This window comes from Paenibacillus vulneris (assembly GCF_039543185.1).
GTDB classification, from domain to species: domain Bacteria; phylum Bacillota; class Bacilli; order Paenibacillales; family NBRC-103111; genus Paenibacillus_S; species Paenibacillus_S vulneris.
Genome location: NZ_BAABJG010000021.1, coordinates 1 through 115,343, shown reverse-complemented (window position 1 = coordinate 115,343; position 115,343 = coordinate 1). Strand labels below are relative to the sequence as shown.

95 protein-coding genes and 1 riboswitch (1 of these 96 running past the window's edge) are annotated in these 115,343 nt (G+C 50.8%); of the genes, 67 read left to right on the top strand and 28 right to left on the bottom strand.

From position 1 onward, the window contains the following. The 3 genes in view from ABEA66_RS18930 to ABEA66_RS18920 are tightly spaced (at most 10 nt apart) and all read right to left on the bottom strand, a layout consistent with a single transcriptional unit that may run on beyond the window. Window positions 1-13, bottom strand: the beginning of a protein-coding gene (locus tag ABEA66_RS18930) for a Ger(x)C family spore germination protein (RefSeq protein WP_345589805.1). Its footprint begins 1,106 nt before the window's first position; 13 of the gene's 1,119 nt are visible here — the first part of the coding sequence; the start codon lies at window positions 11-13; its stop codon lies off the left edge, out of view. Further along, window positions 3-1,100 (bottom strand): GerAB/ArcD/ProY family transporter, encoded by a 1,098-nt coding sequence (locus ABEA66_RS18925; RefSeq protein WP_345589803.1) that lies wholly within the window; start codon window positions 1,098-1,100, stop codon window positions 3-5. Before ABEA66_RS18925 ends, ABEA66_RS18930 begins: the two co-directional genes overlap by 11 nt. A gap of 10 nt (window positions 1,101-1,110) precedes the next feature. Continuing rightward, window positions 1,111-2,595 (bottom strand): spore germination protein, encoded by a 1,485-nt coding sequence (locus tag ABEA66_RS18920; protein ID WP_345589801.1) that lies wholly within the window; start codon window positions 2,593-2,595, stop codon window positions 1,111-1,113. A gap of 181 nt (window positions 2,596-2,776) precedes the next feature. On the opposite strand from ABEA66_RS18920, the gene ABEA66_RS18915 reads away from it, so the two are divergent. From ABEA66_RS18915 to ABEA66_RS18900, 4 genes are all read left to right on the top strand, one after another. Continuing rightward, window positions 2,777-3,268, top strand: a complete 492-nt coding sequence (locus ABEA66_RS18915) for a cysteine dioxygenase (protein WP_345589799.1) — start codon at window positions 2,777-2,779, stop codon at window positions 3,266-3,268. Between the two features lie 208 nt (window positions 3,269-3,476). Beyond that, on the top strand, window positions 3,477-4,310 hold the full coding sequence (locus ABEA66_RS18910) for an AraC family transcriptional regulator (protein WP_345589797.1): 834 nt from the start codon (window positions 3,477-3,479) through the stop codon (window positions 4,308-4,310). 161 nt (window positions 4,311-4,471) lie between these two features. After that, window positions 4,472-8,512, top strand: coding sequence for a X2-like carbohydrate binding domain-containing protein (locus ABEA66_RS18905; RefSeq protein ID WP_345589795.1), 4,041 nt, complete (start codon window positions 4,472-4,474; stop codon window positions 8,510-8,512). A 323-nt stretch (window positions 8,513-8,835) separates the two neighbouring features. Then, window positions 8,836-9,426, top strand: a complete 591-nt coding sequence (locus tag ABEA66_RS18900) for a hypothetical protein (RefSeq protein WP_345589791.1) — start codon at window positions 8,836-8,838, stop codon at window positions 9,424-9,426. 261 nt (window positions 9,427-9,687) lie between these two features. Here ABEA66_RS18900 and ABEA66_RS18895 read toward each other — a convergent pair whose 3' ends face one another. Continuing rightward, entirely contained in the window at window positions 9,688-10,944 is a 1,257-nt protein-coding gene (locus ABEA66_RS18895; protein WP_345589789.1) for an MFS transporter, read from the bottom strand. 297 nt (window positions 10,945-11,241) lie between these two features. On the opposite strand from ABEA66_RS18895, the gene ABEA66_RS18890 reads away from it, so the two are divergent. Together ABEA66_RS18890 and ABEA66_RS18885 are read left to right on the top strand one after the other, a co-directional pair. Next, window positions 11,242-11,730, top strand: coding sequence for a CcdC family protein (locus tag ABEA66_RS18890; RefSeq protein WP_345589787.1), 489 nt, complete (start codon window positions 11,242-11,244; stop codon window positions 11,728-11,730). A 213-nt stretch (window positions 11,731-11,943) separates the two neighbouring features. Beyond that, on the top strand, window positions 11,944-12,405 hold the full coding sequence (locus ABEA66_RS18885) for a zinc ribbon domain-containing protein (protein WP_192704086.1): 462 nt from the start codon (window positions 11,944-11,946) through the stop codon (window positions 12,403-12,405). A gap of 44 nt (window positions 12,406-12,449) precedes the next feature. Here the strand turns inward: ABEA66_RS18885 and ABEA66_RS18880 are convergent, their stop codons facing one another. From ABEA66_RS18880 to ABEA66_RS18860, 5 genes are all read right to left on the bottom strand, one after another. Further along, window positions 12,450-12,905, bottom strand: coding sequence for a c-type cytochrome (locus ABEA66_RS18880; RefSeq protein ID WP_345589784.1), 456 nt, complete (start codon window positions 12,903-12,905; stop codon window positions 12,450-12,452). Further along, window positions 12,902-13,105, bottom strand: coding sequence for a twin-arginine translocase TatA/TatE family subunit (locus ABEA66_RS18875; protein WP_079909850.1), 204 nt, complete (start codon window positions 13,103-13,105; stop codon window positions 12,902-12,904). The genes ABEA66_RS18880 and ABEA66_RS18875 overlap by 4 nt, the downstream gene beginning before the upstream one ends. Window positions 13,106-13,215: 110 nt before the next feature. Further along, complete coding sequence (gene tatC, locus ABEA66_RS18870) at window positions 13,216-13,947, bottom strand: twin-arginine translocase subunit TatC (protein WP_345589782.1); 732 nt, start codon at window positions 13,945-13,947, stop codon at window positions 13,216-13,218. A 13-nt stretch (window positions 13,948-13,960) separates the two neighbouring features. After that, window positions 13,961-15,682: a GMC family oxidoreductase gene (locus ABEA66_RS18865; protein ID WP_192704088.1), complete on the bottom strand. Its 1,722-nt coding sequence runs from the start codon at window positions 15,680-15,682 to the stop codon at window positions 13,961-13,963. Between the two features lie 17 nt (window positions 15,683-15,699). Then, the gene (locus tag ABEA66_RS18860; protein WP_192704089.1) at window positions 15,700-16,476 is read right to left on the bottom strand and encodes a gluconate 2-dehydrogenase subunit 3 family protein; all 777 of its coding nucleotides are present in this window, start codon (window positions 16,474-16,476) and stop codon (window positions 15,700-15,702) included. Between the two features lie 337 nt (window positions 16,477-16,813). Between ABEA66_RS18860 and ABEA66_RS18855 the strand changes: the two genes are divergently transcribed. From ABEA66_RS18855 to ABEA66_RS18830, 6 genes are all read left to right on the top strand, one after another. Then, a complete protein-coding gene (locus ABEA66_RS18855) occupies window positions 16,814-17,875 on the top strand; it encodes an ABC transporter ATP-binding protein (protein WP_345589778.1) in 1,062 nt (353 codons plus the stop codon). Further along, complete coding sequence (locus ABEA66_RS18850) at window positions 17,826-18,689, top strand: ABC transporter permease (protein WP_345589777.1); 864 nt, start codon at window positions 17,826-17,828, stop codon at window positions 18,687-18,689. Before ABEA66_RS18855 ends, ABEA66_RS18850 begins: the two co-directional genes overlap by 50 nt. 16 nt (window positions 18,690-18,705) lie before the next feature. Then, on the top strand, window positions 18,706-19,503 hold the full coding sequence (locus tag ABEA66_RS18845) for an ABC transporter permease (RefSeq protein ID WP_192704092.1): 798 nt from the start codon (window positions 18,706-18,708) through the stop codon (window positions 19,501-19,503). A gap of 58 nt (window positions 19,504-19,561) precedes the next feature. Next, a complete protein-coding gene (locus ABEA66_RS18840) occupies window positions 19,562-20,386 on the top strand; it encodes a VanW family protein (protein WP_345589776.1) in 825 nt (274 codons plus the stop codon). Window positions 20,387-20,514: 128 nt separating this feature from the next. Beyond that, window positions 20,515-20,973 (top strand): chemotaxis protein CheX, encoded by a 459-nt coding sequence (locus tag ABEA66_RS18835; RefSeq protein WP_192704093.1) that lies wholly within the window; start codon window positions 20,515-20,517, stop codon window positions 20,971-20,973. A 143-nt stretch (window positions 20,974-21,116) separates the two neighbouring features. Beyond that, window positions 21,117-21,890 (top strand): SDR family NAD(P)-dependent oxidoreductase, encoded by a 774-nt coding sequence (locus ABEA66_RS18830; RefSeq protein WP_345589771.1) that lies wholly within the window; start codon window positions 21,117-21,119, stop codon window positions 21,888-21,890. Window positions 21,891-21,965: 75 nt separating this feature from the next. On the opposite strand, the gene ABEA66_RS18825 is transcribed toward ABEA66_RS18830, so the two are convergent. Then, a complete protein-coding gene (locus ABEA66_RS18825) occupies window positions 21,966-22,484 on the bottom strand; it encodes a pentapeptide repeat-containing protein (RefSeq protein ID WP_345589769.1) in 519 nt (172 codons plus the stop codon). 191 nt (window positions 22,485-22,675) lie between these two features. Continuing rightward, the gene (locus tag ABEA66_RS18820) at window positions 22,676-22,939 is read right to left on the bottom strand and encodes a DUF2573 family protein (protein ID WP_079909860.1); all 264 of its coding nucleotides are present in this window, start codon (window positions 22,937-22,939) and stop codon (window positions 22,676-22,678) included. Window positions 22,940-23,215: 276 nt separating this feature from the next. Between ABEA66_RS18820 and ABEA66_RS18815 the strand changes: the two genes are divergently transcribed. From ABEA66_RS18815 to ABEA66_RS18795, 5 genes are all read left to right on the top strand, one after another. Further along, the gene (locus tag ABEA66_RS18815; protein ID WP_377741361.1) at window positions 23,216-24,055 is read left to right on the top strand and encodes an alpha/beta hydrolase family protein; all 840 of its coding nucleotides are present in this window, start codon (window positions 23,216-23,218) and stop codon (window positions 24,053-24,055) included. A gap of 47 nt (window positions 24,056-24,102) precedes the next feature. Further along, window positions 24,103-25,527, top strand: coding sequence for a DEAD/DEAH box helicase (locus ABEA66_RS18810; protein ID WP_345589764.1), 1,425 nt, complete (start codon window positions 24,103-24,105; stop codon window positions 25,525-25,527). A gap of 66 nt (window positions 25,528-25,593) precedes the next feature. Next, the gene (locus ABEA66_RS18805; RefSeq protein WP_345589762.1) at window positions 25,594-26,133 is read left to right on the top strand and encodes a hypothetical protein; all 540 of its coding nucleotides are present in this window, start codon (window positions 25,594-25,596) and stop codon (window positions 26,131-26,133) included. 225 nt (window positions 26,134-26,358) lie between these two features. Then, on the top strand, window positions 26,359-26,733 hold the full coding sequence (locus ABEA66_RS18800; protein ID WP_079910158.1) for a VOC family protein: 375 nt from the start codon (window positions 26,359-26,361) through the stop codon (window positions 26,731-26,733). Between the two features lie 7 nt (window positions 26,734-26,740). Further along, window positions 26,741-27,523, top strand: coding sequence for a VOC family protein (locus ABEA66_RS18795; RefSeq protein WP_079909863.1), 783 nt, complete (start codon window positions 26,741-26,743; stop codon window positions 27,521-27,523). A gap of 90 nt (window positions 27,524-27,613) precedes the next feature. On the opposite strand, the gene rsgA is transcribed toward ABEA66_RS18795, so the two are convergent. Then, the gene (rsgA, locus tag ABEA66_RS18790; RefSeq protein WP_345590094.1) at window positions 27,614-28,693 is read right to left on the bottom strand and encodes a ribosome small subunit-dependent GTPase A; all 1,080 of its coding nucleotides are present in this window, start codon (window positions 28,691-28,693) and stop codon (window positions 27,614-27,616) included. Window positions 28,694-28,985: 292 nt separating this feature from the next. On the opposite strand from rsgA, the gene ABEA66_RS18785 reads away from it, so the two are divergent. After that, entirely contained in the window at window positions 28,986-30,758 is a 1,773-nt protein-coding gene (locus tag ABEA66_RS18785; protein WP_345589759.1) for an ABC transporter ATP-binding protein, read from the top strand. Between the two features lie 182 nt (window positions 30,759-30,940). On the opposite strand, the gene ABEA66_RS18780 is transcribed toward ABEA66_RS18785, so the two are convergent. Beyond that, a complete protein-coding gene (locus ABEA66_RS18780; protein WP_345589757.1) occupies window positions 30,941-32,554 on the bottom strand; it encodes an FAD-dependent oxidoreductase in 1,614 nt (537 codons plus the stop codon). Window positions 32,555-32,835: 281 nt separating this feature from the next. On the opposite strand from ABEA66_RS18780, the gene ABEA66_RS18775 reads away from it, so the two are divergent. The 3 genes from ABEA66_RS18775 (at window position 32,836) to ABEA66_RS18765 (ending at window position 36,918) form a co-directional block, all read left to right on the top strand. Continuing rightward, on the top strand, window positions 32,836-34,797 hold the full coding sequence (locus ABEA66_RS18775; protein WP_345589755.1) for an S-layer homology domain-containing protein: 1,962 nt from the start codon (window positions 32,836-32,838) through the stop codon (window positions 34,795-34,797). A gap of 165 nt (window positions 34,798-34,962) precedes the next feature. After that, window positions 34,963-36,216, top strand: coding sequence for a threonine ammonia-lyase IlvA (gene ilvA / locus ABEA66_RS18770; RefSeq protein ID WP_079909868.1), 1,254 nt, complete (start codon window positions 34,963-34,965; stop codon window positions 36,214-36,216). A 249-nt stretch (window positions 36,217-36,465) separates the two neighbouring features. Further along, on the top strand, window positions 36,466-36,918 hold the full coding sequence (locus tag ABEA66_RS18765) for a VOC family protein (RefSeq protein WP_079909869.1): 453 nt from the start codon (window positions 36,466-36,468) through the stop codon (window positions 36,916-36,918). 156 nt (window positions 36,919-37,074) lie between these two features. Here ABEA66_RS18765 and ABEA66_RS18760 read toward each other — a convergent pair whose 3' ends face one another. Beyond that, a complete protein-coding gene (locus tag ABEA66_RS18760; RefSeq protein ID WP_345589750.1) occupies window positions 37,075-38,382 on the bottom strand; it encodes an aminotransferase class I/II-fold pyridoxal phosphate-dependent enzyme in 1,308 nt (435 codons plus the stop codon). Window positions 38,383-38,736: 354 nt separating this feature from the next. On the opposite strand from ABEA66_RS18760, the gene kduI reads away from it, so the two are divergent. Continuing rightward, on the top strand, window positions 38,737-39,570 hold the full coding sequence (gene kduI, locus ABEA66_RS18755; protein ID WP_179135954.1) for a 5-dehydro-4-deoxy-D-glucuronate isomerase: 834 nt from the start codon (window positions 38,737-38,739) through the stop codon (window positions 39,568-39,570). Between the two features lie 285 nt (window positions 39,571-39,855). Beyond that, complete coding sequence (locus ABEA66_RS18750; protein WP_345589747.1) at window positions 39,856-40,443, top strand: DUF3238 domain-containing protein; 588 nt, start codon at window positions 39,856-39,858, stop codon at window positions 40,441-40,443. Between the two features lie 59 nt (window positions 40,444-40,502). Here the strand turns inward: ABEA66_RS18750 and ABEA66_RS18745 are convergent, their stop codons facing one another. After that, window positions 40,503-40,715 carry a YrzA family protein gene (locus ABEA66_RS18745; RefSeq protein ID WP_345589745.1) on the bottom strand — a complete coding sequence of 71 codons (213 nt, stop codon included), beginning with the start codon at window positions 40,713-40,715 and terminating at the stop codon, window positions 40,503-40,505. A 230-nt stretch (window positions 40,716-40,945) separates the two neighbouring features. Between ABEA66_RS18745 and ABEA66_RS18740 the strand changes: the two genes are divergently transcribed. The 4 genes from ABEA66_RS18740 to ABEA66_RS18725 all read left to right on the top strand — a co-directional run bounded on the left by ABEA66_RS18740 (window position 40,946) and on the right by ABEA66_RS18725 (window position 43,386). Further along, window positions 40,946-42,136, top strand: coding sequence for an MFS transporter (locus ABEA66_RS18740; RefSeq protein ID WP_345589744.1), 1,191 nt, complete (start codon window positions 40,946-40,948; stop codon window positions 42,134-42,136). Then, a complete protein-coding gene (locus ABEA66_RS18735; RefSeq protein WP_079909875.1) occupies window positions 42,133-42,684 on the top strand; it encodes an SLOG family protein in 552 nt (183 codons plus the stop codon). Before ABEA66_RS18740 ends, ABEA66_RS18735 begins: the two co-directional genes overlap by 4 nt. 67 nt (window positions 42,685-42,751) lie before the next feature. Beyond that, a complete protein-coding gene (locus ABEA66_RS18730) occupies window positions 42,752-42,958 on the top strand; it encodes a hypothetical protein (RefSeq protein ID WP_192704108.1) in 207 nt (68 codons plus the stop codon). A gap of 131 nt (window positions 42,959-43,089) precedes the next feature. Continuing rightward, window positions 43,090-43,386, top strand: coding sequence for a DUF6509 family protein (locus tag ABEA66_RS18725; RefSeq protein ID WP_079909877.1), 297 nt, complete (start codon window positions 43,090-43,092; stop codon window positions 43,384-43,386). Between the two features lie 136 nt (window positions 43,387-43,522). Here the strand turns inward: ABEA66_RS18725 and ABEA66_RS18720 are convergent, their stop codons facing one another. Then, window positions 43,523-44,149 (bottom strand): pyridoxamine 5'-phosphate oxidase family protein, encoded by a 627-nt coding sequence (locus ABEA66_RS18720; protein WP_345589742.1) that lies wholly within the window; start codon window positions 44,147-44,149, stop codon window positions 43,523-43,525. Between the two features lie 115 nt (window positions 44,150-44,264). On the opposite strand from ABEA66_RS18720, the gene pdxR reads away from it, so the two are divergent. The 3 genes from pdxR to ABEA66_RS18705 all read left to right on the top strand — a co-directional run bounded on the left by pdxR (window position 44,265) and on the right by ABEA66_RS18705 (window position 48,036). Continuing rightward, window positions 44,265-45,722, top strand: a complete 1,458-nt coding sequence (gene pdxR, locus ABEA66_RS18715; RefSeq protein ID WP_345589740.1) for a MocR-like pyridoxine biosynthesis transcription factor PdxR — start codon at window positions 44,265-44,267, stop codon at window positions 45,720-45,722. A 106-nt stretch (window positions 45,723-45,828) separates the two neighbouring features. After that, the gene (locus ABEA66_RS18710; RefSeq protein WP_345589737.1) at window positions 45,829-47,226 is read left to right on the top strand and encodes a stalk domain-containing protein; all 1,398 of its coding nucleotides are present in this window, start codon (window positions 45,829-45,831) and stop codon (window positions 47,224-47,226) included. 75 nt (window positions 47,227-47,301) lie between these two features. Then, window positions 47,302-48,036, top strand: a complete 735-nt coding sequence (locus ABEA66_RS18705) for a WecB/TagA/CpsF family glycosyltransferase (RefSeq protein WP_345589735.1) — start codon at window positions 47,302-47,304, stop codon at window positions 48,034-48,036. A gap of 196 nt (window positions 48,037-48,232) precedes the next feature. On the opposite strand, the gene ABEA66_RS18700 is transcribed toward ABEA66_RS18705, so the two are convergent. Together ABEA66_RS18700 and asd are read right to left on the bottom strand one after the other, a co-directional pair. Beyond that, window positions 48,233-49,498, bottom strand: coding sequence for an MFS transporter (locus ABEA66_RS18700; protein WP_377741297.1), 1,266 nt, complete (start codon window positions 49,496-49,498; stop codon window positions 48,233-48,235). Window positions 49,499-49,529: 31 nt separating this feature from the next. Continuing rightward, entirely contained in the window at window positions 49,530-50,318 is a 789-nt protein-coding gene (gene asd / locus ABEA66_RS18695; RefSeq protein WP_079909883.1) for an archaetidylserine decarboxylase, read from the bottom strand. 246 nt (window positions 50,319-50,564) lie between these two features. Then, a riboswitch (TPP riboswitch) is annotated at window positions 50,565-50,669 on the top strand. A 132-nt stretch (window positions 50,670-50,801) separates the two neighbouring features. On the opposite strand from asd, the gene ABEA66_RS18690 reads away from it, so the two are divergent. Genes ABEA66_RS18690 through tenA form a run of 4 tightly spaced genes read left to right on the top strand, consistent with a single transcriptional unit; the run spans window position 50,802 to window position 54,371 of the window. Continuing rightward, a complete protein-coding gene (locus ABEA66_RS18690) occupies window positions 50,802-51,389 on the top strand; it encodes an ECF transporter S component (protein WP_079909884.1) in 588 nt (195 codons plus the stop codon). After that, the gene (locus ABEA66_RS18685) at window positions 51,386-52,879 is read left to right on the top strand and encodes an ABC transporter ATP-binding protein (protein WP_345589732.1); all 1,494 of its coding nucleotides are present in this window, start codon (window positions 51,386-51,388) and stop codon (window positions 52,877-52,879) included. The genes ABEA66_RS18690 and ABEA66_RS18685 overlap by 4 nt, the downstream gene beginning before the upstream one ends. Then, window positions 52,854-53,660, top strand: a complete 807-nt coding sequence (locus ABEA66_RS18680; RefSeq protein ID WP_345589731.1) for an energy-coupling factor transporter transmembrane component T family protein — start codon at window positions 52,854-52,856, stop codon at window positions 53,658-53,660. Before ABEA66_RS18685 ends, ABEA66_RS18680 begins: the two co-directional genes overlap by 26 nt. 42 nt (window positions 53,661-53,702) lie before the next feature. Beyond that, on the top strand, window positions 53,703-54,371 hold the full coding sequence (gene tenA, locus ABEA66_RS18675) for a thiaminase II (protein ID WP_345589730.1): 669 nt from the start codon (window positions 53,703-53,705) through the stop codon (window positions 54,369-54,371). A 173-nt stretch (window positions 54,372-54,544) separates the two neighbouring features. Here tenA and ABEA66_RS18670 read toward each other — a convergent pair whose 3' ends face one another. Next, window positions 54,545-55,231 carry a YjjG family noncanonical pyrimidine nucleotidase gene (locus ABEA66_RS18670; protein WP_345589728.1) on the bottom strand — a complete coding sequence of 229 codons (687 nt, stop codon included), beginning with the start codon at window positions 55,229-55,231 and terminating at the stop codon, window positions 54,545-54,547. A 323-nt stretch (window positions 55,232-55,554) separates the two neighbouring features. On the opposite strand from ABEA66_RS18670, the gene ABEA66_RS18665 reads away from it, so the two are divergent. After that, window positions 55,555-55,860 carry a DUF485 domain-containing protein gene (locus tag ABEA66_RS18665; RefSeq protein ID WP_079909889.1) on the top strand — a complete coding sequence of 102 codons (306 nt, stop codon included), beginning with the start codon at window positions 55,555-55,557 and terminating at the stop codon, window positions 55,858-55,860. 43 nt (window positions 55,861-55,903) lie between these two features. Next, window positions 55,904-57,433, top strand: coding sequence for a solute symporter family protein (locus ABEA66_RS18660; protein WP_345589723.1), 1,530 nt, complete (start codon window positions 55,904-55,906; stop codon window positions 57,431-57,433). 101 nt (window positions 57,434-57,534) lie between these two features. On the opposite strand, the gene ABEA66_RS18655 is transcribed toward ABEA66_RS18660, so the two are convergent. Further along, the gene (locus ABEA66_RS18655) at window positions 57,535-57,750 is read right to left on the bottom strand and encodes a hypothetical protein (RefSeq protein ID WP_079909891.1); all 216 of its coding nucleotides are present in this window, start codon (window positions 57,748-57,750) and stop codon (window positions 57,535-57,537) included. Between the two features lie 168 nt (window positions 57,751-57,918). Between ABEA66_RS18655 and ABEA66_RS18650 the strand changes: the two genes are divergently transcribed. From ABEA66_RS18650 to desA, 3 genes are all read left to right on the top strand, one after another. Further along, window positions 57,919-59,352 carry an FAD-binding oxidoreductase gene (locus tag ABEA66_RS18650; protein WP_345589720.1) on the top strand — a complete coding sequence of 478 codons (1,434 nt, stop codon included), beginning with the start codon at window positions 57,919-57,921 and terminating at the stop codon, window positions 59,350-59,352. 6 nt (window positions 59,353-59,358) lie between these two features. Then, window positions 59,359-59,913, top strand: coding sequence for an MFS transporter (locus ABEA66_RS18645; RefSeq protein ID WP_345589718.1), 555 nt, complete (start codon window positions 59,359-59,361; stop codon window positions 59,911-59,913). Window positions 59,914-60,031: 118 nt separating this feature from the next. Further along, window positions 60,032-61,051 (top strand): Delta(5) desaturase DesA, encoded by a 1,020-nt coding sequence (gene desA, locus ABEA66_RS18640; protein ID WP_345589716.1) that lies wholly within the window; start codon window positions 60,032-60,034, stop codon window positions 61,049-61,051. Between the two features lie 65 nt (window positions 61,052-61,116). On the opposite strand, the gene ABEA66_RS18635 is transcribed toward desA, so the two are convergent. Beyond that, window positions 61,117-61,719: a P-loop nucleotide/nucleoside kinase family protein gene (locus tag ABEA66_RS18635; protein ID WP_345589714.1), complete on the bottom strand. Its 603-nt coding sequence runs from the start codon at window positions 61,717-61,719 to the stop codon at window positions 61,117-61,119. Between the two features lie 357 nt (window positions 61,720-62,076). On the opposite strand from ABEA66_RS18635, the gene ABEA66_RS18630 reads away from it, so the two are divergent. From ABEA66_RS18630 to ABEA66_RS18595, 8 genes are all read left to right on the top strand, one after another. Beyond that, a complete protein-coding gene (locus ABEA66_RS18630) occupies window positions 62,077-63,039 on the top strand; it encodes an ABC transporter ATP-binding protein (RefSeq protein ID WP_345590090.1) in 963 nt (320 codons plus the stop codon). Between the two features lie 26 nt (window positions 63,040-63,065). Beyond that, window positions 63,066-64,022 carry an ABC transporter ATP-binding protein gene (locus tag ABEA66_RS18625; protein WP_345589712.1) on the top strand — a complete coding sequence of 319 codons (957 nt, stop codon included), beginning with the start codon at window positions 63,066-63,068 and terminating at the stop codon, window positions 64,020-64,022. A 45-nt stretch (window positions 64,023-64,067) separates the two neighbouring features. Further along, the gene (locus tag ABEA66_RS18620) at window positions 64,068-65,726 is read left to right on the top strand and encodes a peptide-binding protein (RefSeq protein WP_079909897.1); all 1,659 of its coding nucleotides are present in this window, start codon (window positions 64,068-64,070) and stop codon (window positions 65,724-65,726) included. Window positions 65,727-65,769: 43 nt separating this feature from the next. Further along, window positions 65,770-66,741, top strand: a complete 972-nt coding sequence (locus ABEA66_RS18615) for an ABC transporter permease (protein ID WP_079909898.1) — start codon at window positions 65,770-65,772, stop codon at window positions 66,739-66,741. A gap of 3 nt (window positions 66,742-66,744) precedes the next feature. Then, window positions 66,745-67,626 carry an oligopeptide ABC transporter permease gene (gene opp4C / locus ABEA66_RS18610; protein ID WP_079909899.1) on the top strand — a complete coding sequence of 294 codons (882 nt, stop codon included), beginning with the start codon at window positions 66,745-66,747 and terminating at the stop codon, window positions 67,624-67,626. 222 nt (window positions 67,627-67,848) lie between these two features. Beyond that, window positions 67,849-67,980: a cytochrome c oxidase subunit 2A gene (locus ABEA66_RS18605; RefSeq protein WP_192704127.1), complete on the top strand. Its 132-nt coding sequence runs from the start codon at window positions 67,849-67,851 to the stop codon at window positions 67,978-67,980. A 27-nt stretch (window positions 67,981-68,007) separates the two neighbouring features. After that, complete coding sequence (locus ABEA66_RS18600) at window positions 68,008-68,493, top strand: cytochrome c oxidase subunit II (protein ID WP_079909901.1); 486 nt, start codon at window positions 68,008-68,010, stop codon at window positions 68,491-68,493. A gap of 90 nt (window positions 68,494-68,583) precedes the next feature. After that, window positions 68,584-70,233 carry a b(o/a)3-type cytochrome-c oxidase subunit 1 gene (locus ABEA66_RS18595; RefSeq protein WP_345589706.1) on the top strand — a complete coding sequence of 550 codons (1,650 nt, stop codon included), beginning with the start codon at window positions 68,584-68,586 and terminating at the stop codon, window positions 70,231-70,233. A gap of 323 nt (window positions 70,234-70,556) precedes the next feature. Here the strand turns inward: ABEA66_RS18595 and ABEA66_RS18590 are convergent, their stop codons facing one another. Further along, entirely contained in the window at window positions 70,557-70,898 is a 342-nt protein-coding gene (locus ABEA66_RS18590) for a cupin domain-containing protein (protein ID WP_345589704.1), read from the bottom strand. After that, entirely contained in the window at window positions 70,888-71,694 is an 807-nt protein-coding gene (locus tag ABEA66_RS18585) for an EcsC family protein (RefSeq protein WP_345589702.1), read from the bottom strand. The genes ABEA66_RS18590 and ABEA66_RS18585 overlap by 11 nt, the downstream gene beginning before the upstream one ends. Window positions 71,695-71,874: 180 nt before the next feature. Between ABEA66_RS18585 and ABEA66_RS18580 the strand changes: the two genes are divergently transcribed. Together ABEA66_RS18580 and ABEA66_RS18575 are read left to right on the top strand one after the other, a co-directional pair. Then, window positions 71,875-73,860: a Na+/H+ antiporter gene (locus ABEA66_RS18580; RefSeq protein ID WP_345589700.1), complete on the top strand. Its 1,986-nt coding sequence runs from the start codon at window positions 71,875-71,877 to the stop codon at window positions 73,858-73,860. Window positions 73,861-73,984: 124 nt separating this feature from the next. Then, on the top strand, window positions 73,985-74,746 hold the full coding sequence (locus tag ABEA66_RS18575) for a DeoR/GlpR family DNA-binding transcription regulator (protein ID WP_345590087.1): 762 nt from the start codon (window positions 73,985-73,987) through the stop codon (window positions 74,744-74,746). 175 nt (window positions 74,747-74,921) lie between these two features. On the opposite strand, the gene ABEA66_RS18570 is transcribed toward ABEA66_RS18575, so the two are convergent. Further along, complete coding sequence (locus ABEA66_RS18570) at window positions 74,922-75,377, bottom strand: GNAT family N-acetyltransferase (RefSeq protein WP_345589698.1); 456 nt, start codon at window positions 75,375-75,377, stop codon at window positions 74,922-74,924. A 197-nt stretch (window positions 75,378-75,574) separates the two neighbouring features. Here ABEA66_RS18570 and ABEA66_RS18565 point away from each other — a divergent pair, with 197 nt between their 5' ends. Together ABEA66_RS18565 and ABEA66_RS18560 are read left to right on the top strand one after the other, a co-directional pair. Beyond that, on the top strand, window positions 75,575-76,435 hold the full coding sequence (locus tag ABEA66_RS18565) for an SMR family transporter (protein WP_345589696.1): 861 nt from the start codon (window positions 75,575-75,577) through the stop codon (window positions 76,433-76,435). A 214-nt stretch (window positions 76,436-76,649) separates the two neighbouring features. Continuing rightward, window positions 76,650-77,963, top strand: a complete 1,314-nt coding sequence (locus ABEA66_RS18560; RefSeq protein ID WP_345589694.1) for an ABC transporter substrate-binding protein — start codon at window positions 76,650-76,652, stop codon at window positions 77,961-77,963. A 76-nt stretch (window positions 77,964-78,039) separates the two neighbouring features. Here ABEA66_RS18560 and ABEA66_RS18555 read toward each other — a convergent pair whose 3' ends face one another. Then, window positions 78,040-78,726: a response regulator transcription factor gene (locus ABEA66_RS18555; protein WP_079909909.1), complete on the bottom strand. Its 687-nt coding sequence runs from the start codon at window positions 78,724-78,726 to the stop codon at window positions 78,040-78,042. A 105-nt stretch (window positions 78,727-78,831) separates the two neighbouring features. Next, window positions 78,832-80,334: an ATP-binding protein gene (locus tag ABEA66_RS18550; RefSeq protein ID WP_345589691.1), complete on the bottom strand. Its 1,503-nt coding sequence runs from the start codon at window positions 80,332-80,334 to the stop codon at window positions 78,832-78,834. Window positions 80,335-80,601: 267 nt separating this feature from the next. Between ABEA66_RS18550 and ABEA66_RS18545 the strand changes: the two genes are divergently transcribed. The 5 genes from ABEA66_RS18545 to ABEA66_RS18525 all read left to right on the top strand — a co-directional run bounded on the left by ABEA66_RS18545 (window position 80,602) and on the right by ABEA66_RS18525 (window position 92,473). Further along, window positions 80,602-81,921, top strand: coding sequence for an ABC transporter substrate-binding protein (locus tag ABEA66_RS18545; protein WP_345589689.1), 1,320 nt, complete (start codon window positions 80,602-80,604; stop codon window positions 81,919-81,921). 232 nt (window positions 81,922-82,153) lie between these two features. Next, window positions 82,154-83,041: a carbohydrate ABC transporter permease gene (locus ABEA66_RS18540; protein ID WP_079909912.1), complete on the top strand. Its 888-nt coding sequence runs from the start codon at window positions 82,154-82,156 to the stop codon at window positions 83,039-83,041. A 24-nt stretch (window positions 83,042-83,065) separates the two neighbouring features. Further along, on the top strand, window positions 83,066-83,944 hold the full coding sequence (locus tag ABEA66_RS18535) for a carbohydrate ABC transporter permease (protein ID WP_079909913.1): 879 nt from the start codon (window positions 83,066-83,068) through the stop codon (window positions 83,942-83,944). 9 nt (window positions 83,945-83,953) lie between these two features. Then, on the top strand, window positions 83,954-85,384 hold the full coding sequence (locus tag ABEA66_RS18530; protein ID WP_345589686.1) for a sulfatase family protein: 1,431 nt from the start codon (window positions 83,954-83,956) through the stop codon (window positions 85,382-85,384). A gap of 162 nt (window positions 85,385-85,546) precedes the next feature. Next, window positions 85,547-92,473: a polysaccharide lyase family 8 super-sandwich domain-containing protein gene (locus ABEA66_RS18525; protein ID WP_345589684.1), complete on the top strand. Its 6,927-nt coding sequence runs from the start codon at window positions 85,547-85,549 to the stop codon at window positions 92,471-92,473. 175 nt (window positions 92,474-92,648) lie between these two features. Here ABEA66_RS18525 and pyk read toward each other — a convergent pair whose 3' ends face one another. After that, window positions 92,649-94,067: a pyruvate kinase gene (gene pyk / locus ABEA66_RS18520; RefSeq protein ID WP_345589682.1), complete on the bottom strand. Its 1,419-nt coding sequence runs from the start codon at window positions 94,065-94,067 to the stop codon at window positions 92,649-92,651. Between the two features lie 167 nt (window positions 94,068-94,234). Between pyk and ABEA66_RS18515 the strand changes: the two genes are divergently transcribed. The 3 genes from ABEA66_RS18515 (at window position 94,235) to ABEA66_RS18505 (ending at window position 100,095) form a co-directional block, all read left to right on the top strand. Next, window positions 94,235-95,020 carry an AraC family transcriptional regulator gene (locus ABEA66_RS18515; RefSeq protein ID WP_079909916.1) on the top strand — a complete coding sequence of 262 codons (786 nt, stop codon included), beginning with the start codon at window positions 94,235-94,237 and terminating at the stop codon, window positions 95,018-95,020. A gap of 238 nt (window positions 95,021-95,258) precedes the next feature. Continuing rightward, window positions 95,259-99,413 (top strand): Ig-like domain-containing protein, encoded by a 4,155-nt coding sequence (locus tag ABEA66_RS18510; protein WP_345590086.1) that lies wholly within the window; start codon window positions 95,259-95,261, stop codon window positions 99,411-99,413. A 103-nt stretch (window positions 99,414-99,516) separates the two neighbouring features. Beyond that, the gene (locus ABEA66_RS18505; RefSeq protein WP_345589678.1) at window positions 99,517-100,095 is read left to right on the top strand and encodes a DNA-3-methyladenine glycosylase I; all 579 of its coding nucleotides are present in this window, start codon (window positions 99,517-99,519) and stop codon (window positions 100,093-100,095) included. A gap of 66 nt (window positions 100,096-100,161) precedes the next feature. On the opposite strand, the gene ABEA66_RS18500 is transcribed toward ABEA66_RS18505, so the two are convergent. Then, window positions 100,162-101,277, bottom strand: a complete 1,116-nt coding sequence (locus ABEA66_RS18500) for a YheC/YheD family endospore coat-associated protein (protein WP_079909918.1) — start codon at window positions 101,275-101,277, stop codon at window positions 100,162-100,164. Between the two features lie 237 nt (window positions 101,278-101,514). On the opposite strand from ABEA66_RS18500, the gene ABEA66_RS18495 reads away from it, so the two are divergent. From ABEA66_RS18495 to ABEA66_RS18460, 8 genes are all read left to right on the top strand, one after another. After that, on the top strand, window positions 101,515-102,687 hold the full coding sequence (locus ABEA66_RS18495; protein WP_345589674.1) for a glycosyltransferase family 4 protein: 1,173 nt from the start codon (window positions 101,515-101,517) through the stop codon (window positions 102,685-102,687). A gap of 175 nt (window positions 102,688-102,862) precedes the next feature. Beyond that, window positions 102,863-103,516, top strand: a complete 654-nt coding sequence (locus ABEA66_RS18490; RefSeq protein ID WP_345589672.1) for a chromate transporter — start codon at window positions 102,863-102,865, stop codon at window positions 103,514-103,516. 30 nt (window positions 103,517-103,546) lie between these two features. Then, entirely contained in the window at window positions 103,547-104,089 is a 543-nt protein-coding gene (locus ABEA66_RS18485; protein ID WP_345589670.1) for a chromate transporter, read from the top strand. Window positions 104,090-104,309: 220 nt separating this feature from the next. Next, window positions 104,310-105,311 carry a phosphotransferase gene (locus ABEA66_RS18480; RefSeq protein WP_079909922.1) on the top strand — a complete coding sequence of 334 codons (1,002 nt, stop codon included), beginning with the start codon at window positions 104,310-104,312 and terminating at the stop codon, window positions 105,309-105,311. Window positions 105,312-105,325: 14 nt separating this feature from the next. Further along, window positions 105,326-106,228: a phosphotransferase gene (locus tag ABEA66_RS18475; RefSeq protein ID WP_345589666.1), complete on the top strand. Its 903-nt coding sequence runs from the start codon at window positions 105,326-105,328 to the stop codon at window positions 106,226-106,228. A 148-nt stretch (window positions 106,229-106,376) separates the two neighbouring features. Beyond that, window positions 106,377-107,900 carry a UDP-N-acetylmuramoyl-L-alanyl-D-glutamate--2,6-diaminopimelate ligase gene (locus tag ABEA66_RS18470; protein ID WP_345589665.1) on the top strand — a complete coding sequence of 508 codons (1,524 nt, stop codon included), beginning with the start codon at window positions 106,377-106,379 and terminating at the stop codon, window positions 107,898-107,900. Next, window positions 107,897-109,282, top strand: a complete 1,386-nt coding sequence (locus ABEA66_RS18465) for a UDP-N-acetylmuramoyl-tripeptide--D-alanyl-D-alanine ligase (RefSeq protein WP_345589664.1) — start codon at window positions 107,897-107,899, stop codon at window positions 109,280-109,282. Before ABEA66_RS18470 ends, ABEA66_RS18465 begins: the two co-directional genes overlap by 4 nt. Before the next feature lie 170 nt (window positions 109,283-109,452). Next, on the top strand, window positions 109,453-115,215 hold the full coding sequence (locus tag ABEA66_RS18460) for a WIAG-tail domain (RefSeq protein WP_345589663.1): 5,763 nt from the start codon (window positions 109,453-109,455) through the stop codon (window positions 115,213-115,215). Window positions 115,216-115,343: the final 128 nt, after the last annotated feature.

Genomic DNA, 115,343 nt, shown 5'->3' with positions numbered 1-115,343 from the left:
ATTTACACTTCATGATTGGCCTTCTGTTCCTTCCATTTATTGAATTGGAGTACAAGGATTAATAGAAGAGGCATCGAGAACGCAATGCACATTTCAATATAAAAAGCGGTATTGAGCAGCTCTTGAGACTTTCTAAGAATCTGTGGTACCCATCCTACGGCAAATAGAATCGCAGTAATCCCTATTTCGATCCATTTGGGTCGAGCGTGGGGGAATACTTGCTTCAAGGTCATATGTGCTGCAAAACAAAACATAACCGTTGAGATCAAGTTCACATAGAGAAAGAAAGGAAACACCAAACTTTCTATTCGATTCATAAAAGGCAGTTCAATGTAGCTAAGTAAATTCATTAGCGGATAAAGAAGGGTTTGTAATTGTTGAAAGCTATAGAAGCCTAGTGAAATCCAAATGACGAATAATTGAACACAGGTAGTAAGCAAATGTCCGGCCATGACACCTTTAAACAGCTTGCTTTCTTTATTCGTGAAAGGAATGAAGAACAAGCAAAGTTCGTAACCGACAAAAGCCTTGTAAATTTCAGCCCAACTCGCCAGAGAAGGCGGATGGGATGCTCCTTGTAAGAATGAGGTGGTGAATCGAACGAGCTGCCAATCCTTAATAAAGAAGAGACACAATCCAACTATCCAAATGGTTAAAAAGAATAGGATCGTATTGGCTTTGCAAATATTGTAAAGAGTTTTGCTAATTAAGCAATAAACCATCGCACAATACAAGAAAAAAATAAGCATAGGGTGCATGGATTGAAAAAAAAGCAGTTGAAATACAAAAATAAAGTTCTTGCCGATTAAGGAAGCGAGCCCGATCCAGATCAAAGCAATGACAACATAGAATGGGTACAGCAGCACCTTAGGAAGTGATGTCTCTAGGATTTGAAAAGCAGACCTGCCATTTCCCCACTTATAAACAACCCAGTAAAGGAAAATGTTGAATGATGCAACGCAGGATAAAATAATATATCCTACCCAACCATTGGTACCCAGGTTCTCGACAACAGTACGAGGAAGGTCAAATAAGCTGATATCCATTTCGATCATATAGATGAGCAAAGCAATATGAAAAGCATTTAGTTTTTCCTTCATCCATTCACCGTCATTTACGCATTTTATTTCGGATCTTATTTTTAGTTTTCACAATACTGGGACGTTTACGCAATAACCAGAAAGGTCCTCGAACGAATGTATCCAAGGAATCGTTCACATTCATCGGTGCAACAGGCGTTAAATAAGAAGTACCCAAATTGGTGATTCCAGCAAGGTGGATAACCATAAACCCGATGCCGATGACAAGCCCCAGATTGCCAAGCATCCCTGCTAAAATGATGAAGCCGAAACGGATGAGCCGGATGGATGCACTCATAATATAGCTTGGAACCACGAATGACGAGATGGCGGATGTAGCAACGGTGATGATAAGGATATTACTCGTAAAACCGGCTTGAACAGCAGCCTGTCCGATAACGATACCGCCAACGATTCCAATGGTTTGACCAATTTTGGACGGGAGTCTTGCTCCGGCCTCTCTGAGCAATTCAATGGTCGTTTCCATAATCAAGGCTTCTAATAGCGGGGGAAAGGGAACTTTACTCCTCGATTCGACTAAATTATAGAGCATGGTATGCGGAATCATTTCGTAATGAAACGTAGTCGCCGAAACGTAAAAGGATGTTAAACCGAGCGTAAGAATAAATCCGACCAAACGGAGTAGTCTGATCGCAGTACCTGTGAGCCATCTACTATAGTAATCATCGGGTGAAGAAAAGAAATCAAAAAAAGAGGTTGGACAGCAAAATGCGGAAGGGCTTCCGTCAATAAGTCCTACAATTCGGCCTCCGACAATTTTAGATACGATAGCGTCAGGGCGTTCCGTGGTCATGAATTGCGGAAAAACAGAGTTCGGATTTTCTTCGATGAGCTGGACCAGCATATTCCCTTCAGTAACCATGTCAATTTCAATGTTTTGAATTCGCTTGATGAGCGTTTGTACAAGCTCCTGATCGGCAATGCCCTCAAGATACATCAAGACGACATCCGATTTGGCCACTTCACCTACTTGGAGCTTGACTGTTTTTAACTTGGAGCTTTTGATCCTATTGCGAAGCAAGCCAATATTTAGCGAAATATTTTCCACAAATCCATCATGCGGTCCGGTAATAACAGTTTCTGTCTCCGATTGCTCAATGGTTCGGCCAATAGCCTCGGAAACATCGACCAAATATGCAGTTTGCCTGAAAAAGACGGACGCTTTGCCGTCCAAAATGCCCTTGATACATGCCTTGCTATCCTGAACGGGCTGGTAAGTACCCCGAGCCAATATGCCTGCAACATCGTTCTCTCCCGCGTGAGTAAAAGGATGGATCACATCGCGAAAAAGTTCCGTATTCCCGACCAGCGTAGGCAGATAGACCACATCAACTTGACATTGCTTGAAGGCATGATGGTTAAAATCCATACAATCCTTAAATGCTGTGATGGTTTGCTCAAGCGAAGGCGGGGTTACGCTGTCTGTCTCGGCTTGTGTCTCATTTATTACTGGTTGATTCGAGAAAAGATTGAGAAGCTTTTGAAGGAATGTCATATTTCCCCACCTCGAGAGGTATTTTCCCCAAAAGGCTGTTCAATAATTCAATTATTTGTGCTGCTGCCAATTAGGAAAAGCACGAACCGGGCAGAAGCGGAATACAAGTATAAAATCGGCACACATTATAAGATTTACTTATACAATATTAAAGAAAAGTTGATTAATGGAGGGTAACAGCATGAAACTACTTGAATCCATCGAGCAAGTGTTTCGGCATTTGGCGGCTCCGTCCGGCCACGATTTGAGAAGAGCCGTGGAGCGATTGAATTTGAATCCGGAGGAGGCAGCTATGTATGTGACGGAGCCGTCGCATTTGCCCTATGGCCGGAGGATCTTGTTCCAATCCGAGCATGTGGAGGTCATCCTGATTCATTTGCCTGCAGGGCATGAAACTTATATCCACGACCATGGAGAATCCATAGGATGTGCCTATGTGCTCGAAGGGGAGCTGACCAACAAGCAGTTTTGGCTGGATAAAGAGGGCTACGCCCATGAATGCGGCGAGTCCGTGCTTCGACCTAACCAATTTATGTTTGCCCCGAAGGGCCAAATTCATCAAATGTGCAATTACGGCAAGCAAAGAGTTGTTACTCTCCATGCTTATACTCCTGCGATGAAAAATACAAAGGTATATTACCAATACGAGCAGGTTCTTGATTATGTTATTTAAGAACGAAGAGTAAACACGGTCGAATGTCTTTGATAGGGCTCGATAGGGTTTCTCATACTATACCATTTTTCCGGCCCCGCTCTTTGTGGGGTCATTTTCATTAGGAGGATTGTCTTCCTGGACCGAAAGGGTTTCCCTCTCGCGAATAGAATTATGAATGTAACGATCGGGTTAGGAATAGAAGTTCCACGAAAGGAGGAGGGGCTTTTTGGATGACGCAAAGAAGCAGTTGCTGAATCACCAGCTGTCGCAATTGCGGGTTCAACTGCTTTTTGCGAAGCTTTCCGTATGCTCTCCGGATTGGATCAGGCATCGCTTCACTCCTTCTTATAACAAAATTTACCTGATTAAGGGCGGGGAAGGATGGCTTCAAATCGGCAAGGAGCAGCTCCGTCCGGAGCCGGGGGACCTGGTGTTTATACCAGGCGGGGTGGAGCAATCTTATTCTGTCACGGGCGGAACTCCCTATACCATGCATTGGTGTCATTTCAAAACGAATTTGAATTTCAACCGGCTCTTTCAGTTGTTCGGTTTGACCAACGTGGTGAAAGCAGATGAAGGCCGTGAGCTACAGTACTGGTTTCAGGAGCTGGAAGAGCATCGCAGAGATGAAGGCCCGACTACCTCGCTGAAAATCCAGTCTGCTCTCTTCGCGATAATTTCTTATTTTATCGATCATGCGGTTACGGACCATGGGCGGGAGGCCGTCAATGATTCCTTGCGAAAACTGACGGATACGATCCATTATATCGACGATCATTTATCCAGGGAGCTGACGATCGAGGAGCTCGCACAGAACGCCCATTTTCATCCGAATTACTTTATCCGTGTATTCAAAAGGCATCTCGGGATGCCGCCTATGCGGTACATTCATGAAAGGAGAATGGAAAAGGCGAAGCAGCTGCTCAGCTCTACGGATCTTACGGTTGGGGAAGTCGCTCGCCGAACCGGGTTCAAGGATGTGTCCTATTTTTCTGCGGCATTCAGGAAAGGGGCAGGCGCCTCTCCTTCGGAATATCGCAATTTGTTCCCTGGCCGCTAGCAGGGTTCATTAGGATGAACCGTGCTTGTCCCCAAGAAGTTAATTTTACAACAAAACAGGTTAGGCTGATCGCTTACGGCAGATCTTGAAAGCGCTGTATTATGAGAATGTGAGCCTAATACAGGCACATACATTCTACAGCGAGGTGGGAGATAATGAGGATGAAGACCGGGTTCAGGACGCTGGTAGCTTTATGCGTTGCTTTGGGCAGCGGCATGCCTGTAGTGGAGAACGAGCAGATGGTGCACGCTCAGGATCAAGCGCCGACGCAGCTCTACGTTGCCAAAAACGGCAGCGACACCTTCGAGGGCACGATGAGCCGCCCTTTCGCTACGCTGGAAAAAGCCCGCGACGCGATTCGCGAGATGAAAAGTGCCGGGGCCCTTCCTCCAGGAGGAGTCAAAGTGACCATCCGGGGCGGGGAGTATCGGTTCACCGATACGTTTCAATTGGATGAGAGGGACTCCGGAACGCTGGATTCCCCTATTACCTACGAAGCGTATCAGGGGGAGAAGGTCACTATTTCCGGCGGGGATACGATCGATGCTTCCATGTTCCGCCCCGTCTCTGACCCGTCTATTCTGGGGAGGCTTCCCAAGGAAGCCGGCAGCAAAGTCATGCAGCTGGACCTTAAGGCGCTGGGCATTACCGACTACGGCGTGCTTGGCAGCACCAGCAACGTTCCGCCGGAGCTGTTTATCAATGGAAACGTTATGACGCTCGCACGATGGCCGAACAGCGGCTTTACGACGGTGGATCAGGTAGTGAAGACCCCGGACAGTGCGGCAGGAACAGGATATACCTTTACCTATAAGGACAGCGGGCTGCATAAATGGCAGAGCATCGATTACACATGGATGCTGGGTTACTGGGGGAACGATTGGGCAACCAACGATCTTCAGATCAAGTCCATTGACCAGGAGCGTACTACTATCGAAACCTACAAGGGCACCAGCTATGCGATGAAAGCCGGGCAGCGCTTTTATTTCTACAATATTCTGGAGGAGCTGGACGCCCCGGGCGAATGGTATGTAGACCGTAATACAGGCATGCTGTATCTCTATCCGCCGGCTCCGCTTCAGGAAAGTAAAATTCAATTGTCTTTATTCAATAAAAATTTGATTACGATGAACAATACATCTAATGTCATATTCAGCCATCTCGCGATGGAGGTTCATAGGGGCAACGCCATCGATATTACGGGCGGAGAAAATAACCGGATCCAATATTGCGAAATCAGCAAGATGGGCGGCTATGCGGTCAAAATCAACGGGGGACGGAACAACGGAGTATACGGCTCAAGCATTTACAGCATGGGAAACGGGGGCGTTCTGTTGAACGGCGGCGATTTTACGACGCTGACTCCTGCAGGGAACTACGCGGATAATAACGATATTTACAACTATGCCAGAATCAAGCTGACTTACACCTCCGCCGTTGAGCTGAATGGAGTAGGTAACCGCGCCACGCATAACAAAATGCATAATGCGCCGCATCTCGCCATCCAGTTCAGAGGAAACGACCATGTGATGGAGTACAACGAAATCTACGATGTGGTCAAGGAAACGGCGGATGCTTCGGCGATTTATTCGGGCAGAAGCTTCGTATGGCGCGGCAATGTCATTAATAACAACTATTTCCACGACATTATTGCCAGCGATTTGCGTGTATCGACAGCAGCAATTTATTTGGACGATTACATGAGCGGCGTGGAAATGAGGGGCAACGTGTTCTACAAGATCGGCAAGCAGGCGTTCAAGCTGGCCAACGGCCGGGAAAATGTCGTCGAGAACAATCTGGTCATCGATACCGGCTCTTCGATCGCCTTCATGACACGCGGATATAAGCCCGGTGAAAAAAATTATGAATCGTTGATGAGCAAATTCGATCAGGTTCCTTATCAGAGCGATATTTGGGCACAGCGCTACCCGACGCTTCCCAATATTTTGAACGACGATCCCCTGCTGCCAAAACGGAATGTTGTCCGCAACAATGCGTTTGTCAACAGCGGACCTATTACCGGAGACAGCCAGAATATGAAGCTTGGCACTTTCGAGAACAATCTGTCCTTTGCCAACAAGGATGACATAGGCTTTGAAGATGCGGCAAATGGAAACTTCCAGTTAAGGAATGATTCCGTGATCTTCTCCAGCATTCCGGAATTTAAATCCATTCCGTTCCATGAGATGGGGGTTAAGGCAGCAGGACTTCCGCCGTCCCAGTCGGGCTTATCCGTAAAATCGGTGGATTATCCGCAGAATGGAGACGATGTTAAGGTTCAGATGAGCTTGAACGGTAATTCGTTTGAAGGCATAAAAGATGAAACCGGCCTCCGCCTAAGGGAAGGAACGGATTATGTGACGGAAGGGTCGTCCGTTCGGTTGAACAAGTCGTATCTGGCTTCGCTGGCGCAAGGCTATCATGCTCTGACCTTCTCCTTCAGCGCAGGGAACGATGCTTTCTTGAACGTCAATGTACTGCCTCCTGCAAGCGCGCAGCTTAGCTCATCCTCCTTGAAATATGCGCAAAATTCAGGCGACAGCACCATCGGTATGAGTCTGAACGGCAATACGCTTCTTTCCATTAACGATGGCAGCCAGGTGCTGAAGGAAGGAACGGATTACATCAATAACGGAACCTCTGTGACCTTCAAGAGCTCGTACCTCATGAAGCTGGCTCTGGGCCAATACAACCTTCGGTTCACATTTAGCTCGGGCACTGAGGCGGTTCTGGCATTAAGCGTCGTTCAAGAGAGCTATACACTGAACAAAACGTATTCGGCTTCATCGCAATGGAGCAATGATTACAGCGCGGCCAAAGCATTTGACGGCAATCCTGCATCCCGTTGGTCTGCGGAGAAAGGAAAAACCGCGAATCAGCACTTGACGGTTGATTTTGGTGACAGCATTACGTTCAATCAGGTGATTGTACGGGAGAGTTCTTACCAGAGGGTGAACCATTATGTCCTGCAATATTCGGAGGACGGCGAAAACTACATCGACATTCCAGGAACGGAAGGAAGCTCCATTGGAACCAGCAAGACGATCGATTTCGATCCGGTCACAACGCAATATTTGCGTCTTCTGATGTACTCGACCAAGCTGGAGTCCGGCGCCAGCAAGGAGCCGACGATCAACGAGGTGGAAGTCTATTATGTGCCGCCGGTCAACCCAATTGAGCTTACCGTACCCGGTGATCTGACTGTGGAGGCCGTGGGAGAACGGACTAAGGTAGACATCGGGACAGCGACATCGACGGAAGGAGTCGTTGTCACCAATGATGCTCCGAGTGATTTTCCGCTCGGAACGACGGTGGTTACCTGGACCGCCAAGGATGCCGAGGGACGTACCCGGACTGCAACTCAAAAGGTGACGGTAGTAGATACGGTGCCCCCGGTGATTACCGGTGAAGCTGCGCCGCAGCCTAATCTTAACGGCTGGTACCGTACGCCGGTAACGGTGCATTTTACCGCTGTCGATAGCGGTTCGGGCGTTGCCAGCGTAACTCCGGATATCGTGCTTTCCAACGATGGGAGAGACCAGACGGCAACCGGGACAGCGGTGGATAAAGCGGGAAATACGGCGACGGCGGCCGTCTACGGCATCCATATCGATACGGTGAAGCCGATGATCGATATTAAGGCAGCTCCGTCCTACACGACGTCCCAGACGATGACAGTAGCTTATTCCGTCTATGACGATTTATCGGGCGTAGACAGCATAAAGGCTCTATTGAACGGCAGTCCGGTGGTGAACGGTCAAGCCGTGAGGCTGGCTGATTTAGCGGGAGCCAACACGCTAACCGTCACCGCATCCGACAAAGCAGGCAACATAACGGAACAGACAGTTAGCCTCCAGGTAGTTATTGATGCTGCCGTCACTATCACCCCTAAGACACTGAACCTCAAAAGCCAGGGCGGGGCGAACTCGATGACGGCCGGCATCGCTCTGCCCCAGGGATACGCAGCTTCCCAGCTGGATACAGGCTCGATCCGATTGACGGTGAACGGCAAGGTCATTCCCGCGCAAGCCATTCCGCAGGGGGCGGGAGGAACGGGCTCAAGCCTGACAGTCAAATTTGACAGGCAGCAGGTGATCGCGGCTTTGGGAACAGCCGAAGGGAATGTAACCCTAACGGTCAGTGGAAGCCTGCTCGACGGGAAAAGCTTTGCAGGGAGCGACACGATTCGAGTGATTCATTAATGCAGACGCCATATGGCAACCGAATCGGTTGAAAACCCTGAAAATCTGCTATGGTACCCCGGTGGGGCATCTCCTTCCGGTTGTTGTTCTCTGGAAATTTTGATTATATTCGCGTCATAGCGGTGATTTCCTGAGAACAAAGGCGAACGCTTACGCTCCTGCAGGAAATACCCCAACTATCACCTTTCGCATTTTTCCATTAGATAGAGTTTTTTTAACAACCCGGGACGCCATGAGGCGTCCTTTTTTCTTTACTATGAGGGTAATTATGGATAATATGGTAGTTAATTTATTTTTTTGCATGATTACAAAGGAGGTACCTTATGACAATGCAGCTGAGAGTTGCCTTGCCCAAAGATAACCTGGAGACCGTCGTTTCATTTTTAGAAAAAGCTAGGATTCCGATTCCACCAAATATTTTGAACACAAGAGCCTATTTGCTTTCTTCTCAGGCGATGGAATGGATTATCGTGAAGCAGATTGATATTCCTATGCTCGTTGAACTTGGAGCGGCCGATTTGGGGATCACCGGAAAGCATATTTTATGGGAGCAGCCCAAAGAGCTCGTCGAATTGCTGGACCTTGGTACGGACCGGGTGGATTTGTTTCTATTCGGCGAATCCGGGATGCTGAGCCGCCCGGACTTGACGATTGCAACGAAATATCCGAGGATCACTTCGAGGTATTTTCGGGACAAAGGAAAGCATGTCAGGACCATACCCGCTATCCTGGATTCGTTGGCTGCGTCTGATGCCGTGGTCGCGGCGGATCAGGATTACGCCCTTTCCCCAGGAAGGACGATAGTCGATACAATAGCCGCTTCGACGGACCGTCTTATTGCCAACCGGAGCAGCTATTGTCTCAAGCAGCGTACTATCGATGATTTTTGTTCCTGCTTACAGCGCGCTATTTAACCATACAATACAAAAAGGCGGCCGTGATAGCCGCCATTTTTTGTATTCGTTTGTTGAGAAACTTAGTTTAGTGCGAAAAGGGCTAATATGGAGATGGGGTATGCCTCGGAGGAGTTTACGTCCGCCTTTGAAACCCATGAAAATACCGCTAATTATAATCACATTTCATGGGTTTCAACAGCGGCTGGAGGGGCATATCCCATCGCAATATAATGGCCATTTTCAGTTTTCTCGAGTTTCTCAACAAACAAAAAGGCTGCCTCATAGGCCGCCTTTTTTTCTCATCCTCACCACATAAACGGTGTAAATAATCAAATATAGCACGAACATGAAACTGGATACGCGGTACATCATGGCATAATTCGTTGCAGCAGCGATAGGTCCCAGAAGGAGAGCGCCGAGACCGATACCGAGGTCAAAGGCAGAGAAGAAGGTCGCGTTGGCTGCGCCGCGCCGTTCCGGAGCAGCACGCTGGACGATCCATGCCTGAAGCGAAGGCTGGATAGCGCCAAATCCGGTGCCGTAGAAGGCGGCCGCCGCTATCAGACTGTCGGTTCCTGTCGTAAAGGACAGCAGAATCAGGCCGGCCAGGCTGAACAGCGCTCCAGGGAGCAGAACCCAGACATGCCCTCGGGTGTCGAAGATTTTGCCGGAAATAGGCCGCACGACAAACAGCATAATGGCATTGACCGAGAAAAACCATCCGACATTGGCGATACCCTGCTCTTTCCCGAACAAGGTGATGAAGCTGACGATCCCCCCGTACGTTAAGGCAAGGAGCAAAACAAGCAGGGAAGGGAACAAGGCTTGCTTATCAACAAGCCGGGACCATAAGCTTCCTCGGGAAGCCTGGTTTCCTTTCTTAACGGGAGGTTCCGTGCCGGCTGCCGCGGAGTAAGATTTCCCGCCTACCAGCATGGAGACCAGAATGGATAGCAGGGTGAGGCCGAACGAAACGGTGAATAATACGCCAAAGCTGAAAGTATTGATGATGGCGATACCGCTCATGGGTCCCAGTGCCATCGCCAATGTAGAGGCCAAACCGAAATAGCCCATACCTTCGCCCCTGCGGGACGCCGGAATAATGTTCGAAGCCATCGTTCCATAGGTGGTAGTCGAGATGCCCCAACCGATCCCGTGCACGACCCTCAGTAAATAGATCACACCTACGCTGGCGGCGGCTATGTAGCTTCCAATGGCAATCAAAATGATGACAGAACCTATCACGAGAATGGATCTGCCCGAAAACATATCGAGGGCCGCTCCAGAGAAGGGCCTAATGATTAAGGCGGATACGGTTAGTATAAAAATAACCATTCCGACGGCCGAATTGTCTCCTCCAAGCTGGGTTACGTAAGCCGGAATGGTAGGCAGCAGCATTTGAAACCCGAAAAAAAGCAGCAGGTTGGCCAGGGCTAGTAAAATAAAGGTCCGGGTCCACAAAGGCTCTTTACCTTGCTTTTGCTGATCGAACGGCTGCTCTGCAGTCTCGACCCGATCCGCCACGGTCTGACTCATAAACCATTCCTCCTTTACAAAAATTTTATACATTTTAAATAAAAATGTTTACTAAATAAATTATACACGTCTCCGGACAAAAGTAAATACATCTTTTTCCCCCGGATGCAAAGGACTGGGGCTTCTGCACTTGATCCCAATTTCACTCCTGTCTTTAACAAGAGCAGTACTACTATCCAAACAAAAGATCGGCTCCGATACTTACAATGCTTTACTATTTTCGCTATAATAAATAAGAAAGCTATTGCTTTGCTTAAAATAATAAAAGGATACACATTTCATAGGATGGTGGAAGCCATGCATTTCGTAAATCCGCAAATTACCGTTACGATAGGTGCAGCTATGGCAGCCTGTATGGCCATGCTGTTCAGGATGCGCGCATCCAATAAAGCAGTCAATCCTAAGAAACTGCTCATCCCGCCGATCGCTATGAGTACGGGGTTTCTTATGTTTGCAGCGCCAATGACCCGAATTCCGTTGTCCTGGGCTATGGGTGCTTTCTTGGTCGGAGCTCTTATATTCTCTTATCCGCTGATCCGGTCCTCCCAAATGGAGGTGCGAGACGGTGAGGTTTATTTGAAACGCTCCAAGGTATTTATTTTTATTCTCGCAGGGCTGCTCGTTATTCGTATTCTGCTGCGGCAGATTATTGAGCAGTATGTGACGCTGCCCCAAACGGGGGCCATTTTCTTTTTGCTGGCTTTTGGTATGCTGCTGCCTTGGAGATTGGCAATGTACTTCCAATTCCGCAAGCTTCAGCCTGCCAAGCAGCAATGGGATGGCTAAAAATGCTAACCAAAGCTTCTTATGCCCGGTTGCGGCAGGGAAGCTTTTGTTATTATTAGCCAATTTTGCGCCTCCCGGCAAAGTACCAGATTCAGCTTTGAAGTCTAGCCCCACGTTACGGGGTTATTTTGCATTTTGCGGAAACAAGGAATGAGGACGTCAGCACCCTTCATACTTATAAGTAACAAGTATGTGACCGAGGAGGCTTGTCCGATGTCTTTTTTTGATAAGATGAAGCAGGGAGCATCCGATGCCGCTAAAAAAGCTCAGCAAACTATGGAAACGACGCGGCTTAAGACACAAATGGCATCCAAGGAGAGGGAAATTGAAAAAGCGTATCTTTTGATCGGGGAATGCGTATATCAGGCGCATGCGTCCGGCAATTGGAAAGCATCCGAGCGGGACGTTCTGGCCTACTGCGATCATATCGGCCTGCTTCGCCAAGGGATTCAGGCATTAGAGCAGAGGATTAAGGCGGCCAAAAATGAGAAAGAATGCCGATGCGGCAAAATCGTCGCCATGGACGTCAGATTTTGTCCGGTCTGCGGCTTTCAGTTCGAGGACTTCCCAAGAGCAGAGGAAACAGATGAGGCTATTCAAGTGATGTGCCGCTCCTGCCGCAACTACAATGAAGTCGGGGCTAAATTCTGCGCTCACTGCGGAATCGTCCTGTGAACAGGAAAAGAAGAGAAGACGGCGCTTCTCTTCTTTTTGTGTTCTTATTTTTTGGCAGCAAGCCAATCGGCAAGCCCTTGAATCTCTTCGTTTTTCAGTTGGGTTTTGAAAGCAGGCATTCCGCCGCCGCCGGCACCGATCTTGGCCGCAATTTGATCCTTGGACAGCTTGCCGCCCACTTTGGTCAGGTTAGGTCCGGTTTTACCTTCCAGATTGCCTCCATGGCAGGCTACGCAGCTTTGCTTGTAGATCGCTTCGGCATTCACTTGTGTCGTAGCGCCGGTTCCGCCTGTAGTCCCGCCAGTGGGAGCTCCGCCGGTGGTACCGCCTGTTGTACCTCCCGTAGTCCCGCCTGTAGTTCCACCGGTCGTACCTCCTGTTGTTCCACCTGTGGCAGGAGAAGGAGCAGGGGAAGGACTTGCCTGGTTCTTGGTTCCGCAAGCGGACAAGCTTAAGGTAAGAGCGGCCGCCAGCACGATAATGGTCCATTTGTTTTTCATCTTAGTTCCTCCATGATTTGCTTGGTGTCGTCTTTTTTTTCGACGGTCACGTCTTCAACCATCCCTCTGGTGGAATTACGAAATTCCCTCAAGGTATCGCCGAACGCTCTCCCCAATTGGGGGAGCTTGGCGGGACCGAATACGATCAGGGCGATGATCAATATGATGATCAACCCTGAGACCCCGATGTTGTTGAACATTTGGTTCCCTCCTTAGAGTTTTGCCGAAGGCAAAACTGACTTCGAAAGCGTTACTGAGTTTTGCCGAAGGCAAAACTGACTTCGAAAGATGCTGCTCATTCCGCTTCGCCTCAACTGTTGCTCGGCATCGTCGAAATTTTGCGGTAGTAGGTTCCCGATAAGATTACGCTCAGCTCAAACAGCAGAAGCAGCGGAATCGTAACGGACAAATGGGAGACGAAATCCGGCGGAGATATGCAGGATCCGGTAATGGCAAGACCGAGATACGCGTATTTCCGCGTTTTTTTGAGCCTGTCCGGCGTCAGAACTCCGATGCGGGTCAGGAACAGCACGATGACAGGCATTTCGAACGCGATCGAGAGCGGGAAGATCACATTGAACATAAAGGAGAAATACCGGTCTATCCCGTATGTTTCCACCGCTCCGATGCTTTGATTCATGCTTTTCATAAAACGCACCATCATCGGAAAAACAACGGAATAGCTGAATGCGACTCCGCACAGGAACAGGAAGAACGCGGCAGGGATGTAAGCAAACGTCTCCTTGGCCTCCCTATCGGTCAAACCAGGTCTCACAAACGCCCATATGTGGTAAAGCAGAATCGGCAGAGTCAGAAATATCGCAAAGACAAACGCGCATTTCATATAAATGAACAGCCCGTCCGTAAAGGAGAAGACGTTCCATTCAATATGAGCCGCTGCCGGCTGGGACCGGATATATTGCAATATGCCCGGTGACAAATAGAATCCTCCGCCTAGAGCAAGCACGAACCATGCTATGACGATAATCAACCGTTTTCGGACTTCGGCCAGGTGCGCGATAAGCTCTTCATTGGCTTCCAAATGATTCACCCCGCTATGCTAAAGGGCCAGGTGTCTTCAAGTATTTCAGAATTCCCTCAGAAGCCCGGTATGCAAGGGCTCCAACAACGGCAGTCGGATTATAGCCGCTGTTATGCGGGAACGCAGAGGCACCGACGACGAACAGGTTCTGTACATCCCACATTTGCAGATAGTTGTTCACGGCCGAGGTTGTAGGATCAGCTCCCATGATGACCCCGCCGGTGTTATGGGTCGATTGGTAAGGAACGATATTGTAGTTTTTTAGCTCTGAATTGGTTTGGACCGTAGTCGCCTTCATTTCCTTCATAATCGCGTCCGTCTTACTGGCAATGAACTTGACCATCTCGCGGTCCTGATCTTCAAAATCGTATGTAACCCGGATTAACGGCTGCCCGTACACATCCTTGTAAGTTGGATCCAGATCCAGATAATGATGTCTCCATGGCATATTGGAGCCTTGGCCAGCCACGGTGAGGACCCGGTTCGCATATTTGATGGAGGCTTGTTTGAACTCCTTGCCCCATGCAGGGGTTCCCTTCGGCGTTGAGTTATTGGCGATCGGACGAAGGCCCGCTTGCGCTATCCGGATCCCTGCTCCATGGATGAAATTCAAGTTGGAGTGGTCGAAGTTATCTCCGTTGAAATCGTCTACTTCTGAACCCAAGGCTCCGGCTCCTGCATAAAGATTAAACTCCTGGTCATCATAAAAGCCGACCGAGTTGGCGCCGTTAACCTGATACGCATAGTTTTTGCCGATAACGCCAGTACCGGTTTTTGGATCGTATGGTTTGCCCAGCTTGGAATTAAGCAGCAAACGAACGTTATTGAAAACAAAGCTGGTCAAAATAACGACATCGGCCGGCTGTTCAAATTCTTCACCGGTTATCGTATTCACGTAGACGACACCGGTCGCTCTCTTCCCGTCATTCAAGATCCGAGTAACATTAGACTCGGTTCTTAGCTCGAAGTTCCCCGTCTTTTGCGCTACAGGGATCACCGTGACAACCGGATCCGCTTTGGCCCCGTATTCGCAGCCAAACCGTTCGCAGAAACCGCAGTATTGGCAAGCGGCGCGCGCAATTCCGTCGGGATTGGTGTATTGGGTGGACAGGTTGCCGGAAGGGTAGATGTAAGGATGCATACCCAGCTTTTTGGAGGCATCCTCGAACATTTGCATAATCGCAGTCTTCTTCATCGGAGGGGTAGGAAACGGATTCGAACGTTTACCGACCATCGGGTTTTGCTCGGCCTCTCCGGAGATGCCCGCCATTTTTTCAAATTTGTCGAAATAGGGCTCCAGCTCATCGTAGGTGATACCCCAGTCCTGAATCGTCATTCCGTCGGGGATTTTTTTGGCCCCATAGCGTTCAATCGTTTTGGACTTAATCTCGAAATCATAGGGCAGGAAGCGAAAATATTGGCCGTTCCAGTGTACCCCGGCTCCGCCGAGCCCTTCGCCAAGAATGAAGGAACCATAGGAGCGCATCGGAAGCGCAGTTCCTTTCTCCGTGTTGCGGAAGGTGACGGTTTCTCTGGACAGGTCCTGAGCCAAGCCATACTGCTGGGCATAACGAAGCTCATCGTGAACCATGTAGTAGTCCTCGGTCTTTCTTGCCCTGCCGCGCTCGAGCCCGACCACCTTCACTCCCGCTTTTGCCAGTTCACAGGAAATCACGCCGCCCGTCCAGCCCATACCAACGACAACAGCCGATACCTTGGGTAATGTTGTAGCCATGCAGTTCTAACTCCCTTCTAGTGGCTCAAATGGTCACGCAAGCTTTGCGGGTCCATTTTGACAAATTCTTTTTTATCGACAACATCCACATAGCTCATTTGGTTGCCGGGGAAATTTTTCATCTTCCAGCCCAGCATATTTTTGTTGCCTCCGTACAGCGGATCGGAATAAACACCTTCCATAGTGAAATTGACCAGCAGCTTGAAGAAGACAGGGCCTGTCGAGCCGTAGAGCTTGATATCATTACCGGCCTCCAGAGCCTTCAGCACCTCGTCCTGCTCTGCTTCTCCCAAGTCCAAAAACGACTTCTGGTATTTGGTTTGACTCAAATTCTGGATAGCCTGCAGCCCCATCGTGAACAACTCGTGCCGCCTTACGTTCGGGAAGTTGCCTTGGGTCGCTTCTCCTGCCAGAAAGGGTCCCATCATATATTCTCTGGCGTTAATCCCCCATTGTCCGGCTAATTGATGGTCGATAAAATAGGCGACACCCAATTCCTTTGCTCCCGGACCAAGCTCGTCCTTCGGATAAATCCGTTCCGTTGCCGCTTCCGTCAGACGAAACTGCTCCTGATTGAAAAACATCAGCGCTTGATTGTAATCTGCGGCTGCTCCTGTACCGGGTTGAGCTGTATCGGGCTGCTTGCCCGGCTCTGTTGCTTTCGGAGCAAGATTCCGGCCAATGACTCCCCCAACGACGCCGCCTACGACAACCCCGCCGATGGCAGCACCCGAATATTTCAGAAACTTACGCCTTGAGTCACTTTGCGGTTGATTCGGTCTTTGATCCGGCAAAGTAAGCCCTCCTTCAGTCAGAAATGTTTGGATATGGGTAAATTACCTGTAATGCCGTTAGTTTTCCTGTAAATTTCCTTTTTATGCGAACGGGAAAAAGTTTTTTATGCGTCGGTAGAAAAGGATTGTCAGCCTGCAAAAGCGTATGGTAATATATAACAATTAAGTGGAAGGGCTTCTAGGGATCCGACGGTTATGGGCCGGTTCGAACCAAGCGAAGCCGAGTGCAGCTGCTTGCACTACACCGTAGGGATAAAAGACCTCGAGCAAGTTCCGCCTGTCAAGGCAGAACGGCACGGGGTCTTTTCTGCTTTAGCGGAGGAAAGGAGATGGAAGCATGAAAGTCATTCAAGCGGACGGATTATCGAAGGCATTCGCCATCAAGCAAAAGGAAGCGGGGGTTGCCGGCAGCCTGCGCTCGCTGTTCAGGCCCAGGTATACTGAGAAAGCCGCCGTGCTTGGCATCGATTTGACAGTGGAAGCGGGGGAGACGCTCGCGTTCCTTGGACCGAACGGGGCAGGCAAATCGACCACGATCAAGATGCTGACCGGCATCCTGCATCCATCGGGAGGGTCGGCCAAGGTGCTTGGTATGTGTCCATGGAAGGAAAGAAGCCGGCTGGCCTACCATATCGGCTCCGTCTTTGGGCAAAAATCACAGCTGTGGTACCATCTGCCGCCTATCGATACCTTCGAGCTGATGAGCCGGATCTATGAACTGAAGCGTGATGATTATAGGAACCGCCGGGATGATCTGGTACGCCGGTTCGAGCTTGAGCCGTATTTGCATACACCGGTTCGAAAGCTGTCGCTCGGTGAACGCATGCGCTGTGAAATCGCGGCGGCGCTGCTGCACCGGCCGGGAATTGTCTTCCTGGATGAGCCTACGATCGGGCTGGACGTTATCGTAAAGCAAAAAATCAGAGAGCTTATAGTGGAGCTGAACCGTGAGGAAGGCACGACGATTTTTCTGACCTCCCATGATGCAGGAGATATCGAGCAGCTGTGCAAAAGAGCCATCGTGATTAATCACGGCCAGGTCATACTCGATGATCATGTGGAGCGCATGAAGAAAGAGCTGTTAACGGAGAAGACGATCCAGTTGAAGCTTCAGGAGCCCGGTGAGCCTTTTCAATTTCCCGGCGTCAAGCTGATAAGTCAGGGGGCAGCAGAAATGAGGCTTTCTGTAGACACGACGACAGCGAATTTGGAGAAGGTGCTTTCCCATATCGTCACCCACTACCGTGTAGTCGATGTAACGATTGAGGATCCGCCTATGGAACAAATCATTTCCCATATTTATGCGCGTGAAGCGAAATATGGATCGCGAGACGACGGAGGTGAGCCGCATGAAGCAAGAGGGGTTGAACCTGAGTACAGCGGTCAGCGGCAAGGCTAAGCAGCCGCAATTCTCCGCGCTTGGCAAGCTGATCAAATATGGTGCGATAGGCAGGGTCACGCTGCGGAATCATTTTGCCTATGTGTATGACTTTCTTATTCGTTCCGTCTTTCTCATCATTATCATGTATATATTCGTTCAGCTGTGGAGGGTGACGTATCAGGGGGAAGGCGGCGGTCTGATTGAGGGCTACAGCTACGAACAAATCATTTGGTATATCTTGTTCGCCGAGGCCTTGACAACGGCGTTTCCCAGCTTGTCTACCCGCGTGGAGGAGGAGGTTAAGAACGGGGATGTCGGCTACAAGCTGATCCGTCCGCTAAGCTATATCGGGTATCATTACGTCGGGTATATAAGTGAAGTGGCGATCCGGCTATTGGTAAATCTGTGCGTCGGAGGGTTGCTCGGCATTGCCCTGTTCGGATGGCCTGACTTCGGCTGGGGATGGGCAGGGTTTATCCTGATGTCCGCAGGGGCGGTCACCGTAAATTTCCTGCTGAACATGGCGCTTGCCCTTTGCGCGTTCTGGGTTGAGGAGACAAGAGGACTGGAATTTGTCTACCACAAGCTGTTGTTTACCATTGGCGGCATGCTGATGCCGCTGGAGCTGTTCCCGCGGGCGCTTCAAGAAGTATGCCGCTGGCTTCCGTTCCAGACGGTGCTGTATGTTCCGGCAAGAACCGCGGTGCGTTGGTCTGACTTTGCTATCATGCCGATGCTGCTGACACAGGGAATATGGATTATTGTGCTAGGAGCAGGTGTGGCTTTGATGTATCGCCTGGGTGTCCGCAAGGTCAATGTGAACGGAGGATAGAGAGGAGGAGTGAAGCATGTTTCGAAAAGCACAAGGAATCGGACTCTTTGTGTGGAGCTGCTGGAAGCTGAACCTTGCCGGGGCGATGGAGTTCCGTCTCAGCTTTCTCATGACGGCTGGCATGATGATGGTGAATAATGCGGTATGGATATTGTTCTGGGGATTGTATTTTCAAAAATTTCAGGTCGTAAACGGTTGGACGCTTCAGGACGTGATGATGATGTGGGCGGTGAGCTCGGGGGGCTTCGGGCTCTCAGCCGTCTTCTTCGGCAATGCGTACCGGATTGCTTCCCTGGTTGCCGCAGGTCAGCTGGACATCTATTTGTCGCAGCCGAAGCCGGTATTGCTGCATGTACTGGTCAGCCGGATGTCGATTTCGGCCATAGGTGATATTCTGTTTGCCCTGCTGATTTATTTCTTCTTCGGGGACTTGACCTGGGCAGGAATGGGCAAGTTCGCTTTGGCATTGCTTATAGCAATGGTCATCTTCATGTTTTTTGTAGTGATCTTTCAGTCTCTTGCTTTTTTTATCGGGAATGCCGAGGGGATTGGACAGCAGGTGTTTAACGGCATGCTGGCCTTTTCGACTTATCCTACGGGAATTTTCAAAGGAGCAGGCAAGCTGATTCTTTTTACCATAGTTCCGGCCGGGTTCATCAGCTATATGCCGATTGGGCTGCTTCGTTCGGTGGAGCCGTTATTCCTGTTTCAGGCGCTTGGGGTCGCGCTGCTGCTTGCCGCGGGGGGGACGGCTTTCTTTTATTACGGATTAAAGAGGTACAGCTCCGGTAATATGATGGGCTTAAGAATGTAGAATGGTGAAAGTAATTTTGGGCCGAATGTCGTTTAGAAGGTCAGGAGGGGATTGAACTGTGACTATACCGGGAGCCATTCCCAAGCCCTTGGATCGGCCGCGTTGGCGAACCTGGCTAGGAATCCTGTATTATCGGGTACGGCGTCGCTTCAAGTGGATAACGAGCTCTGCCAAATGGGCTTCAGAAATAAGCAGCGACAAGCTGCCTTATGTGATTTGCACCCATCGGACGCCTTTACTTCGCCAGCTGAAGGATGTCGACATGCAGCTTCAATATAACAAAGTAACGAATTTACGTATTGCAGCACAAAGACTGGACGGTATTCTATTGAACCCCGGAGAAACGCTGTCCTACTGGAAGGCTATCGGAAAGCCTACGAGGCGCAAGGGGTATAAAGACGGTATGATTCTTCATAAAGGAACGGTTCGCACGGGGGTAGGAGGAGGGTTGTGCCAGCTGTCCAATCTGATTTACTGGCTCGCGCTTCATACTCCGCTTCAGGTCGTCGAGCGGTACCGGCACGGCTACGACGTCTTTCCCGATGCGGGAAGAACGCAGCCCTTCGGGACAGGTGCCACCTGCTTCTATAATTACTTGGACCTGCAGTTGTATAATCCGACGGAGGCGATTTATCAGCTTCATATCCGGTTGACGGAGCACGACCTTATCGGGGAGTGGAGATCGAATCTGCCGGCCCGTTACCGCTATGAAATCGTGGAAACCAAGCATTGGTTCACGCAGGAGTTGTGGGGCGGATACGTAAGGCATAATCTTATTGCCCGGAATCAGTATACAATAGAAGGGGAATGGTTAGGCGGGGAACTAGTAGCCGAGAACCATGCCATCATGATGTATGAGCCATGTTTGCCGTCAGGAGAATGAGTCTTCTTTCCTATTTTTGTTCTTCCAAGCAAAAAACATATACTTATTTAGTGAAATTAGGTATAATGGTAGGGAGTATAGTCCTATGAAATTTACGTGATTTTGCTGAAAAGGGGACCTTTTATATCATGAAGGCAGAATATATTAATCCTTTCTTGGAATCAGCAAGGATTGTCATTGAGCAAGTCGCCAATATCCGCCCTTCCACAGGGAATCTTGGGATAAAAGACGTAAAGTTCGTAGAGAAGTACATATGGATTCAAATCGGGATGACCGGCCAGATGCAGGGGGATATCGTATTCGGGCTTCATGAAGAGGTCGCTTTGAAGATGGTCTCAGCGATGATGGGCGGTTTTCAAGTTTCGGAGATGGATGAAATGAGCAGGAGCGCCATCTCGGAGCTCGGCAATATGATCAGCGGCAATGCAAGCACCATGCTGTTCAATCAAGGGGTTAAGGTTGATATTACACCGCCGAAGCTGCTGCATTCCGCGAATTCCGCAGGCTTTTTGCCGAAGAAGGCGTTAACGATCCCTCTCATTATGGATGGAATCGGTGAGCTGGATATTCAGGTTTTGATCGTCTAATCAAAATGCTTTACAATACGAAGTGGGGAGCTCCGGCTTGGATGCGATCCACTTTTTTTAGTTCCTGTCATTATAGGGCTGTGTAAGGCAAATTGGATAGCTCGCCGTGTCTGTGGTACCGACGTGTTTGGGAGGAAAATCATATGTTTTTTGGAAAAGTTGCTGTCATTACAGGAGCTTCAAGCGGTATTGGAGCCATCATGGCACAAAAGCTTGCAGAGAAAGGGGCTACACCTGTACTCTTGGCCCGTTCCGTGGATAAGCTGGAGCAGGTGGCGGATTCCTTGAGAGTGCCGAGCGGTATCTATCAGGTCGATGTCACCTCGACAGAGCAGGTTAACGAAACGATTCAAAAGGTCATCAGCCACTATGGCAGAATCGATATATTGATTAATAACGCAGGGTACGGCGTATTTGAGAAGTTCGTGGATGCACCGATAGAGGAATTTGAAGGCATGATGGACGTGAACTATATGGGAACCGTCCGCTGCACGAAAGCCGTACTGCCGCATATGCTCAAAGCAGGCAGCGGGCATATTGTGAATATCGCTTCCATGGCAGGCAAGATCGGCTCGGCCAAGTCCTCGGGGTATTCGGCAACCAAGCATGCGGTGCTCGGCTTTACCAACTGTCTTCGTCAGGAGCTTGTCGACACCGGGGTTCACATTACCGCCATGAATCCGGGACCGATCGATACGCCGTTCTTCGATAGAGCGGATCCTACGGGCAACTACGTGAATAATGTCAAATGGTTCATGCTGAAGCCGGAGCAAGTGGCCGATAAGGTAGTCCGGGCGATCGAACGGCAAATTCCGGAGATTGACATGCCGTTTATGGCCGGAGTCGGCGTGAAGCTGTTCCAGCTGTTCCCGCGTGCATTCGATAAGATCGCATACAAGGTGCTCAACAAGAAATAGGGCCGTCAAGGCTGTTATACGGGCGGCAAACAGCAAAGGAGCCTGCGACAATGGTCACAGGCTCCTTATTACATCTTACGACGGGGATCCGTTAAGCTTATGATACGCTTCAAGCAGCTTCAGAACCGGGATGCCGTTAATCGTCATCCCCTCCATGGAGCAGTCGCTGATGCTGACTCCGTCCAAGGTACAGTCCGAAATGCTGCTTCCGTTCAGGTCGCAGTTTTCAAAGCGCAGCGGGCGCTGCTTCGCCCCCTCAACGTAGGCTGGATGGCCAGCAGGAGGCAGGCCGATGTTATGAATGTAAGCTCCGCCCAGCTGGGCGCCGTCAATCTCCAGATCGCTTAGGTTGGCATCGCTAATGCGTGTTCCGCTTAAGTTGATGTCTGTAAAACGAAGGTTTCTTAAATCACTGCAGCGGAATGAGGTCTCCGGCATGGAGACATTACGGAAGCTTACCTTCTCACCGCGGGCGTTGACGAACTCAGACCCGGAGAAGGTGGATTGGCTTAGAAGGATCTGCTGGTTCCTTGCGCCTTTGTCCTTGATCTCGAATTGCTCGCTTTCCGTGCCATTTCCATTAAATAATGACATTAGGATCACCGCTTTCCTTAGAATAGGGAGTGGAGGTTGATGTCCACCTGAACATATAGACGCCAAAATAGGCTGTTTTCTGACAGCTTATTGACTTCAATCAGTATAAAAAGAAAAAAGACAGGAACATAAGTAAGCTTCCGGTCTTGTCATGGTGTAAGAACTGTTTGGGGTAGGCTACAGGATGAGCATTATTCCTGTTCCGTCGTTTTATTCCGTTCCTTCAATTGCTGGTTTAGGTCGCGGATTTCTTCAAAAAGCGCTCTTACGGCCGCTTTGCCCTCGGGGTGGGATTGATTCCAGTGGCTTGTCAGAGCCGGCATGGATCTGTGGATATGATTATAAATGGACCAAGCTTTAATTTTTTCCACCATCTCGGGAGAGGAATCGCCTGTCACAAGCTCGGCAAATTTATCGATCAATGCGTCGAGTTCGGTTTGAAATTGGGGATTCATAGAAGCTCCACCTTTCAGAACATAATAAAATGTACTTATTGTAACCATAGTTAGTCTAGCGCACGAATGGATTTCTGTCAAAATAAGGGTCGGCTTCGATAGATGCTGACTTGAGGAGAAAGGAGAACAGCAGCTATGACAGAACGGCTGTCCATTGAAGAACTGGGGGAACGAAAAAGCCAGGACGCTTCTTTCCATACGCAAACAAGCATACTATGGACTAAGGATGCGGGACAGGAGGCAGGTACAGCGGAAGAAGCAGATTCGGATCTGCCGATGGAATGGGCGGAGGACGAGGGGGAGGCATTCCCAAACGGCACTTTGCTGGAGAGGGAGCCTCTGCGCTGCCGTTACAAGGGGCTTCTGCTTTACCGGCTTACCTATATCAGTGAAGGGCTTAGAGTAAAAGGATACCTGGCTGTCCCTGAAGCAACCTCCGCATCGGAATGCTTTCCTGGGCTTATCTACTGCCGCGGCGGCATCCGTAAGGTAGGGATGGTTCGCAAACAGCGGATACTGTCCATGGCGAAGCGGGGATATGCCGTATTTGCCCCTTTCTACAGAGGAAATGAGGGAGGCGAAGGCCGTGAGGACTTCGGAGGTGAAGACCGGTATGATGTGCTTCACGCGATTACGCTTGTGCAGTCGCTGCCGGAAGTGAAGCCGGGCAAGGTTCCATTGATCGGGTTTTCCCGCGGTGCTTTGATGGCCATGCTGGCGGCGAGGCAGTGCGATCAGGCAGGCCCCGTCGTCGTCTGGGGAGGCGTCAGCGATCTGTTGGATACCTACGAGGAAAGGGTTGATTTGCGCCGCATGCTGAAGCGGGTTGTAGGGCATCCCCGCAAGCAGATCGACTCCTACAAAGACCGTTCGCCCGTGTATTGGCTTCAGGAGCTGAACGTGCCGATCCTTATCGTGCACGGTACCGCGGATACCCAGGTCAGCGTATCGCATGCCCGCAAGCTGGCGGAAGGATTGGAGCTGGCGGGTAAAGACTACGCCATGGAGCTTTATGAAGGACTGGAGCACCGATTCCCGCGGGACGCGGACGAGAAGGCTTTGGATGCGGTATTCGAATGGATTACCGCAAAGCTGGAGAAGACAAGGGAGGCTTGATGTTCCTCTTCTCCGTTGGTATGATGCATTTATGAAGGGGGAATTCGATGAATAACGGTTTTGCTTCTTTACATATTGAGGATGTTTACGTAAGGCGGTTGCAGGCAATGGATATTGTCACCCCATCGCCGATTCAAGCGGAAGCTATTCCCGTCATTCTGGAGGGGAAGGATGTTGTAGCCCAATCCCAGACAGGATCCGGGAAAACATTGGCTTATACGCTGCCGCTGCTGCATAAAATAGACAAGACCTCCAAGAACGTACAGGCTGTAGTGCTTGTACCGACCCGCGAGCTGGGCATACAAATCGTACATACGCTGGAGCAGCTGACGGAAGGAAGCGGCATTCGGGTCCAGTCGCTCATCGGCGGCGCGGCCATCAGCAGGCAAATAGACCGCCTCAAGCTGCGTCCTCAAGTAGTGGTGGGTACCCCTGGCCGGGTTCTGGAGCTTTTAAAGCTTCGTAAGCTAAGCATGCACTACGTCCATTACATGGTCGTTGACGAAGTGGATCAAGTGTTTGAGCTTGGTTCCATGCATGAAGTGGAGGCCATCTTCAAGGGGATGCAGAAAGAACGCCAGGTGCTATTCTTCTCGGCGACGCTGCCGGAACCGGTTCAAGCGGTTATCGACAAATGGATGCATGAGCCTGTATTCGTGCAGGTTAATCCCGAGCAGAGAACGTCGCAGACCCTGGAGCATCTGTTCTTCGTATGCGAGGAGCGGGATAAAATCGATACGTTAAGACGGCTTGTCCGGCTGTACAATCCTCCTGCGGCTATTGTTTTCATCAACGAAACGGAGGATGTGGCCGAGGTAGTCGCCAAGCTGCAATATGCAGACTTGTCCATTGAGGCGTTGTACGGGGATGCCGGCAAACAGGAACGGGCCAAGGTAATGCAGGCGTTTCGCAGCGGCAAATTCCAGCTGCTTCTGGCAACGGATATCGCCGCCAGAGGACTGGATATCCCCCATGTGACGCATGTCATCAATCTGGATCCCCCGATAGATGCCGATCATTATGTTCACAGGGTCGGCCGGACAGGCCGAATGGGCAAGAAGGGAACAGCAATTTCGATCATTACGCCCAAGGAACGGTTTATTATCAACAAGTTCTCCAAATCGCTCGGAATTACAATCGAGGAAAAGGAAATGGCCTACGGGAAGGTGCTCGATCCCGGGGAGCGAAGAAGCGGGCCTAAAGCGGCGAACCGTACCAGAGTAGAGCCTGCAAGACGCAGGAGCGGGGAAGCGAACGGCGAGACCCTTGGCGGTTCTCCAAAGGAGACGGCAGCAAGACCTGATGCTCTTAAGGCAAGAACCGCGTCGCTGGCGCCAAAGCCTAAGCAGGCTGCCGTGAAACCGGCATCCGTCCCCGATAAGCGCAAGACGGAGCGCGAGCGCCAAAAGGATCGCAAAAATAAAGGAGCTCCGCGCTGGCTTAAGGAGAAGCAAAATAAGCCGAAGCTATAAATAGCTCCATGTAATGAGTCTGGTTGAAATGGAAGATGAGGTTGGGGGAGGAGCTCGCAAGAGAATATGGGGAAGCTGCTAAGGGGGATTTTGTCTATTGCCATAGTGTGCGCATTGCTGCTGGGCGCAGCCTACTGGTATGTTCAGCCGGCGAGGACGCTGGATTTGAATTATTCCGAGCTTGAAGTTCGTAATAAGGTAGCGAACATGCTGACGAGCCGCAAGCTTGAGGTCGATCTGACGGAGCCGGAAGTGAACAGCCTGCTGAAAAAAGCGCTGGCCGCCCATCCTCAAGTGGGCTCCGATCTTGAAATGACAGGGGCCGAATTTTCCCTGGAAGGCAATCGGTGGGTGGCGGATGTCAATTTGCTATATAAGGGGCAGTGGACATTCGGCGCCAAGCTGTACTTTACGATGTCCTGGAAAGAGCCCAATATGATAGCGACCCATACGGCTACACAGATCAAGGAAGTATCGATTCCCGGCACATGGTTTCAGCTGAACCCGCTGCAAATTCAGTTGAATGACTATGTTCCTAAACCGGCCGCTGTGAGAGAAATTGCCTTTGAGGAGCACGGGGTGCGCGTCGGGCTGAAGCTTAGATAAGCTGGAATGGATGATAATAACGAAAAAATATGCCGGATACGTCAGACAGGAGAATCCTGTTGGGCTGTATCCGGTTTTTTTTGTCTGCAAGTATAGGTGGACTTTATGAATGTTATGATCCATATAAAGAAGGAATTGGAAATCAAAAGGAGAATATATATTCGCATATCGGTTCTGTTTTGTGCTGATAGCATTGATTTGGCAAAGGAGGAAGGGGTGAGCGGAATGTTATTACAGCTGGAGCATATGCAGATTCCGGTATCTGACCTGGAGCAGGCTATAGCCTGGTATACCATGCATCTGGGCTTCAAGCTGGAAGGAAAGCATGAGCATGTACATGCTTTTTTAACTTTGCCGGAAGGGCCTATGTTGATGCTGTGGGAGACGAAGGACAACACGGCGGCCCATTTTACAGTGAACGGTAAGGACATGCCGGTGCTGCTGTATCGTACCGGACAAATTCATGAGCTGCACAACCTGCTTGCCGGGCTGGGCAGTACAATCACTTATTATCGGGATGACGGCTTTGGCTGGGTGCTCAAATTTTATGATCCTTTCGGCAACCTATGGGGAGCCATTCAATTAAACGAAAGCAGGTAGAGATGAAATGGGGAAACAAATCAGCAGCTCGCTTACGGTTTTGATGGTATCGGACGCAGAACGGTCACAGGCTTTTTATCGCGATGTATTAGGCTTTGACGTAACCCCGTGGTGGGCAGTGAAGGACGGTCTCCACGGTCTTGCATTGAAATTGCTGCAAGCAGGGGATGCATCGGCAGTTAGACCGAATCCTCCTGCTAAGGGATCCTCCATAGGTGTCGACGTATACGCTTATGTAGAGCATTGGGATGCATTGGATCAAATGTACAATGATTTCCGCACCAAGGGAGCGAAGATTGCCAAGGAGCCTGTCATCTATCCGGACCAAGGACCGTGGAAGGAATTTATCGTCGAAGACCCGGATGGATACCATCTTGCGTTCGGCGGAATTAATGGCACACGGGCCCATTACAGTATCGAAGCTCATGTAGATAACGTTGTCGTATGGGTTAGAGATATCGATCGCGCCGTGGAGAGATACAGCCGTCTGATGGGGCTGGAGGTTCGCAAGGAGGATCGCCATACGAACCAGCTCCACCAGTTCCATCTGGCTAATGGTACAAATCTATTGCTTGATTCCAACGGGATGGAGCATATCCCGGTTCCGGAGAAAGGTCCGGTCTTGTTTCATTTGAGCACGTCCAACATCGATAAGGCCATCCAGCATACCCGGGAATGCGGCTTCGAGGTGGTCTACGGGATCCATCGTTTTGATCAGGTGGCCTTCTTTAATATCCGTGACGAGGACGGCAATATCATCTCGGTATGCCAGAAGCATGCTGCGAAATGATGCGGAATCTCACGAGCACTTGAAGAGGAACTACAGCAGCAGGTGAAGGTGAATAATCCCCTTAGATCTTCTGAAACAAACGGGCCAAGGTCATTCCCGCTGACCTCGGCCTCGCATTTCTTTATGAATCTTTTTCCAACGGTCCTTCTCGACCCGAGCGGCTGCGGCGTCCGCCTTTCGTTCCATGTAAGCGAGCTCCTTCTGGAGCTTGAGAAAGCTCGCGAATCGCTCGGGTTCGAGCTGCCCATCTGCCAAAGCGGCTTGAATGGCGCAACCGGGCTCGCGCTGGTGCTTGCAATCCGCAAAGCGGCAGTTTGCCGCAAGCGTATCGATATCCTGGAACGCGATATCCATCGATCCGCTTCCTTCCCAAAGCTGCAGCTCCCTCATTCCCGGCGTATCTATGATGAGCGCGCCGCACGGGAGGATAACAAGCTCGCGATGGGTTGTCGTATGCTTTCCACGGTCGTCGGCTTCCCGCACATCGCCTGTTTTTTGCCGCTGCTCGCCATAAAGGCTGTTCAGCAGAGTCGACTTGCCGGCGCCCGAAGATCCAAGCAAGGCTATCGTTTCACCCCGCTTAAGGGTACCAAGAATCTTCTCAGTTCCTTTATCGGCAAGGCTGTTGACCATATAAACAGGAACCCCGAAGGCAATGGCCTCAACTTCAGCAAGCTTGGCCTCGGCTTCTCCGTCCTCGCACAAATCTTTTTTGGTCAGAACAATCTCTGGTGCCGCACCGCTTTCATAGGCCGTTAGAAGATAGCGCTCCAGCCTCCTCACGTTAAAGTCGCGGTTCAAAGCCATGACCAGGAACACACGGTCGACATTGGCAGCCACGATCTGTTCTTCTGTCGTCTGGCCCGCAACCTTCCTTGAAAATTTGCTTTTACGCTCATAGACTCCGTGAATGATCGCTTTGCGTTCTCCGGGGAGCTTCCTCATCCATACCCAATCCCCAACCGCCGGGTAGTCATCGCGTACGGAGGCTTCATAACGGTATTTGCCGGACAATTCCCCCAGCCATTCGCCATCTTCGGAGTATATCCGATACAGATGCGTATGCTCCAGCGCAACGCGTCCGATATCGTAGTCTTCCTTGTGCTGATTAGCGACAAACGGCTGATAGCCGAACGCTTCTAAGGCTGTAAGTTCGTGCTTCTTATTGATAATCCCACCAAGCTTTCTTTTGAAGGTTTGTTATGCGCTCATTGCACGGTTGATACTTAATCCAATGTTCACTCATCCAACATCACTCCGATCTCATTACTATAGCCATAGTATAGGGATGAAGCCGCAGGACTAACAGGGGGAAAATAAATATAAAAAGTTTTTACATCGGTCCAGCTGCGCCGGGTTGAACCCTTTTCGTTTACATTCCGTTTAAATAGATATCGTAATCTTTTATTGCGAGAGAATTACCGGTAAGAAACGGACATACAGAAAAGAGGTCGGATAGGAGATGGAAAAGATGAATGGGAAGAACCCATCAGGACAGTGGCGCTTATTTATCAAGGTCATTCGGCAGACGAAGCCCTCCAAATGGATGCTTGGCATCGCAGTCGGACTAAGCGTCATCTCGACGATTGTAGGATTGATTGTACCTTTGTTCACCAAAAACCTTGTGGACAGCTTTTCCCTAACGTCGATTGAGCCCAAGCAGATCGTGCTGCTCGTTATGACATTCACTGCCCAGGCATTGGCGGGAGGAGTATCCATATATTTACTGAATCGCGTCGGGCAGCAAATTGTCGCGAACCTGCGGGATCGGCTGTGGAAGAAGCTGCTCGCCTTGACCGTTCCTTATTACGATAATCATCGTACCGGGGAGACGATCAGCAGGATGACGAACGATACCGGAATTGTGAAGGGGCTTATTTCGGAGCACCTCACAAGCTTTTTTAACGGAGTGATCTCGATCATCGGTTCTATAGCTATCCTGCTGTACCTGGATTGGAAGATGACCTTGATCATGCTGCTGGCCGTACCGCTCTCGGTGGCTATTCTGCTGCCGATCGGACGTCAGATGTTTTTGATATCCAAAGGGCTGCAGGACGAAACAGCCCGGTTTACGGGCGTCTTGACCCAGGTGCTGTCAGAAATTCGACTTGTGAAGTCGTCCAATGCAGAGCCGCTGGAATATGAGGCTGGCAAAGCCGGTATTATGAAGCTATTTCATTATGGCGTGAGAGAGGGGAAGGTTCAGGCGCTGATCTCTCCCTTAATTTCTTTCGTCCTGATGGCCCTGCTGGTCGTCATTATAGGCTATGGCGGAATGCGGGTATCATCCGGCATTCTGACAGCAGGTGAGCTGGTCGCGTTTATTTTGTACCTGATCCAAATCGTCATGCCGATGACCCAGATTACCCAATTCTTCACCCAGCTGCAAAAAGCGATGGGAGCAACGGAGCGCATCATCGACACATTGGATGCGGAGGAGGAAGACACCCTGCAGGGACGGAAGCTCGAGAATGCGCGTCAAACGATCACCGTTGACCATGTTTCATTCGGCTACGACGGCGGCGATCCGGTATTAAAGGACGTTCATTTCACCTTGGAGCCGGGACAAGTAACGGCAATTGTCGGCCCTAGCGGCAGCGGCAAGACGACGATGTTCTCCTTGCTGGAACGATATTACCGCCCGCAGAGCGGAACGATCCGGCTCGGCAAGGAGAGCGTTGAAGAGTATTCGCTGCAATCCTGGAGAAGCCAAATCGGCTATGTGTCGCAGGAAAGCCCTATTATTGCAGGGACGATAAGGGAAAACATCACTTACGGCATGGAGCGGGACGTCACGGACGAGGAACTTCAGCGGGCTGCCGCGATGGCGTATGCGGACCTGTTTATTAGCGAGCTGCCCAAGGGATACGATACGGAGGTCGGGGAGAGGGGAATTAAGCTGTCCGGCGGACAGCGCCAGAGAATCGCCATAGCCCGCGCGCTGCTAAGAGATCCCCAAATCCTGATGCTGGACGAAGCAACCTCCAGCCTGGACAGCAAATCCGAAATTGTCGTGCAGGAAGCATTGAACAATTTGATGAAGGGGCGGACGACGCTCGTCATAGCCCATCGGCTGTCCACGGTGGTAGACGCCAGCCAAATCCTGTTTATGGAGAAAGGCCGGATTACAGGCAAAGGGACTCACGCGGAGCTGTTGGAGACGCATGCATTATATCGGGAATTTGCCGCGCAGCAGCTGCGGCTTCAAGAGCCTGCAAAACAGCATAGCGTATAAGAAAAAGCAGAGGAAACGGTAGAACGTTTTCTCTGCTTTAGTCTGTTGAAAAACCTGAAAATCTGAAAATTGCTTTGGTACCCCGGTGGGGTACCCTCTTCCGGTCGCTATTGTTCTCGGGAAATTTTGGATTATACACGCTGATTAGCGGGGATTTCCCGAGAACAAAGGCCTGCAGGCACTTATTTCTTGCGTTTATTCACATAGGAAGCATAAACGATCTCGCCTGTATCGAGCTTTGCGATTTCATCATTGGTCCATCCGGCAATTTTGTTATTGCCTTTGACGCCGGTCAGCTTAATTTTGTATTTGGTTTCCAGGTAGCTGTCCAATGCCGGCATATCCGCTTCGGTAAGCTCTCTCAGCTTCTTCTTGCCGTTTAGCTGTCCCATCAAAATGCCGATCGTTTCGGCGGCGGTGCTTGTATTCGGCTGAATTCGCGCACTGCCGTAAGCGATAGCGGAGGCACCGACGTTCTTTCCGGCAAGAATGACGTTGTCGTAGTTTTTCAAAAGGAAGCTGCGCAGCGGCATCCCGTATTTGTCGGGACGTCCCATCTCAATGCCCCACTTGTTGGCGCTCGTTCCTTGCAGATCGAGAGGATAACCGGCGATGCTGACGTTATCCCAGAACATTTTGGCTCCCAGCATGTCCGACGGCTTTAACACATAATCGGATTCGTAATGGTTATATTCACGTATGTACAAGTAATTCGGGAAGCCGTTCAGCTCTGCGTTTTCCCACCCGACAATATTTTTGCGGAAATGATTCAGAATCAGCGGGATTTCCTTCTTCCCGAGCTCCATGGCTTCGGCTACCGATTTGTCATCACTCGGATCGACGGTATAGATCAGGAACGCATTGATGATGACTTCACCGTCGCGCTGGTTCACCGCGTTCAGTCCCCGCAGGAACACTCTATCGTTGGTCGGCTTATAGGCGCTTGTCATGCCGCTGAGTCCAATGGCAAAGCTGTCATCGACTGAGCCTCCGCCGTACTTGGCCCTCCGCTGCTCCGGAGTCATATTGTTGAAGCTTGTTTTGAATTTGTTCCAGTCGACATTTTTGAACTTCATCATCATGCCTGAGCTCATATACTCGATGTTATTTTGACCGTAGAAGGCTTCCAGGCCCGGCATCCGTTTGGCGTCAAGCTTGCTGATCAATGCTGCAAAGTCGGTATTGTCGACGAAATAATCCGCCTTTATATTTTTCTTGGCTCCGTCTTTTCCGGAATAGGTGATGGATTCCACCGCGTGCGCCCCGAATTTGCCCGGGGTTTGCTTCACTTCTTGAATTTTGATGCCGGACTCGACAGGGATATCCTTCTTCAGCTTATCAAAATACTGGGTAAATTCCGGCAGCTTGCGTATTTTGCCGTTGCGGAAGCCGTCGAACAGCTCCTTGGCGCGGCCTTGAACCAGCGAGTGGTATTGATCATCTCTCGTTTCGTCCAGGAACAGCATCTCACCCTGGAGAACTTGTCCACCGAACGCTTCGCGAGGGTCCAGCACCTTCACCTTCAGCCCCTCATCGGCGGCCGCCCTTGCCAGATACAATCCCTCAAGCTCGCTTCCCAACACAACCACATCGACCTTTTCCGATGGGATCGGCGGCTCCGGCGTTGGTGTCGGCGTCACGGTCTGCGGCTTGGTCCCGCTAGACGATGCTTCCGTCGTGCCTGGGTTATTCTGTGCTCCGCCGCCTCCGAAGTGCATCACCGAGTAGACGGCTCCAGCCGCTACCAGGGCCAAAACGGACAGGCCGACGGATAACTTTTTTCCATTCCATTTCATTACGTGGTATTCTCCCCCAATCCTTTCCTTACCTGTTCGATTTAGGAATTTCCCTTACCGAAAAAAACAGTATAAAAATAGTCTACCATTTTTCTCATGCCTGTTCAAAAGACCCCCACAAACATTTTCGGGCAGGCGAAACATTGTAGTAGTAAATACAGGAATTCTTCGCGAAGGTTCTGATTCACAAATCATGACTATACATCCACCGGTGCCTAGGGTTGTCTGCAGCAATTTTGGCGCCGCTTACCCCCACTATTTATGAACAAGGAGCTATGATGATGAACAATACTTTCAAGAAGGTTATGGTTACCGGTTTGACAATGGCCATGGTGCTGGGCGGTTCCACCGCGGCATTTGCCGACAACGGCAACGGCAAGGGAAAAGGCAATGATAAAGACCGCGGCCGCGATGCGGTTCAAACCAAAGTCAATAACAAAAATAATAACAGCGATGTTTATATCAATAACCTGAACGTGAAAAACATGACGATCAAGCTGTCCTTCGACGATGTGAAGGGCGCAGATGTAGAGTGGGCCGCCCGCTATATTGCCAGCCTGGCTTCCAAGAGAGTATTCGAGGGTTATGAGGACGGGACGTTCCAGCCGCGCAAAACGATCACCCGCATCGAGGCTATCACCGCTGCCGTTCGTTTGATGGGGCTGCGTGACCAAGCCGAATCGACAGAAGCGATGAATTCGAACCTGAACTTTAAAGATGCAGATAAAATCAAGCAAAAATATCCTTGGGCTGTCGGTTATGTTGCGGTAGCGCTTCAAAATGACTTGTTCCAGGAATCCGATGATTCCGTTCAACCGGAAAAAGAAGCAGACCGTCTCTGGGCGACTACGCTTCTAATTAAAGCATTGAAGCTTCAGGAAGAAGCTAAAGCGAAAATGAATACGAAGCTGACCTTCAAGGACGCCAATAAAATTCCTGCCGGCTCCGTCGGTTATGTAGAAGAAGCTATTGAGAAGAGCTTGGTTGATGGCTATGAGGACAATACGTTCCGTCCGGACCGTCCGGTAACACGTGCGGAGCTCGCTGCATTGCTCGATCGCACAGGCAACCAGCTTCCGGATAACACGTCGATTAAAGGTACACTGAGCGCAGCAGTGAGCAACAATACGCTGACTCTGACTAATAACGGTCAGCCTTATACCGTGGAGCTTGATTCGAATGCTTTCATCTTTAGAAACGGCGTTAAAGTAGCGGCTTCCGAGCTGAGATCGGGAGATCAAGTCATCGTTCGTACCTATGGCGGTAAAGCGATCTTCGTAGAAGTAACCAAAGCCGCAGGCGGCAATTCGACTACACCGGACAACGCAACCTTCTCCGCATCCTTGAACGCTGCAGTAAGCAATAACAAGCTTTACTACACTAAGGATAATCAATCTTACAGCACAGAGATCGCATCGAATGCGACTATCCTTCGTAACGGTCGTACGGTATCGGCTTCTGACCTGAGATCGGGAGATCAAGTCAATATCCGTACGTATAACGGCAAAATCATTTTCGTCGAAGTAACCAAGCTTGCCGAAAGCCAGCTGCCTGACAACACGACATTCGCAGCTACGGTTAATACAGCTGTTAGCAACAACACGCTGACATTGACCAAAGATAACCAAACCTACAACGTATCCTTCGCTTCCAACGCGACGATCATTCGTAACGGCCGCACCGTATCGGCTTCCGAGCTGAGAGTGGGAGATCAAGTCAATGTACGCACTTATAACAGCCAAATTATTTTCATCGAAGTGACCAAGCTCGCTGAAAGCCAGCTGCCTGACAACACGACATTCGCAGCTACAGTTAATACAGCTGTTAGCAACAACACGCTGACATTGACCAAAGATAACCAAACCTACAACGTATCCTTCGCTTCCAACGCGACGATCGTTCGTAATGGCCGTACCGTATCGGCTTCCGAGCTGAGAGCAGGAGATCAAGTCAATGTGCGCACTTATAACGGTCAAGTTATTTTCGTTGAAGTGACCAAATTGGCTGACGAGCAAATCGATTTCACGGTTGTCGGCAACCTGAACTCCTACACGCTAAATTCTGCCGGATCGATTGCTACTATCTCTATCAACCAAACCTTGAGCAATGGTACGGTACAAACAGCGGTGTACAACACGTCCTCCAATTTGACTATTCAAGGGGACCTGTCCCAGCTGACCACGAACCGTTTGGTTGAGCTGAGAGGTAAAGACCAGCTCGTTCATACGATTGTCATCCGCTAATCCCTTATATCGATATAGATAGTGGAAAGGTTAGATTACAAAAGGAGCAGTCTTCCCGTGAACCAGAGAGTTCGCAGGAGGGCTGTTCTTTTTTTGGCAAATCTATGGACACGTGACGCCATAGGTGTATAATAGAAAAATTAATGAAGTCAACCGGAGGAGCTTATGGATAATCAAACTGTCAAGCTAGAAGATATCATCGTGGCCAGTCACGTGCTGAAGGACGTCGTCCATCATACCCCGCTGCAAAAAAACTTTATTTTATCGGAAAAATATAACTGCAACGTGTTTCTGAAGCGGGAGGATCTGCAGGTGGTCCGCTCGTTCAAAATCCGCGGCGCTTATAACTTAATACGCAGCCTGCCGGAGGACAAGCTGGCCAAGGGCGTCGTATGCGCCAGCGCGGGCAACCACGCCCAAGGTGTCGCCTTCTCGTGCAAGGCGATGCAAATCCAAGGCAAGATTTTCATGCCTACAACGACACCCCGGCAAAAAATTTCTCAAGTGAAGCTGTTTGGCGGCCCTTTCATTGAGGTGATTCTGATCGGCGATACGTTCGACGATTCCTTGAATGAAGCGGTGAATTATTGCGAAAGGGAAGGCATGCAGTTCATTCATCCGTTTGATCACCAAAAAATCATTGCCGGGCAAGGCACCGTAGGTCTTGAGCTGATGAACGATATGCGGGAGCCCGTCGATTTCGTCTTTGCGGGAATTGGCGGCGGCGGCTTGGCGGCCGGTGTAGGAACGTATATTAAAAGCATCAGTCCTTCGACCCGATTTATCGGTGTCGAGGCGACGGGAGCGCCATCCATGCGTCAATCGATCGATCAAGGCGAGATTGTGACGCTGACGGACATCGACAAATTCGTGGACGGGACAGCCGTGCGCCGTGTCGGAGAATTGACCTATGATATTTGCCAAAAGGTTTGTGATGACATTATCGTCGTGCCGGAAGGCAAGGTATGCACAACCATATTGGAGCTGTACAACGAGAATGCCATCGTAGCCGAACCGGCTGGAGCGCTTACCATTACGGCGCTGGACTTTTACCGGGAGCAGATCGCCGGTAAAAATGTCGTTTGTATCATCAGCGGAGGCAACAACGATATAGACCGGATGCAGGAAATCAAAGAACGGTCGATGATCTATGAAGGGCTTAAGCATTATTTTACGGTGGAGTTCCCTCAACGTGCCGGTGCTTTGCGTGAGTTCCTGGATGAAGTGCTCGGGCCGAACGACGATATTACGCGATTCGAGTATACGAAGAAGACGAGCAAGGAGAACGGGCCTGCGCTGGTCGGTCTCGAGCTTAAGCATAAGGAGGACTATGAGCCTCTGGTCGAACGGATGCGGCTTAAAGGCTTCAAGTTCGTCGAGCTTAACAAAAATCCCCATTTGTTTAATCTGTTGATTTGATGTGGAGAAGGTTATTCAACAATCTGGACGCAGCTCAAGAGCTGCGTTTTTCTTTTCACTTTTTTCTAAGGTTATGTTAAAATTTGGTACAAATAGTTGATATATACGAACTAATGTTCTATAATGAGAATGACATGACTGTTCGGAGCTGACATCCTCATGGATTTAAAGGAACTGAAGATACTTGCCGATCCTCAATATTTGCAACAGGATCAGGTAATCAATTTGTACACATAAGGAGATAAAGCTATGGAAAAAAACAAGTTACTAAGAATGGACAATGTTGGCATCGTTGTAGAATCCCTTGATGACGCCATTTCTTTCTTCGAGGAGATTGGCTTGAAACTCGAAGGGCGAGCCACTGTCGAAGGTGAATGGGCTGGCCGCGTAACCGGGCTGGGTTCACAGTGTGTAGAGATTGCTATGATGGTTACCCCAGATGGCCACAGCCGGATTGAACTTTCGCGGTTTCTCACCCCACCTGTTATATCAGATCACCGAACTGCTCCTGTAAATGCCCTCGGTTATCTGCGCGTCATGTTCACCGTTGAAGACATTGACGAAATGGTATCCAGACTCACTAAGCATGGGGCTCAGCTCGTTGGCGAAGTGGTTCAGTACGAGAATTCGTATAAGCTCTGCTACATTCGTGGAAGCGAAGGAATTCTAATTGGTTTGGCGCAACAACTCGGTAATAAATAAGTGACGGTTGAAGTCAGTGAACCCGTTTCACATTGCAGCCGATGCGATCGATTTTTTTGATTTTGACATCTATGATCCTATTAAGCTATAGCTGCTTTTATATCAAATAAAACCCTGGCCGTCCAACGGACAGCCAGGGTTTTGCATATCAATCTATTATTTTGCCGACACTTGCTGCAAGTCCTGAACACCTTGGTAGATAGTCTCGAACAATTCTCCAAGATTCTCTTCCTCAATGCAGGAAAAGGCAACACGCAGATCCGTTTCGCCCAGGGCAATTGTGCCGACACCATACTTATCGAGCAGGTGGGTGCGGAGCGTTTCGGCATCAACGGTTTTCAGCTTCAAGCACATGAAGTAACCGGAGTTGAATGGGTAGTATTCCCAGACTCCATCGAATTTGCCGCTGTCCAGAATGCTTTTTACTTTGTTGGCGCGGCCCTTCATGATGAGGGATTTCTCATGCTTTTGCGCTTTGAAATCCGGGGAGTTCAGCGCGCGCAGGACAAAGGTTTGCGACGGATGAGGTCCGCTGGAAATGGTCGCCCGGATAATTCCCATCGTTTTTTGCTCCAAGGCAGCGAGCATAGCGTCGCTTTGACCGGCATAAGTGATGAAGCCGACGCGGAAGCCCCATGCATACTCTTCCTTGGTCGCTCCGTCAATTTTGATAGACAGCACGCGAGGATGCAGATCGGTCAACTGGCCTGCCAGAGACTCAACCATCGAATCCTCGAAGAACAAGCCGAAGTAAGCGTCATCGGTTACCGCTACGACATTGATTCCTGCTTCCGCAGCATCCTTGATAGCCGCAACGATCTGCTTGCCTTCTTCTAGGCCCGGTGTATAGCCTGTAGGATTGTTAGGGAAGTTCAGGACGACAATCGCTTTTCCCTTGCTTTTTTGAGCGAGCAGAGCTTCGCGAAGTCCTTCGGCATTAAATTTGCGCTCGCTGTTATAGAGCGGGTAATATACCATTTCCGCACCGCGGCGAATACCGAAAGTCAGCTCGTAGTTTTCCCAGTTTTTATCAGGAATGATGACGACATCGCCAGGACCTGCATACAGGTCGGCCACGATACTAAGACCGTGAGTCAACGCGTTCGTCGCAATCGGGTTCCCCAGGTTTTTGCCCTCCAGCGAAGGGTTTTCCTCGATCATTTTGGCACGCCAAGCGGCACGCAGCTCAGGCTTACCGGCAGGAGGAGCGTATTCGTAAATATCTTTGGGATCGTAGGCGGATAATGTATCTTGAATCACCTTCAGATGCATAGGCTTGCCATTCTCTAATGCAGTACCGATGGTGGCATTGAATTTCTTTGCTTTTTGCTTTGCTTCTGCGGATTGGCTTAGGATGCCAACCTTAGGAAAATAGATTTGCTTGCCCAGATCGGACAGCATTTCATACACATAAGGGTTTTCTTTGGCAATCGTATCGTTGAGCTGTTGCGCAAGAGGGTTCATCTCGCTCCATCCTTCCATTCATCTAACTTACATAAATTAATAGGCATAACATTAGGCAATATTATACCATTTTCGACCGAGGGAGTCACGGCTTCTTTCGGAAAATGCCGAACCTTTTTCTGCCGACCTTCGAACGATGTACGTGATTTGTTCCAAAAACGATAAAAAATGGGAGGACAATTGTTGACAATGTTTGAAGTTCCTCCGTATTGGTAGCGATGTACCCGGATTTATGTTACCATATACAGGGGCGCGGATGAACGTGATTCGTCTTTTTTTGCGAATTGAAACGTTTTATGGTTAATTGGACCATCAACATCGCTGCCAATTATTACTGAGGAGGCAATTATTGTTATGGAAATCCGCTACGCGACAAATCCGACGGAAACGAAATCGTACGATACGGACAAGCTAAGAAACGAATATTTGATCGAAGGGCTGTTTGTTCCAGGCAAATTGACTATGGTATACAGCCACGTTGACCGTTTTATTACAGGCGGCGTTATCCCAACTTCCGAGCCGATCAAACTCGAAGCGGACAAGCATGAGATGGGTGCTGACTTCTTTCTGGAGCGTCGTGAAATCGGGATCATCAACGTTGGACCTAAAGGCTCCGTTATCGTTGAAGGTACAGAATATGAATTGAACACTAGAGACTGCCTGTATGTAGGTCTTGGCAATAAAGAAGTAACGTTCAAAAGCGCTGACGCTTCGAACCCAGCACGCTTCTACTTCAACTCCACGCCAGCTCACAAGCAGTATCCAACTGTAAAAGTAGGTCTGGAAGAGGCTGAAACCGAGCACCTGGGTTCCATCAACTCGTCTAACGAGCGCGTTATTCATAGATACATCCACTTGAACGGCGTTCAAAGCTGCCAATTGGTTATGGGTATGACTTTGCTGAAGCCGGGCAACATGTGGAATACAATGCCTTGCCATACGCACAACCGTCGTTCTGAAGTATACTTCTACTTTGATATGCCGGAAGACGGCCTGGTGTTCCATTTCATGGGCGAGCCTAGTGAAACCCGTCACCTGGTTGTTCGCAACGAGCAAGCGGTTATCTCCCCAAGCTGGTCCATTCATTCCGGTGTTGGTACCAACAACTACACCTTCATCTGGGCTATGGCCGGTGAGAACCAAGTGTTCCACGACATGGACAAAGTAGATCCTAAGGATCTTCGTTAATCCGACAAGCGCATCAAGGTGCGTAGAAAAGACTGTTCCGCTCGACATTCATTTGTCCTGCGGGCAGTCTTTTTTTATTTGTTACAGGGCGGCCGGATTTTTCTCATTGTCAACGGATCGGGGCTGATGAGATAATGGGCTTGTGAGCAAGGGATAGAAAATGGGAGGAAACGGTCCGTAGACATCAGAAGAATCGTGAATCTGCAGCAAGAGAAGTCGTATATCATAGGCTCACGGTGAGTGCATAAGCCGATTTCCCTTACAAAGAATGAGGGGTTGATGAGCATGGCAAGTATCGTCAAAATCAGGGCCAGCGTGTTTATCGGGGGAATGAGCTGGCTGCCGGCAATTCTCGATCCGGAGACAGGAAACAAGCTGGAGTATGCAGCGGACATCCGTGGCTTCACTCCCCATGCGGTAAACACAGGACGTTCTCGCGTTGAGCAGGAGGTAAGCGTCGATTTTGCAAAACAAAGGCTCGTCGTTCACGCCAACACCGGCTTAACGATCTTGCGGGTAACCGACACGGACGGTAAGGTGCAGTTTAAGGAAGGCAGGGCGGCTGTGGACGGGATCACCGTATCAAATGAAGTCTGGGGAGAGCATGAGGTTTCCTTCGTGATGAGAGCCAGCGTCAGCAATCCGTTAAGGCTTGACGCCCCGACTGTAGATTATCGTTTAGAGGTCACCGTGCATAAAGACGGCATTGCACATATCCGTGGTTCTCATGACGGCTTTCCATGCTATGAATTTTATAAACAGGTTGACTTTGGCGAGCATCAGCTTATTCACTCGCATCATTTTCTGGATACCGGAGATACGCCTCAGGCAATGGCCGGGGATATGGAATATCATTTCGAGAAGACCGTATAAATGAAACCGCCCCTCTGAACCCGTGCCAATGGGAGCAGAGGGGCTTTGAATGCGCCTGCTTAAAACGATTTCGCCTTGAAATGAACGACTGCGCTGTATAGCATTTTCCCGAGATTAGGGTCAAATACCACATGATGATCGATAGCGTAAACATCCAGCAGCAGCGCCTTGTTATTCTCGATTTGCTCCGAAATTTTTCGCTCCAGCGTCTTCATATCGTAAGCTTCGAAAAACTCCACTTTGTTTTCAATCCGATCCAGACGGAACTCCATGACTTTCCTCTCCTACTACGGTTTTTACCATCTATTGTACCAGATATAAGATTAGGGACAAGACTTGTGCGGTAATGCTTTCTCTGAGCAGTACTCGAATGAGGGAGCGATGACTCGCCCGGAAGATAGGTCTTCCTCCGGAGGAAGAACGCCTATGCTTTGCCTCACGAAAAACACGTTGTCAATCCATGGAACGGGTGAGATAATAGGTCTCGTACGCCTTATTCTATATGAAAAGAGAGAACCCTCTCATGATCTACTTTCTGTTATTTTACACGATTGTCTATATGGGAAATGCAGTATACGGGACCTATATCCCGGTCTACTTCCAATCGGTAGGAGCCACTCCTGCACAAATAGGCACTTTGCTGAGCTTGGGGCCGCTAGTGGCCGTGCTTGCCCAGCCTTTATGGGGGATGGTAGGGGACCGGGCAAAAACCAAGAACTCTGTGCTGGCTTGTCTTCTTATCGGCAGCGGAGTTATGGTTCTGCTGTTTCCGCTATCTTCGGCGTTCTACTATTTGTTGATTATGGTATGTCTGTTTACTTTTTTCCAAACCTCTATCTTCGCGATCAGCGATGCCATTACCTTGGAGGAGCTGGACAAACAAAAGCGCTGGTCCTTCGGAGGCATCCGGTTGGGCGGAACGTTTGGCTTTGCCATGATGTCCATCGTGTTCGGCTATTTGGCCAAAATTCATATCGATTACCTGTTTCCCGTCTTTGCTGGGGTGATGCTGGCCTCTCTCTTGCTGTTAACGCGCTTTCCCAAAATATCGGGGTATCAGTCGGCGAGCAACAAAATGCAGATCTGGGTTCTGTTCAAAAACCGCAAATTAATGACGTACCTGGCCATTAATCTTGTACTGCAAATAACATTGGGGTATTATTATTCGTTCTTTCCCATCTATTTCCGTGAGCTTGGGGCCGATAATGCGATGATCGGCTGGTCTATGGTTATTTCCTCGCTCAGCGAAATCCCGTTTCTACTGTTCGCCAACCGCTTGATGCAGCGCGTCCGGCTTATTCATATTTTATTGATTTCGAGCCTGGCTACTGCGCTGCGCTGGCTCAGCTTCTCGTTTACGGAAAATCCGTATTGGGTTCTTCCGGCTCAGGCGCTTCATGGACTGATTTTTATCGTCCTGACGGTTACGATGGCGATGTATATTAACCGGGAAGTACCGAAGGAGCTGAAAGCGAGCGGACAGACGCTAAACGGCTTGCTCAGTCTCGGAGTGGCAAGAATTATCGGCAGCTTTTTTGGCGGTTTTGCAAGCGAGGCTTATGGAATGCGCCATGTGTTTATGTTTAATGCCTGGATAGCGCTGGCCTGCAGCGCTTTTATCCTATGGATTAGCATCAAAGAGAAGAGAGCGGAGGCAGCCGCATCGGGAGACAAAGGAGTGCTGAATCAGTGAATCGGATATTGGTAACAGGGTATAAGGCAGCTGAGCTGGGCATCTACTCACTGAAGCATCCGGGAATTCCCATCATTAAGAAAGCGATCAAAAAGCAGCTTACCGCCCTGATGGATGAAGGGCTGGAATGGGTTATTGTCAGCGGTCAATGGGGTGTGGAGCTGTGGGCCGCCGAGGCGGTGTTAGAGCTTCAGGAAACCCATGAACAGCTGCAGTTGGCTGTCATCACACCGTTTCTCGAGCAGGAGGAGAATTGGAGCGACGAGAAGAAGAGCTTGTACGCAAGCGTGCTCCAGAGAGCCAATTACGTGAACAGCGTGACGAAGATGAAGTATGAGGGTCCATGGCAGTTTAAAGAGAAAAACAAATTTTTGCTGCGTAATTCAGACGGTATCCTTCTCGTATACGATGAGGAGAAGGAAGGGTCCCCAAAGTTCATGAAAGAACAAGCCGCTGCACTGGCGAATAGACAGGCTTACCGCATCATCAGCATCACCGCCAATGACCTGCAAAATATTATTGAGGAGGAACAGATGGAGCAATACTAAAACCTTCTTCCCCTTCATAAGATAGTATCACACTTAGGGAAACTAAGTGCACATTGGAGGGATTCATATGGGAGAAGAATTTCAAAGGGATGAATTGCTGGTTGAAGAGGCTGCAGCGGAAGTGGAAGTGGTTGTAAGCGCTTCAGAAGAAGCCGAGGAAGAGGCAGTAGAGGAAGAGGTTGAGGAGGAAGCAGCTGAAGAGGCAGAAGCCGGCGAAGAAGCAGAAGATTCATCCGACGGGTCAGAAGAGTCAGGTTCAGAGGTTTCCGAATAGCGTATTGCTCCAAATCCCTTCTCCAAGAACACACATTCGACCTGTTCAGCGATGAACAGGTTTTTAATTTTGCTTCTTTTCTATGTATAATAGGGTCTGAAGGCAGTAAGGAAAGGATGAACCCTATAACTATGAACATCACCGATTACAGCGTGGAATTTGTAAAGGACCCGTTCGGCATTTTACCAGGCAAACGATATGAATTTGTCCTGGATATCGAGGTCGATGAGGAGGACGAGCTGTACTCCGACCAAGGCTTGTATGTCAGAGCTATCTACAGCGTGGAGGAAGCCGGATCGCGAATCGTGAAATATGAGATTTTCGAAAGAGGGACGGAGCGGTACCTCGAATTTGATATGGAAGATGAAGAAATCGCTTTGGTAGAGGCATTTTGCCAAGAGCATTACCATGAGGCTGAAGAAGCCTAACTGCATACGCCAGAAAGAAAAGAGCGAGCCGGAATTTGAGCCGGCAGCTCTTTTTTCGATATAGGATAGTCGGTTCCGCCTAAACATCTCCTACAATTTCAGCAGGTGTCATGAGATTAGCCGAATCCGTCCAGGCTTATTCCTGCATATTTTTGTGATGCGGACAATAGGCGTTCATCAGGTCTAAGGTTTCGGCGTCCCATGTGCCCCCGCGCTGCTGCAGCCCGTCAGTCACTTGAGTAAAACGGGGCTCCGTCAAATTTTGCCCGAATTTATATTTCGAGCTCATCTCGCTCACCCGGATGCGCACGACGCCTGTTGCTTTCAGCTGAGAAGCATAGTCGGAATCTGACGGATCGATAGGCTCATACCCTCCCTCCGGCTGAAGCTTGCGCATGAAAGCTTGAAGCGCTCCGGCCTTTTCCCCGGCATCCTCGACCATTTCGGCCGTACCCTTGATCAGAACCGATTTAAAATAAGCGGTAGCGGGACAAGCCAGCCTCGGATCTAGAAAGTAGGAAGGGATAATGGCATACTCCTTGGCAACAGCGAAGGTTACCCGGGCTTCGCGCTTTAGATTTTTCATTTTTTGCCCGATTTTGCTGCCGTGAAAATAAATGCGATCCTCGTAATACACGAAATTAAGAGGCGTCAGCTCAGGCCATCCGTCCTCTCCGATGGTGCCCAGAACCCCGAAGCTCATCTCCTGTAAAAATAACTCCGTCTCCTTCTTATCCATCATTTCAAATTCTTTTCTTCTCATGGTTCAACCTCCATTGCTCTATTGACATCTAGATTACGATTATGGATTGACAATCGAAAAGCACCAATTTACATTATTTTTAATGTACCAATGCGAGTGGAGAGGATCGATAGCCATGCATTTTCAAATTCCTTATCACGGTTATGAGCTGAAATATTCGACCAAAATGCAGGCGTTGTATCATGCGTTGCGGGATACGATTGTAGAAGGGATACTGCCTTATGGGACCAGACTGCCCTCCAGCAGGGAGATGGCCGGCTTGTACGGGATGTCCCGCGGAACGGTCAATCAAGTGTACGATATGCTTGCTTCCGTCGGTTATGTAGTAAGCGAAGTCGGACGAGGTACCTTTATCTCCTATCGGGGGGAGGGCCCCAAGGAACCGGATACGGCAAAAAAAGAATACAGGCTCTCCGAATGGGGTCGTCGGCTGCTGGAGCAGTCCGGACCTGCAGCTCTGTACACACCGGCGCCGTCGGCAGCCGCAATGAAGGCAGATTTTGATACGCTCCACCCGGAATATGATGCGTTTCCGAAGGAAGAATGGAGCCGTTGTTTGTATGCCGCTTCCAGAGAATTGACCAAGGGAGACGGCCCAATGGAGCTTCCTCCGGCGCAGGGGGACGATGCATTAAGAGAGTGTATCGCCCAATACTTGCGCAGAGCCCGAGGCATTGCTGCTGTTAAGGAGCAGATTGTCATTGTGAACGGCTCCATGCAAGCTATTGCGCTTGCGGTCCAGATGCTCGTACAGTCGGGAGATAAGGTCGTCATGGAAAGCCCTGGATTCAGGGGAATTCCAAGAGCTGTTCACGCGGTGAACGGTATAGGCGTTGCTGTAGAAGTGGACAGGCACGGGATTGTCCCGGACGACTGGAATGCCAGGCTGCTGTTCGTGACGCCAAGCAGGCAGTATCCTACCGGCGCCGTACTAAGCATGGAAAGAAGGCAGCAGCTTCTTCAGTGGGCACAGGAGAGGGACGCCATCATTGTAGAAGATGACTATGACAGCGAGTTCCGTCATCGGGGGAAGGCATTAGAGCCGTTAAAGGTATTGGACCGTCAAGAACGGGTTATCTATATAGGCAGCTTTACCAAAACGATGCTTCCGACCATTCGAATCGGCTATGCCGTTCTCCCGTTGCCGCTGGTCCTCCCCTTCGTGAAGGCCAAATCGCTGTATGAGCCGCTGCCTGCCGGCTTGCTGGAGCAAAAGGCGCTCGCAGGCTTCATGCAGAACGGTCAGTATGAGAAGCATCTGCGCAGGATGAAGCGGGTGTACAGCCGCAAGTTTGAGTTTCTGCTCAAGCAGCTTCAAACGCATTTGTCCGAACCGTTCGATTGGGTGGAGAGCGATGCCGGGCTGCATATTTTTGGCTGGTGGCGAGGAGCTGCGGGCCAATATGAGTCATTTCGTGACCGCTGCGCTTCAGCGGGCGTCCGCTGGTCGGAGATTGTTACCGATAAAGCGGCAAAGCTTAAATATGGCGCTTGTTTTCACTTTCCTCATTTGCCGCAGGAAGCAATGGAATATGGGGTCCGGACCATGAAGGAGCTGGCCGCGCGGATATAAAGACAGGAAGGGGATTGATGATTTTTCCATGGAAGGAAATATATGAGGCCCTGTCGAAGTAACGTCTAAGATAAACCGTTTTCAAAAGGTCGGGGAGATGAGGCGCTTGAAACGATGGGCAATTGGCTTCTTGTTAGCGTTGACTGCGGCAGGGCCGGTCCTGTCTGCTGCTGCGTATGCGGAGGAAACCGGGATTCATGTCACAATCAATGGAGCACCCGCGTTGTTCGAAAATACGCCGATCCTTATTGACGGCCATGCCATGATTCCAGGGAAGGAGCTGCTTCCGTCAATTGGCGCCAGCTTCTCGTGGACGGCCGGCAAACAAACCGTTGTCGGCATGAAGAACGGGACCAGGATAGAGCTCGACATCGGCTCCCGGCAAGCAAGGGTATCCGGGCAGGCTTCGGAGATGAATGTTCCGGTGCAGCTGCAAGACGGAGAGCCATTGGTTCCCCTCCGCTTTGTCTGTAACGCGCTAGGGATGTATGTGCATTGGAACGAGGAGACCAGGACGATTTCTGTTGAAAACGACGATCCGCTGAACGGAAGAACGAAGCGGCAGATCGATGCGCGGATCCGGGCGTCTGCTCCGGTCTTTTCCGGAGCTGTTTTCGAGGAGAAGCCTCATATCACGGCTCCCCATAAACCAGGCAAGCTGAACACGGATTATGTGGAAGACGGGGTGAAAGCCGTCAATCTGATGCGTTATTTGGCAGGCCTGCCCGATGATCTGGTGCAGGATTCGTCCCTCAACGAGCAGGCTCAGTACGGAGCGGTGCTTCTGGCCGACTACGGCAAGCTGTCCCATACCCCCGGCAAGACGGCGGGCATGGATGAAGACTTTTATAAAAAAGGGTACTTATCCACGAGCACGAGCAATATTTACAGTATTTATGCCGCCGGCAGCGCCATTAAGCCGAGCAGCCTGTTAACACGGACGGTTGCATCCTACATGAGCGACCATGACGATTCAAATCGGGCGACGGTCGGACACCGCCGGTGGATTCTGTACCCGCCGCTGCAAAAAATCGGCTTCGGGCTTGCGGAAGGGAGACGTTTCCACGATTATCGAACGTATTATTCCCCTATGCAGGTGTTTGATAAAAGCCGGCCTGTCCCATTCGAATACGATATCATCACCTGGCCGGGGAAGGGTTACTTCCCGTTACCTTATTTCCAGGGAAGTGATCCTTGGTCAGTTTCCTTGAACCCGGAATTGTTCAAGAAACCGAATCTAGGGGATGTAACCGTTACGCTGACGCGTCTAAACGATCAAACCATCTGGACGTTGGATCAGGAGGATCAGGAAGGCCGGAACGGCGGCACCTACTTTAATGTCGATACTACCGCTTATGGCGTTCCTTACTGCATCATTTTTAAGCCGAATGACGGCATCCAATATATGGATGGAGACCGCTTCGAGGTTCAAATATCCGGATTAAAGGACAGACAAGGGAACCCGGCGTCAGTCAATTATCAGGTTGTCATGTTTGCAAGTTGACTAATCGAGCCGGTACAATCATGGGATAAGAACTGAATTTACAAGACCCATACCAATAACGAAGCAGGTGATCCCTTGTTACAACCGGTACCTATCATGGGGATTCCGTTCTCCCCTCTTGATTTGAACGAGACGCTGCAGCACCTTGCCGATCGGGTGAATAGCCCCGGAGATTCTTTGTTTCATCTTATTACGGCCAACCCTGAATTTGTCATGACGGCCCTTCAGGACCGCAAATTCAAGCAAATTATGGATGCGGCCCACCTGATAACTCCTGATGGTATAGGAATCGTCCTGGCTTCCAGATGGAAAGGAACCCCGCTCAAGGAAAGGGTGACGGGGTACGATCTTTTGATCGGCTTGCTCGAGATGGGCAATGAAAGAGGCTATTCATTCTTTTTGCTGGGGGCAGATGAAGAGACGAGCCGCCAAGCGGCGGACAACATTGCGGCACGCTATCCCGGGGTTCGCATTGCGGGGAGGCATCACGGCTTCTTTGGCAAGGAGCAGGAGGAAGCAATCGTTCGCACCATTCAAGCCGCCAAGCCCGACTTTCTGATCGTTGCTATGGGGGCGCCGTATTCGGAGAAGTGGATTACGAGGTACAAAACAAGTCTTCACGCCAAAGTAGCCTTCGGAGTCGGCGGAAGCCTCGATATTATTGCCGGAACTGTCAAGAGGGCGCCGGTCCTATGGCAGAACCTCCATCTGGAATGGCTGCACCGGCTGCTGTCCAAGCCCTCGTTAAGATGGCGAAGGCAGCTTCTGCTGCCGAAGTTTGCCTGGAGAGTTGTTACGGGAAGAGGCTGAGTTCATAGATTGAAGTTAACTTATCCCCATCAAGCGATGGCCTTTGCTATGAAGCTGATTCGGTTAGTTTACGGGGAGCTAGCTCCGAATTTTATCCGTTAAAGCCGTGTCAACAAAGAAATCCTCCTTTCCGTACTTGCGGAGAGGAGGATTTTTTAAGCTTCGATGCCCAGGCGCCATATGGTTTCTGCTGCTTTTAAGCGGGTGCCTGCTGATCCCATTCCTTCAGCTTCTTGTCCGAGGGAAGAAAGAAGGTCAACAGTCCGAGCAGCGGCAGGAAGCTGACCATCTGCATAACTGCCTCCAGATGAAACTTGTCAATCAGGCCGCCCAAGGCTACCGCTCCCAATGCTCCGAGTCCGAAGGCCATGCCGGTGATCAGTCCGGAGACCGTTCCGATTTTACCTGGAACAAGCTCTTGAGCATACACTACGGTCACTGAAAAGCTGGATAAAATAATAAGTCCATTGATCAACAAAATAACGTAGGCCCAAAATGCATTAGCATACGGCAGCACCAGCGCTAGAGGCGCGGAGCCGAGCATGGAGAAGAAAATCATATTCCGCCGTCCGAAACGGTCCGCAAGCGGCCCTCCGAGGAAGGTGCCGACGGCACCGGCAGCCGCAAACAGGAAGATGTAGATTTGCGCATGCTCCAGAGACAGGTTGAATTTCTCCATCAAATAAAACGGGTAGTAGGTCGATACCCCGGAATGGTACCAGGATCTGGCGAACACAAGAAAAATCAGCATCGTAAACGCAAAGGTGATCTGCTTCTTGCGGGCCGGTCGGTTGGCATGTGCGGCGGATTTTTTGACCGGTCTCGGGTTTGCCGCCATATAACCGCTGTACCACCGCGCAATATACATTTGAACGGCTATGGCCAGTCCGGCCACAAGAACGAACCAAATGGCCCCTCGCTGTCCAAGAGGAGCAAAGATGAGCGCCGTCATGATGGAGGCCAGGGATTGTCCGGCGTTGCCGCCTACCTGGAAGATGGACTGTGCCAGCCCGCGCCGGGAGCCTGCGGCCATGTGTGCGACGCGAGAGCCTTCCGGGTGAAAGATGGCGGAGCCCAACCCGACGAAGATGACGGATACGAGAATCATGCCGTAATTGGGTGAAAAGGCAAGGCCCAGCACCCCTAGGCATGTCAATCCCATTCCGAGCGGGAGCATGTAGGGGGAGGGCTTGCGGTCAGAATATAAGCCGATGGCCGGCTGCATAAGCGAAGAGGTCATGTTAAGCGAAAAGACGATAATCCCCGCTTGCATATAGCTTAGATGCATCGAATCCTTAAGAATCGGCAGGATGGCCGGAATAATCGACTGGATGGAATCATTGAACAAATGAACGATGCTTATGGCTAGTAAAATTCGCATGACAGTCGGCTTGAGACTGTGCTGCGGGGCCGATTGCAGTCTTGCGCCGGCGGCTTCCGTTCCGGATGATGCTGCTTGCATAATGGCTTTCTCCTCTGCTAGTACGATGATGTCAGGATGGCTGAATGGTTCCTAACGCTTCTCCCATTTTGACTTTGCTTCCGACATGCAGGTCGCTGCGGCTTAAGAACGTATCGCTCTCCATCAGCAGCACGACGGTGGAGCCGAACTCGAAGTAAGCGAGCTCATCCCCGCGCTGCAAGGTGTTGGGCAGCGGCTTCACGTACTGGATGCTGCTCACGTTCATCGCTCCGACCTTTACTACGGCCACTTCGCCGCCCTCATGCTGCATATAGGTGATCAATCTTTCGTTACGGCTCAATACTCTGCGCATTTGGCGCAAACCGAACTCGTTCACCGGATATACTTTGCCCGGGACGTGCTCTTTCTCGATAATGTTTCCGTCAATCGGGGTATGAATCCGGTGATAATCGGTCGGGCTCAAATATAGCACGAAATAAAATCCGTTCTTATAATTCACCGTACGGGGCGAAAAGTTAAGCAGCTCCTCAACGGTATAATCTTGTCCCTTGACGTTAACGATCAAACCTTCTTCTATCGGTCCCATGCCGGTAATCGCTGCATCAACCGGACTGACGAGGGTATGCTCGGCAGTATCGACCGGACGCAGCCCGGATTTCAAACGTCTCGTAAAAAAATCATTCAGAGAAGCATACTCCGACAGATGCTTCTCGGCGTCTTGAACCGGAATGCCGTATATTTTGGCAAAGCGCGGGATCAATCCGCGACTTGCTCGGGATTTCGCAAAGGATCCGGTTAACCGGGAGATCGACTTGCGGGAGGATAGCTCCGTCAGCAAGCGGAAAAAAGGTTTCATCATAACTGTTCATTCACCTATTTCTTCATAGTGTGGGTCTACCGAATATCTTGACACAGAACAGGGTCCAACGCAAGAAAAAAAGCATGGCCCTACAGGAAGGAAAGGGACATCTGCCCATACGCAAAACGGCGATGTTTCGGTGCCCAACCGGCTCCGGTATCGGCAAGTGAGGAGAGCCGTCTATTTCTGCGAACCGGATAATGCACATTTAGCCGTTGACTTTTATCCCAATCGTGCTAATATGATATTTGTCACTAGGGGAGCCGAAAGGCTGAGACTGGATCGATAGATCCTAGACCCTCTGAACCTGATCTGGATTGTACCAGCGTAGGGAAGTGGAGAACGTTAGAAGCGTGTTATCTACGTACATGCAGGCCACTTCCATGTTGTTGATGGAGGTGGCCTTTTCGCGTTGTCCTGTCAGAACAAGGTCTGGGCTGAGGCCCCGAGCATCATCATATTTAGAAAAAGGAGTGGATGGAAATGTCCAAAGGGTTAAAGCTAACCGACATCCTGGTCACCATCGTCATCGCAGTTGTGTTCGGCATCATTTATCGGTTATGGGGAGATGTGTCCAACGTCGTAAAGCTGGCGGGCTTGCAGCTGGATCAGCTTGTCTACGGGGTATGGTTTATGGCGGCTACGGTAGCGGCACTGATTATCCGCAAACCGGGTGTAGCGCTGCTGGCGGAGGTGGCCGCGGCTTCCGGGGAGCTTCTTACGGGATCGCAATACGGGATTGAATCCTTGACCTACGGGATTGCTCAAGGTTTGCTGGCTGAGCTGGTATTCGCCTTATTCCGGTACCGCAGCTTCTCGATAACGACGGTTTCCCTGGCAGGGATCGGTTCGGCTGTCGCTTCGCTTGTTTTCGACGCGTTTAAAGGCTATTTGATCGATCTGCAAACCTGGAATTTGACGCTGTATTTTGCTTTCCGCATCGTCGGCTCGATCTTCTTCACGGGGATGTGCGCGTACTGGCTGGTGAAAGCTCTGGAGGTTACCGGGGTGACACAGCTTGTCCGTCCGGCGAGCAGCGCAGATTACCAGGCCTTGGAGCGTAAAGGATGATGCAGCAGGAATGTGCATCTGTACATGGACTACGTCTCAAATTCGCCGGTAGTCCGACGCTTCTGTTCAACGATATTTCGTTCTCGGTTCAGACAGGGCAGAAGGTGCTGCTCCTCGGACCGAGCGGATGCGGCAAATCTACGCTGCTTCAAGTATTGACCGGGCTCGTTCCCAATGTGATCGAGGTCCCTGTCAAATTCGACGAGATTGCCATTCCTGCCTCATGGGGCTATGTATTTCAAGACCCGGATACCCAATTCTGCATGCCGTACGTAGATGAAGAAATGGCGTTCGTACTGGAGAATCTGGGGGTTCCGCGGGAGGAGATGAGCGGCAGAATCAGCGACGGGCTGCGTCAGGTAGGACTTGAGCTTCCCGAGCTTCACATGCCCATTCAAGCGATGTCCCAGGGGATGAAGCAGCGTCTGGCGATAGCCTCCGTGCTGGCCCTGGAGCCGGAGGTTCTGTTCTTCGACGAACCGACGGCGCTGCTGGACCCGGAGGGCACGCGGCAGGTGTGGGATACCATCAAGGCCATAGGAAGGGACAAAACGGTCGTTATCGTAGAGCATAAAATCGATGAAATCATCGGATTTGTCGACCGGGTCGTGCTGTTCTCCCCGCAAGGGGATATCTTGGCGGACGGCCCGCCTGCCGACGTATTCGGGCAGCATAAAGAAAAGCTTAAGGAGTACGGTATCTGGTACCCGGAGGTATGGGATGATTACGTCTCCGGACCGGCTTACAGGTCGCTGCGGAATGCTGCAGAGGAGAATCCTGTGCCGGCATCGGGATTGCTTAAGCTGAGCGATTTTAGCGCCTACCGCGGCAGGGAAGCGAAGCTGCGTGTTGAGAAAGCGGCGGCAAGCTCCGGCGAATGGATTGCTGTAGTGGGCGAGAACGGAGCGGGCAAGAGCACGCTGCTTCAAGCCCTGATGCAGCTCATTAAGACCTCGGGCGCTTACGAGCTGGCTGGACGCGGCGTTAAAGGCTTCAAGGATGTGGCGGATACCGCAGCTTACGTCTTTCAAAATCCGGAAATGCAATTTGTAACCCATTCCGTGCTGGACGAGGCGGCGTTCGGGTTCCGCCTCGGGCGGAGGCTGGATGCCGAAAGGCTTGCGCTGGAGCTTCTGGCCGAGTTCGGTCTGGAGGCCCAGCAGAACCAGCACCCTTATCAATTATCGCTCGGACAAAAACGCCGTCTCAGCGTGGCAACGGCAATGTATCAGGCACAGCGGGTTATTTTGCTGGATGAGCCTACGTTCGGACAGGATGCGGCGAACACCTTCGCGATTCTGGAGAAGCTTGAGGCCTGGAGACGCCAGGGAACAACCATTATTATGGTCACGCATGATCTGGAGATCGTCCGGTGGTTCGCAACCCGGGTCTGGGTCGTGGAGCGGGGAAGGCTCGAAGCGGACACGACGCCGTCGCATTATTTGCAGAAGGAAGTGAAGGATAGTGGACAACTTATTGGCTTACGATGAAACCTGGCTGCACCGAGTGAATCCGAGCTTCAAGCTGCTGCTGTCTCTGGCCTTGTTCTTTGTCCTTCTCTTCACGGACAATCTTAATGTTCTGGTCAATCTGACCCTTGCCCAGCTGATTCTGCTGCTGTGCTTTTCGGGACAGCCTCTGCACCGGCTGCTGCTGATGTTCCTGCCGTTCGGACTGCTCTTCGTGTCGTCCTCCATGTCCATGATGCTGTTCGGAAAAGGGGACACGACATGGATTCATTGGGGATTGATTCGGGTTACGGAGGAGAGCTTCTACCGCGGGCTTCATATCGGCTTGAAGACCGTCAACATGGCGCTCACAGGATTGACGTTTGCATTGACGACAAGGCCCGTCGCCTTGTTCTACTCGCTGATGCAGCAGTGCAAGCTGCCTGCGAAATTCGCTTACAGCTTTATGGCCGCTTTACGGCTGATTCCCATCATGGCTGCCGAATTCCAGACGCTCGGCATGGCGCTGAAGGTGCGCGGTGTTAAAAGGCGCGCAGGTTTAGGCGGCGTGTATGAGACGCTAAGGCTCTACGCGATCCCTCTGCTGGCGCAGAGCATCCGCCGGGCGCAGCGTATTGCAGTTGCGATGGAGGCCAAGCGCTTCTCGGCTTCGCGCCATCGTACATTTTATTATCGGATCGGATTTTCCCAGCGCGATGTCTATTTGCTTTTCTATTTGGTGCTGACGGTGTGCGCTGCTCTGTATTTGGGCCAGCATTTTCCTTATTTCCATGTAGGAGATGTAAGGTATAAAGTCGTCTGATCTTGAGATTAGGATGTAAGCAAAATTAAAGGAGGAACTGCCATGAAATTTTCACAAGAGCTGCGTCAAGCAGTGGAGGACAGCTGGAATGCAAGCTTTCATCATCCGTTCGTTCAAGGAATTGCTAACGGCACCCTGCCGCTTCAATGCTTCCGTTATTATGTGCTGAACGATGCTTACTACTTATCCCAATTCGCCCGTGTACAGTCCCTGGGCGCAGCCAAAGCGGCCGACCTTGCCACATCTAACCGGATGACCGTTCACGCTCAAGGAACTTACAATGCGGAGCTGTCACTTCACGAAACATTCTGCAAACGAATGGGCATTACGGCCGAGGAACGTGCCGCGTTTCAGCCGGCGCCGACCGCTTACGCCTATACATCGCATATGCAGCGGGTAGCCTATAACGGGCATCTGGGCGACATTATCGCCGTGATTTTGCCGTGCTACTGGCTGTATTACGAAATCGGCGAGAAGCTTCAGGGATCAACCCCGGAGGAGCCGATCTACCGCGAATGGATTGAGGCTTACGGCGGCGAATGGTTCCGGGAGCTGGTGCAGGAGCAGATCGATCGTCTGGACTCGATTGCCGCAGAGGTATCGCAGGCCGACCGCGATCGGATGAAGCAGCATTTTATGATAAGCAGTCATTATGAATATTTATTCTGGGAAATGGCTTATACGCTTGAAGCGTGGCCAGCCTATAAATAAGAAAGAGTACCTGTATATCCCCTTGCGGTTAACAGTGAAAAGAGTTCATGCAATGCTGGACTTAACACTGTAGACCGGAGGGGATTTTTATGAGACGAGGAGCAATACTTTTTTGCGAATGATAATGCTGTTTCAGGTCTCCTCCAAACATAAGAACTTGTGGGCATGTGCACTTATTTTACAATCTCTATCAGGCCTTCTAATTTATTTATTTCGTAAGTAGGTTTAAAGGATGTAGTATTTTCCTTGTGCTTTGGATTGAACCAACAAGTATCAATACCATAGTTAATTCCACCTTGAATATCAGAAGTCAACGAATCGCCTACCATTAGCACGTTGGATTTGTCTGTAATCTGAAGCTTATGAAAAGCATAATCAAAAATTTCTGTTTGTGGTTTTTGGAATCCAGTTAATTCAGAGATAATAATATGTTCAAATTTACCTCCTATAGGGGAATTATTAATTCTAGATGTTTGTACATTAGTGAAACCGTTAGTAATAATTGCTAAGCGTTTATGCGAGAGAGCGTTAATGACTTTTTCAGCTCCTTGGACGAGGTGCGATTGCTCTCCAAGAAACCCCAAATAATCTTGATTGAATAAAACTGCATCAATTTCAAGTTCATGTTCTAAAAATAATCTCTTAAATCTCTCTGAACCTAGTTCAACAAGGCTCAATTTTCCATTTTCTAATTCTCCCCATAACACTTTATTAATTTCTTGGTAACTCTTTTTGAACAGCCTTAAGCTATTTAATAGATTATATTTTTCAAGGACTTTTTTAAAAGCTTGTTTCTCCGATTTAGAAAAATCAAAAAGTGTATCATCTATATCAAAAAATATAATATCGTAATTCTTCATTTTGTCCCCCTATTTTCAGATCTAATTCATATATAAACTCCAAAATTGAGTTCTTTATATTATGACCAAGCTGGTGATGAGAATCAACTAAAAATGGCTGACTTCATAATACGAAAGGGAACGATAGTTTTACTTCGCATTTGAAGTGATTCTCGTTTCCTCTACATGATGTTTTACAAAAAAATAGTTTATAGCTAACGTAATATTGGAGATAGCATCCTAATAAATTGAAAATGGAAGCGCACACACCCTGGTCCATTCATCCAAGTCTAGGCAGCTGCCTGCAAGAGCTGCGGCGCAAAAAACGATGGGAGGCTGAGCGTATGAATGCCAAAGCGGTGGATTACAGTCGCATTGCCAATTCTCCTCAATTTAAAGCTTTAATCGCAAGGAAAAAACGATTTCTAGTGCCGATGTCTATCTTTTTCTTCGCTTATTACTTCGCGCTGCCCCTTTTAACCTCCTATTCCAAAGTGCTGAATGCTCCGGCCTTTGGCTCGGTATCCTGGGCGTGGGTTTTCGCCTTTTCCCAATTCATTATGACTTGGGCGCTTTGTATCGCGTACTCCCGCAAGTCCAGCCAATATGATGCGATGATCGAGGAAATTACGAGAAATAACGCGTCTTGAATCGGGTAAACCGCACGGTGAAAAGTCGAAGGAGGAAAAAAGGATGAATACGTCAGCATTCATATTATTTTTGGGGATTGTGGCCATCACCTTGATCATCACCTATTATGCGGCCAAAAAGACCAATTCGACGAACGAGTTTTATACGGCGGGCGGGGGATTGACGGGATGGCAGAACGGATGGGCGATTGCGGGAGATTATATGTCGGCAGCCTCGTTTCTCGGTATTGCGGGAACGATTGCTTTATCGGGGTTTGACGGCTTTTTCTACAGCATCGGCTTTCTTGTAGCTTATCTGGTCGTTCTATATCTGGTTGCTGAGCCGCTGCGCAATCTTGGAAAATATACAATGGCGGATATGATCGCGGCAAGGTTTAACAATAAAAAGATTCGCGGGGTCGCAGCGTTGAACACGATTACGATCTCGATCTTTTATATGATTGCCCAGCTGGTGGGGGCAGGGTCGCTGATTAAGCTGCTGTTAGGGTTGGATTACGTGACCTCCGTCTTGATCGTAGGGGCTTTGATGACGGTGTACGTCGTATTCGGCGGCATGCGTGCCACTTCGTGGGTACAGATTACCAAGGCGGTTCTTTTGATGGGGGGCACCTTCATCGTCTCGATCATCGTGCTGGCGAAGTTTCACTTCAGCATTACCGAAATGTTCGAGCAGATGAAGACAGCGACACCGCTGAAGGAAAGCTTCCTGAATCCCGGGAATAAATACAAGGTGCCGCTGGATACGCTATCCTTGAACCTGGCGCTCGTGCTAGGAACGGCTGGCTTACCGCATATTCTGACGCGCTTCTTCACGGTGAAGGATGCGCCGACGGCAAGAAGCTCCGTCGTTCATGCAACCTGGCTGATCGGAATTTTCTATATTATGACGATCTTCCTTGGCTTCGGCGCAGCGGCCTTCGTAGGCTACGATAATATATTGGCCGCGGACAAGGGAGGCAATATGGCGGCTCCGCTATTAGCCAGAGCGCTTGGGGGCGACCTGTTCTTCGCCTTTATTTCGGCAGTAGCGTTCGCGACCATTCTTGCAGTGGTGACCGGACTGGTGCTGGCTGCAGCCTCTGCCTTCGCCCATGACTTCTATACTCATATTATCCGTAAAGGAGATGCAAACGAGAAGGAGCAGATGAGCGTCGCTCGCTGGGCTTCCGTGGGGGTAGCGGTCGTTTCCATCCTGCTGTCGCTGTTTGCACAAAAGCTGAATGTGGCGTTCCTCGTGTCCGTCGCCTTTGCTATTGCGGCAAGCGCGAACCTGCCCGTAATTCTGTTTACTATTTTCTGGAGACGCTTTAACACGGCAGGTGCAATAACCGGGATGCTGACAGGCTTGATCAGCGCACTCATTCTGGTTATTGTAAGCCCGAGCGTCTGGAGTCCCGAGCCGGGCAAGGCCATCCTGGTCGGGCAGGCGCTGTTCCCTTATGCGAACCCGGGCATCATTTCTATACCGCTCGGCTTCCTAGGCGCGTGGATCGGAACCTGGCTGTCGCGTTCATCCGATTCAGCGAAATATGATGAAATCCTGGTTAAGGCGCATACGGGGATGAAGCTGTAGAGCTGCAGCTGCATCAGTCATTCATAGCAGGGGTGGCGAGACAAGAAGCAAGAAGACCGAGCGCGGTATACGCCCGGTCTTTTTTTGCTTCCTAAGCATCTTTATCGCTTCTTCATTTCGAAAAACTCACAAGAGCTTCGCGAATGATAGGTCACATCGCTGACTCCCGCTTGCGTCACGATGAAGGAATCCGTAAAGCGGGTAATCACGACGCCGGAATCCACAATATGATCGTCCTGAAACACGCGTACTTTGGACTGACGGTCCATCGCTTCCTGAAAATCGGCATCGGTGACGAGTCGGCGGTTCATGGCCATGGGTCAGAATCTCCTATTGTATCCATATTTGAAAAGGCTATCGCCTATTATAACAGAAAAGAGGACGGGCTTGCAGACCTCGAGTGAAAAGCTCGTGACCCCATTTCCAACTTGTGGTATGTTGGATGGGCGGAGGCTTCGCACAATCGATAAGGGAGAAGGATAGGAATGAAGAAATGGGTTGCGCTATTGCTGCTGGCCTCTCTCTGCCTATATCAATATTTCAGCTTGAATACCGCGGATCAGGATCCGTTCCTGATTACGGACTACAGCCGGCTTCATCCGGTCAAGGTGGAGCGGGTCGTGCAGGGCCGCGAGGAGGAGCAGCTGGTTCATCTGCTGCAGGAAGCACGGGACAAGCATCTTACCGTATCCATCGCAGGCCAGCGGCACAGTCAGGGAGGTCATACCTATTATAAGGACGGTATCGTTGTCGACATGACTTCATTTAATAAAATCATCTCCATGGACCTGCAGGCGCGAACTATCCGCGTTCAGGCAGGCGCGACGTGGAATGATGTTCAGGAGGCCGTCAATCCGTATGGACTGTCGGTCAAGACGATGCAGTCCCAGAATATTTTTACCGTAGGCGGATCTATCAGCATCAATGCCCATGGAAGAGATATTCGCAATGGCTCCTTAATCAAAAGCGTGGAGTCGTTTCGACTGCTGACGGCCGACGGCCAGGTGAAGCAGGTGAGCAGGACTGAGCATGCGGACTTGTTCCCTCTGGTTCTGGGAGGCTATGGTTTGTTCGGCATTATCCTGGATGTGACCTTAACGCTTACGGAAGACGAAGTATACAGGATATCAACGGAGAGGATGACGGTTGAGGATTACAGCGGATATTTTAGAAGCCAGGTTCAAGCCGAGCCCGATATCCATATGCACATCGCCCGCATCTCGGTTGCTCCGGATTCGTTCCTTAAGGAAATGTATGCCATCAATTACAAGGTGGATAGGGAGCTCCCTCTTCGGCAGTATCAATCCTTGAAGACAACGGAGGATTGGGTGATACCGACCAAGCTGCTGTTTCAGATGAACCGCGCCTCGGACAGCGGAAAGAACATGTTCTGGCGGATGCAGCAGTGGTATTTCAACCGGCAGCAGCAGTCGGTCATCAGCCGAAACAATGCCATGCGGTCGGAATCGCAGTTCATGGAGTACAGGGAGGCAGGCAGAAATGACCTGCTTCAGGAATACTTTATTCCGGTCAATGAGTTTTCCTCTTTTGTCCAAAGCTTTGGGGAAGTGCTGAAGGACGAGCATTTGAATTTGCTGAACATTACGGTGCGTTATGTCAATCAGGATCGGGAAGCGGTTCTCTCTTACGCTCAAGAGGATATGTTCGCTCTCGTCTGCTTGTTTAACGTTCCTTTGTCGGACGAAGGGCAGGAGAGATTCAAACAAAGCATTCAAAGTGTTATCGATCGGGTTATTGCCCACAAGGGGACGTATTATTTGCCGTATGCGGCGTATCCGAAGCGGGAGCAATTTGAGGCGGCCTACCCGCGTTCCCGCGAATTTTGGGACAAGAAATCCGAGTACGACCCCGAAGGGTTGTTTATGAATTATTTTTACCAACAATACAAGGGGGACTAGCCTGATATGAAGCTTCGCTGGCTTATCCGTTCACAAAGCATCGTCACGCTGGCGGGAGGAATGATTTATCCGTATTATCTGCTGCTTCTAAAAAACCTGGGGAACAGCTATTCCAAGTACGGGCTTGCATTCGCTGTCTTTACGATAAGCTCGGCTGTCGTATCCCAATGGATCGCGCCCAAGCTAGACCGATATGCCGTAACGATACTTGCAGCAAGCTCCGCGGGCATGATGATCGTCATGCTGCTGTTCCCGTGGGTTTCCTCATACGTGTGGGTACTCCTGCTTCAATGGATCATGGGCAGCTGCAACGCGCTGCAAAAAACAACCGAAAAAGTGCTGCTGGCCGATTATACCGAAAAAGGGGACCGGGGCGGAACGGTCGGAACGTATCATTTTTGGACTTCGATTGCTTCCGGCTTCGCCGTTTTGCTGGGGGGCTTCATGATGGATTGGATGACGATGAACGCCTTGTTCTATGCCAGTGCCCTATTATACGGTGTCGGCGCATGGGTCGTATGGCGCCAAAGGAGAGAGAAATTGGATAATTTAGGACGCTAATATTTCGATGGAAAAAATATTTTTTTATTGAAGTGCAACCTTTCCTTCTTATCGTCGTATAATCAAGGTTGGTATATAACCTACTATACGTAAACATGGAGAGGAAGATTGTATTAGAATGCTTCATAAGGAACAAGACGGCTGGCGTAAGGACATCGCGCCATACGAGAGACCCCGCATTAAGAGCAGCGTATGGCAAATCATTAATACGGTTGTGCCGTTTTTCCTGCTTTGGTATTTAGCTTATGTGAGTTTATCGGTTTCATTTTGGTTAACCCTGTTATTGGCCATTCCTGCCGGCGGATTTCTAGTTCGAATCTTCATCATTTTCCATGACTGCTGCCACAAATCGTTTTTTCGAAATAAAGCAGCGAACGAAATTATCGGTACCATTACAGGAATTATGACCTGCTGCCCCTACAACCAATGGAGGCACAGCCACTCGGTTCACCATGCGACAAGCGGTAATTTGAACAAGCGGGGAACGGGGGACATATGGACTTTGACGGTTGAGGAGTATGGAGCTTCCTCATTTCCTAAACGATTGTTGTATAGGCTCTACCGCAATCCGCTGGTCATGTTCGGTCTCGGTCCGATCTACATCTTCCTGATCGATTATCGGTTTAATCGGAGAAATGCCGGCTTTAAGGAAAGAATGAACACATACATTACCAATCTTAGTATAGTCGGGACAGCCGCTTTGCTTTGCTGGTCTATTGGCTGGCAATCCTTTCTTATGGTGCAGGGCCCGATATTTTTCATCTCGGGTGCTGCAGGGATTTGGCTCTTTTATGTTCAGCATCAGTTTGAGGATACGTATTATGAGAATGAGGAGCATTGGGACTATGTCCAGGCGGCTTTGAAGGGAAGCTCCTTTTACAAGCTGCCTCGAATCTTACACTGGATTACGGGAAATATCGGCTTTCATCATATTCATCATTTGAGTCCTCGTGTACCGAATTATTATCTTGAGCAGGCTCATAACGCGAACCCTGTACTGAGGGACGTCAATACGATTACGCTGTTAACCAGCTTGAAATCGTTGAAGTTCAGAATATGGGATGAGGATAGCAAGCAGTTTGTGGGCTTTAAGCATATGAAGCAGCAGCAGCTTAAGGTGAAACCGAAAATAGAATAAAGAGGCGTTAAAGGAGAAGGCATTCGTGAGGGAATGCCTTTTTCGTATTTTATAGCGAACCATAGTCAGAAGAAGGTCGTCTCTTCCCCATAAATAAACCGCTCAAGCTCGGATAGCTTTGCGTCGGATAACGTCTCCGAATTGTCCAGGTAGAGGACCGGGCACGCGGAAGAATCCCATTGAATCGTCTTGCGCGTTAAGGACGGGCTAAAGCTGCTCCAGTTGTTCAGCTTCCAATCGTCCAGCTCCGAGCCTCTTGCCGTAATCCGTTCGCGATAGACGGAAGCGTCGCGCAAATAAACGTACACTGCTCTTACCTCTACCTCGCGAGCCGCCGCTCCGATACGATTCAGCTCCTGGTCAAGCCACGAGACATTCTCAATTTCTTTGGTAAACGGGCCGACGACATAAGTGTCGATTCCGAGCTCAAGGTTTTCCAGGGCGGCATCCATCGTGATCCGATAGCCCAGGTCGCGGCAGTGTTTCTTGTATACAGGGGAGTCCCGATCGGTAGGATCCAGTCCGGATAGCGTCATAATCGTCTCGGCTGCCGGACGCAGCAGCGTGTCCATATCGAAAAAGGCGGGACGATGCTGTCGCGCTAGCGCCTTAGCCAGAGTGGTTTTTCCTGCGCCCGCAGGTCCTATGAAAAACACGAGTTTGGGCATAGCTTCCTCCGTAAGGTTATGATTAGTGATACAAGTCTCCCCATATTGTAGCATAATCTGGAACTCGCGTAGTATACAGTGGAGTCAGTTATTGGGGAAATCGGAGATTGGCTGAAGCAGATCGATATTCATTCGCTATAAACTTTTTGGTAATAACCTACAAATCCGCATAAAAAACGAAAACTAAGAAATCCGATTTGTATTGGAAGCATTGGGTTTATCTCATTTTTATAAAGAAATTTTTAATATTTTTAATGACAACTTGGTCAATTAACCATAAAATAGAAGACAATACGAATTACATAATTTTTCCGTTACAAGAAAAATGATCCTGAATTTGAAGTGAGGGTGATCCCCCTGTCCGAGGCGATCTTGGAAGTAAAATCTTTGAAAACCGTCATAAGAGACAAGAAGCGCGAATTGACCGTTGTCGACGGTATTGATTTTGAAATCGGCAAAAATGAAGTCGTAGCCTTGGTCGGCGAGTCCGGCTGCGGCAAAAGCATGACCTCCTTATCGATCATGCAGCTGCTGCCAAGAGTCGGAGAAATCGCTCAAGGCGAGGTGAGGCTGGAAGGCCGCAATCTGATCGGCCTGAACAAGCGCGAGATGTCCCGGATAAGGGGCCGTGAAATCGCGATGATCTTCCAGGAGCCGATGACTTCGCTGAATCCGGTTCTAACTATCGGAACCCAGCTGACGGAAGCGATCAGCCGGCATTTGAACGCTTCGAAGGAAGAAGCGATTGCAACTGCTGAGGATTGGCTGCGGCGCGTAGGCTTCCCGGAGCCGAGCCGCATTCGCAAGGAATACCCGCACCGGCTGTCGGGAGGAATGCGCCAGCGCGTCATGCTGGCGATGGCGATGGCATGCAAGCCGAATCTCCTCATTGCTGACGAGCCTACAACGGCGCTGGATGTAACGATCCAGGCCCAGGTGTTGGACTTGATTCGCCAGCTGCTGCAAGAGACCGACATGTCGGTCTTGTTTATCACGCATGATCTGGGCGTTGTCGCCGAGATGGCGGATCGGGTTATCGTCATGTATGCCGGTCAAATAGTGGAGACCGCAGACGTCAGGACGATTTTTACGGGAGCGAAGCATCCATACACGAACGGTTTGCTGCAGTCCACGCCCCGCATGCAAGGTACGATCGAGAAGCTGGTTCCTATTCCCGGCAACGTGCCGCCGGCCGGCTCTTTCCCGGCAGGCTGCAGGTTCGCCGACCGCTGTCCGCAGGTGTTGGCGGAATGCCGTGAACGGCAGCCTGAGCTGAAGGACATCGGCAGCGGCCATCAAGTCCGGTGCCTGCTGGTTTAGCTATTTTCAAAGGGGGATGACGGAACGTGAGCGCACCGCTTTTAGAAATAAAAGGATTAAAAAAGTATTTTGGAATCGGTGGAAACTTGAGCAAGGGAGCAGTCAAAGCCGTAGACGGGGTCAGCTTTACCGTTAACGTCGGGGAGACGCTTGGTATCGTAGGAGAATCCGGCTGCGGGAAATCGACGGTAGGCAGGTTGGCTTTGCGCTTGATGGATTTGACCGATGGTGAAATTTGGTTTCAGGGACAATCCATCGGCCAATGGAGCCAGCGGCAGCTCAAATCGGTCCGCAAAGATATGCAGTGCGTGTTTCAGGACCCCTATGCATCGCTGAATCCGAGAATATCGGTAGGGAAAGCGATTGCCGAACCATTGGTCGTGCAAGGCGGACTCAGCTGGAAGGAGGCCATGAAACGGTCGGAGCAGCTGCTGGAGATGGTAGGTCTCAGCGCCCAAACAGCCAGATTGTACCCGCATGAGTTCTCCGGAGGACAGAGACAGCGTATTGCCATCGCCCGTGCTGTTTCGCTAAATCCAAAGCTTATTGTGGCGGACGAGCCCGTATCTGCGCTTGACGTATCGATTCAGGCTCAAATTGTGAATCTGCTTGGGGAAATGCAGGAGAAAACCCGGGTAGCGTATCTGTTCATTTCCCATAATTTGAGCGTCGTCCGGCATATTTCCGACCAGGTCGCGGTGATGTATTTGGGTCAGATTGTGGAGCTGGCCAACAGGGACCAGCTGTTCGACCGTCCGCAGCATCCGTATACGCAAGCATTGCTGTCATCGGTCCCCGAGCCGGCCATGGATTCGAAGCGGGAGCGGATTATTTTGAAGGGGGAGGTGCCGAATGCAGCGAACCCGCCTTCAGGCTGTTCCTTCCATCCCCGCTGTCCCCATGCAGCGGAACGGTGCCGGACGGAGAAGCCAGCTTTCAGGGAATGGGAGCCGGGCCATTATGCCTCGTGCCATTTCATATAAATCTTATCCAGTACCAGGTTATGACAAGAAAGGGGTATCCATTTGATGAAAAAACCATTCGGTAAAGCCGGCAGCATCGCTCTTGCTGCGGTCATGAGCGCGACGCTCTTATTATCAGCCTGTACGTCAGGCGGAGGAGCGGGCACCCAAGCAACGGACAAGCCTGCCGATCCGGCGGCAACGGCATCCAGTAAGGAGAAGATCGACGGCGGGGAAATTACGACGGCATACTTGTCGGAGCCCCAAGGCTTCATCCGTTTTTGGGCAACGACGACAACCTCCAGCGAAATGATCGAGCTGGTGTTCAGTACGCTGTACCGTTTTGACGAGAAGCAAAATATCGTGCCGGATCTGGCGGTCGGCCAACCGCAATTTTCGGACAACAAGCTGGAAATGACCGTGAAAATCCGCAACGACGCCAAGTTTACGGACGGCAAGCCGGTTACGGCGGACGACGTCGTATTTACTTACAACATCCCGATTAATCCGGAATACAAAGGGCCACGCAAAGCGCCGTTTACGAAAGTGACCAAGGTCGAAAAGGTGGACGATACGACGGTGAAGTTCACATTCAGTGAGCCCAATGCCGGTTATATCGACATGATGATCTATAACATTCTGCCGCAGCATCTGCTGAAGGATGTAGCGATTAAGGATATGGAGAAGTCGGCGTTCTTCAAGCAGCCTGTCGGCTCGGGTGCATACAAGCTGGAGGAGTGGAAGCAAGGCCAATACCTGCGCTTCGTTCGCAATGAGAACTACTATGGCGGCAAGCCTTCCGTCGAGAAGGTAACGGCCAAAATTATTCCCGACGCCAATGCGATGATGGCACAGCTGCAAACCGGCGAAATTAATGTGATTGCCGTTCCTGCCGATAACTTGCAGGCGATCGAGCAGTTCGCCAAGACATCTGGCAAAATCAAGCTGCAAAAAGGCATCGGTACGGGCCAATACCAGTTCGTGGCCTGGAATTTGACCAATCCGCTGTTCCAGGATAAAAAAGTGCGCCAAGCGCTGACGATGGCGATTGACCGCCAAGGGATCGTGGACAATGTGGCGGAGGGCCAAGGCAAGCTGGTGAACAGCCAAACGTCTCCTTCCTACTGGAACTTCACGGATAACGTCCCTAAATTCCCGTACGATCCGGAAAAGGCGAAGAAGCTGTTGGAGGAAGCAGGCTGGAAGGACAGCGACGGCGATGGGATTTTGGACAAAAATGGTCAAAAATTCGAGTTTGAAATGCAAACGGTTCAAGGAAACAAGGTACGGGAGAAAGCAGTAACCGTAATTCAGCAGCAGCTGAAAAAGGTCGGCGTCAGCGTACAGCCACGCGTGGTAGAAGGCTCCGCATTCACGAAAAACTGGTCCGGCAAAAACTTCGTTGCTTTGTTCCACGGCTGGAGCATCTCCGGAGATCCGAATCCAAAGAGCATCTGGCATTCCTCCATGGTTGAGGGCGGCTCGAACTACATCACTTATAACAACCCTGAGGTCGACAAGCTGATCGATGAGGACTTGAGAACCTTTGATCTGAACAAGCGCAAAGAGCTTCTCGGTAAAATTGATGCCCTGATCGCTGAGGATCAGCCTTATACCTTCTTGTACTCTCCTACCGTGACCATGGCTTATCCAAGCAATCTGGAAGGGTTCAATCCGGCCCGCGATAACTTGAAAGAGGTTCAGAAGTGGTATTTTACCAAATAATCGAGACGTGATTTTGAAATTATAATGAAAGAAGTGACCTCCGGTGGCCCGTTATGCCTTAAGGCGTTTGCTGAACGCCATTCCCATTCTGATCGGTATTACGATCATTTCGTTTGCAATTATTCATATGGCTCCGGGCAGCCCGCTTTCTCAGTACATCGATGATCCGACGATTAAAGCCGTTGACAAGGAGAATATGATAAAATCCTACGGATTGGATCAGCCTCTCTACATTCAGTATTGGAAATGGATCAGCGGCCTGGCTGTAGGCGATTTCGGGACCTCCTTCCTGAAAAACCAGCCGGTATCGGAGCTGTTATGGGATCGGCTGCCGAACACGCTGCTGTTAACGGTAACCAGCTTTTTGCTGGCGATAGCCATAGCGGTTCCGCTCGGCATCCTATGTGCCGTGAAGGTCAACTCCCGATTGGACCAGATCGTCTCGGCGATCACCTTCGTCGGGATTTCCATCCCCGGATTTTGGCTGGGGCTGCTCTTGATGATGTTCTTCGCAGTCCGGCTCGGATGGGTGCCATCCGGGGGGCTGCAGACGATCAACGCTCCGTTCAGCTTATCGGACCGGGCGCTGCATTTGGTCCTGCCTGTATTCACCATCGCCTGCTCGGAGGTTGCCGTCTGGATTCGTTATGTGCGCTCCAGCATGCTGGAAGTGATCAATCAGGACTATATGCGTACGGCAAAGGCCAAGGGGCTTCGGGACGGCCGGATTCTTTCGTTCCACGGCTTGAGAAATGCAATGATTCCGCTTATTACATTGTTCGGTCTATCTTTGCCTCATTTTTTCGCGGGCTCCGTCATCGTGGAAACCATTTTCAGCATTCCGGGCATGGGACGTCTCTTCACCGAGGCGGCCTTCCAGCGTGACTATCCGGTCATTTTTGCCGTAACGACGCTGGTAGCCTTTCTTTATGTGCTCGGCAGCATACTGGCCGACTTATCCTATGCTCTCCTGGATCCACGGGTGAGCTACAGTAAAAATGAAGCGAAGGTGTAACCGATGAATGCAGCCGTAACCACAAACAATTCAACCGTGAACGTATCCGCCCAGCCGAGAAATCGCGCATGGGAACGGTTCAAGAGCAACCGTCTGGCGTTAATCAGCCTGGTTATTATGGCCGTGTTAATCCTGCTGGCGCTGCTGGCTCCGGTTATCGCTCCGTATGACCCGGCGGACCAGGACTTGATGAACCGGCTGAAGCCTCCGAGCAAGGAGCATTGGTTCGGAACGGATGATTTGGGACGCGACTTATTAAGCCGGGTTCTGTACGGGGCCAGAGTATCTTTGTCCGTAGGCATTTTCTCCGTCGTATTCAACGTCATCATCGGGGTGACCGTCGGAGCTTTAGCCGGATATTACGGCGGGCGTGTCGACAGCATTCTGATGCGTCTGGTCGATGTGCTGCTGGCATTCCCGCAATTTTTCGTCCTGATTACAGTGGTGACGATCCTGAAGCCGAGTCTGTTCAACATTATCGTCGTGTTCGTCGCCTTCGGCTGGATGGGGAAAGCGCGATTGCTGCGGGGACAGATCATGTCGATCAAAAACCGGGAATTCGTCGATGCGGCCCGAACGATCGGAATGTCCGACTTCCGGATCATCTTCGTGCACATTTTGCCTAACGCGATTGCGCCGGTCATTATCTCTGCTACGCTGCAGATGGGTTCGATGATTTTGACGGAATCGAGCCTGAGCTTCCTCGGTCTAGGGATTCAGCCACCGACGGCCAGCTGGGGGAACCTGCTGCAAAGCGCCCAAAGCTTGACGATCATGACCAAGGCGCCATGGTATCCTATCATTCCGGGCTTCATGATATTCCTGACGATCATGTGCTTTAACTTTATCGGCGATGGACTGCGCAGCGCCTTCGATTCGCGTTAAACCGCCGTTATTACCTGAAGAGACATTTGGATGAAGAGTCCGAATGTCTTTTTTCATTTTACCCAGAGCTGAGCATGTTCGGTCTTTCCTGCAAAATACTTTTTCCGTACATAAAATGTTCACGATTTCCGGCGGATCGCTTGTGACTTTGCTCATAGTGGGCTTGCAGCCTTGCTTTTACAATGAACACAGAAGTTAACATCCGAAGGGGGAGGAAGCGTGATGGAGCTCAAGGATTCAAAATCGGCAGACGATACCAAGCTGAAGGGGACGTTCGTATCGGTCATGCTGCTGGCTGCTTTTCTGATATTGAGCTGGGTCGGCGTATTCGTATTGTTTGCTGCTCGGGGGTAATCATTTCGTGGAAGGGATTGAAGATGGATGCATATGCACAAGCTGGAGAAAATTTGGTTAACGGTCGGCGTCTCGATGCTGGGTGTGTTTTTGATCGTGCTGGGGGTCGGAGCTTTTGCCCTGGGAGCGCAGCCTCCGGGGGACCATGCATCCGGCCATCACCGTGAAGTCGTAGATCCGGAGACGGTGGACCAGACGGCGCCATTCAACGAACCGGGCTTGAAGAAAATCGGAGACAATGAGTATGATGCGTACATGCTGGCGTTTGCTTTCGGCTATGGGCCGGAGAAAATGGAGATCCCCGCCGGAGCTACCGTGCATTTTCACATGACAAGCAAGGATGTTGTACACGGATTTCAAATTCCGGGAACGAATGTAAACATGATGGTGGTTCCAGGAGAAATCAACCATTTGACCTACAAGTTCACCAAGCCGGGGGAATATTTGGTACTGTGCAATGAGTACTGCGGTGCGGCGCACGAAATGATGCAGACAAGAATTATTGTCAAATAGTACGTTGCAGGAAACAGCTCTATGTCTGATTCCTGTTATGTGAAAAAGATCACAATAAGCGGGCAGTGATTGTAAAGGAGTGTTATCAAAATGAGTAACGAGATAAAAGAATTCGACCGCCGTGATTCAGCGCTAGTGCTCGCGCATGTATTATTCGCATTTCTGGCTCTTCTGCTGGGGGGAGTAGCCGGCGTGCTGCAAGGCCTGGTACGAGGCGGAGCTATTAAGCTGCCGTACGAAATCGGATATTACCAGCTGCTTACTGCGCATGGCGTGCTGATGGCGCTTATTTTTACCACGTATTTCATCATCGGGTTTCTGTACTCCGGCGTGGCTAAAACGATGGGAGGCCGCCTGCTGCCGATTGCCAGATCGCTAGGATGGCTCGGGTACGGACTGATGACGTCGGGTACGATTCTTGCCACAATCATGATTTTGTTGAATAAAGCGACGGTGCTGTATACGTTCTATGCTCCGATGAAGGCATCGCCATGGTTTTATGTCGCTCTGGTTTTAGTTGTAGTAGGCAGCTGGATGAGTGGTTTTGGGATATTTATCCAGTATCGGTATTGGAAAAAAACGCATGGCGGCCGCATGTCCCCGCTATTTGGCTTCATGGCTGTCGTGACCATGCTGATGTGGCTTATTGCCACGATCGGCGTCGCTATCGAAGTCTTGTTCATGCTGATCCCTTGGTCGTTCGGTTGGGTAGAAACGGTGAACGTGGTGCTGAGCCGTACTTTATTCTGGTACTTCGGCCATCCGCTCGTTTATTTCTGGCTGCTCCCAGCCTATATGTGCTGGTATGTTGTGATTCCCAAAATTATCGGCGGCAAAATGTTCAGCGATGCGCTTGCGCGGTTGGCTTTTATCATGCTGCTCTTGTTCTCCATTCCCGTCGGATTTCACCATCAGCTGATGGAGCCGGGGATTTCGTCGGTATGGAAATACGTGCAGGTGGTTCTTACCTTTATGGTTGTCGTGCCTTCTCTCATGACAGCCTTCTCACTGTTCGCCACCTTTGAGCTGCATGGGCGGTCAGTCGGGGCAACCGGGTTATTCGGATGGCTGAAGAAGCTTCCTTGGAAGGACGTGCGTTTCTTCGCTCCTTTCATGGGCATGCTCATCTTTATTCCGGCCGGTGCAGGAGGTCTGATCAATGCAAGTAACCAAATGAACATGGTCGTTCATAATACGCTGTGGGTGACGGGGCACTTCCATCTGACCGTTGCAACAAGTGTCGCGCTCACCTTCTTCGGAGTGACCTATTGGCTGCTGCCTGCATTGACAGGGCGTGTCCTGACGCCTTTGATGCATAAGCTGGGGATAGCCCAGACTATCGTCTGGCTGGCCGGGATGTTCTTCATGTCCGGCTCCATGCACATCTCCGGGCTGCTCGGCTCACCGCGCCGAACCGCTTATACGACCTATGAGAACCATCCGGATGCGGTTCTATGGATGCCTTATCATGTAGTGATGGCCATAGGAGGGACGATCCTGTTCATCGGCGTCATTATGATGATCATGAACGTGATCATGCTGCTCAATGCGCCTAAGGGCAGCACGGAGTATCCGATTGCCGAAGTGCGGGATACGGCGGAGCAAACCCCGGCGATCTTCGAGCGCTGGGGAGTATGGGTCGGCGTGATTGTAGTTCTTGTCCTTGTGGCCTATACGGTTCCGGTTATGGAGATGTTGAACAATCCGGGAGCGGGGTCGAAGGGAATCGTTACCTGGTAAAAATAAAGAAGCCCCCTAGAAGGGAGCGAGTTTGTTGAGAAGCCTGTAGAGCTTGAACTTTTGCTAATATACTCCGGTGGGGTATGCCCCTACAGCCGCTGTTGAAACCCGCGAAATATTTATTTAATTTTATGCGGTATTTTCGCGGGTTTCAAAGGCGGACGTAAACTCTTCCGAAGCATACCCCACCTCCATATGTAGCAAAGTTCCCGCAAAACCAGACTTCTCAACAACCCGAAGCTTCCTAAAAGGAGCTTCTTTATTTTTTCTTTTTTAAGTCGGAGGGATACCAGGGGCGGGTCAGTAGCATGGCATGACCGAGCCTATTCCGCCGAGATACGATCTCCGCGGGTTTGCGGGTGGGAGATGACCAGAAATTCTACGTCCTGCTCCGAACTGTTTTTCATTTGATGGGGGACTCCCGGAGGGATTTCGATCCCTTCCTGAGGCTGAAGCTGTACCGTCTCACCGTTCAGCTCCATCTCCGCCGCGCCCTTCAGCACGAAAAAAAACTGCCGGGATCGTACATGATAATGACGCACTTCCGCGGTTCCGGCGGGCATCCGTTCATGGATGACGCTTAAGTCCTCCTGCTTGACCAAGTGCCATCCGTCAGATTGATCTCCCCATACATAATGCTCTGCGGTTTGTTTGCTAATCTTCATCCGTTCCATCCCCCTTTTCTGGATCCGAAGAATCCTGCAGTTTACGGGCTTCCGCTTCCTGAAGCCAGCGCAGCCGGTAGCAGTTCATGCCGACCCGGCCCAGCTCATCGAGCAGGCCGTAGTTCGCCCATGCGCCGACGACAGCGCCTATGCCCGGCACCAGCTGGAGCATCTTTCGAAAATCGATCGTATCCCGATACTCCTGCTGCAGCTGCTTCCAATCAATATGCCGAGCGTAAGATTCGGCAGGCGGGAGAGAGCGTGCGGTTTCCGGCCAACGGGACAAGGTCCGGAATAACGCCTGCTTTTTATCCTGGCCCGAGAAGGCCAGCTGAAAAATATACAGGATAAACAGCCGCTCCCGGTAATCCTGTGTGGAATGCCCATAGGCATGCGCCAGCTCGAACAGAAACTTCATTTTAATTCCGATGAGAATGGGGAAATCCGCCAGCCCGAGCAGAATGCCTCCCGCGCCTGTGCCCGCGCCTTCCGCCGCCGCCAGCTTTTTATAAAAGCCGAGCAGTTCTTCGGCCCTGTGATCTCTCAAGGCAAGCGTAGCTCCGACGATAGGAGGATTCTTGGGCATATATTCCAGGCTGAATAACGCGGTCTGGACAATTCCCTTAACGGTTGCCGTAATCGTCTGATGCACCTTTTCCGGAATGACCTGATTGATTTTCATCGAAACCGACCGTGACGTTCTCTCCAGTAATCCTGGCGGCTTTAATAATTCCCTCTCCCACAGCTTCAGGGCCTTGGCCGTCTGCTGCTCGTATAAGCTTCCGTTAGTATCCATGGGACGGATTCCCCCCATTAGTCAAATTCAGCCGTTCGGCATAAGTAGCTATATTATACATGGAAAGCGGCGTTAATCACAAAAGTAGGCGGAGCGTTCAAAGATAATCGTTTATCCCGGGGGAAATTCGGTTATACAAGTGTTAGACGACACCATATTCCCTGAAGGAGACTTGGCAGGATGGAAGTATTTTTGGCGGTCCTTATGCTGCTGGTAATGATCATTCTTTCTAATTTGCTGAACCGGTTTATGCCGCTCGTTCCTGTCCCGCTAATTCAGGTTGCCTTGGGAATGATATTGGCCATTTTGCCGCTAGGACTTCACCTTCCCTTGGAGCCTGAGCTGTTCTTTATTTTATTCATTGCCCCTCTCTTGTTTAATGATGGCAAAATGACCCCAAGAGACGAGCTCTGGAGATTGCGGGTTCCGATTTTATTGTTAGCGTTAGGACTGGTTTTCGTCACTGTATTTGTTGTCGGCTATTTTATCCATTGGATGATTCCATCGATTCCGCTTCCGGCCGCCTTTGCTTTGGCTGCCATCTTATCCCCCACAGATGCGGTTGCGGTAAGCTCCTTGGCAGGGCGTATCCGATTGCCGAAGAAGATCATGCGCCTTCTCGAAGGAGAGGCGCTGATGAACGATGCCTCCGGCCTGGTCGCCTTCAAGTTCGCCATAGCGGCTATGGTTACCGGAGCCTTCTCGCTGGGCAGCGCCGCGCTTAACTTTGTGCTGGTCGCGATAGGCGGGCTGGCGGTCGGCGTCGTCGCTGCCTTTCTCATCATTCGCATCCGGATGCTGATTCGCCGGTTAGGTATGGAGGATGCGACCTTCCATATGCTGCTGCAAATGATAACTCCCTGCCTCATCTACTTTCTGGCGGAGGAATGCAAGGTATCCGGCATTTTGGCCGTGGTGGCTGCGGGGATCGTTCATGCGGTCGAGAAGGATCATATGGAGAACACGACCTCTAAAATGCAGATCGTCTCCGCCAGCACCTGGTCGGTTATTTTGTTCATCTTGAACGGCCTTGTATTTCTCATTCTGGGGGTGCAAATACCTGAGGTCATTCATGTCATCTATGTCGACGCCGCTTTTAATAATGCGCAGGTGTTCGGCTATATTATTATCGTCTCGCTCATGCTGATCTGTCTTCGCTTTATCTGGGTTTTTCTGTTTTTGAAGAAAGCCGACTTTACCGCTTCCTTGCTGACCTCCTTGTCAGGTGTGCGAGGAGCGGTCACTCTGGCAGGCGCATTTTCGATCCCTTACACTTTAATGGACGGAAGCCCGTTTCCGGAGCGGTCCCTCATTATTTTTATTTCGGCAGGCGTGATCTTGTTCACGCTTCTGGCCGCGAGTCTTCTGCTGCCGCTCTTCGCAAAGCGTGAGGAAGGGGGAGCGGAGGACAGTCATCAGCTGCAGGAGAAGGATGCGAGAATCCGGATTATTAAGGCGGCCATAAGCTCCATTAGAGAAGAAATGACTGACGAGAACCGCCCTGCGGCCCAATCCGTGATTACCGATTATAAAAAGCTTCTGAGGGCGGGAACCGAGATCGGTTACAACGACTCCAGATTAAGCCAGGCGTATCGGGTGATGGAGAATGAAGCCAGACTGATCGGCATTCAGGCGGAGCGCGAGGAGCTGGCCCGAATGCTGGCTGACAAAGAAATATCGCACGAGGTGGAGCTGCAGGCACGGCGGATGCTGAACGAAATGGAGCTCGCCTGTTCGAACCGGCTTCGTCTTAGGCTGTCGGTGCCTGCCATTGTGATGAAGCGTTTATGGTCGAAGTGGGGCAGGAAGAAGCAGGAGCAAGGCCTGCCTACCGATTCGCTCCGCTCAGCCAAAATTCAGACGTCGCGCGCGGCCATATCGGCAATCCAGAAGCAAATCACCGAGAAAAACCGAAGTGCTTATGAAACGGTTATTTCTCACTACCATATCTTGATTGATCGGCTATGCAGGAAGCAGATTCAACCGCATAAATTGGAGCAGTTCCATAAGCAGAAGACGGAGCTGCTATTCAAGGCGATCCAGGCGGAGCGGAACGAGGTTCAGCAGCTGTTTGAACAGGGAGAGATCAGCCGCGAAATGGCCGGCGCGTTGCGCAAGTTTATCAATTATACGGAAGCGACCCGTCTGGAGGAGGAGCCTATCTGATCTCTTGTGCGGGTAGTTGTAACTGTGTGTGTTTCGTTATGAAAAACGGTTGGTTTATGCTACAATGTCGATAGCTTGTGTTTCCGCGAGCCAGCTTGTTGGAAAGGACGGAAATAACTTGTTCGTGCAGCAAAGGCATCAAGCCATCATTCAAAAAATTAACAAAGAAAAATCGGTCGTCGTCTCCGATCTGATTGAGATGTTCGGCGTCTCGTTCGAAACGGTGCGCAGAGATTTGGAATTTCTGGAGAAGGAAGGCTTTCTTAAGCGGGTGCACGGTGGAGCCATTCTGGCTGACATAGACTATAAGAAGGAACAGCCGTTAACGTTTCGGGAAACGAAATTCGTCGAGGAGAAGAAGCAGCTCGTTGAGCTGGCTACCCGGTACGTAGAGGAAGGGCAGTCCATAGCGTTGGATGTCAGCACTACCAATACGGAGTTTGCACGCGCCTTGAAGCGCAAGTTTGAGCGGCTTACGATCATTACCAATTCTCTTCCGATTGCCAATGAGCTTGTAGAGATGCCCAATTATACGATTATCCTGACGGGCGGCGTCATACGCAATCAGGAACGTGGGGTTGTCGGGGAGCTGGCGGAAGCCTTCGTCTCGCAATTCCATGCCGATCTGTTCTTCATGAGCGTGAGCGGGATTTCTCTGGAAGAGGGGATTACCGATTACGGCATCGGCGAGATCCAGCTCAAAAAGATTATGCATAAAAATGCCAAGCGCACCATCGCGCTCGCCGACAGCAGCAAATTCGAGGTCGTGTCATTGATCAAGGTTTGTGCGATTAACGAAGTGGAGCGCATTGTCACCGATTCATTAATTGATCGGGAGATTGTGGAGAAGTATGCGAATAGTGGGATTTCAATCGTATTTGAATAAAGTGAAGCAATAACAGGCCAAGCGCGCCGAAGCGGTTGCCGTTCTGTTGAGGATGCTTGACAACCTGTAGAAGTCATACGGTAACAGCTTGCCCCGTAAGAGGATTTGTACCCCTAATAGGGTCCTCTTACGGGGCTATTTTGATACGGGTGGTCCCATTCTGAACGATGTTGAATTACACAATGGTGTCATGCTCATATAGTTTAGTTGGTCTTCCCCATTCGAAAATGTCCAATCCAATTTCCCTAAAGCCATATTTCTCATAGTAGAGAATATGGTCCGTCGCCAAATAGACCTTCTTATAGCCCAATTGCCCCGCTATGTTTCGGGCGTGCTCCAATAAAACCGAGCCATACGCTTGTCCCCGCTCTTTTTCGTCAATGAATAGTGGAGCTATCCACGGGGTTAAATCTTTTCTCCTTACAAATTCATGTTGAATTAACTGATAAAATCCAATGATTTGATTGTCCTTCAGGAGCAGAAATGTAAACGGCAAGCCTGCTTCTGACGATAAGCTTAGATCAATCTGAGGAAGAACAACATTGGCTACGTTGGGCCACTTTGCTTTAACATATTCCGCAAGCTCCATCTGGCGCTCAGGGCAATCCTGAATGGATGTAATAGCTAACATATGGACGCATCCTTTCCGAATGAAAGATAGCTTCAGATTAAACGCTGTAGGAAAGAGGAGCAACGGAAAGTTTAGTTCAAATGAAAAAGTAGGAGAGGCGCCCCTGACAAGTGTTATTTGAAACCGGAAAAAGGGTTGAATATTTGTGTGTTTGTGTGTTAATATGTGTGTTGGTTGGTGAGAGGGGATGACTTCTTTTGATCATTGTTGCCGTACTATTAGTCATTTGTTCAGGATTGACCCATGCGGTCTGGAATTTGTTCGCGAAGAAAAGCGAGGAGAAGGGCTTGTTTCTATGGGCTATTCTTATCCCCTCCGTCCTCGTGCTTCTTCCCTCATCTTTCATGGAGCTCCTTCATGCACAGCTACCGGCTTCCGGCTGGCTGCTCGTTCTGTTATCCCTCGGGTTGCAGGCCGCCTATGGTCTTCTGCTGACAGAAACCTACAAGCACGGTGATCTGTCCCAGGTGTATCCGCTGATGAGAGGGACGTCGACGCTGCTGATTCCGGCAATTGGCGTGCTATTTCTCGGCGAATCGCTTTCTTTGTGGGGATGGCTGGGGCTCGCTTGCATCATAACCGGAATTTTTCTTATGAGCAGCCGGCTGCTTGGACGTCATAGCGGCCATGCGCAGGGGAAGCCCGTAATATTAGCTCTTTTGGTAGGGCTGTGCACGACATGCTACGTCCTTGTCGACAAACTGAATTTGTCCAATCTGTCGCCGTTTACTTTGCTGGAGATTGCCAATATCGGTTTCGTCCTCGGCATTTCCAAGTCGGTCCGTACCGTCCCGCATTGGAAGAAGAAGCTGATGGAGCAATGGAAGGGGATTGCCGTCGGATCCATTTTGAATCCGGGCTCTTATCTGCTGTTTTTGTATGCCATGAATATTTCCCCGTTGTCCCACATTTCACCGATAAGAGAGGTGGGAATCGTATTCGGGACGATATTGGGGGTCTGGCTGTTAAAAGAAAAACAGGGGCTTCAAAGAATCGTATCCTCTGCCGTCGTCGCTATGGGCATTATGCTGGTGGCTATTTGGGGCTCTGCGGGTTGATTCGAACATTGGCAAGAGGTTTTGAATAAGATGTGAATATAGTACAAAAATGAATGAATATTGTGGTGCATGCTGCAATGTTCTTTTGTTATATAATAAATGAAAGCGATTTATGTAAGCGTTTTAATTCGAGGTCATAAAGCGGTGCTACAGGTTAAACGTCACCTTGAATCAGTGTCTTTCCTTGCATATTTCATTTTCGGGGGGTCATGGAATGAAAAGAAGAAATCGTGTGATGCTGGCTTCATCCTTAAGTACGCTCTTGATGTTGTCCGCCTGTGGAGGTGCGGACGGCGGAGGCTCCAAGGAGAATCAACCTACAGCCAAGGCAGCTAACGAGGTCAAGCGGGAGCCTGTAGAAATTACGTTTTACCGTCCTAATACGGGAACGACGGATGAGCAGTTTATGGACTTGATGGGGAAGAAAATTAAAGAGAAGTTTCCGTATGTGACCCCCAAATTTATCCCATTCGGTACGGGAACGAGTATTAATGAGGTTATAGCCTCCGGGCAGGACCTTGATATCGTCATTCTATCCATAGGCTTCGTCGCCCAGTTCCAAAATTACAACCTTCAGACTGATTTAGGCGAATTTATTAAGAAAACCAATTACGATACAAGCCGTTTGGAAAAATCTATGTTTGATTTCATTAAGGATTATGGCAAAGGGAGTATATTCTCTCTACCGATCTTTACGACGGCGGAAGTTCTTATGTACAACAAGGATTTGTTTGACAAGTTCGGCGTACCTTACCCTAAGGAGGGCATGACCTGGGACGATCTGTATGAGCTGTCCAAAAAGATGACGCGTACGGAGGGAGGGACGCAATACTACGGCTTTGCAACCTCCGTGTCCCATATGGAGAGGGTGAACCAGCTATCGCTGCCATTCGTTGATCCCCAGACGATGAAGCCAGCGATGGATACGGAGAAATTCAAAATGTTCGCGGAAAATTTCGCGAGGTTTTATAAAATCCCGGGCGCGGTTCTTCCGAAGGAGAAGCACGGGAAGGAGGCCGATCTGTTCATCAAGGACCGGACGCTTGCCATGTACGCTTACTTTAACAGCACGATGGTAGGAGCCCCTGCGGATATGAATCTGGATGCCGTACCGCTGCCATCGTTCAAAGAAGCGCCGGGAGTCGGCTCCCAGATGTACCCTACCCTTGCCAGCATCGCCAGCACAAGCAAGCATAAGGATGTTGCCTTTGATATATTGGCTTATCTGACCTCCGACGAGATGCAGGAGAAATTCGCGGCGGACGGCACGGGAATGCCGGTTGTGAACAATCCGAAGCTGATCGAATCGTTCGGCAAGGATGTACCGACGCTGAAAGGGAAAAACATCAAAGCCTTTTATCCGACCAAGCCGGCGCCGATTTCACCCAAAACCGTCTACGATGATATAGCCGAGAAGCCTACGACAGCAGCGTTCCGGGAGGTTGCTCAGGACTTGAGCGATGCAAACACCGCCTTCCGCAAGGCGGCGGAGCAGGCGGCCAAGGATATCGAGGCAGCGAAGAAATAGCGGGTTAACATGTTTAGCTGAAATTAATACACACGGCAGCTTCGAGACTCTCGAAAGCTGCCGTTTTGCGTTACAGTCATAGTTTTTTCAGCACCTCGAATATTTTCAATTCATTGACCGTCGCCACCACCTCGGCCGTGCTCTGCATTTTGAATTTTTTCAGGATGCTGCCGACCTGCTTTTTGATCGTTTCGTATTCGACGGTCCGCTCCTCGGATATTTGCTTGCGCGTTTTATTCTCACAGAGAAGCTTGAGCACCTGCAGCTCGCTTGGCGTCAGCTCCGATATAATTTGAATGACATAGAGCAGGCTGGTTTCCGTTTTTTTGATCCGGACGAATTCCTCGCGTATCTTCTCGGCGATCATGGGACGGATGGGGGACCGGTTATGAAAAGCCGAGCGTATGGCCTCCACAATTTCTTCCTTCTCCGCCGTTTTCAGGATGTAATCCATAATGCCGGTTTGAAACGCAGCGAAAATAATATTGTCGTCCTTATGCACCGTCAACACAATAATTTTAATATGCGGCAGCTTCTCATTAATTTGTTTGGCCGCATGAATGCCCGCTAGCGGATCCTCCATTTCGATATCCATCAGGATAATATCCGGTTGATGCATGGCGGCGTACATGACAGCTTCGTAGCCTGAGCTTGCCGACGCTACACTCTCCATATCCTCACAAGCGGCAATGATACGCTCAAGCCTTCTGCGATGAGCCTCCATATCGTCTACAATCAGTATTTTGATGTGATCCCCGTTCATGAAAGACGCCTCCCCTTTTTCTGGCTGTTGTCGGATGGGGGTATATTTTATTCCCCTGCCTTATCTCGAAATGTTTGAATAAACGGCTTCTGGCTTGGATTTATTCTAAATAACAGGTAAATAAATACGAAATGTGGTTCCTTGCCCCAGCTTGCTGTCGACACTGATCTTGCCGTCATGCCCCGCAACGATTTTGTGACAGTAAGATAGGCCGATCCCCCAGTTATGAATCGACGGCTTGGTCGAGAAGAAGGGGGAGAAGATCCTATCCAGATGCTCCTTCGGCATTCCCGGCCCATTGTCGGTTATGGAGATCATTCCCCAGCTGTCCTGCCGCCCCAGATGAATAACGATCGCTCCATCCGGTGTACCGTCTATCGATTCTAGAGCGTTTTCAATAATGTTATAAATCGCCTCGGCCATGTGCTGCTGATCGATATAAGCCGCAGGGATTTCGGCACTCGCTACAAACTTGATATCCGCCTGATGGGGACCCTGCTTGACCAGGGAGAGCGCCTCCTTGACAGGAAGATTGAGGCGGCATGGCTGCAGATTCAGCTCAATCGATTTAAGCTTGTGGGCCGCATCGCTTATACTTTCCATTGCTGCAGAGCAAGATTTGAGCATCAAATCCAGGCTGTAGGAAGTATCCTCGTCGTCCGCGTGCTTCTCCTTCAAATATTCCGCCTCGGAACGTACGGCTAGCAGATGATTTTTCAATGCATGAGTAAAGGCTCTTGCTCCCAGAGAAGCCGTATCAATGCTTTTATTGATTTGAATGTCTTGATTTTTGTGATACGTCTCTATGGAATTGTATTTAAACACAATAAGCAGCAAAAAGGCCAGCGCCGCAAATACCACATAAGGAAAAACATACAGCGTCAGTGGATAGGAGCCGATTGGCGGCTGAAGGTAATTGTAGTATCCCTGCAGGTACGTTGCTATGACCAGGTTCTTGGGAGCCCATGAAAATAGCAGGAAATGAATCAGGACAACGGGGATCAGGCTCAATATGTGATACAGCGCGTAGTTTTTCAAAAAACGGATCTTCGGATAATTCATATAATAATTGAGCAGCATCCAGAAGGCGATCAGAATAAGCGCATCCCCGGCATAACGGAAGCCGTATTCTCCGATATGAATCGCTGTGCTTAATGACAGCCCCTCCGCAGCGGCATGGTCGACGGCCAAATCCTGAAGCCATATTTGAACACCGGGATCGTAAAATACAAAGGAAATGACGGAGAACAAGGCGATAGCCGCATAAATGTTGGCGTTGGTCCGTTTTCGGGACGTACGGGTAAAGGAAACGGCAAAGCAGAGAAGCGATCCGTTGAATAAAATAATGCCGCCATTCAATAAGCGAATCAGCATGTTGGCGTTAAACTTGGTCAGTACAAGGTAGTTCCACGTGCCCGGGCTAAAGTTAAAAAACGTATGAATGATATTGTAATAATAGTTAAACTTACTTAAATACAAAGTAAAGGAAACGAATGAAATGACCCATCCGAGGATGATGCCGAACATAAATCGGGTGGACAGGCTGTTCATTTTACGATAGGTGAGAAGAATCGAACAGACGATAAACAGCAGCGTGAAATAGATCATGTTGAACGACTCCAGATGTCAGAATACGGGTGGATGATAGAGGGGGAATAAAACTTTCACCTTCTGCGACCGGCTCGGGTTCCCCTATACTATAGACAGCGACGAAAGCGTAATCATTATGATAACAAAACAAGGGATGGATGTAAATTGAAAAAACCTATATCGAGGACTTTCAAAGATGAGCGACCGCGTTCAATGGCAGGTTTAATCGCCAATAGGAAAGCTCCTTCATTACGTTCAGGTATTCATGAAGGTAAACTTTCCTATGTGGGGAAAAAAGTGATAGGTGTCGCCTTAGCGGGAACCTTATTAGTAGGCGTTGCAGCTGGCTGCGGGGATAAATCGGCCGAGAATAAAGCAGCGAATAACGGAGCTTCCACCGATTCGCAAACGGTTAATCTTCGCATGACCATTCTGCCTGACGATCTGGAAACGACCAAGCTGGCCTATGAAGAATTCAAGAAGGAAAACCCGAATATTAACGTCCAATTCGAGACGATTCCTCAAGCGCAATATTATGAAAAACTGCGTCTGCAACTATCCGGCGGCGAAAAGATCGATTTGTTCGGCGGCAATATGGACGTGTTTCTGGATACGGGCATTTTGGAGCCGTTGGACGATTACATCAAGAAGAATAATGTGGATGTTTCCGGCTTCGGTCCGCTGTACGACGGGATGAAGGTAAATGACAAAATGTACGGCTTGCCATACCGCAAATCGAATTACATGCTGTATTACAATAAAACGTTGTTCGACCAGGCGAACGTGCCTTATCCGAAGGCCGATATGACATGGGACGAGTTCCGGGAACTGGCGAAGAAAATGACGAAAGGCGAGGGCGCGAACAAAATTTACGGCGCATACTTGCAGCAATGGGCGCAGACCTGGTATATGCAGGCCGTTCAGACGGGAGCCTCCATCATTGATAAGGATCTGACGCCGTTTAAAAAAGCGCTCCAATTCCGCAAGGATATGGAGAAGGACGGCTCCATCATGCCATGGTCCGAGCAGGTGACGACCTCCGCGCATTACAATTCCGCGTTCCAAAAGGGCAATGTTGCGATGAACCTCATCGGTGATTGGCACGTAGCGCAGCTTCGCCAAGCGGAAACGGATAAGAAAATCAGCTTTGACTGGGATGTTGTACCGATCCCGCATCCGCCGGGCGTAGCCGCGAATACAAGCCTGGCGACTCCGGTATCCATTATGATCAACAAGGATTCGAAGAATAAGGAAGCCGCATTCAAGCTGCTGCAATATTTGACGGGCGCCAAAGGTGCGAAGGTATTCGCATCCAAAGGCTTCCTGACCGGCTTCACGAACGATGAAATCCGCAAAGCGTATGTAGGCGACGGCAGCATGAAACCGAAGAACATTCACTACTTCGTGGAACAAAAAGAGTATCCGGAGTATCCTCTGCTCCCAGGTGTGAAAAATATCGTCGTCGGCAACATCTATCTGCAGGAAGGCGAGCTGGCGCTGTCCGGCGGCCAAACGGTCGATCAGGCGATTCAAAAAATCGGCGAGCGCGTTCAGAAGGAATGGGCGGATAAATACGCCAAGGATTTTAAAGCAGGCAAAAAATAATTTAGTAGAAAAAGAAAGGTGTTCCCATTTTGTACTTGATAAAGTGGAATCAGCATAGTTAGTGGGGAAAGATGCTTTCAGCGCGAGTTTTGGCTTATCGTCAACACCATAAAAGAAATTCCAATTGACGATAAACAAGATGTTTGAGCCGGCTGAAGGCATTTTCCCCACGGACAGCTGCACTTTATCAAAGACTAATGGGAACACCAACAACAGGAGGGAGTTGGACCGCATGCAGGCATCCAGAGCGCTAACAAGAAGAAATCGGCTGGTAGGGTATGCTTTTTTGCTCCCTAATATCCTCGGCTTCCTGACGTTCATCTGCTTTCCGGTTATGGCATCATTCGTAATGAGCTTCACCGATTGGAACGGCTTCGGAGATATTACCTTCGCAGGCCTTGATAATTATAAAAGACTGATCGGCGACGAATCGTTCCGCATTTCGCTTTTGAACAGTATCGTGATGATGGTCGTATCGGTTCCGCTGACGCTGCTGCTGGCTATATTGGCTGCCGTAGCCTTGAATAAAGGGATCAAAGGACTCAAAATATTCCGCACTGCGATATTTCTTCCTCACATTACAGCGACCATTGCCGTTGCGGTCGTATGGCAGCTGCTGTTCAACCCGACGATGGGGCCCATCAACGGAATTTTGCGAAGTGTGGGTATCGAGAATCCCCCGGGATGGCTGGCTTCCACCCAATGGGCGCTGTTCTCGGTCATTATAGTCACGATCTGGCAAAATGTCGGCTATTACATGGTGCTGTATCTTGCGGGTCTTCAAGGGATTCCGAAGGACTTGTACGAGGCGGCGGAGATCGATGGGGCGGGCAAGCTGTCACAGCTCATCAAAATTACGATTCCGATGCTGTCGCCGGTCATTTTTTTCACAATTATTATGGGCATCATCAATTCGTTTAAAGTATTCGATCTGATCTTCCTGCTGACCAAGGGAGGGCCGGGGCGCTCGACGCACGTGCTCGTGTACGATATTTACTATACGGCCTTCCAAAGATATGAATACGGCTATGCATCGGCCATGGCTTACGTGATGTTCGCCATCATTGTCCTTATTACCATTATTCAATTCCGCGGCCAGAAAAAATGGGTCAACTACTAACCGACGAACGGGGATGACAAGAGAATGAACTCAGTCGCACAAACTTCCAAACAACCGCATTCCTTGAAGCTGTCCCGCTCGTCCGGAGCGTGGGTGAGTAAAGGATTGCTTTATATCGTGCTGATAGCCGTCGCAGGCTCGATGATTTTGCCGTTCTTGTGGATGATATCGGCATCTTTCAAATCGGAGGCAGAGGTGTTCGGGTTTCCGATCCAGTGGATACCGAGTACGTTCTACTTCTCGAACTATTCGAAGGTATGGCAGGATCTTCCGTTTTTCACTTACTATTTGAACACGATCAAAATTGCCGTCAGCACGACGCTGCTGCAGATCATCACCTGCTCCATGGCCGCTTATGCCTTTGCTAAGGTAAGGTTCCCGGAGCGGGACAAATTGTTCTTCTTATACATCACGACGATGATGATACCGTTCCAGGTGATGATGATTCCGCAGTTTTTGCTGATGAAGCATTTCGGGCTGTTAAACTCGCATTGGGCGCTTATTTTGCTTGGAGCCTTCAGTCCGTTCGGCGTCTTCTTATTCCGGCAGTTTTATATGTCGATTCCCGAGGAGCTGTCGGAAGCGGCTCGTATCGACGGGTTGAGCGAGTTCGGTATTTTTGCCCGAATCATTATGCCTTTGACACGTCCTGCTATCGCAAGCCTTACGATCTTTACCTTCATGCATTCGTGGAACGACTTTCTCGGGCCGCTCATTTATTTGAACGACGATAAGTTATTTACACTGCAGCTCGGGATGCAGCACTTCCAGACAGAGCATGCGACGGAATACGCGCCTCTGATGGCTGCCGCCGTATGTGCCATTATTCCGACCATCATCATTTACTTTATGGCGCAGGATCATTTCGTGGAAGGCATTTCCGCCGGAGCCGTGAAAGGGTGATAGGCTGTGATGAGTGACGCGCAAAAGAGAAACAGGCCGAATATCGTCTACATTTTCGCCGATCAATGGCGCAGGCAGGCTGCCGGCTTTCGGCAGGAGGACGTGGTGTGGACGCCGAATATCGATGCTTTCGCCAAAGACAGTCTGGTCTTCGATCATGCCGTTAGCTGTACGCCTCTGTGCTCGCCGCATCGGGCGGCTTTAATGACGGGAACGTACCCGCAGACGAACGGGGTGTATACGAACTGCAAGCTTGGCGCCGATATTGCGCTTCGTGAGGATGCGATAGGAATCGGAGATGTTCTCAAGCATGGCGGGTACCGTACCGGTTATATCGGTAAGTGGCATCTGGACCTGCCGGAGCAAAATGTGACAGAGCATCCTGTCTCCGGCGCTGCTGGCTGGGATGCTTACACACCTCCGGGTCCCAAAAGACACGGCTTCGATTACTGGTATTCCTATGGAACTTATGACGAGCATTTGACGCCCCATTATTGGAAGGACACGCCGGAGATGATTCAGGTCAACCAATGGTCCGTCGAGCACGAAACCGATATGGCGATAAGCTATTTGCGTGGGCAAAGCGGTCAAAAATCTCCATTCGCATTGTTCTTGTCGTGGAATCCTCCGCATAGTCCTTTTGATCAAGTGCCGGAAAAGTATAAAGAGCGGTATAAGGACGTTTCGTTGAAGTGGCGTCCCAATGTGAAAGCAGAGGGGCTAGCCGCCCATACAGGTGAACCCATCGAGGACGGGATGGACAATCTGGAGCGGTATATGAGGGATTACTGTGCGGCCGTTACGGGAATCGACGAACAGTTCGGAAGGATCGTGCACGAGTTAAAGGAGCTTGGTCTGGAGCAAAATACATTGATCGTGCTGTCTTCGGATCACGGCGAGCTGATGGGAGCACACGGATTAATGGCCAAGCATTCGTGGCATGAGGAATCGATCGGCATTCCCTGCCTTATGAAATGGCCGGAGAAGATACAAGCAGGAAGAACGGATTTGCTGTTCAATAGCGTAGATATTATGCCGACGCTGCTGGGGCTTGCGGGACTGGAGGTTCCAACAACGGTAGAAGGCAGTGACTATTCTCGCGCCTTGCTCGGACTGGAGCCCGCTCCGAACAATCCCGCTTTCCTGTGTGCCTTTCCAGGCCGCAAAGATGTGATGGAGCAGTTCGCCGCCCAGGGGCTGGATAATAAACGATACGGGTGGAGAGCGGTACGGACCCTGCAATACACATACGTCGTGCATCGGGGGTACTCCGCGGTAGATCCGAATTTTTGCTTGAGGCTGCTGTATGATCTGAAGGAGGACCCTTATCAGCTGAACCCGCTGCCATTGCAAAAAGCATCCCAGCAGCCTGTGGCACAGCAGTTGAACGCGGAGCTTCAAGCCTGGCTCCTAAGGATGGACGATCCTTTTGAATTATAGCTGTTCAAGTAAGTGTGGCTGCGAGGCAGAAGCCAGCAGAAATAACCTGATCACGTCTTCGGGCGTGCAGGTTATTTTCCCTATACATACTTATTTTTTGAAAGGATTTGATAGCGCATACATAATTGGATGCTTCAAACTCATAATGAAGGAGGGTAAAGCATGTTGAAGCAATGGAAGGGCGTTACATCTTCTGTATCCAGATTGTTGGTTTTCACTCTTATCATCTCGACCTTTTCTGTTTGGGCAGGGTACACGGAGGTGAAGGCAGCAGGTATCGTTTACGTCAAAGCCACTTTTGATACGTATCCTGCAACGCCATCTACGTCAGGACCGACAGCGGAAACCGGAGGCAACTGGGGACTGTACAATGCAAATGTCACAACAGGCGATTATGCGGTAGGGGAGATAGTTTACACCCGTGCAGATCGAAGCTTGAGACTTGTTGCAACAACCCCCGGGAAGGTCGTCAATACGGCAAGAACACTTTCTACTCCCATAGGCGGAAAGGTTGTTCTGGAGTCAGGCGCTATGTTTTCCGACACAGCACACCCACGAAGTGTGTTTGAGCTGAGAAGCTCCAGCGGTATTTATGTTACGCCTCTAAGTGTGGATACGGCTGGGAAAATGAAGGCCTACACCAAGGATATCGGCACCTATAAGGCTGATACGTGGTATAAGCTGCGGGCATTTGTAGACAACACAAACCGTTTGATGGATGTGTTCCTGAATGATCAGCCCGTACTTCTTGGCACGGCTCTTCCCGCGCAGTGGGACAAAATTTCATCTATTAAATTTTCCCAGACGGGTGCTGACGGCTCTGCAGGAAGTATGGTGATTGATGATGTGAAGATATCCGAGTTTGTTCCGGTAACCGGCATCGCGCTCCCGGCCAGTATGTCTATTGCCTCGGGAAGCTCGATTTCCGCCGCTGCCTCTCTGGTTTGGACACCGGCTGATCCGTCCGACCAGCGGATTCAATGGTCCTCAAGCAATCCGGCGGTGGCGACGGTGGATGACCGGGGAATTGTAAGCGGTGTCAGTAATGGGACTTCGGTGATAACGGCTCGCGCTTTAGATGGGAACCAGACTGCTTCGGCGGAGGTGTCGGTGATGACATATGTCCCGGTACAAAATGTCTTGCTTCCTCCAACGGCTCAAGCAGCTGTGGGCTCCAAGCTCCCGCTTCAGGCGGTGATCGAGCCGACTGACGCCAGCGATCCGCGTCTGGAGTGGTCCAGCGACAAGCCTGAGGTTGCAGCCGTAGATGCATCCGGTGTCGTGACCGGAGTATCGACGGGTCAGGCTGTCATTACCGCCAGAGCGGTAGACGGAGGGAAGACGGCCTCTACTCTTGTAACGGTAAGTATCGCTTCCGTTCCCGTGCAGTCCATAGCGCTGCCGTCGAACATTGCCATGGATGTTCAGGATGAAATCACTTTAAGGCCGCGTTTTACGCCGTCCGATGCGACGAATCGGAATGTGACCTGGTCGTCGAGCCTACCGGATGTTGCATCCGTGGATGGAGCAGGAAGAATTCAATCCTGGAAGCCTGGAACAGCAACCGTTACCGTCACTTCCCAGGATGGCGGTAAGACGGCAGCCTCGTTCATTACTGTACAACAGCGTGACCCGAACGAAGGTGACGAGTATGACCGGATGAGGCTCAAATGGAAGAAGTCGCTCGATGGAGGAGCTTCTTTCGATAGGAATGATCCCGATATCGCCGCTATTATCAATTCGACCAACAGCAATGCGTCCAAGTATTGGAGCACGCTCCATACGAACTCGGACCGTGCCTTGTTATGGGATGACATTCCTTCCTCGGCAGATACATCCGATTTTGTGACCAGCAACTATGCCCGATTAAAGACGATGGCGCTTGCGTATTCCATGAAGGGCGGAGCGCTGTATCATCATTACGGTCTGAGAGACGATATTATAGAAGCGATGGAATTTCTATACCGAGATCAATATAACGAAGCCGGGAATCCGTATGGAAACTGGTGGAATTGGCAAATTGGCGTTCCGCTTAAGCTGGCGGATCTTATGGTGCTGCTTTACGATGATTTGACGAAGGATCAAATTGAGCGGTATGTCCGAACGATGGACCATTATATCGGCGATATTTCTCTCCCGACCTTTACACAGACCGGCGCCAACCGGACGGATATTTTAACGGCGGAATTGCTTATGGGCATCGTTCAAAAAGATCCGGTCCGTCTAGGAAACGTCCGTGAGCAAATGAGTCCCTTGTTCCCGTATGTAACCGCGGGAGACGGGTTTTATGAGGATGGTTCGTTCGTCCAGCACTCTACCGTTGCTTATACAGGAAGCTACGGTGAAGTATTAATCCGTGGAGTAGGCAATTTGCTGTTTATGCTGCAGGGGACAACCTGGAGCGTAACGGACCCGCAAGTGTCCAACGTGTACCGATGGGTTCAGGACACGTTTGCCCCCGTCATTTATAACGGTCAAGTCATGGATATGGTACGAGGCCGTGCTATCGCCAGGGAGAACAATACTGGCAACACGGCAGCCGGAGGCATTATCGGCGCGATGGCCCGCTTGGCCCAATTCGCGCCGCAGCAGGATGCAGAGACCATTAAGAGCTTGATTAAGCACTACTTGTTGGCCAATCCGACTTACAACTATTACAAGCAAATCACGGATATTGAGACAATGCAGACGGTGCAGCAGTGGATGGCCGATCCTTCTATTGCCGCCCAAGGCGATGCTATTGCGCATTTTGAATTGAATGCCATGGCGCGGTCCGTCCATCGGGGTCAAGATTACGCATTCGGGGTCAGCAAAAGCTCCAAACGTATTCAAACCTATGAGCTGACCAATGGAGAGAACGGCAAGGGGTGGTACACCGGCGACGGAATGACGTATTTGTATAACGGGGATTCCAGCCAGTATATGGGTGATTTCTGGCCTACCGTCAATTGGTACCGGCTTCCCGGGACTACGGTAGATACGAGGGAACGAACGGTGCCTCATTATCAATATGGGGATGGCGAGGGTACGCCAACTAATGCTTGGGCAGGTGGAGTGACTCTCGGCGAATATGGGTCATCGGGGATGAACCTTCGCCAGATGGGGACCTCGCTTACGGCGAATAAATCCTGGTTTATGTTCGATAAAGAGATTGTCGCCCTAGGCTCCGGAATTAGCAGCAGTGATAATCGTCCCATTGAAACAACGATTGAGCAGCGGAAGCTGAATGGGGCGGGAGATAATGATTTTATTGTGGACGGTGACCGGATGCCTTCTGCTTTGGGCTGGTCCGCAGTCAAAGATGGTGTGCATTGGGCGCATTTGTCAGGTAATGTTCCAGGATCGGACATCGGGTACGTGTTCCCGGAGACCGCAAACCTTAACATGCTGAGAGAGCAGCGTACAGGGACATGGAAGGACATTAACGATAACCCGTCGATTTCAACTGATCCGAGAACGAACCGTTTTATGACGATGTGGCTGAATCATGGAAGCAATCCGTACAACGAGACGTACAGCTATATCCTGCTTCCGAACCGTTCGGCCGCGGAGACAGGAGCATACTCGGCTAATCCAAGCGTTACTATACTGGAGAACTCCCCGGATGCTCAGGCGGTGTATGAGAAGAGTCTCCAGATCACGGGTGTTCATTTTTGGAAGGACGCATTGAAAAAGGTTGATTTCATAACGAGCAGCAGACAGGCATCGGTTATGGCTCGCGAGCTGGCAGGCTCTAATAGGCTGGAGCTGGCCGTATCCGACCCGACACTGGAAAACACGGGTGCTATAGATCTGGAGCTGGACCGGTCGGCTGCGGGAGTGCTGTCCTCGGATCCCCAGGTGTTCGTTACCCAACTCGCACCTACCATCAAATTGACGGTCAATACCGGAGGCACCTTAGGGAAGTCGCTGAACGTGGTGTTCGATACGGACCCGCTCAAGCCGCGACCGGATCCGGAAGCGCCTATCCAGGAACCGGTTAATCTTCCGGCTCCGCTGCCGGATAGCGAACCGATAACCCATGTGTATGATGTCTTCGACGATCAAATCCAGGGAAATCAGCCGTTGGAGTGGAGCATATCCGCGGACAGAAATACATCTGCTGCTTTAGTACCCTTGTCCAATACGGACGGGCTGGCCCTGCGCTTGATGGACAGGAACGGCACAGGCACAGTGACGGCTAAGCGGCCGTTTCTGAGGCAAACGGGTAAGGTGGACATAGAATGGAGCTTTGCTTCAACATCGGCTGGAGCCACTCAAACCTTCGAGCTGATGGACGGCGGAACGCCGGTCATTACACTGAAAGCCGGTGATAAGCTGAGCCGTATCGATGCCAGCGGAGCGAGCATTCCCCTGACTGATGTTCCGGCAAATCAGTGGAGCATGCTAAAGCTGCGTATTGATCCGGCTGCCAACACATATGATCTGTACTTAAACGGGAAGTTGGGAGCATGGAGAGCGGAATTCAGCCGGCCTGGCAGCGGGATCGACTCCCTGCAAATTCAAACCGGCGTGCAGGATGCTTCATCCGTTCTATATATCGATAATGTCATCATGTATAAATTCGGTGCCGTATCGCTCGTCAACGAAACGTTCAATGATGCTGTGACCGGCACGAAACCTGCGGGATGGACGATAGCCGATAAAGCGGCAACGGCGGAGGTATCCGTTCAAGCAATGCCGTCCGCTGTGAATAAAAGCTTGCTGCTTAACGATAACGATGCCAAGTTCTTGGATTCCGCGTTAAAAACATTTGCGCCGCAGTCCGGGAAACTGGGGGTAGAGTGGCGCTTTTACGAGAAAAATACGGGCAAATTCTCTGCCTTTGAGCTGATGAGCGGCAGTACCTCGATAGCCAAGCTTAGCTCGAATGGAACCTTGAAGCTGACCGGTCCCGGGAATGTGACGACCGACTTGGTCAAGGTGCCCGTCTTAAACTGGCATACCGTGAAGTTGGATGTCGATGTCAGCAGGCAGCTGTTTCAAGTGTATTTGGATGGGCGACAGGCGGCCGTGGATGCGCCATTCTGGAATCAAGGCGGCCCTATTGACGGTATCCGGTTCAGCACCAGCTACGGGGCAGTCGACGCCCCGGTTTATATCGATGACGTTAAAGTATATACGTTCGTTTCCATGGCGGAGCGGGTAACGGTGACACCGGAGACAATGTCTTTAAAGGTGGGTGAAACGGCTTCGCTGTTTGCGTCGGTTGCTCCGACCGGTGCCGTAAACGGCGCTCTGGTCTATGAAACATCGAGTACGCAATCCGTAACGGTTGACGTCTATGGACATGTAACTGCAATAGCACCCGGAGCGGCGACCATTACGGTGCGAACAGCTGACGGAACAGAACGAGCGTTCAGCGAGGTGACTGTCGCCGCCGAGCCCGGCGGAGGCGGAGGCGACGGAGGCACGGGCGGAAGCGGAAGCGGAAGTGACGGAGGCACGGGCGGAGGCGGAGGCGACGGAGGCACGGGCGGAAGCGGAGGCGACGGAGGCACGGGCGGAAGCGGAAGCGGCGGAGGCACGGGCGGAAGCGGAAGCGACGGAGGCACGGGCGGAAGCGGAAGCGGCGGAGGCACGGGCGGAAGCGGAAGCGACGGAGGCACGGGCGGCGTTGGAAGCGCTGGAGGCACCGGTGGAAGCGGAAGCGACGGGGGCTCCGGTGGAGGCGGAAGCGGCGGAGGCACGGGCGGAAGCGGAAGCGGCGGAGGCAGCGGTGGAAGCGGAAGCGACGGAGGTACGGGAGTAGGCGGAAGCGACGGAGGCGCGGGCGGAGGTGGAAGCGCTGGAGGCACCGGTGGAAGCGGCGCAAGCACGACAACGAGTGCGGCGTTGGAAGCGCTGGACCGCCTGATGCGGACGGGCGGAACCGACAGTCAGTTAATGCAGGCAGCAGATGCGATACTGCAAGACGCATTTACTTTCAAGCTTCCGGCTGTAAGAGCCTCAGACCGATTCACAGCGACACTATCGGCTGAAGAGCTTGAGGCTAAGCTTCGAGCAGCGGATACATTGCGAGATGCCGTACTCCAGCGCTTGTCATCGAAAGGTCTATCGGTCGCTTCCCCAATAGTGACCCTTCGTGTACAATCGGCAGCGGATGACTTGCCTGTCGCACTCAGCGTACCGGCATCCCTTTTTGTATCGCCAGACCGCACAGTACTTACACAAATGAATGGTGTTGCGATTCATTGGGCACCTGATGCCCTGCCGCTAATAGATGCTGATATGCTACAGCTTGAAGTGAGCAAAGATTCACAAGGTTCTTATCCCAAGTTCAGCTTGAAGCTGCAAGCAATACCAAAGGGAGGAGAGGCACAACCGGTACGCCAATTTTTAAAGCCTTTGGCTATTCAACTTCCTTATAAAGCTGACCCGAACGTAGATACGGATTTGCTTACCGTTTTTTATATGGACGATGCAGGATGGAAGGAAAATAAAGCGGGAAGATACGATGCAATAACCAGCAGCATGCACTTCTCAACGAATCATTTCAGCACGTATGCGATAATGCCGAATCCAGTTACTTTTCAAGACGTTCCCGCCTCCCATTGGGCATCGAAGGCTGTTTCTACCCTAGCGGCCAAAGGGATATTAGAAGGAAGCGGTATGTCCCGATTCCGTCCTGATGACCCTATGACTAGGGCAGAATTCGTCAAGTTGCTGGCAAGCCTGGTAAAGGGCGGCTCAACCAAGCCCGAGAGCAATGATTATTCACTGCCCTTCAAGGATGTGGATGCGGACGCTTGGGAATACGGATGGGTTCAGTTGGCCTACAAAGCAGGATGGATAGAAGGAGTAAGTGCGGACCGGTTTGCACCGGCGATGATGATGCATCGTCAGGATGCGGCTGTTTTGATAGCCAAAGCTCTGTATCCTGGAGAAAGGCCGGCCGCTTCATCCCTTAACCGGCTGAACGATTTCGAGGATGGGGCATCGGTATCCGACTATGCAAGGGAAGCAATGGCTGTCTTGCTGCAGCATCATTTACTGGCAGTGGATGATCAACAGCGCTTGAATCCGGCAGGGCAGCTGACCCGAGCTGAAGCGGCGGAGCTCATGTACCGTCTGTTTTTCAACCAATAGAAATCATCGAAACCGAGACTTTTATCAAAAGGACTTTTAATGAAGAACAATGTTCTCAAGTTGATTTAATGCCGACTAGACCGTTCTTTACTACAAAGCACTTTAAGCGGCCTTATCATCCTAAAATGAAAACAAGCAGCAGAGCCTGATCACAGGTTCCGCTGCTTGTTTTCTTTTAAACGTGCTGAATTTTGATCAAATTGGTGGAGCCGGATTGCCCTACAGGCACTCCCGCGGATACGACAACAAGGTCGCCGGATTCAATGAGACCAGTCTGTAAGCCGGCCTGAAGTGCCGATTCGAACATGGCATCGGTCGATTCCACTTTAGGTCCCAGAACCGGGGTTACTCCCCAGCACAGCGTAAGTCTGCGCTGCACCCAGTCATTCGCCGTTACGGCGATAATAGGCGATTTAGGACGGTACTTGGATACCATTCTTGCGCTAAAGCCGCTTTCTGTCGGGGTAAGGATGGCTTTGGCGTTCAAGTCGAGCGACGAGCCTACGGCAGCCCGGCTGATGACTTCCGTAATATTCGTTTTGCGGAGCTCCGACTTGCTGCCCAGCATTTCCTCATAAGGCAGCACTTCCTCGATATTCGCGGCGATGGCAGCCATGGTGCGTACGGATTCGACCGGGTACTTGCCTGCGGCGGTTTCACCGGACAGCATCAAGACGTCGGTTCCATCATATACGGCGTTGGCTACGTCGCTTGCTTCTGCGCGCGTAGGACGAGGGTTCGATTGCATCGAATCGAGCATATGCGTTGCGGTAATAACCGTTTTGCCGGCCGCGTTGCTTTTTTGAATCATTTGCTTTTGAATGATCGGCACGTCTTCGACCGGAATTTCTACCCCGAGGTCACCCCGAGCGACCATAAGCCCGTCGGATGCTTCCAGAATTTCGTCCAGATTGATGACGCCTTCCTCATTTTCGATTTTCGAAATGATTTGAATGTGGGTAGCCTTCTTTTCCTCAAGAATACGCCGGATTTCCATGATGTCGCTTGCTTTGCGGACGAAGGAAGCGGCGATAAAGTCGACATTTTGCTCGACTGCGAATTGAATGTGCTGGACGTCTCTTTCCGTTACGCCTGGCAGCGAGGTACGCACACCCGGCAAGTTGACGCCCTTGCGCGACTTGACTACACCGCCGTTCAAAATACGGCATTCAATCTCCGTGCCCTGGATCGACTCAACCTTCAGCTCGATCAAGCCGTCATCGATCAAGATGCGCGAGCCTACCGTCACATCCTGCGTCAGCTGCGGGTAGGACACGGAAATGCGTTTGGCCGTTCCTTTTACTTGTTCGGTCGTCAATGTGATCGTATCGTCTGTACGCAGCTCGTAAGAGGGCTCCTCCAACAGGCCGGTACGAATTTCGGGTCCTTTAATATCGATAAGAATGGAGACCGTCGCCCCCAGCTCTTCAGCCGCCTGGCGAACTCTTGCGATTCTTCCGGCATGATCGGACAGCTCTCCATGAGCCATATTAATACGGGCGCCGTTCATCCCGGAACGGATCAATTCCTTCAGCGTTTCTACGGAGTCACAGGCAGGTCCCATCGTGCATAATATTTTTGTTTTGCGTGTCATCGTTTGTTCCACTCCTCTGTATTGATGCTGTTGAACCTCATTGTAGGGAAATTTGTCGAATAATACTATGAAATATAGTACGCTAAATGTATAATAGTATGATAATATTTGAGTGAGTTTTGCATAATAAACAGCCATGCAGCCTATGAGGGGAAAGGAGTCGTCGCATGATTTACGTCCAAACGGTTCGTCAGGATACGGGGGTCCATTGGTTTGAGGAGCATGAGGAAGGAGCTCCGTATGATGTCCTGGTTCTCGTAAGCTACGGCAAATGCCTGTATTGGGTTAACCACGAAAAGGTGATGCTGGAAAAGGGGGATTTGCTGCTAATCCCGACCGGGGTTCCTTTTTACGGAAAAAGTATCCCTACAGTAACCCACGAGAAGTACGTCGTATCGTTCCTGAAGGACGGCTCGTCCCCCTTGCTGCCGCTGCTAACAGCCAATGAATTTTGCAAATGGAAGACCGGGAAATATGAGCTGCTGTACCAGCGATTCCGGATGATGAACGAGGAGTGGAAGGAACGGCTTCCTTACCGTGAGGCAATGTGCCAGTCCCTGGCTCTGGAAATTTTAACCCACTGGAATCGGGAGCTGGATGAGGGAAAGCCGTCGTCGGCCAAAGAGCAGCATGTCGAGCGGATGAAATCGTATATTCAGAACCATTACCGGGAGAAGGTGACGAAGGAGGATTTGGGGGAGGTCATCGACAAGAGCCCCAATTACGCCGCCGCGCTGTTCAGCGGAGTCACCGGCCAGACCATCGGCGAATACGTTCATGGCCTGCGGATGAAAACCGCGATTTACCTGCTGACCCACTCGCAGCGCACTATCGGCGATATTTCGGACTATTTGGGCTACTGTGATCCGTCCTATTTTCACCGGGTGTTCAAACGGGAAACCGGTACATCTCCTGCCGCTTATACGAAGGAAAGAGAGACGCCCCCTCAGTAACTCCGGCTATACAATAGTGTATCTCCCCTATTCAATGAAAAAAAAGCCCTATAGGTTCATAGGAAAAATGTGGTTAATCTGTAGGTGCAGCCTATCCTGATTATTCGGGAAAGCGGCTCACTGCGGCTGCAGCGGAACAATGAGCGAGATGAAAGGAGGCTAATATTGTAAGCGTTATCATAATGGCTATTCGTTCGAAGCCACGACTATTTTCCGTAGGGAGGTAACTTTATTGAACGTGAGAAAGCTGCTGTGCTCGTCCTTGCTGTCTGCTGCAATACTGGCTTCATCCTTCCCGGCTTATGCTGCTGATCCGCCGGGGGCAAGCCAAGGCATACCGGCATTCCCCGGTGCGGAAGGCGGGGGGATGTATACTACAGGCGGTCGCGGGGGAACGGTGTATGAGGTCACGAACCTGAATGATTCCGGTCCCGGCTCGTTGCGCGATGCGGTGAGTCAGAGCAACCGGACCATCGTGTTCCGCGTGTCCGGCAACATTCAGCTCCAGTCGTCGCTTACTATCACCGGCTCGAATCTGACGATAGCCGGACAGACGGCCCCCGGCGACGGGATCAGCATTAATAATTATTCTGTCTACGTGAAGGCAGACAATATCATTATGAGGTATTTGCGTTTCCGGATGGGAGACGAGTCTCCGGCGGAAGGCGATTCGATGTCGATTGACGGTCGCAAGAACATTATTATCGACCACTGTTCCTTCGAATGGGCGATAGATGAGGTGCTGTCACCTCAGACCACGGATAACCTGACGGTGCAGTGGTCCATTATCGGGGAAGCCTTGCATATGTCCAAGCATGAAAAAGGACGCCACGGCTTCGGCGGCTTGTGGGGCGCCGGCAACACGTCCTATCATCACAATTTGCTGGTGCATAACAGCAGCCGCAACCCCCGTTTTAAAGGCAGAACGGAAGAAGACAAGCGAAGTCTCGATTACCGTAACAACGTTGTCTACAACTGGAACTATAAGACGGCATACGGCGGCGGCAGCGCGAATGTGAACATGATCAACAACTATAATAAATACGGACCGGATACGCTTCTTACCAAAAGAGACCTGGTGCTCGATGAGCTCGGCTTGAACGGGCAATGGTACATTGACGGCAACTATATCGACGGATCGCCGGAAGTAACGGCGGATAACTGGCTGGGGGTTCAGGAGTTTACTCCTACCAATACAAGGCTGTATTCGCCGGTTCCGGCTTATCCGGTAACGACCCATACGCCGGAGGAAGCGTATAAGCTGGTGCTCGAGCAAGCAGGGGCTATTCTGCCTAAACGCGATTCCGTCGACGCCCGGATCATCCATGACGTTATTAACCGTACTGGCAGACAAATCAACTCGCCCGCCGAGGTAGGAGGATGGCCTGTCTTGAACAGTGCTCCTGCTCCTGAAGACTCGGATCATGACGGGATGCCGGACGAGTGGGAGCTGGCTCACGGGCTCAATCCGAACGATCCGGAGGACCGCAACGGCCAAATGAACGGCGACGGATACACGAATTTGGAAAATTATTTGAATTTGATCGTCGGCAGCGGCTCCCTCAACCCGGTTATTCAGATTACAACCCCATCGGTCAATACGATTACAGACAAGGGCACAACGATCACCATCAACGCGGAAGCGTTGGATCCTGATGGTACGATTAGCAAAGTGGAGTTTTATCGCAATAATGTCAAGCTGGGTGAGGATGATACGGCTCCGTATCAGTTCATTTGGCCGGATGTACCGGAAGGAACGTATTTTCTTGTGGCCAAAGCGATAGATAATTCGGGAACCTCGACGGATTCCGATGCAGTTCCTGTCCATATTAATCAGTCTGGTGATATTGCGCCATGGACTGCTGTAGATATCGGAACTCCAGGACTGCCGGGGCACTCGAATCTGAATGACGGTGTCTTTACGGTCAAGAGCTCCGGGAATATATCGGTAAATCCGGAATCCTTCCAGTTCGCCTATCAAAAGCTCGTCGGCGACGGGCAATTGGTAGCTCGTATCGATAAAATTACCCATACCACCCCGTTGGCAAAAGCCGGCGTCATGATCCGTGAAAAGCTGATACCGGGATCCCGTATGGCACTCATGGGCTTGGCGGTTCGAGGGGATGGACACGTAGCGGAGTTTTACAGCAGAGATACCGAGGGAGCTTCTGTAGCGGAAACCCCGCCTTTGCCTTCGATCAATCCGCCGTATTATGTGAAGATTGTCAAGTTCGGCGGCACGGTCACAGGCTATATTTCACAAGAAGGAACGAACTGGATGACCATTGGATCGATGCCGCTGGACGCGAATGAAGTGTACATTGGCTTGATGGCGGATGCGGCCAAAGAAAATAACCTGATTGAAAACTATAACAAATCGCTCTTTTCGCAGGTCCAATTAGAACAGATCGCTCCAGTCCCTTACCGTCCGACAGGGGTCACGGTATCCCGCAGCGCGTCGGATCTGCTGGTATCCTGGTCGGCGGCCGAACGGGCGACCGGTTATCAGGTGAAACGCAGCTTGACGCCGGGAGGTCCTTACACGACGATAGCAACTGTCTCGTCACTTGAATACCTGGATAAGCAGGTCGAGCCGGGGGTGAACTATTTCTACGTCATTAAAGCGGTGAATGGTTCCGGAGAAAGTCTGGAATATTCTGAGGAACGCAACGGAGCGCTGCTCGGTACGCCGGCTGAGGTGATCCTTATTCATGATGATTTTGAAGGCATGAATGCCGGAGAGCAGCCGGCAGGCTACGATAGCAGACCGATTCCGGGAACCGATCAGAATCATATCCTGGTGGATGAAGTTCCAGCATCTCCGGCAGGGAATAGCTCCCAAAAGCTGCTGAACTTGTACGACGACAGCACAAGCCAGACAAGGGCGTCCAAAGCGTTTCCGGCGCAGACGGGAACCGTCATTGCCGAAGTGGATGTCATGCAAACGGCCGGCGCAGACTACCCGAGGGTGCTGAGACTGCTGGATACCGCGTTCGGCAAGCAGTACGTCGAGATTTTCTCCGGCTACGGAGCCGGATGCCCGACGGCCTACTGCTTCTATTACCGGAACAACGATACAAGCAACGGCAAGGCGGTTCCGTTGCCGGCCAACAATGAATTTAAGCCTAACACCTGGTATCATGTGAAGGTGGTAGCGGATATCCGGACGCAAATGGCGGAAGTGTTTATTAATGGGACTTCGGCAGGTGCCATTCCATTCCATAAGGATAAAGGATGGCCTGACGCTGCAAAGCTAAGCGCCATTGATTTCTTGTCCTCCGCCAAAGATAAAGTAAATGAATATATCGATAATGTTCGTATCGGGGTTCCTTCCATGGGAGCACCCGCCGGGGTAACGGCAGCGGTATACGGCAATTCAGCCCAAATCAGCTGGTCGGCTTTGCCAGGAGCGACTTCCTATAATCTGTACCGAAGCGAAGGAGACGGCCGGTTCCGCTGGCTGGCTTCGACACAAACTGATCTAAGTTACACAGATCAAGGATTAGCCTATGATAAAACGTATACTTACGCTGTGGCAGCAGTGAATAATACGATTGAAGGAGATTATTCCACGGCGGTATCGGTCACGCCAGTCGGTCCTCTTGTCCTGCATGTGGACCAAAAGAGCGGCTCGCTTACGCAGTCCTCTTATTCCATTACGGGCAGCATTAACCGTATGGCGACCGTCAAGGTGAATGGAAATGCCGTTCAGGTTGGCGCGGATTTGAAATTCTCCAGTACGCTGAATCTGAACCAGGGCGGCAATACGATCAAGATAGAGGCTGCAGACGCGGCGGGTGTCCAGGCCGAGCCGGTGGTTCTTACCTTGTTTGTCGATTCAGTAGCGCCGGTCATAAGCTTGAATCAGCACAACGGGTCCGTTACTGCTGCGGTGTATACGATCTCCGGAACGATCAGCGAGCCGGGGAAAGTGTATATTAACGGCAAGGAGACCGCAGTTGATGCACGGCTTGGTTTCACGCAGCAGGTCAATCTGGTCAAAGGGCCGAACGAATTTATGGTTACGGCTGTCGATGCATTAGGCAATAAAGCGGAACCAATAAAGCTTATCATTACGTACGATACTGTAAAGCCTGTTGTCATAATCAGTAATCCTCATGGCGGTCCGGGAAACGGGAAGGGTGATCAGGTAGATACAGGAAATTACACGCTGACAGGGAAAATCAGCGAGCCGGGGAGCGTGACGGCAAACGGTATAGCCGCACAAGTAAACGCAGATTTGAGCTACACCGTCATTGTGCCGCTTAAGCAAGGAAGAAACCGAATCATTGTTGAAGGCACCGACCTGGCCGGCAACCGTTCCGATCCGGTTGTATGGGAGGTTGTCGCCACCAAGCGCGGAGCTTCCAACGGACAGGGACCCAAAGAATAAGGATGGGGCGGCTGACGAGTGCAGCCGCCTTTTTCCATATTAACAGAACACATGTGCGGTTTTTTGTGATATGATTAAGCTATCATATGAGCTGGAGGGTGACATGGAGGAAATTACGCGTTGCGGTTGGGTCAATGAGGACCCGTTGTACAAGGATTACCATGATCATGAATGGGGCGTTCCTGTTCATGATGATCGCAAGCTGTTCGAGATGCTGATTCTGGAAGGAGCGCAGGCGGGGTTAAGCTGGTATACCGTGCTCAAGAAGCGGGAGCATTACCGGGTTGCCTTTGACGGTTTCGATCCCGAGCTTGTGGCTCAGTATGATGAAGCGAAGATGGCCGAGCTATTATCCAACGAAGGAATTATCCGCAACCGGCTGAAGGTACAGGCTGCTGTCACGAACGCACAAGCTTTTCTGAAGGTGCGCGAGCAATTCGGAAGCTTCGACGCCTATATTTGGCAGTTTGTAGGCGGCAGTCCGATCCGGAATCACTGGTCTTCTCTCCGTGAAGTTCCTGCCGGCACGCCTCAATCAGATGCCATGAGTAAGGATTTGCGCAAGCGGGGCTTCAAATTTGTCGGAACGACGATTTGCTATGCATTTATGCAGGCGACAGGCATGGTGAACGACCATATCGTGGATTGCATTGCCTACCGTCCAGATCCGGTCATGAAGTAACTCGCTTAATGAAGTTATGTAATCTTGTGCGTCACGAAAATAGTCCCAAATGGTAAACGGCCCTGATTAAGGGCCGCTTTCTATTTTTGGCGCGTAATGATCCAGCAAATATTTGGAGTAGGCAATCGGATTATAGAAGGATGCCTTCCACTCCTCGTACATTCCGGCTTCCCGAAGACTGTAACGCTGATCCTTGCCGTTACATTCGATAAACAACGGGAAGCCGTCCGTCGTCATTCCGATATCCAGCCCAAGGTCGGCCATATGAGGAAGACTTTGGCCTAACTGTCTTGCTACCCGAAGGGAGAAGCCGCGGATGGATTCGATAACACACTCTTGCTGTAGATGAGGATATTCTTCAGCAAGTATGGACTCGAGCCGGTGAACGGACCCGCCTTGAGCGACATTGGTCAGGAACCGGTTAGGGGCGGCAACCTTGACGACGAGCCCGGTTACCTGCCAATCACCGGTTCCATCGCGTTGAACGGACACTCTCATGTCGAAAGGCCTGCCCTGATAAGTAGCCAGCGGCAAATGCTGCTGCACGATATATTGGGTCTTGCGGAATCTTTGCTTTAGAAGGGAAGGAATTCGTCTCCCCTTGAATTCGAGATTCAGCCACTTTTTATTGCGAGTGCTGATGTAGGCAGGATAAGTAAGCCTCCAGCGGTCACCCGAACGCTGCAGGAGCATGACACCGCGTCCGACGCTGCTTCGGTCGGGCTTAATGATCATTTTATCATACAGCTTCATCATGGTATGCAGATTGGACTCTGTTGCCTCGAAGGTACCAGGCAAATGGGGCCGCAAAGAAACATCGTTCATAAGAATCTGATGCGTTTCCAGCTTGCCGTACCGGTTCCATTGATTGAATAACTGGGTCCCGCTGCACACCCAGGAGTGCAGTTCGTCCTGCTCGCGTTGGCCGGGATAAATAGCCCGGTTATGGATCACCAGGGGCATTGGTACCGCTTTACGGATAAACTGGTCATTTTCCATAACGAAGGCTTTGATGGAGGGATTCCCTATGCGGACATCCTGAATGCGGAAAAAACAGGGGATTAAACCATATTGCATGCCCGCTTCCACATAAAAATGCACTGCTTCATATCTTGTATCCCCGCTGGATAGACGGCGGTACAATTTATCATTGATGAGGATGCCTATATAGGATGGCAGCATGAGGCTCACTCCTTTTTCACACAAACTGGCACTACCGATAGAGATATGGTACAGCATATGCCGCAATGTTCGGTTCAGTGTGGACAGGTGCGGTGGGCATTGATTGAACCTTGGGGCGCATGTCCCTTGCGCTTTTCCCTGCCCTATTATACAAAGTTGCGGATGCCGGGCGTTCCGCATACTTCTGCGGTTGAATACATTGCAGGATAAGTAGTTATTAGCAGAGGAGGCGGCGGCATGGATCGTCCCGTCATCGCTATCGTATCTCCCGGTTCCTTCGTAATCCCCTCGGCGGAAAGCAGCTCGGTGGAACTTGTGATCGAACAGGTGGCCCGTCGGCTGAAGAAGGAGGCAAGACCGCTGATATTCGGTAAAGCGGCAAAAGGCAGACCGCTAAAGGAAATCATAGACGGTGTAAAGTATGTAAGGGTTGGGGCTCCCTCTCCCCGTGCCTATATTCGGAACGTAGGCCGTAAGCTTGCTGCTTATCGACCTCATGTCATCCAGATTGAGAACAGGCCCAGGTACATCCGCTATTTGCGCAGACGATTTCCCCGTGCCAGGCTATGGCTCGTGCTTCACTCGCTTACCTTCGTTTCCAAGCCGCATATCGGGTACGTCGAGCTTCGGGCTTGTCTGGCTGCGGCTAACCGGATCATCGTTAACAGCGAGTTTCTTAAGGAACAGCTTATTCGCTCATTCCCCAAGCTGCACCGCAAAGTTCTTGTGAATCACCTGGGGGTGGATACGGATCATTTTGTTACCCGCTGGTCGGAAGAGGGAGAGAGAGAACGGGAGCGCATGCTGGAGAGAATGGGATTGACCGGTAAAAAGATTATTATGTATGTCGGCAGACTGATTGAGATGAAAGGAGTCCATCACCTTCTTCAGGCTATGCCGCAAATCGTCAGGCATGTGCCAGAAGCGGTCCTGCTGATCATTGGCAGTGCCCACTACGGGTCGAATAAGGTCACGCCGTACGTACAGGAATTATATCGCCAGGCGGATGGGCTGCGGCAGCATGTCCGATTTATTCCTTTTGTTCCGCATGATGAGATATCCAGCTGGTACCGGCTGGCGGATATATTAGCGGTTCCATCCAACGAGACGGAGGCGTTCGGGCTTGTCAACGTGGAGGCGATGGCGTGCGGAGTTCCGGTGGTCGCCACGAGATCCGGAGGGATGAAGGAAATCATAGAGCATGGATCAACAGGTTATTTGATCGATATCCCGCTGCTTGGGAAGGAGCTCCCTTTATGGATAAGCGCGCTGTTGACGGACCAGGAACGGCTTAGACGGATGGGCGAAGCCAGCATAGCCAGAGTCCATGATCGGTTTACTTGGGAGCATACAGCCCGCAGGTGGATGGATTGGTATCAATCTGCTTCTAAAAAAACTAAAATGAATTAAAGTCGGAAGGAAATTCATAGTATTCCGCTGAACTAAGGGGCATATTCGCCTCTTTTTTTGGTATAAACGAACATTTCTACAAAAATAAAAAACTTTTATACAAAGGTTTATTCCAAAAAGATAAAAAGTAGTTTATAATGGTCACATCAAGGTTCGGACAGGGGGATGCTGCATCATGTTAAAGAGAGAAACAAAGAAGGCGTCTTTACTGTGGGGATTGTTCTGGTCTTTCTGTAAAATCAGCCCGATTACCTTCGGCGGCGGCTACGCTATGATTCCGGCTATAGAAAAAGAAATAGTCGAGCAGCGCAAATGGATGGATGAAGACGAAATTAGCGATGCTTTATCGATTGCAGGCTCTGCACCGGGAGGAATTGGCGTCAATGCGGCTACGCTGATCGGATACCGATTGGGTGGACTTCAGGGTGCCATCGCCGCGGTTATAGGAATCTCGCTGCCTACATTTGCTATTATGCTCCTGTTAACCATAGGCTATTCTGCGGTACAGGATTCAGGGAAGGTGACTGCCGCATTCGAAGGAATTCATGCTGCGGTCGTTGCGTTTATAGCTGTCGCGGGATGGAGGATGTGGAAATCCGCCGTTCACGATAAAGCGACGCTAGTTATTATTTTGGCCGCTCTGGCAGCCTTATGGTTTTCGGGATTGCATCCGGCGATATTGCTGCTCCTGGGCACCTTGGCAGGTATCATAGTGTACAAATGGAAAGAAAAGCTTGGAACGTTCGCAGCAGAACATAAAAAACAACAGCAAGACATACCCGCTTCGGCGCCAGCCGCAGGTCAATATATTTGGGGAGACGGGATTTGATCGGGCTGCTGGCAGGGGGGAGGCGTTAGTATGCTTCTGGCGTTATTTTTAACTTTTTTCAAAATAGGTCTCGTCTCCTTTGGCGGCGGGTACGCAATTCTCTCGGTCATTGAGCACGAGGTAGTAGTGAGCCATCAGTGGATGACGCCGGAACGGTTCGCCGATGCGGTTTCGCTGGCAGGCATGTCACCCGGTCCGATCGCTACGAACAGCGCGGTGCTTATCGGTTTTAATACCGCGGGACTTCCAGGGGCGGCAACGTCAGTATTGGGTATGATTCTCCCTTCTTTTATCATTATTATAGCGTTGGCGCTGTTCTTTTATAAGAAGGGGAGCAGCAGCTTCATGCAGATGATATTTTACGGCCTCAAACCGATGGTGGCGGCGATGGTGGTCTTTGCTGCTTATCGTGTTGGAGTTAATGGCCAAACGATGCTCGGAATGAACGGACATACGCTTGCCCAGCTCCTTATTTTTGCCTTGGCGGTGATAGGCATTGTCAAATATAAGCTTCATCCGCTTGTAGTATTGTCTGTATCTGCTTTGATGGGGACGGCTCTTTTTTACCAGTAATATTGCTTTTCATAGAGTTTGCAGGGCTGCGGCCTTGCAAGCTCTTTTTTTTCTACGGCAGAATGGAGTGATCTTTAAAAAAGACATTCAATCGTATTTCCGATCGGTTATTTCCATGATGAATTACTAGCCCTACTAGTCAGCTGCCCGTTGCTGTCCGGCTCAGCAGGAATACAATAACGTATCATCGCTTGTATAGATTTGGAGTGAACATGGGGACATGGACATACGAATTGGCAAGACGTTCCGAAGGCTGGCACGCAGCTATGACCTGCAGATACAAAGGTTGGAATCATATGATTCGGTTTATAGAAAAAACGTCGCCTTCCGGGCGGTAACAGAACAGGGAGACTACTTGATCAAGCCATATGTCAAGCCCTTGATAGCCCCCGAAAGACATATGAGACAGCTTACGAAAAGCATCGGGCATTTGATAGCTCTGAACTATCCGCAGATGCCTAAATGGCGATTGACCAAAAGGGGGGCCATCTGGAAAGTATACAAGGGCAAACGGTATTATGTGACGGAGTGGGTGGAAGGCAGGGAGCTCGTCATCGAACAGGATTACGAGGAGCTGGGAAAATCCGTAGCCCATCTGCATGCGATTACGAAAGGGCTTCCTGACGGAGATATCGGAATAAACAGTACGCGTGCCCGGATCAAGCTGCTAAAGCTTCATTATGATTTATTTAATCAACAGCTCGAACGTGTCAAGCTGAGGCGCGATTCCATCGGGAGATGGTTTCGGAGGCATGGCAGGCATTGCCAGGAATTGACCGAAGAAGCGTGGGCCCGAATTCGTAATCATGATATGAAGCCGTTGTGGCGCGAGGAGCGGCAGGCTCCCTCCATCATCCATGGCGATGTGACGACACCCAACGTGGTCATATGTCCTCATGGGTTATATTTGGTTGATTGGGATCGGTCGGGTTGGGGGTCTACTTACGAGGAATTAGTCAAGCTGCTGCTCAACACGACGAATTATCAAATCCCAATGATGGATGCCGTTCTGCGTGGTTATGAATTTATCAAGCCGCTCCAGCCGCTGGAACGGATACTGATTAGTGCATTATATCGGATACCGCGTGAAGCGTTGTACGTTACCCCAAGTATTGCGGGCGGACGCTATTCTCCTACGTTTACTATTCTGAAGGAAACCTGGAAGGACCGGTTGAACGCGATTCGATGGATAGATGAGTGGGTGGCAGTAAAAAACGGGTGAAGGGACGGAGCTGTATGTCACTGTGGCCGGAGCTTGAGGCAAGGCATGGCATTCAAATTACCGGAATAAAAAAAGTCCGTGACGTATACCGGTTAAAAACATTATCCCATGGCTATCTGTGCTTGAAAGGCTATAAGGTTACAGAGGATGAAATGCGGTTCATCACTCATGTTCTCCAATATTTGGAGTCAGCCGGCTTTGACAAAAGCCCCAGAGTGCTTCCGGCGCAAGATCAGGCTTGTTGGCATACTTGGGAATCGGGCCACTACACATTGACGAATTGGGTTATTGGCAGGCATCCTGATATGACCTCGAGATCAGATTTTAAAAAGACGGTGCGCACTTTGGCAAAGTTCCACAGGCATGCTGCAGCGTTTCCCGAGGGGATAGCGCCAGAATCAAGAATCCGATACGGCAGGCAAACGGAGCAGTTAGCCGAATATATTCAGCTGCTGCAGTCGTACAAGGGAATGGAGCACTATATTGCGCTTTGCAATATCGTCATGTCCGATTTAAGGCAGCCGGGAATTGTAAGAGCAATTGAACAGGAGCAAGCGCAGCGCACTTTTGTCCATGGAGACTATAATTATCCCAATCTGATAATAAATAGCACAGGCAGGCTTCAAATGATAGATTTTGAAAACACGTCGCTGCATCTACGTATGCAGGACTTATCCCATGTACTGCACAGGAATTTTCCTTGGCAGGCGAGGAGCATGCTTCGCTGGATTGAGTATTACGACAGCAAGCGAACGATATCGAAGGAGGAGAGGCTCCTTCTTCGGCTAATGCTCCTGTCCCCTTATCCGGTTGTGAGGTCGCTTCGTCTAAATCAGCCGCTAAACCGGTTGGACCCGCCTCTTCCTTCCGGAAGGCACTTCGAAAGGTATATCCGGGATTTGGATGTATTGCTCTAGCACCCGATGGCTCATCAGGTGCTCTTTAGTATGCGAACCGGTCAGTCTGATGAATGGCTGACAGGTACGTCATTTTCAGCATGTTCGCAAATAAATGGATTAAGATGGTAATACAATGAGTTATTCGACCAATAGGAGGGATTAGGACATGCAGCTGCAGGAGTTAACGGCCCATTTATTCGATGTGCTTCATATCGAAGGCGATCGTACGGTGAAAATTTCCGGTATTCAGATGGACTCCAGAAGGGTTGGGCCTGGGGATCTTTTTGTCTGTGTTCCCGGCATCGACGGTTTCTTGGAGGATCGTCATCATTATGCCTCCGCCGCAGCTGCCCAAGGAGCGGCTGCATTTGTAGTGGAGCGGGAAGTCGAGGTCGACGACACTATACCGCGCGTGTATGTCAAGAATGCGAGATATGCCTTGGCTGTGCTATCGGCTCACTTTTATGGTTATCCGAGCAGTGAATTGAAAGTGATCGGTATTACCGGAACCAACGGAAAGACAACCACGAGCTATATTATCGACCATCTCCTTCGTGATCAGGGCTTGAATACCGGCATGATGGGCAGTATAGTTACCCGAATCGGTGATGAAGTGGCGACGTTCGGGACGAATACGCAGGAGCCGCCTGATTTACAGCGCAACCTTCGAAGAATGGCCGACGCACAGGCGGATTTCTGTGTAATGGAGGTAAGCTCCCAGGGATTGGATATGGGAAGAGTCATAGGGACCCGTTTCCGTACGGCTGTATTTACGAATCTGACGCAGGATCATCTGGATTACCATCTCACGATGGAAGCCTATAGGGAGGTTAAGGGCCGCTTCTTCGCGAGACTGGGTAATGCGGCAGGGCCTGACTCTTCATTTGCGGTTCTGAACGCGGATGATGAAGCATCCGATTATTTTCGCAGGCAGACGGCTGCGCAGATTATCACTTACGGTATCAGGGAGGAAGCGGATGTGAAGGCGAACGATATCCGATTAACTGCTGGCGGGACCGAATGCACCGTTTCCTTCCGCGGGAGCCATGCCCAGGTTCGGCTGCCGTTGGTCGGTCTGTTTAATGTTTACAATATGCTGGCTGCATTCTCCGCTCTATTAATAGAAGGAATACCTTTATCCTCGCTAGCCGAAGGGATAAAAACCATGAAGCCTGTCATAGGAAGGTTGGAGTCCGTTGATGCCGGCCAGCCATTCTCCGTATTCGTGGACTACGCGCATACGCCGGATGGGCTGGAGGAAGCATTGAAAGCGATTAAAGAGTTTACCCGCGGGAGGCTCATTACTGTCTTCGGGTGCGGGGGAGACAGGGACCGGGCCAAGCGCCCTGTTATGGGAGCTATTGCCGCCCGGTACTCGGATAAGATCATCTTGACCTCGGATAATCCAAGATACGAGAATCCGGATACGATTATGCTGGACATTCGCAAGGGCTTGCAGCAAGCGAGATATGCCGAAGAGCGATACGAAATGATCGCGGATAGAAAAGACGGCATTGGCCGGGCCATTCAATGGGCTGCTCACGGCGATGTCGTTGTCATTGCGGGTAAAGGACACGAACAATATCAGGTTATTGGGGGCGAGACACAGCCCTTTGATGACCGTAAAGCCGTGCTGGAAGCCTTAAGCGAAAGAAGGAGCAGAGGCATGGAAAAGGGGGAGGGCCATTGATTCAGCGGTACTGTGATGAAATAGAACGGATGGTTCAAGGTTCGGGGTTATCGGAGCATTACCGGAATACTGCGATTACCGGAGTGTCTATTGATTCGCGAACTTTGAAGCGGGGCAGCTTGTTCATTCCTATCGTCAGAGAGAAGGACGGCCATCACTACATTCATGAAGCGATAAGCAGGGGGGCCGCGGCATGTCTATGGCAAGCAGATCACCCGTCCCCACCAGATCACTTCCCTGTCATCCTTGTTGATAACTCGCTAAGCGCCTTGCACCGGTTGGCGGGTGAGTACCGCCGTCAGCTTAAAGTAAGGACGGTGGGCATTACAGGCAGCAACGGCAAAACAACGACGAAGGATTGGGTTGCTTCGCTGCTGGCAACGACTTTCAAGATCGAGTATTCTGACGGCAATAAAAATAATCATTTCGGCGTTCCGCTGACCCTCCTGCAGCTGAAGGAAGATACGGAGATTGCCGTTCTGGAAATGGGGATGAGCGGGCTCGGAGAGATTGATCAATTATCGCGGTTAGGCCGGCCGGAAGCTTCGATCATAACGCTGATCGGCGAGTCGCATTTGGCGGAGCTCGGCTCCAGGGAAGCTATCGTTCAGGCCAAGCTGGAAATCTGCAACGGAATGGAGGGGCCGGGCGTTCTTGTTTATAACGGGGACAATCCTATGCTTGGGGCAGCGGCAGAGCGGCAATTATCGGGCAAGGAGGTTCGGACGGTTCGATTCGGTACCGGTTCGCATAATGATTATTACCCGCTATCCGTAGCCTTGAGCTCCCGGGGGACGCATTTTACCTGCCGTCCCCGGCCCGAGATACAATACACCATCGGATTACCCGGAAGGCACTATGTGACCAATGCGCTAGCCGCATTGGCTGTTGCCGATTATTTCGGCGTTCCGGCCGAAAGGACGGAAAGAGGCTTGCGGGATGCGGTTTTATCTGGAATGAGAATGGAAGTGATCCGAGGGGGAGCGGGTTTTACCTGGATTAACGATTCGTTCAATGCAAGTCCGACCTCCGTAAAGGCTGCTTTGTCTTACCTTCATGAGCTGGAAGGGTATAGACGCAAGATCTTGGTGCTTGGCGATATGCTGGATTTAGGGGAGCAAGAGATTGATTTTCACCGGGAAATCGGTGAGCTGCTGGATCCGCACAAAGTAGACTGCGTTTTGACGCTCGGCAAGCTTTCCACGGAAATAGCACATGCCGCGTCCGGGGCATTCCCTCCCGGCAGTGTCGAAGCGTTTGAACGAAAATCGGACTTGGCCAGGGCCATAGGGCTCATTGCTGCACCGGGTGATGTAGTCTTTCTGAAGGGCTCCCGCGGGATGCAGATGGAGGAATTGATTGCAATGGTTGACGGGGGCTGAGCCCGACGGCCTACAGGAAGCCGGGAAGTGACTGGGTTTGCGCCTATTTTTGTATGGGTTAATGACTTCCTCCTGGGTGAATGCATATGTTACAAAAGACTACTTTATGGTTGCCAAAGTCTATTGTTAATGCAATTCACAGGTGAACCATCACGGGGAGGAAGTGCAAAATGAAGAAGCGCAGCGGCCGTAACGCCGCCAAAATCACCCCGCTAGGCGGCAGGCGGAGCGGCAGTTTTAACGAACTGAAATGGCTTGATGAGGAACAGACGAAGGATAAAGTCGTCAAACGGAGTCATCGGGAACCAGGGGATGTAAGTATCAGTCAGGTGGCGCTGCAAGATGAAGAAGAAGATGAACTGAAGTTCTTGGATAGCGATACTCTTCAAGGGGACAGATCTTCCGCGGGTGCTTCCAGAAGCGATTCCAGGGTCAACACCAAAAACGATGCCAAAATTGAATCCAGGGGTGAATCTAAAAGCGAGCCCAAAAACGAATCCAAAAACGAGCCAAGTCATCAAGAGCCTGCGGTGAAGTCATCATCCGTATTTAAGCCTCTTAATGTGCAGCCGATGCTGCAGCAGCGCAAGCAAGCGTCTCCCAACAATCCGGTTGTATATACGGATGATATTGCCGATGAGGCGGTAACACAGGAGAAAATTGCCCGCAATGCGGTAGACGGGAGCAAAATCAAGCGCGGCACCATCGGCCAGGAGCAGCTGGCGGATTACGCGGTCAGTACGTCTAAGCTTGGTGACCGCAGCGTCACACAGCAAAAGCTCGGAATTCGCTCTGTTACAGAAGAACATATTGCTCCTTATGCGATTTCGGGAGATAAGATTCAAGAGAGGGCTATTAGCGGCGAGAAGATCCAGGATAACAGCATTACTTCCGAAAAGCTGGCCGATAAGACCATAGACGCGATAAAAATTGCCGAGAGGTCCATTCATACGAAGCATTTGGCAGAGGAAGCGATTACCGGCGAATTGATTCTCAATCAATCGATTACCTCGGAGAAGATCAAAAGTGGAGCCATCCAGACGAACAATTTGGCCAACTATGTCGTCAATACGGCTAAGCTGGCGGATCTGTCCGTAACGACGGAGAAGCTTCGTGATCAATCGGTTACGGCCAGCAAGATTGCGGACGGGGAGATCACTTCACAGAAGCTGGGAAGCCATTCTATTACCGAAGATAAGATCGCTCCGTGGAGCATCACGAAGGAGCATCTGCAATCTGCCGTCATTTTGCACGAGCACTTATCCGGTGAAATTATCCGCAGCGGCAACATAGCGGCAAATCAGGTAACTGCGGAGCATTTGGCAGCCGAGTCTGTGTTGAATGAGCATCTGCAGGACGGGGCGGTTACTTCCGAGAAACTCGGCAGACAATCGGTTACCGGAGCACACCTTCAAGAGCAATCAGTTGAAAGCAGACATCTGCAGTCCAAAGCGGTGGAGACCCGTCACTTGGCGGATAGCTCAGTCACCGCCGATAAGCTGACTGAACAGAGCGTAGGAGCTCAACAGCTTTGCGACGGTTCTATCCATGCTTCGAAGCTTCAAGACGGGGCGGTAACTTCGCCGAAGCTGGCCAAAAGGGCGGTAGCCGCAGAGCATTTGTCTGGCGGCGCCGTAGGGAGCACTCATTTGGCTGAGAAGGCGGTGCAGTCCAGCCATATTGCAGCGCAAGCCATTAGTAAAGAGCATCTTCAGGATCAATCGGTGATTACGGCGAAGCTTCAAGACAGGGCAGTTACCTCCGAGAAGCTGGCATTCGGTTCGATTCAGCACCAGCATATCCAGGAAGGAGCCGTCACGACAGGGCAAATGGCCAACCAGAGCGTAACGACCTCCAAGCTGGCAAGCGAATCGGTATCTACGGATAAGTTAACGAATTTGTCCGTGACGACGGCCAAATTAGCTCATTCCAGTGTAACCAGCGAGAAAATCGGACGCGAAGCTGTGCTTGGCGAGCATCTGGGGGTCGGCTCTGTTCAATCCGCGAATGTGGCCAAAGCTGCCATCAAGACTTCCCATATCGCTACGGAAGCCATTACGAGGGAGAAGCTGTCAGACCGCGCCGTCACGTCGGAAAAGATTGCCGATAACGCCGTGTTAAGCGAGCATTTGGTTTCCGGAGCCGTAAAATCATCCCATCTTGTTCCTGGAGTCATTGGAACGACCCACCTCCAGGACCAATCGGTGACAAGCGCCAAGCTGGAACCCGGGGCGATTGAAACGAGGCATCTCAGCAATGAGGTAGTCGGCAATGAGCAGCTGAGCAGAGGGGCAGTTGGAACCGAGCAGCTTCAGGAGCAGGCTGTGACTTCTTCCAAGCTAGGCAGCGGCGCCGTTCATACCTTCCACATAACGGAAGCGGCCGTCGGCAGTGTTCAGCTGCAGGATCGGTCGGTGACAAGCTCCAAGCTGGCACGGGGTGCAGTTGAATCGGTGCATTTATCCGAGGGGATCGTTGGAAGGGAGCATTTGCAGGAGCAATCGGTAACGAGCTCCAAGCTGGCTGCCGGTGCCGTAGAATCCGACCATTTGTCCGATGGGATTGTTGGGACCGAGCATTTGCGCGAGCAGTCTGTAACGAGCTCCAAGCTGGCGATAGGCTCAGTCGAAGCGATACATTTGTCGGTAGGAACGGTAGGAACGGAGCAGCTGCAGGATCATTCCGTTACTGGGGCAAAGCTTGCGGCAGGGTCGGTGAAGTCCACCCATCTTGTCGAAGGCGTCGTAGGCACGAGACATCTCCATGAACAGTCAATAACAGGCTCCAAGCTGGCTCTGGGAGCCGTTAAATCCGATCACCTGGCGGAAGGCGCCGTGGGCAGCGATGCGCTTGCCGATAGCTCAGTAGGAACGGAGCATTTGCAGGACGGGGCGGTTATGGGCTCCAAGCTGGCTTGGGAAGCGGTCAGCGGCAGACATTTGTCTCATGGCTCAGTGGGGACGGACCACCTGAAGGAGCGGTCGGTAGCGGCATCCAAGCTGGGATTAGGGATCATAAGCGGGGAGCATCTATCTGACGGAGCTATTGGAGCCAAACACATCAGTGAAGGAGCGGTCGGCAGCATACAGTTGATGGATGCCTCCGTGACCGCAGCGAAGCTGGCCCCGGGTTCGATCGGATCAGTCCACCTCGCACCGGAGGCTGTAGGAACGGAAGAGCTTGGAGCGGAAGTGGTCGGCACAGTGCATCTGCAAGGGGGTTCCGTCACGGGCCCGAAGCTTGCGGCAGGAGCCGTAGAAGCCGTCCACATTACTGCAGGAGCTGTAGGCAGCGAGGAGCTGGCAGAAAGCTCAGTAGGAACGGAGCATATACAGGATGCTGTTGTAACCGGAGTGAAGCTTGCACCAAACGCAGTAGGATCCGTTCATATTACACCTGGAGCCGTCGGCAATGAAGAGCTGGGCGAAGGAGCCGTCGGAACGGGAGAGCTTCAGGAAGGAGCTGTAACCGGAGCGAAGCTCGCATCCAATGCGGTGGAATCGGTGCATATTAGTTCAGGGGCCGTAGGCAGCGAACAATTGAGTGAAGAAGCCGTCGGAACGGAGCATTTGCAGGATGGTGCCGTGACAGGAGCAAAGCTTGCGGTGAACGCAGTGGAGTCTGTGCATATCAGCACAGGGGCCGTAGGCAGCGAACAATTGAGTGAAGAAGCCGTTGGAATCGAGCATTTGCAGGATGGCATCGTGACAGGAGCAAAGCTTGCTTTGAACGCGGTGGAGTCGGTGCATATCAGCACAGGGGCCGTAGGCAGCGAACAATTGGATGAAGAAGCTGTCGGAACGGAGCATTTGCAGGATGGCATCGTGACAGCAGCAAAGCTTGCGGTTAACGCGGTAGAGTCGCTGCATATCAGCGGAGGGGCCGTAGGCAGCGAGCAATTGGGTGAAGAAGCTGTCGGGATGGAGCATTTGCAGAACGGCATCGTGACAGGAGCAAAGCTTGCGGTGAATGCAATCGAGTCTGTGCACATCAGCGCAGGGGCCGTAGACAGCAAGCATTTGAGTGAAGAAGCCGTCGGAACGGAGCATTTGCAGGCCGAATCCGTAACCGGGGAGAAGCTGGCGCTGAACGCGATAGAATCGGTACACATCCGTGCGGGAGCTGTCGGCAACGAAGAGCTTAGTGAGGGTGCCGTGGGAACCGAACAGCTGCAGGCCGAATCCGTAACCGGAGCAAAGCTGGCGCCGAACGCGGTAGAATCGATTCACATCTGTGCTGGTGCCGTCGGCAACGAGGAGCTGAGCGAAGGAGCCGTCGGAACCGAGCAGCTGCAGGAGAAAGCTGTAACGGGAGAGAAGCTGGCGCCGCTCGCAGTAGAATCGATACACATTAGCGCAGGTGCTGTCGGCAGTGCCATGATAAGTGAAGGAGCCGTCGGATCGAAGCAGCTGCAGGAAGGGGCTGTTACCGGAGCAAAGCTGGGGATTGGTTCCGTCGAAGCTGCCCATATTACGGCAGGAGCCGTAGGGAGTGCCGAACTCAGCGGGAACGCCGTGGGAACGGAACATTTGCAGGAAGGCGCTGTGACCAGCCCCAAGCTGGCGGCAGGCGCAGTCGCTTCCGTTCATATCGCTGCCGGAGCTGTAGGAAGCCTGGAGCTCGGAGTGGGAGCGGTAGGTACCGAGCAGCTGCAGGAGTCTGCGGTTGATGGCTCCAAGCTTGCGCTCGGAGCCGTGGGAACGGAGCATCTCGCTGTTGGGGCCGTAGGGAGCGACCAGTTACAGGAAGGCGCTGTAACGGCCGATAAGCTGGCTCCTGGAGCTGTCTTTGCAGAGCATATCACGGAAGGTGCCGTCAGCGCCGGGCATATCGCCGCTGATGCCGTGGGAACCGAGCAGCTGCAGGACAGCTTAATCACTAGCGCGAAGCTGGCCGCGGCATCGGTTACCCTTGAGCATATGGCGACAGGTTCTGTCGGCAATGAGCAGCTTGCGGCAGATGCCGTCAGCACACACAATCTGCAGGATGTGTCAGTTACAAGCACGAAGCTGGCTGTCGGCTCCGTAGAGAGCAGGCATCTGGCTGTAGAAGCTATAGGAACGGCGAAGCTGCAGGATCAATCGGTGGCATCGTCGAAGCTTCAGGATCAATCCGTGACGTCATCGAAGCTGGCCCCGGCCAGCGTAGAAAACCGCCATCTGGCATCCGACAGCGTCACCAGCTCCAATCTCCGGAACAGTTCCGTCACGAGGGAAAAAATTGCCCAGGGCGCAGTAGGGACCGAGCACTTAAGCAATGATTCTGTCGATGGACTGCATATTAAGCAGGAGTCCATCTCCGGTTACCACATCATGCCGGGCAGTATTTCCGAGCTTCACCTGGAGCCCGGATTAATCGAGCGGTTAGCCGCCGCGGTATCAGCGGTATCGGAGACTCAGGCAGACTCGGAAACGGCAGAAGCTCTGGAGGATGTGGAAGTCGCTACGGTCAAAGAAGCTCTAGAATCAGACGAAGCTCCTGAAGCTGCGGAAGCCTTAGAGTCCGAATTTCAAGAAGAAAAGCCATCGGTTTCCACTGTTTCCTCGGAGCCAAGGGCCATAGAATCCATTGGAGGCGAACAGCTGCAGGACGGTTCCATCGAGACAAGGCATATAGCGGACGGAGCGGTCACAACGCAGCAGCTTTCCTTCCAGCCGGTGCAATCCGGAAGGCGTTCCGCTGCACTGCAGCATTTTGGCCTTACCTCTTTTTCCATGCGAGTGGAGGAGGAAATGGTGGATCTAATCATTGAATTTGATGAAGCGTTCGCTGACGAGAGCTATGTATTGGTTGCTACGACCTCGAATCCGTCCTGCTACGCCATCATTCAGGAGAAATGGAAGGATAGCGCGTTGCTGCAGGTCGTTCGAAGCAAGTATTCGCCTGAGCTGCTAGGGGTTGTCAATTGGATTGCAATCGGAACTAAAGCTTGATGAATTGGCCGGTAACGATATAATGATAGGGATGGGAGCCGTTTATTTAAACGGCTTCAGATTGTCGAAAAAGTCCCTCTGTGTAAAGAAACTTCATCGCATTAGGTAATAAATGGATTGCATAAAAA

Bases quoted from the DNA above. Each gene is read 5' to 3' on its own strand.
- ABEA66_RS18925 (WP_345589803.1), bottom strand. From the start codon at position 1,100: ATGAAGGAAAAACTAAATGCTTTTCATATTGCTTTGCTCATCTATATG.
- ABEA66_RS18920 (WP_345589801.1), bottom strand. From the start codon at position 2,595: ATGACATTCCTTCAAAAGCTTCTCAATCTTTTCTCGAATCAACCAGTA.
- ABEA66_RS18915 (WP_345589799.1), top strand. From the start codon at position 2,777: ATGAAACTACTTGAATCCATCGAGCAAGTGTTTCGGCATTTGGCGGCT.
- ABEA66_RS18905 (WP_345589795.1), top strand. From the start codon at position 4,472: ATGAAGACCGGGTTCAGGACGCTGGTAGCTTTATGCGTTGCTTTGGGC.
- ABEA66_RS18900 (WP_345589791.1), top strand. From the start codon at position 8,836: ATGACAATGCAGCTGAGAGTTGCCTTGCCCAAAGATAACCTGGAGACC.
- ABEA66_RS18895 (WP_345589789.1), bottom strand. From the start codon at position 10,944: ATGAGTCAGACCGTGGCGGATCGGGTCGAGACTGCAGAGCAGCCGTTC.
- ABEA66_RS18890 (WP_345589787.1), top strand. From the start codon at position 11,242: ATGCATTTCGTAAATCCGCAAATTACCGTTACGATAGGTGCAGCTATG.
- ABEA66_RS18885 (WP_192704086.1), top strand. From the start codon at position 11,944: ATGTCTTTTTTTGATAAGATGAAGCAGGGAGCATCCGATGCCGCTAAA.
- ABEA66_RS18880 (WP_345589784.1), bottom strand. From the start codon at position 12,905: ATGAAAAACAAATGGACCATTATCGTGCTGGCGGCCGCTCTTACCTTA.
- ABEA66_RS18875 (WP_079909850.1), bottom strand. From the start codon at position 13,105: ATGTTCAACAACATCGGGGTCTCAGGGTTGATCATCATATTGATCATC.
- ABEA66_RS18865 (WP_192704088.1), bottom strand. From the start codon at position 15,682: ATGGCTACAACATTACCCAAGGTATCGGCTGTTGTCGTTGGTATGGGC.
- ABEA66_RS18855 (WP_345589778.1), top strand. From the start codon at position 16,814: ATGAAAGTCATTCAAGCGGACGGATTATCGAAGGCATTCGCCATCAAG.
- ABEA66_RS18850 (WP_345589777.1), top strand. From the start codon at position 17,826: ATGAAGCAAGAGGGGTTGAACCTGAGTACAGCGGTCAGCGGCAAGGCT.
- ABEA66_RS18845 (WP_192704092.1), top strand. From the start codon at position 18,706: ATGTTTCGAAAAGCACAAGGAATCGGACTCTTTGTGTGGAGCTGCTGG.
- ABEA66_RS18835 (WP_192704093.1), top strand. From the start codon at position 20,515: ATGAAGGCAGAATATATTAATCCTTTCTTGGAATCAGCAAGGATTGTC.
- ABEA66_RS18830 (WP_345589771.1), top strand. From the start codon at position 21,117: ATGTTTTTTGGAAAAGTTGCTGTCATTACAGGAGCTTCAAGCGGTATT.
- ABEA66_RS18825 (WP_345589769.1), bottom strand. From the start codon at position 22,484: ATGTCATTATTTAATGGAAATGGCACGGAAAGCGAGCAATTCGAGATC.
- ABEA66_RS18820 (WP_079909860.1), bottom strand. From the start codon at position 22,939: ATGAATCCCCAATTTCAAACCGAACTCGACGCATTGATCGATAAATTT.
- ABEA66_RS18815 (WP_377741361.1), top strand. From the start codon at position 23,216: ATGGAATGGGCGGAGGACGAGGGGGAGGCATTCCCAAACGGCACTTTG.
- ABEA66_RS18810 (WP_345589764.1), top strand. From the start codon at position 24,103: ATGAATAACGGTTTTGCTTCTTTACATATTGAGGATGTTTACGTAAGG.
- ABEA66_RS18805 (WP_345589762.1), top strand. From the start codon at position 25,594: ATGGGGAAGCTGCTAAGGGGGATTTTGTCTATTGCCATAGTGTGCGCA.
- ABEA66_RS18800 (WP_079910158.1), top strand. From the start codon at position 26,359: ATGTTATTACAGCTGGAGCATATGCAGATTCCGGTATCTGACCTGGAG.
- ABEA66_RS18795 (WP_079909863.1), top strand. From the start codon at position 26,741: ATGGGGAAACAAATCAGCAGCTCGCTTACGGTTTTGATGGTATCGGAC.
- ABEA66_RS18785 (WP_345589759.1), top strand. From the start codon at position 28,986: ATGGAAAAGATGAATGGGAAGAACCCATCAGGACAGTGGCGCTTATTT.
- ABEA66_RS18780 (WP_345589757.1), bottom strand. From the start codon at position 32,554: ATGAAATGGAATGGAAAAAAGTTATCCGTCGGCCTGTCCGTTTTGGCC.
- ABEA66_RS18775 (WP_345589755.1), top strand. From the start codon at position 32,836: ATGAACAATACTTTCAAGAAGGTTATGGTTACCGGTTTGACAATGGCC.
- ilvA (WP_079909868.1), top strand. From the start codon at position 34,963: ATGGATAATCAAACTGTCAAGCTAGAAGATATCATCGTGGCCAGTCAC.
- ABEA66_RS18765 (WP_079909869.1), top strand. From the start codon at position 36,466: ATGGAAAAAAACAAGTTACTAAGAATGGACAATGTTGGCATCGTTGTA.
- ABEA66_RS18760 (WP_345589750.1), bottom strand. From the start codon at position 38,382: ATGAACCCTCTTGCGCAACAGCTCAACGATACGATTGCCAAAGAAAAC.
- kduI (WP_179135954.1), top strand. From the start codon at position 38,737: ATGGAAATCCGCTACGCGACAAATCCGACGGAAACGAAATCGTACGAT.
- ABEA66_RS18750 (WP_345589747.1), top strand. From the start codon at position 39,856: ATGGCAAGTATCGTCAAAATCAGGGCCAGCGTGTTTATCGGGGGAATG.
- ABEA66_RS18745 (WP_345589745.1), bottom strand. From the start codon at position 40,715: ATGGAGTTCCGTCTGGATCGGATTGAAAACAAAGTGGAGTTTTTCGAA.
- ABEA66_RS18740 (WP_345589744.1), top strand. From the start codon at position 40,946: ATGAAAAGAGAGAACCCTCTCATGATCTACTTTCTGTTATTTTACACG.
- ABEA66_RS18730 (WP_192704108.1), top strand. From the start codon at position 42,752: ATGGGAGAAGAATTTCAAAGGGATGAATTGCTGGTTGAAGAGGCTGCA.
- ABEA66_RS18725 (WP_079909877.1), top strand. From the start codon at position 43,090: ATGAACATCACCGATTACAGCGTGGAATTTGTAAAGGACCCGTTCGGC.
- ABEA66_RS18720 (WP_345589742.1), bottom strand. From the start codon at position 44,149: ATGAGAAGAAAAGAATTTGAAATGATGGATAAGAAGGAGACGGAGTTA.
- pdxR (WP_345589740.1), top strand. From the start codon at position 44,265: ATGCATTTTCAAATTCCTTATCACGGTTATGAGCTGAAATATTCGACC.
- ABEA66_RS18700 (WP_377741297.1), bottom strand. From the start codon at position 49,498: ATGCAAGCAGCATCATCCGGAACGGAAGCCGCCGGCGCAAGACTGCAA.
- asd (WP_079909883.1), bottom strand. From the start codon at position 50,318: ATGATGAAACCTTTTTTCCGCTTGCTGACGGAGCTATCCTCCCGCAAG.
- ABEA66_RS18690 (WP_079909884.1), top strand. From the start codon at position 50,802: ATGTCCAAAGGGTTAAAGCTAACCGACATCCTGGTCACCATCGTCATC.
- ABEA66_RS18685 (WP_345589732.1), top strand. From the start codon at position 51,386: ATGATGCAGCAGGAATGTGCATCTGTACATGGACTACGTCTCAAATTC.
- tenA (WP_345589730.1), top strand. From the start codon at position 53,703: ATGAAATTTTCACAAGAGCTGCGTCAAGCAGTGGAGGACAGCTGGAAT.
- ABEA66_RS18670 (WP_345589728.1), bottom strand. From the start codon at position 55,231: ATGAAGAATTACGATATTATATTTTTTGATATAGATGATACACTTTTT.
- ABEA66_RS18665 (WP_079909889.1), top strand. From the start codon at position 55,555: ATGAATGCCAAAGCGGTGGATTACAGTCGCATTGCCAATTCTCCTCAA.
- ABEA66_RS18660 (WP_345589723.1), top strand. From the start codon at position 55,904: ATGAATACGTCAGCATTCATATTATTTTTGGGGATTGTGGCCATCACC.
- ABEA66_RS18655 (WP_079909891.1), bottom strand. From the start codon at position 57,750: ATGGCCATGAACCGCCGACTCGTCACCGATGCCGATTTTCAGGAAGCG.
- ABEA66_RS18650 (WP_345589720.1), top strand. From the start codon at position 57,919: ATGAAGAAATGGGTTGCGCTATTGCTGCTGGCCTCTCTCTGCCTATAT.
- ABEA66_RS18645 (WP_345589718.1), top strand. From the start codon at position 59,359: ATGAAGCTTCGCTGGCTTATCCGTTCACAAAGCATCGTCACGCTGGCG.
- desA (WP_345589716.1), top strand. From the start codon at position 60,032: ATGCTTCATAAGGAACAAGACGGCTGGCGTAAGGACATCGCGCCATAC.
- ABEA66_RS18635 (WP_345589714.1), bottom strand. From the start codon at position 61,719: ATGCCCAAACTCGTGTTTTTCATAGGACCTGCGGGCGCAGGAAAAACC.
- ABEA66_RS18620 (WP_079909897.1), top strand. From the start codon at position 64,068: ATGAAAAAACCATTCGGTAAAGCCGGCAGCATCGCTCTTGCTGCGGTC.
- opp4C (WP_079909899.1), top strand. From the start codon at position 66,745: ATGAATGCAGCCGTAACCACAAACAATTCAACCGTGAACGTATCCGCC.
- ABEA66_RS18605 (WP_192704127.1), top strand. From the start codon at position 67,849: ATGGAGCTCAAGGATTCAAAATCGGCAGACGATACCAAGCTGAAGGGG.
- ABEA66_RS18600 (WP_079909901.1), top strand. From the start codon at position 68,008: ATGCATATGCACAAGCTGGAGAAAATTTGGTTAACGGTCGGCGTCTCG.
- ABEA66_RS18595 (WP_345589706.1), top strand. From the start codon at position 68,584: ATGAGTAACGAGATAAAAGAATTCGACCGCCGTGATTCAGCGCTAGTG.
- ABEA66_RS18590 (WP_345589704.1), bottom strand. From the start codon at position 70,898: ATGAAGATTAGCAAACAAACCGCAGAGCATTATGTATGGGGAGATCAA.
- ABEA66_RS18585 (WP_345589702.1), bottom strand. From the start codon at position 71,694: ATGGATACTAACGGAAGCTTATACGAGCAGCAGACGGCCAAGGCCCTG.
- ABEA66_RS18580 (WP_345589700.1), top strand. From the start codon at position 71,875: ATGGAAGTATTTTTGGCGGTCCTTATGCTGCTGGTAATGATCATTCTT.
- ABEA66_RS18570 (WP_345589698.1), bottom strand. From the start codon at position 75,377: ATGTTAGCTATTACATCCATTCAGGATTGCCCTGAGCGCCAGATGGAG.
- ABEA66_RS18560 (WP_345589694.1), top strand. From the start codon at position 76,650: ATGAAAAGAAGAAATCGTGTGATGCTGGCTTCATCCTTAAGTACGCTC.
- ABEA66_RS18555 (WP_079909909.1), bottom strand. From the start codon at position 78,726: ATGAACGGGGATCACATCAAAATACTGATTGTAGACGATATGGAGGCT.
- ABEA66_RS18550 (WP_345589691.1), bottom strand. From the start codon at position 80,334: ATGATCTATTTCACGCTGCTGTTTATCGTCTGTTCGATTCTTCTCACC.
- ABEA66_RS18540 (WP_079909912.1), top strand. From the start codon at position 82,154: ATGCAGGCATCCAGAGCGCTAACAAGAAGAAATCGGCTGGTAGGGTAT.
- ABEA66_RS18535 (WP_079909913.1), top strand. From the start codon at position 83,066: ATGAACTCAGTCGCACAAACTTCCAAACAACCGCATTCCTTGAAGCTG.
- ABEA66_RS18530 (WP_345589686.1), top strand. From the start codon at position 83,954: ATGAGTGACGCGCAAAAGAGAAACAGGCCGAATATCGTCTACATTTTC.
- ABEA66_RS18525 (WP_345589684.1), top strand. From the start codon at position 85,547: ATGTTGAAGCAATGGAAGGGCGTTACATCTTCTGTATCCAGATTGTTG.
- pyk (WP_345589682.1), bottom strand. From the start codon at position 94,067: ATGACACGCAAAACAAAAATATTATGCACGATGGGACCTGCCTGTGAC.
- ABEA66_RS18515 (WP_079909916.1), top strand. From the start codon at position 94,235: ATGATTTACGTCCAAACGGTTCGTCAGGATACGGGGGTCCATTGGTTT.
- ABEA66_RS18505 (WP_345589678.1), top strand. From the start codon at position 99,517: ATGGAGGAAATTACGCGTTGCGGTTGGGTCAATGAGGACCCGTTGTAC.
- ABEA66_RS18500 (WP_079909918.1), bottom strand. From the start codon at position 101,277: ATGCTGCCATCCTATATAGGCATCCTCATCAATGATAAATTGTACCGC.
- ABEA66_RS18495 (WP_345589674.1), top strand. From the start codon at position 101,515: ATGGATCGTCCCGTCATCGCTATCGTATCTCCCGGTTCCTTCGTAATC.
- ABEA66_RS18490 (WP_345589672.1), top strand. From the start codon at position 102,863: ATGTTAAAGAGAGAAACAAAGAAGGCGTCTTTACTGTGGGGATTGTTC.
- ABEA66_RS18485 (WP_345589670.1), top strand. From the start codon at position 103,547: ATGCTTCTGGCGTTATTTTTAACTTTTTTCAAAATAGGTCTCGTCTCC.
- ABEA66_RS18480 (WP_079909922.1), top strand. From the start codon at position 104,310: ATGGACATACGAATTGGCAAGACGTTCCGAAGGCTGGCACGCAGCTAT.
- ABEA66_RS18475 (WP_345589666.1), top strand. From the start codon at position 105,326: ATGTCACTGTGGCCGGAGCTTGAGGCAAGGCATGGCATTCAAATTACC.
- ABEA66_RS18470 (WP_345589665.1), top strand. From the start codon at position 106,377: ATGCAGCTGCAGGAGTTAACGGCCCATTTATTCGATGTGCTTCATATC.
- ABEA66_RS18460 (WP_345589663.1), top strand. From the start codon at position 109,453: ATGAAGAAGCGCAGCGGCCGTAACGCCGCCAAAATCACCCCGCTAGGC.